The organism is Wenjunlia vitaminophila DSM 41686, assembly GCF_000380165.1.
Taxonomy (GTDB): domain Bacteria; phylum Actinomycetota; class Actinomycetes; order Streptomycetales; family Streptomycetaceae; genus Wenjunlia; species Wenjunlia vitaminophila.
This window is the reverse complement of sequence record NZ_KB904636.1, coordinates 57,672-173,014: the sequence shown is the minus strand read 5'-3', so window position 1 is coordinate 173,014 and position 115,343 is coordinate 57,672. Positions and strand designations below refer to the sequence as shown.

Below are 115,343 nucleotides of genomic sequence, written 5' to 3'. Positions count from 1 at the left end.
ATCGCCGGCTGGCGCGAGTGGGTCTGGCACCTGTACTGGCACTTCGAACGCGACTACCGGCACAGCAACGAACTCGGCCACCACGCACCGCTGCCGTCGTGGTTCGCCACCCTGGACGCCGACGCGGTGACCGCCCGCTGCCTGGCCACGGTCCTGGCGCAGGTGCGCGACACGGGCTGGACCCACCACATCCCGCGGCTGATGGTCCTGGGGAGCCACGCCCTGCAACGCGGCTGGGACCCGGCAGCCGTCACCGACTGGTTCCACCGCTGCTTCGTGGACGGCTACGACTGGGTCATGCTGCCGAACGTCATCGGGATGTCCCAGTACGCCGACGGCGGTCGCATGACCACCAAGCCGTACACCACCGGAGGCGCCTACATCAACACGATGAGTGACCTGTGCGGGGCGTGCGCCTACCGCCCCACCCAGCGCACCGGTGACCGGGCCTGCCCCTACACCGCCGGCTACTGGCGTTTCCTGCACCGCCACCGCGAGCGGCTCGCGGGCAACTACCGCACCGCGCCGTCAACCCACCAACTCGGTCGCCTGGCGGACCTGGAGGAACTGCTGGAGAACCCCCCGCCCCCCGACGCGCCCCCCTGAGCGGCCGGCCCACATCAGGAGGCCCGGGGCACCCCCACGTCGTCCAGGAACGACGTGTAGGCGCACATCCGGGCGGTGTAGCGGCGGATCATCGCGACGCACTCACCGAGGTCCGTCATCCGCACCTCGGGCAGCTCCAACAGGTACCGCTGGGTGACCCCGGCGAAGTCGTCCGGCTGGGGGTCGTCGAACGACGCGTCCCCCGCCACCACGAACGCGTCGTCACACAGCCGCAGAGTCAGGTACATCTCGGCCTCCCGCGGCTGCACCCCGGGCGGGTCGTAGCGCAGTTCGTAGGCGACGCCCACCGCGACCGTCGGGCTGGTCGCCGCGGGTATCAGTCCCTCGAAACGCGGTCGGACGAAATCCCGGTGGGCCAGGTACTGCTCGTACCCGTACGCGCGGAAGTCGCGCACCGCGTCGTTCAGTACGGCCATGAGTGCAGCCGCCCCCGCGGCACCGGCATCCATGGGGTCAGCGTAGGCCATCGGTCCTGGACGGGCGGGCCGCCCACTGACCGCCGCCGACGCCGTGCGGACCCGTCCGCACGGGCGCTGTCCGGGGCGGTGGTCAGGTGCCGAGCTGCCGGTCGAGGAAGCCCTGCAGGTGGTGGAGCGCGGTGGCGGCCACGGCGAAGGTGATGAGGTCGCCGGGTTGGATGGCCATGTCCACGGAGGGAATGTGGGACCTGCCGGTGCGGGTGACCTCGACGACGCGGATCTCGCCGTCCACCTCGAAGGCGGTGATCCTGCGCCCGGCCAGGTACCTGGGGGGCTGGGAGCGGATGAGCAGCGTCTCGCCGTTGCCGAAGGTGAGTTCGGGGGTGAGGTGGCGGTGCAGGAGCATCTGGTGCATCTGGAAGACGGTCCAGTGCGCGCCGGCGACGGTGTGGATGCCCAGCCCGACGTAGGTGTCCGTCTGTGACGGGTCGTTGAGGCGGGCAACGACGATGGGGACCCGGTGGACCTGTTTGGCGCTGCGGGTCATGGCCAGGTTCGCGGTGTCGTCCGAGGTGGCGGCGACGAACCCGTCGGCGTGCTCGATCCCGGCGGAGCGCAGCACCTGGTCGTTGGTGCCGTCGCCCTGGTGGAAGTGGCCGGGGAAGGCGGGGGGCAGTGCCTGCCGTGCTCCGGTGCGCTCGTCGATGACCTGGACGTCGTGTCGTTCGGCGGCGAGTTGGGTGGCGAGTGTCGATCCCACCCGCCCGCATCCGGCGATGAGTACTCTCACCGTGATCATCCTTTGTTCGCGGGTCGGCGGTGGCGCATCCATGCTTTGCGTGCCTCTTCGGCCGCCAGGAGCACAACTCCGAGGGCCACCAGGACGGCCCAGTGGGTGACCTGGAGCGGGGCGGTGTTGAACAGTGACTGGAGGGGCGGGAGGTAGCTGATCGCAGCCATCAGGCCGATGCCGAAGCACCCGCCGGCGAGGAGCCACGGATTGGACCACACCCCGATGGTGAACACGCTCTGCCGCTCGGAACGCACCGCGAGGGCGTTGAAGAACTGACTGACGACGATGCCCGCCTGCACCATCGTGATGGCCTCGCGGTAGGCGGGGGTGTTCTGGGTGAACTGCGAGTAGGGGATGCCGGAGCTGTGGATGTGCCAGAAGAAGACCAGGCACACCCCCACGGCCTGGATGCCCCCGAGGAACAGGATCCGTCGGATCACCGCGCCGGAGAAGAGTCGTTCCCGGCGTGGACGGGGGGGCCGGTCCATCACGTCGGGCTCGGGTGGTTCCGCGCCCAGCGCGAGGGCGGGCAGCACGTCGGACCCGAGGTCGATCGCGAGGATCTGCACGGCGTTGATGGGCACCAGGGGGAACCCGGCGAACGTCGCGGCCAGGATGGGCATCAGCTCGGCGATGTTGTGGCTGAACAGGTAGATCAGGAACTTGCGGATGTTCTGGTAGACGGATCGGCCCAGGCGGACCGCGGCGGCGATGGAGGAGAACGAGTCGTCCAACAGGACCATCACCGACGCCTCGCGGGCCACGTCCGTCCCACCGGCCCCCATGGCCACTCCGATGTCCGCGTGTTTCAACGCGGGGGCGTCGTTGGCCCCGTCCCCGGTGACGGCGACCACGTCCCCGCGTCGCTGCACGGCGGTCACGATCCGCATCTTGTGCTCGGGACTCACCCGGCACAGCAGGAGCTCCGCGGGCTTGTCCAACAGGGCGTCCAGACCACGGTCATCCAGTTCGTCCAGTTCGGCGCCGGTCACCACCACCGGGTCGGTCCGGCGCACGATGCCGACCCTGCGGGCGATGGCCTCGGCCGTCAGGGGATGGTCCCCGGTGACCATGACGATCCGGATACCGGCGCGACGGCAGGCGTCGACGGCGTCGCGCACATCGGGCCGGGGCGGGTCCTGCATGCCCACGAGACCGAGGAAGGTCAGGTCCGACTCGGCCCCCTCTCGGTCGGGCTGCGCCGCGTCCAGCGCCCGCCGTGCCACTCCCAGCACGCGCAGGCCCTGTGCCGCCAGGTCGTCGCTCGCCGTGCCCACCGCTGCGCGGAGCCGGTCGTCCAGTGGCTGGCTCCGCCCCTCCCACCAGATGCTGGTGCAGCAGGCGAGCAGCTCGTGCGGGGCTCCCTTGGCGTTGAGGCGGTGCTGACCACCGGCGGTGTCCCGGTGCACCGTGCTCATCAGCTTCCGGACCGAGTCGAACGGGTACTCCGCCTCACGCGGCGCGGCCCGGGCCTCGGCGTCCAGGTCGATCCCCGCCTTGGCCGCGGCGACCAGCAGGGCGCCCTCCGTGGTGTCGCCCAGGACCCGCCAGCCCTGCCGTTCGTCGGGGGCGACCAACCGCGCGTTGGAACACAGCCCGGCGGTGCGCAACAGCTCCCGCACCTCATCGCCGTCGGTGACCTCGCCCTGCGGCGCGTACCCGACCCCGGAGACCGGGTGCGGCACCCCGCTGACCCACACCTGCACCACGGTCATCTCCGCCTGGGTCAGGGTGCCGGTCTTGTCCGTGCACACCACGGTGGTGGAGCCGAGTGCCTCCACCGCGAGCAGCCGTTTGACCAGTGCGTTCCGCCGTGCCATACGTCGGACGCCGACGGCCAGTGACACCGACAACGTGGCCGGGAGCCCCTCGGGGACCAACGCCACCATCACCCCGAGCGCGAACACGAACGTCTCCACGATGGGCTGCCCGGTCGGCATCCGCACCGCGAAGATCGCCGCGCCGGCGGCCAACGCCGCCCCCGCAACCCGCCGTGCCATCGACGCCACCTGGCGCTGCAACGGCGTCTTCTGCCGTGGCGCCGCCGCCGTCAACCGGAAGATCCGACCGAACTCAGTGGCCTCGCCGGTGGCGAACACCACCCCCCGGGCTGAGCCCGCCACCATGTCCGTGCCCATGAACACGCAGTTGCGGGCCTGGAGCGCCGGTCCCTGCGACACCGGGTCGCTGCTCCTCCCGACCGCACCGCTCTCCCCGGTCAGCGCCGCGTTGTTCACCGACACGCCCTGCGCCTGCACCACCCGGCAGTCGGCGGGCACCGCGTCCCCCGCCCCCAGGACCACCACGTCACCGGGCACCAGGTCACTCGCCGGCAGCTCGGTCAGCTCACCGTCCCGCAGCACCCGGCACATCCTCGGCACCATCTCCTGGAGCGACTGGGCCGTACGTTCGGCGGAGTACTGCTGGGCGAAGCCGATCGCGGCGTTCAGCGCCACCACACCCGCGATCGCCACCGCCAACTGCAGGGTCCTGGCGTCCCGCGGGCTCTCCAGCCCCCAGGACAGGAAGGTGATCGCCGAGGCCACCAGCAGGATCACCGCGAACAGGTCCTTGAACTGCTGGGCGAGATCCCGCCACCACGGCCGCCGCGCCGGCTTCGGCAGCGCGTTGTCCCCCACACGGGCTCGCCGGGCCGCCGCCTCCGCGCCGGACAGCCCCTCTGGTGACGTCCTCAGTGCCGCGAAGACCTCCTGCGGCGGCAACGACAACACCGCTGTCCCGTCCCCACCGGCCGGGGGAGGAACAGGATCGGCTGCCATCAACGACACCTCACCGGTCACGGACGGGCAGCGGTCAGCGACTGTCAGTGACCGCGTCGGGTGCGTTGAGTGTCCCCCGACGCCCGGGCCGGCTCAACGTCCCACGCCCAGTCCCACCCCGAACGACGCCGTGACGAGCCATTCCGTCGGTGGGGGCGGCTGCTCAGCGCAGGGTCTTGACCAGCAACTCGAAGGCCAGGTCGGACCGCCGGGGCAGGCCGAAGCGCTCGTCACCGTAGGGGAACGGGCTGGTCCGGCCGCTGCGCAGGTAGCCGCGGCGCTCGTACCAGGCGATGATGTCCCGGCGTACGGAGATGACCTGCATCCGCATCTCCTCCACGTCCCACTCGAGCACTGCCCGGCGTTCGGCTTCGGCCAGGACCGCTTTGCCCAGGCCCTCGCCCTGCAACCGGGGCGACACGGCGAACAACCCGAAGGAGGCGGAGCCGCCGGTCTCCGCGGCCGCCTGGTGCGTGATGTGACAGCAGGCCACCAGGGCCCGGTCGCGCTCGACGGTCAGCAGCACGCTCCCCGGGGTCCGCAGGGTCTCACGCATCGTCTCGGGGTCGGTGCGCTGCCCGTCGAGCAGGTCGGCTTCCGTGGTCCAGCCGGCCCGACTGGCCTCTCCCCGGTAGGCGGACTGCACCAGTGCCACCAGCGCCGGCACGTCCGCCTCGGTGGCGTCACGGAAGGTCACCACGTCACTCATGCCTCCGGATGATAGTCCCCCGCTCACCCGACCGGGGGCGCCGGAAGCCACGCCCGTTTCCGGCCGCCCCCCGGACGGTTCGTCCGCTCCGTGCGGTGCGGGGATAGCATCGTCGGCGCCCGTCCAGGAGCTTCCCCAACGGCGTGGGGCCCGGGCGGTCCGTGGAACCCCCGAGACCTGGTTCTGGAAGGCGGTCCTCGATGACCCCCCTGCTGGACGCCGCGCACCTGCCCTACCCGCACACCAACGGGTTCCACCACGGTGGTGAACGGCTGGTCCTGGCCCGCTACTCACCCGCCGTCGGGGGGACCGGCCTGAGCAGTGTGCGGTGGCGTGGACCGACCACCGACGAGCGGCCGCTGTGTGAGCTTCCCCCCTCGACGCCGGGCCCCGGCGGTCCCGTGTGGCCGGACGTGGCGCTGGCCGCCGAACGCGCGGCCTTCACCTGGAACGGGACCCTGTACGTCCTGGACCTGGAGTCGGGCACCCTCGAACGGCTCTACGCCGCCGCCGACGGTCACACCCTGCAGGACCTGTGTTCGATCACCGCCGAGGGAGACCGGGTGGTGGTGATGGAACACCCGCTCCACCAGCGGGTTCCCGTCCGCTGCCTGGAGGTTTCGCTGACGGGGCAGGTCCGTCAGTTGTTCGCCACCGGTTGGTTCGCGAACCATCCCTGCCACAGTCCCCATGACCAGTCGTGGCTCGCCTACTCCCACGAGGGGCCGGCGTGCGACGTCCGGGACCGCGTCTGGGCCTGGCACCCCGACCACGCCCCTGACGGCGCCTGCGTCTACGACCAGGGCCCGCTGGCCGTGGGCCACGAGCGGTGGATGTTCCACGACCTCGGCGCCGTGGTGTGTGCCTACGGCGTCAGCGAGGCCGGCCCCCGCGGTCTCTACATGGTCCACCCCGATGGCCGGGGGGCCCGCCTGGTCAGCGGTGGCGAGCGTGACTGGCACTGCGACATCAGCCGCGACGGGCGCTGGGCCGTGGTGGACACCACCGGCCCGCACGACGCCCCCGGGCGGGGGTGGGACAACGCCGGGCACACCTCCGACGTGCTCCTGGTCGAGGTCGCCACCGGTACGCGGACCGTGCTTGCCCGTACCGGGGCCGACAGCCACCCCCGTCATCCCCACCCGGTCTTCACCCCCGACGGCACGTCGGTGCTGTACAACGCGGGCGACCCGGCCACCGGGGCGGTCGCCGTCGCCGTGGTGCCGCTGCCTTCCACGGGGCGTGTTCCGACAGCGCGTACGACCGGGTCGGGCGTCCTGTAGCGTCCCCTGGATGGTGGACGTGGTTGGCGTGGTCGAACGGATCTGGCGTTACCCGATCAAGTCGACCGGTGGTGAGCGGCTACAGCGGGTGGACGTTGACGCCAGGGGCCTGCTCGGCGACCGTCTCTTCGCGGTGCGTGACGCCGGGGGGAAGTTCGGCTCCGGCAAGAACACCCGCCGCTTCCGCAGGATGCCGGGTCTGCTGCAGCTACGCTCCCGGTACGTGGACGGCGTCGGCGAGCCCGAACTGCTGGATCCACAGGGCGTGGCCGTTGCGGATCCGACTGCCTACATCCGCCGCTACCTCGGCCGGGAGGACGTCGAAGTGGCCCGTGAGGACGCCATCTCCCACTTCGACCAGCTTCCGCTGAGCGTCCTGACCACGGCCACCCTCGACTGGGTGCGCTCGGCCGTGCCGGGCGTCCCGGTCGATGAGCGGAGGTTCCGGCCGAACCTCCTGGTCCGGACACCGCCGGGCACCCCTCCTTTCGTGGAGGACGAGTGGTTCGGGAACGAGGCGCGGATCGGCGACGTCATGCGCGTGGAGTTCGTGCGGTCCAGCGAGCGGTGTGTGATGACCAACGAGGCCCAGCAGGACCTGCCTCACTCGTCGTTGGTGCTGCGAGCCGTCGCCGACGCGCACGGAGCCCGGCTGGACGCGCTGGCCACCGTCGCGGCCCCGGGGGCGGTGCGGGTGGGAGACGCCGTCGCGCTCGTCTAGCGGCGGTTTGCCGTCGAAGCCGTCCGTATACGGGGCCCGGCCCCTGTCGGGGGGACCCGAAGGTGATCTCGGGGCATGGTGGCCTGCGGGTTCGGCTGGGTGGACGGCGGGCGCGACCGTCCCCGTGGCCCGCGCTCACCGACCAAGGATCAACGACAAGTCGGTCCCATAGGGTCATGGGTATGACGTCACCCGTTGCCAGCAGTGCATTCGACTCGCTTCGCCTCGACGCCGTGCGCGACCAGGAGGCCCTGCGCCGAGCCTACGGACTCCCCAGCGACGCGGCCGTGCGCAAGCAGATGACCGAGCTCACCGAGCAGACCCAGCGGTTGATCGGATGCTCGTCGCTGGTCCTGGTCGCCAGTGCGGACGCCGACGGCAACTGTGACGTTTCCCCGCGCGGCGGCCCCGCGGGGTTCGTCGCCGTCCTGGACGCACGGACGGTGGCGATACCGGACGCGACGGGCAACAAGCGTCTCGACACCCTGCAGAACGTCGTCGCCACCGGACGGGCCGGGCTGCTGTTCGTCATACCGGGGCGCACCACGACGCTCAGGGTGAACGGCCGGGCCTGCGTCTCCACCCGCCCGGAGCTGCTGTCGCGGCTGACCGCCGTGGGCAAGCCGCCGGCCAGTGCGCTGGTGGTGGGGATCGAGGAGGTCTACCCGCACTGCCCCAAGTCGCTCCTGCGCAGCGCGGCCTGGAAGCCGGAGCAGTGGCTGTCGGCGGACGCCCAGCCGACCTCGGCCGAGGTGACGCTGGCCCAGTTGCGGCTGCCGGAGCTGACGATCGCTGACGTCGAGCAGACGGAGGCGGACTCGCTGAAGTACCGGTACGAGTAACGGGCCGACCTGCCCTCGCTGAACGACCAGCCCGTCGCCCCCCAGGCCGGCACGCCCCAGGATCAGTCGCGGGGGCCCGTCACGGGGACGGCCGCGCCCGGCTGCTGGTAATGGGGCTGGGATGCCAAACGCTCCACCCGCACGGATGAACCTCGCCCCGGCAGCGGTCCTGGGGAACGTCGTTCACCGGACGCCCGTCGGCCCTGCCACGGGCACGGGTTCCGGCACGAGGACGGGGATCACACGGTCAAGTCGCCTCCTGCTGCTCGGTCGCTCCGCCGTTGGTGTGGCCCGTCCGTTGCCGGCCACCACCGCCGACCAGGTGTGAGGAAGCCCGGCCAGCCAGACTTTGTCTGTTCATGGAGAAAGTTCGTTGAAGTGCTGCGCAACTTCTTCTCGTTCGGACAAAGTGCTGCTACGTTTCCTTCCACTTGGCCCGGACGGTCCGTGGGATACCCACGCGACCGGGGAGGAAGGGGAGGGCGCGTGCGACGGATGACGGCGCGGCCCGGCACCGCACAACAGGCGCGGCTGCTGCGGCTGCTGCGGGACGGCGGCCCCACCACCCGGGCGCGGCTCGGGGAGCAGACAGACCTGTCCCGCTCCAGGCTCGCCGTGGAGGTCGAGCGGCTCCTCGGCTCCGGCCTGGTCGTCGCGGACAGGCAGGCCAACGGCCCCGGCGGTCGTCGCCCATGGACCCTCCGGCTCGCCCCGGAGCTGCGTTTCCTCGCCGTGGACATCGGCGCCACCTCGATCGACGTGGCCGTCACCAACGCCGAACTGGAGGTGCTCGGCCACCTGACCCGTCCCATGGACGTGCGGCAGGGGCCCGTCGTCGTCTTCGAACAGGTGCTGGCGATGGCGGCCGAGCTGAGACAGGGCGACGGCTTCGCCGGGGCCGGCGTCGGTGTCCCCGGCCCGGTCCGCTTCCCCGAGGGCGTGCCGGTGCTGCCGCCGATCATGCCGGGGTGGGACGGCTTTCCCGTACGCGAGGCGCTCAGTCAGGAACTCGGCTGCCCCGTCATGGTCGACAACGACGTGAACCTGATGGCCATGGGGGAGCAGCACGCGGGCGTCGCACGTTTCGTCGCGGACTTCCTGTGCATCAAGATCGGTACGGGTATCGGCTGCGGCATCGTCGTCGGCGGCCAGGTCCACCGCGGTACCACCGGCAGCGCGGGGGACATCGGACACATCCAGGTCCAACCCGACGGGCGGCCCTGTGCCTGCGGCAACAGCGGCTGCCTGGAGGCGCACGTCGGCGGCGGCGCCCTGGCCAGGGACGCGCAGGACGCGGCCCGCTCCGGCAGGTCACCCGAGCTCGCCGCCCGGTGGGAGACCGCGGGGCACCTGACCGCGGCCGACCTCACGGCCGCCGCCGCGGTCGGCGACGTCGCGTCACTCGAACTGGTCCGCGCCGGAGGCCACCGCGTGGGTCAGATCGTCGCCGTCCTGATCAGCTACTTCAACCCGGGCATGGTGGTCATCGCCGGTGGTGTCGCCGGGCTCGGGCACGACCTGCTCGCCGGCGTCCGCACCCAGGTCTACCGGCAGTCCCCCTCGCTGGCCACCGGCAACCTCCCCATCGTCCTCGGCGAACTCGGGGCCGCCGCCGGAGTGATCGGTGCCGCCCGCCTCATCAGCGACCACCTCTTCTCACCGGCCTGACCCCACCACCGGCCGGTCGGCCCGGCCCTCACGACTCCCCGGTCCCCGTTCCCGGCACCACCACGTCGTTCCCCGGTGAGCCCGCTCCCGGGCCGGCACCGACCCCGGGCCGTGCCGGCCCGGCGGTCAGCCGCCCACGGTGGGGCTGCCGCTGCCCCAACCGCCCAGCGTCGAGGAGAACCGCATGCACCACACCGACGGCCACGCGCCCGAACTAGGCGTCGGCATGGTCGGGTACGCGTTCATGGGCCAGGCCCACTCCCAGGGCTGGCGCACCGTCAGTCACGTTTTCGACCTCCCCCTGAGGCCCGTCCTCGCGGCGATCTGCGGACGCGAACCGTCGGCGGTGCGCGCCGCGGCGGACCGCCACGGTTGGGCCGCGGCCGAGACCGACTGGCGGGACCTGGTGGCCCGGGACGACGTGCACCTGGTGGACATCTGCACCCCGGGGGACAGCCACGCCCAGATCGCGATCGCCGCGCTGGAGGCAGGCAAGCACGTGCTGTGCGAGAAGCCGCTGGCCAACTCGGTGGCCGAGGCCGAGGCCATGGCCGCCGCCGCCCGGGCGGCCCGGTCCCGGGGACAGGTGGCCATGGTCGGCTTCAACTACCGCCGGGTCCCCGCGGTCACCCGTGCCCGCCACCTGATCGCCGAGGGCCGGCTCGGCACCCTGCGGCACGTGCGGGTGGCGTACCTGCAGGACTGGCTGGTGGACCCGGACGTTCCGCTGACCTGGCGACTGCGCCGCGAACGGGCGGGGTCCGGGGCGCTCGGCGACCTCGGCGCGCACGCGGTGGACCTGGCCCAGTACCTGGCGGGAGAACCGCTGCTCGGCGTCTCCGCCCTCACCGAGACCTTCGTCCGGCAACGCCCCCTCCCCGGCCACCCCGCCCCCTCCTCGCCACCCGCGCAGGTCGCCCGCGGCCCGGTCACCGTGGACGACGCCGCGGTGTTCGCCGGGCGGCTCGCCTCGGGCGCACTCGTCTCCGTCGAGGCCAGCCGCATGGCCGCGGGCCGCAAGAACGCCCTGCGGTTCGAGGTCAGCGGCGAACTCGGTTCGCTCGCCTTCGACCTGGAGCGCCTCAACGAGCTGCTCGTCCACGACCACCGCGCACCCGGGGCCGACTCCGGCTTCACCCGCGTGGTGGTCACCGAACCAGAACATCCCTACCTGCAGGCATGGTGGCCACCGGGCCATGCCCTGGGCTACGAACACACCTTCACCCACCAGGCCCGCGACCTGGTGACGGCGATCGCCCGGGGCACCGAGCCATCGCCGTCGTTCGCCGACGGACTACAGGTGCAGCGCGTCCTCGCCGCCGTGCAGGACAGCGCCGCACGCAACGCCGTCTACACGCCCGTCCCGTCCGGGAGCACCGACCCCGACCGCCCCTGAAGGACCGCACCCCGAGGACCGCCCCACACCACCCATCTCACCCCACAGGGAGCAGCATTGACCCCCACCGATGCCCGAACCGGAGTCTGGCTGATCGGAGCGCGCGGTTCCGTCGCGACGACAACGGTCGCCGGGTGCGCGGCGATCGCCGCGGGCCTGCACCCTCCGACCGGCATAGTCACCGCCGCCCCGGCGTTCGCCGACGTCGCCTGGCCGCCGTTGTCATCCCTGGTGTTCGGGGGGCACGACCCCACCGACCGCACGCTGCCCGGCAAGGCGGCCGAGCTCGCCGCCGCCGGGGTCCTGCCCCACGACCTGCCCGCGGCCGTCGCCCGGGAACTGGCCGAGGCCGACCGTGAGGTGCGCCCGGGAGGCCCGTCCACGGGGGACACCCGCACCGATGACGAGTTGATCGCGTCCTTCGCCGCCGACATCGCGTCCTTCGCCACCCGCCACGACCTGCCCCGGGTGGTCGTGGTCAACGTCGCCACCACCGAGCCGGCGGCCCACCCCGACGACCCCCGTCTGCCACCCAGCTCGCTGTACGCGGCGGCGGCCCTGCGTGCCGGCTGCCCGTACGTCAACTTCACCCCTTCCACGGGGTTGCGCTCCCCGGCACTGGCCTCCCTCGCGGCGGACAGCGGACTGCCGCACGCGGGCCGTGACGGCAAGACCGGACAGACGCTGCTGCGCGCCGTCCTCGCGCCGATGTTCAGTCAGCGGGCCCTGACGGTGCGGGCGTGGTCCGGAACCAACCTGTTGGGCGGCGGTGACGGCGCCGCCCTGTCCGACCCGGCGGCGGCCGCCGCCAAGAACGCGGGGAAGGCGCGCGTGCTGACCGACACCCTGGGCCATGCGCCGCAGGGCGAGGTGCACATCGACGACGTGCCCGCGCTGGGCGACTGGAAGACCGCCTGGGACCACGTCGCCTTCGAGGGGTTCCTCGGCACCCGGATGGTCCTGCAGACCATCTGGCAGGGCTGCGACTCCGCGCTGGCCGCGCCCCTGGTCCTGGACCTGGTCCGCCTGGTGGCCCGGGCCCACCAGGCGGGTCTGTCGGGCCCGCTGCCCGACCTCGGCTTCTACTTCAAGGACCCCGACGGGGGGCCGGGCGGTCTGGCCGAGCAGTTCGCCGCCCTGTCGGCCTTCGTCGCCCGGCTGCGCACGTCCGGCTGAACCCCGTGGCCACCCCCGTCGCCCGTCGCGCCCCCGTCAGCGCGCCGCCCCTGTCGCCGTCCGCACCGGCCGGCCGGGCGCGGTGGGCACAGCGGGGGAGCGGGGGCACCTGTCTGGCATGTCAGGCAGTCATTCTGCTCCTGTGTGACAGAAGTTCGATAGCTGTGTGCACGAGTTTCGTTTTGACTGGGACTAAGTATGGACGGGTTGGGGAGAAGCGCCCTACTGTGTCGGTCGTCTGGATGTGGCCGGTGTGGCCGGCGGGCGGGGCCCGGAGTGTGGGTCGGTGTCCGAGGCGGTGGCGGGGGTCTGGTGCGGCGGAGGCGGACCCCGGTGTTGGTTGGCTTTCCCGCTGTTCTGTTTCCTCACGGATTTCCCCTTCGGCGGGTGCGCTTCGGCGTGCCCATGTGGATGAGTTCGTCCGATGACGGTTGGAGGAGTTGTGAATCGAAGAAGATCCCGCGGACTGCGGGTGGGTTCGGCGGGGTTGTTGGTGTGTGCGTGTGTGGTGGGCGGGGTGGGAACCCCCGCGGTCGCCCAGCCCTCCGCGGAGGCGCAGGAGCTGCCCCCGCAGGAACCCGGGGTGACGTTGCGGGTGTTCGACGTGCAGACGCCCATGGAGCGGATCTGCGAACTGAAGCCCAAGCAGACTCCCAACGTGGACAAGCTGCTCCCGACGGTGGACTGGTCCTCCACGGACGGGTTCGGCTTCTCGGACAACTTCGTGTCGCAGGTCATCGGCAACGTCAACATCCCGCAGGACGGGACGTACACCTTCCGTCTGATCAGCGACGACGGTTCGCGACTTCTGATCGATGACGCGCTGGTCATCGACCACGATGGTCTGCACGCGGCCGAACCGATGGACGGCTCTGTCTTCCTGACCGCGGGTTACCACTCGCTGCACATCGATCACTTCGATCGGGCGGGCGGGCAGCGGGTCACGTTGCAGTGGAAGAAGCCCGGCGACTCGGCGTACACACTGGTGCCGAACTCGGTCCTGAGCACGGACGCCGGCGTGGTGCGGGTGACGGCCCCCGGCCGCAAGGAGTGCGCGAGCGGTGCCGACGCGCCGGGCGACGGGCTGCCGTTGGAGGCGGTGCACCCGGACTACGACCTGACGGACCTGCGGCCCGAGGGGTTCACCCCGCAGGTCAGTGGGATGGACTGGCTCCCCGACGGGCGCCTGGCGATCTCGACCTGGGGCGGTTCGAACAACGTCCAGGGCGAGGTGTACCTGCTGGACAACGTCACGGGGGACACCAGCAAGGAGAAGGTCACGTACAAGAAGGTCGCCGAAGGGCTGAAGGAGCCCATGGGGATCAAGTACGTCGACGGCAAGTTGTACGTGTCGGAGAAGCACCAGTTGACGGAGCTCAACGACCTCGACGGCGATGACGTCACCGACGAGTACAAGAAGATCGCGACGTGGCCGTTCAGCAACAACTTCCACGAGTTCGCCTTCGGCATGCTCTACGACCAGGGGTACTTTTACCTGAACCTGTCGGTGGCGATCAATTACGGTGGCGCGAGCACCAACCCGCAGCCGTCGAAGAACCGCGGTACCACCATCAAGGTGAACAAGGAGACCGGCGAGGTGTCCTACATCGCCGGTGGGCTGCGGACCCCCAACGGCATTGGGTGGGGCCCGGACAAGAGCATCCTCGTGACCGACAACCAGGGTGGCTGGCTCCCGGCGAACAAGCTCGTCCAGATCAAGCAGGATCGTTTCTTCAACCACTACATGAACCCGGCCGGCCCCTTCGACGACCAGCCGGTGACCAAGCCGGTGCTGTGGCTGCCGCAGAACGAGATCGCGAACTCACCGAGTCAGCCGCTCCGCATCACCGAGGGGCCGTTCGCGGGACAGATCATGTTCGGTGACGTGACCTACGGCGGTCTGCAGCGGGCGAACCTGCAGAAGGTCAACGGCGAGTACCAGGGCGCGGTGTTCCGTCACTCCCAGGGCCTCGAGGTGGGCCCGACCCGGATCAGTGTGGGACCTGACGGGGCCCTGTACGCCGGTGGACTGGGCGCCGACGGGAACTGGGGTCAGGCCGGCAAGCTCAGGTACGGCCTGCAGAAGCTCACCCTGAACGGGAAGAACGCCTTCGACATCCACTCGATGCGGGCGACCAAGGACGGCTTCGTGCTGCGGTACACGCAGCCGCTGTCCCAGGAGACCGCGGACCAACTGGCGACGAGCTACCGGGTCAAGCAGTGGCGCTACTCCCCGACCCCCGCGTACGGGGGGCCGAAGATCGACGAGGAGACGCTGACGGTGCGGTCGGCGACGCTCTCCGATGACCGCACCAAGGTGTTCTTGAAGATCGACGGGCTCAGGCCCGACCGGGTGGTGCACCTGCGGTCCCCGCGGCCGTTCAGCTCGGCCTCCGGTGAGTCGCTCTGGAGCACCGAGGCGTGGTACACGCTGAACTCCATCCCCGGTCGGCCGCAGGTGACCTCGGCGTACGAGGCCGAGGAGGGCAAGCTGGCCGGCGGCGCGAAGATCAACACGGACCACGTCGGATACACCGGTGGCGGTTTCGTGGACGCGTTCGGCACCGAGGGCGCGGCGGCGTCGTTCCGGGTGGACGCGGCCAGGCAGGGAACCTATGACGTGGGGCTGCGCTACTCCAACGGCCCGCACCCGTTCCAGGGCACCAAGACGGTGAGCGTCTACGTCAACGGGGAGAAGGTCAGGCAGTCCAGCCTGCCGAGCACCGGCAACTGGGACACCTGGGCGACGAAGAGCGAGTCCCTGGCGCTGCGCAAGGGCGTCAACACCATCACCTACCGCGTGGACAGCGGTGACACCGGCCACGTGAACCTCGACATGGTCAACGTGTACCGCGTGGGTGAGCGGATCAACCTGTTCGACGGGGGAACCGTGTCGAACTGGCAGCACACCGATGGTCGCAGTGTGCGGTGGACGCGCACCGCCGACGGCGGCATCCAGGTGTCGGGCGGGGACATCCGCACCAAGCAGGGCTTCGGAGACTTCAAGCTGCATGTGGAGTTCAAGGTGCCGTTGCTCCCGCCGGACGTGACCGGGCAGGACCGCGGCAACAGCGGCGTCTACCTGCAGGACCGGTACGAGATCCAGGTGCTCGACTCCTTCGGCGTGGCCGAGCTGGCCGACAACGAGGCGGCGGCGATCTACAAGAAGAAGGCCGCGGACATCAACGCCGCCCTGCCGCCGGAGACGTGGCAGGCGTACGACATCACGTTCACCGCCGCGCGGTTCGACAGCGACGGGAACAAGACCGCCGACGCCCGGGTCACGGTCGTGTGGAACGGACAGACCGTCCACGACGACGTGGTCATCGACGGACCCACCGGGGGCGGCATCGCGGAACTCGCCTCCACGGGAGCGATCCGCCTGCAGGACCACGGGAACAAGGTCCAGTACCGCAACATGTGGATCGAGCCGCTCATCAGCGACCAGGGGTGATCCCCACCACCTCCGCGCCAGCGGCGGAACGTGCCGGGTCCGACGACACCGTTCGGGCCCGGCACGTGGTGTGCGCTCTCACCGGGCCCCGTGTCGTGGGCGCCCACGACGGCGCGGTGGAGGTCGTCCTGGACCACGGGGAGGAACGCGCCCACCCTGGCCACATCGGCGCCGGCCACCGAGGCGTGGCGGCGGTGCGCCCGGTGGTCACGCGTAGGAGTCGACGCTCACCCCGCCAGGACCCGGTGGGGGCGTCCGGCCCTGGAGGGTGGCCGGGAGGCCGGCGCGGGTGGGGGCCTTCAGGGTGATTCCGCCGGGGCCCGTGCACCCTTCCGGGGTGCACCGCCGTTCACGGGGACACCCGGGGGGTACCCCGGCGGGCGACGGGGTGCGGTGGCCCGCTGGGTGCCGTGCCGTGGACCCGGGGTGCCGCCGGGTGACCGTCTCCCCCCAGCGTCCCCGAGCCCTGGAGCCGTGCTGATGATCCCGTCGATGCGGTCGCCGGGAGCTGTGGTGGCCAGCGTGCTGGTGGCAGTCGTGTCGTTGACGTGGGCGGCGGGGGCCGCGTCGCCGTACGCCTCCGCGGCGGAGCACACCCGACACCGTTCGAACACCAGTAGGGACGTTCCCCGCGTCGGGCCCGCGCCGATCGCCATGGGCGATGCCGGGGGCGCCACGCCCCGCCCGTCCGTCTGGATACGCCCGGACGGCGCACCGTTGAGGGTGGTGGCCCATCGCGGTGCCTCCCTCGTGGCGCCGGAGAACACCCTGGTCGGCGACGAGGCGGCCCGTCGCGGCGGCGCGTGGTGGATCGAGAGCGACGTCCAGCCCAGCAGGGACGGCGTGCCGCACGTGCTGCACGACTCCACCGTGGACCGCACCACCGACGGAAGGGGCGCGATCCGTGACCTGACGGCCGCCGAGCTGCGCGGCCTGGACGCCGGCTCCTGGTTCGGGGCGCAGTACGCCGGGCAACACCTGCCGACCCTGGCCGCGCAACTGGAGGACCTGTCCACTCGGGGCGGCAACCTCCTGCTGGAGATCAAGGGCCCGCACACCCGGCGCCAGGTGGCCAGGATCATCACCGAGATCCGGTCCCACCGCATGACCGACCGGGTCCTCGTGCAGAGTTTCGACGTCAACGCGTTGCGCCACACCCGTGAGCTGGCCCCGGAACTGGCCCTCGGGCTGCTCCGCGGCACCCTGGACGCCGATCCGGTGGCCGTGTCCAAGGAGCTTTCGCTCACCTCCTACAACCCCTCCGACGCCGCCCTCGCCGACCGGCCCGCTGTGGTCGGGGACCTGCACGACGCCGGTGTGGCCGTCACGGTCTGGACGGTCGACACCGCCACCCGTTGGAGAGCCCTCCTGGCCGCCGGGGTGGACGCGGTCATCACCAACCGTCCCGCCGAACTGTCCGGGTGGAACGCCGCCCGGCTCGCCGCGCGCGCCTCGCCCTGGCGCACCGCGACGAGGACCGGGCCGCCCGTGCTGTAGCCCGACCGCCTCCGTCCTTCGGGCACCCACCCCGGGGGCGGCCCTGCCGCCCGCGCGCACGGTCACGCATCATGGGGGGGCCACCCCTTCCCCCGACGCGAGCGAGGCAACGGACGATGACCACACCGAGCCACCATGTCGCCGACCCCGTTGGCGACGCCGTGGACGTCGAACTCCTCGAGGCCGCGGCGCACGTCGCGGCCACTCGCTGCGGGGGCGGGACCCACTCCATGGCGGCGGCGGCCCGCGCCCGCGACGGACGGATCTTCACCGGGGTGAACGTCTACCACTTCACCGGGGGCCCCTGCGCGGAACTGGTGGTCATCGGCGCGGCAGCCGCCCAGGGCGCCTACGAACTCGAGGTGATCGTCGCTGTCGGCGACCGGGGCCGCGGCGTCGTCCCCCCGTGCGGCCGGTGCCGCCAGGTCCTGCTCGACCATGCCCCGACCCTGAAGGTCATCATCGGCGCCGGCGACGGGCCGCGCACCGTCGGGATCACCGACCTGCTCCCCGACGGGTACCTGTGGGCCGACCAGCAGATCGACCCGGACCAGCAGCCCACCCCCACCCCCACCAGCGCCTCCTGACCGTTCTGTCAGGACGCCCCCGCGCGGGTGAGCGCCGTGGTGCGCCGACCGGGCATCTCGGGGCCCGCCGGGTGGTCGCGACCCGTCCACCGCTGATCACGGCGTAGCGTCGGACGTGTGCGATGCGTGACCGATGGGTGGGTGGTCGCCGGCGTGTTCCCGGTGCTCCCCGTGTTCCCGGTGCTGCCGGGCCCGGGTGGGTACGGGGACCAGGACCGCCAGGGACGTGGACGATGAGGGCGCGGGGCCGCGCAGGCTCCTGGCGATGGCTGTGGTGGTTGGTGGCGGCGGCGCTGGCCACGGCTGCCCTGCTCGTCGCCACGTCCCGTCGCGGGGAGCTGAAGCACGCGGCCGACCTGCTGGTCCACGTCAACCCCGGCAAGGTGTCGGTGGCGGTGCTCGCCGAGGCCGCCGCGTTCGTGTGTCTGGCCGCCGTTCCCCGTTGGCTGCTGGCGGCTGGCGGGCTGGGCGTTCCGCTGGCGGACATGGTCCGGCTGATGATGGCGGCGAACGCCATGGCCGGGGTCTTCCCGGGCGGGGCGGCGTTCTCGGCCGCCTGGCTGTACCGGCAGCTACGCCGCCGGGGGGCCGGGCAGGCCCTGACCGCCGCGGCGCTGGCCTCCGCCGGCGGGCTCTCCGCGCTCGGGCTGCTGGTCGTGATCGTCCTCGGCGCGCTCACCGCTGGTTCGCGCGGACCTGGAGCGGCGATGCTGCGGGTGGCCGCCGGGCTGGTGCTGGCCGTCCTGGTGGCGCTGCTCGTGCTGCGTTCGGCGTCCGTGAGGGCGGCACTGGGGCGGGCCTGGGCGCGGGTCAGGGCCCGGTACGGGCGGGTGCAGGAGGCCGACGCGGAGCTGAGGAGCGTGCTGAAGCAGGCCAGGAGCGTTCAGCCCGGTGTCCGGCCGTGGCTGCGGCCGGGCGCGTTGGCCCTGCTCAACTGGGTTTTCGACGCCGGATGCCTGGTAGCGAGCGTGTGGGCGTTGGGCATCCCGGTGCCCTGGCAGGGAGTGCTGCTCGCCTACGGCCTGGTACAGATCCCCGGGAGCATCCGCCTGACCCCCGGGGGGATCGGCATCGTCGAGGCCGGACTGACGGGTCTGCTGGTGGTGTACGGGCTCACCCCGGGGCAGGCCTTCGCCGCCACCTTGCTCTACCGGATCTGGAACTACTGGTTGCCGCAGCCGATCGGCTGGGGCTGCTGGCTCGGAGTCATGCTGCGGGAGCGTCGGTGAGCCGGTGGCGTTCGGGGAAGGAGCAGCGGGCCACCGTTACCGGGTGGCCCGCGCCGTCTCCTTCCTGGCTTCCAGGGTCCGCCGCCCTCCCGCTCCCGTCAGGGAGCGGACACGCCCGCGGGGGACCGCGGGTCGGGGGTCTTCGGATCGGGGGTGCGGGGGGCCGGGGTGGTGCGCGTGTGGAGGGCGATGGCCAGGGGCGCCGCGGTGAACATCGAGGAGTAGGTGCCGACGACCAGACCGATCAACAGCGCCAGGGCGAAGTCGGTCAGCGAGTCGCCGCCGAGCACGACCAGCGCGGTCAGGATGAACGCCGCGCCCATGCCGGTGTTGAGGGTGCGGGGCACGGTCTGCAGGATCGCGGTGTTGGTCAGGCGGGCGAAGGGCGTTGTGGGGGTGGCCCGGTGCAGCTCCCTGACGCGGTCGAAGACGACCACCGAGTCGTTGACCGAGTAGCCGATGGTGGTGAGCACCGCGGCCAGGAACACGGCGTCGATGGGTTTGCCCAGCCAGGCGAAGACGCCGACGAGGATGAGCACGTCGTGGGCCATGGCGGCGACCGCGGCGGCACCCAGCGTCCAGCGGAACCGCACGGCGAGGTAGAGCAGTTGGGTCACGAGGGCCACGGACAGGGCGATGACGGCGCCTCGGCGGAGCTCCGTGCTGAGGCTGGGGCCGATCAGTTCGTCGCGGATCTTCTCGGCTGAGCCCGCGAGGTCGGTCACCGCCTCGGTGACCCGGGCCTCCTCCTCGTTGCTCAGACGGTCGGTGCGCACGGTCAGGTCACCGTCGCCCGAGGTGTGGACGACGGCACGGGGGAAACCGACGTCGGCCAGGGCGGCGCGGGCCCGGTCGGTGTCCACCGGGGTGGAGGTGGAGTACTCGATGAGGCGGCCCCCGGTGAACTCCACCCCCAGGTCGAGGCCGCGCACCGCGATCCCGCTGCCCGCCAGGACCATGGCGACGGCGGAGGCCGCGAGCCAGCGCCGCCGGCGGCGCATCAGGTCGGGGTTGCGGCGCAGCAGTCGGTCGCGGACGGCGCCGGTGGCGGCGACACCGGACAGGTTCGGGCGTCGCCGCACGGAGCGGCGGGACGCGGCGAAGTCGGTCAGGGCCCGGGTGATCACCAGGGCGCTGAGCATGGAGGCGAGCACGCCGATGCCCAGGGTGACACCGAAGCCGCGCACGGGTCCGGAGGCGAGGAAGAACAGCAGCGCGGCGGCGATCAGGGTGGTGATGTTGGAGTCGGTGATGGCGCTGAGGGCGTTGCGGAACCCGGCGGTCACGGCCGAGCGCAGGCTCTTGCGGCGCTGGGCGGCGTACTCCTCGCGGGCCCGTTCGAAGACCAGGACGTTGGCGTCCACGGCCATGCCGATGGCCAGGACGAAACCGGCGAGGCCCGGCAGCGTCAAGGTGGCCCCGAGGGCGACCAGGGCGGCGTAGGAGACCAGGCCGTAACAGACCAGGGCCACCGCGGCCAGCGCCCCCATCAGGCGGTACACGACGATGATGAACAGCGAGGTGACCGCGGTGCCGATGATGGCGGCCCACGCGCTGGCCTCGATGGCCTCGCTCCCCAGGGTCGGTCCGACGGTGCGCTGTTCGACGGTTTCGACCGGGACCGGCAGGGCCCCGCCGTTGACGAGCAGGGCCAGCTCCCTGGCCTCGGTCCGGTCGAACGAACCGGTGATCTCCGTGGATCCTCCGGCGATGCCGGTGTCACAGCCGACGGAGGGATCGACCTGGGGTGAGGAGATGACCTTGTCGTCCAGGACGATGGCCACCCGGCGGGTGGGGTCGCCGACCGGGCGGCAGGCCGCCTCGCCGGTCAACGTGGTCCACGCGCCGCGTCCCTTGCCCTTGAAGTCGACGGTGACGAACCAGCCGCCGCCGCCGCGCTGGTCGATCCGGGCCTCGGCGCCCTCCACGTCCGCGCCGGTCAGCGCGGCGGCACCCAGGCGCAACGACTCCCCGGACCCGTCGGGCAGGATCCGTTCGCCGTCGGCGGGGGAGGAGGTGGCGGGGGCGGTGCCCAGCACGGGGTGGAAGGTGAGCTGTGCGGTGCGGCCGAGGACGTCGGCGGCCGCGCGGGGGTCCTGGACGCCGGGGAGTTCGACGATGATCCGGTGGTCCCCGGACCGGGCGAGGGACGCCTCGCCGATGCCCAGGGCGTCGACACGGCGGCGCAGCACCTCCAGGGTGCGGTCGGTGGCGTCGGCGTCGGCCTTCGCCGTGGGGGAGTCACGGGTTTCCAGCACGATCTGGGTGCCGCCGCGCAGGTCGAGGCCGAGGCGGACGGGCACGGTCACGGTGATGAACAGCGACAGGGCGACGACGGTGAGGGCGAACAACGCCCGCACCCGCATGGCGCGCGTCAAGGGAGGTCTCCAACAGGCAGGTCGCGCCGCCGGTGGGGCGGCGCGTGAACGACGGGGGACGAAGCGTCAGGTGCCTGGGGGAGGTGGTGGTGCCCGTCCGCGGTGCGGTGCCGCCCACCGGCCGCACGGCGCCGTGCCCGGGGCCGGTCGGACCGTGTCGGTGCCCGGCGCGGGGAGGACGGCCGGCGCTGCGGCCGGCGTGCCGGCCGGGACCGGGAGCAGCCGGTGGCCGGTGTCGTCGCGGCAGACCCGGGAAGGACGGGTCCAGGGGGTGTCGTCGGCGTGGCTGTCCGGGCTGCCGGTGTGGTGGACGTCGGCCGGGGCCGTGGCCGGTACGGCGCCGTGCCCGGCGTTGGCCGCGGTGCCGTGCCCGGCGACGGCCGGTTGGGCGATGCCGACCAGGGCCAGCAGCGTGGCCAGCAACAGCCCGGCCGCCCGGCTCCGCGTCCGGGACGGTGGCGTGGCGCGTGGCCGCGGGGTCGTTGGACCGCCGCCGGTCCGGGGGCGGTGTCGGCTTCGGCGGGCGGCCGGCCGGGGCACGGGAACTGAGGGGTTCAGGGCTCGATCAGTCCAGCCCGGATGGCGTAGCGGGTGAGCTCCAGGCGGTCCCGCAGACCGAGCTTGTGCAGCAGGTTCGCCCGGTGCCGCTGGACGGTCTTCACGCTCAGCACCAGGGTCTGCGCGATCTCCTTGGAGGAGTGCCCCTCGGCGACGAGCTTGAGGACCTCCTCCTCACGGCTGGTCAGCACCTGGTCGGGGGGTTCCTCGCCGTTGCGGGCGCGGTCGAGGTAGTTGCGGATCAGCGCGGCGACCGCGCCCGGGTACAGGAACGGCTCGCCGCGCATCGCGGCCCGGCACGCGGCGACCAGGTCCCGGTCGGCGACGGACTTCAGCACGTACCCCGAGGCCCCGGCCTTCAGGGCCTGGAAGAAGTACTGCTCGTTGTCGTACATCGTCAGCATCAGGATGCGCAGCCCGGGCTTGACCGTGGCCAGTTCCCGCGCGGCCTGCAGGCCGGTCAGGCGGGGCATGGCCACGTCCAGGACGGCCAGGTCGACCTCGTGGCTGCGGGCCATGGCGATGGCCTCGGCGCCGTCGCCGGCCTCGGCGACGACTTCCAGGTCGGGTTCGTTGTCCAGGATCAGTCGCACGCCGCGGCGCACCAGCGCGTGGTCGTCGGCCAGCAGGACCCGGATGGGGCGGGGCTCTGGGGTGGTCACGCGTGCCTCCCGGTGGTGGGTACGGACAGGGAGACCTCGGTGCCCGAGGCCGGGTCGGACCTGATGTCCAGGGTGGCGCCGACGAACAGGGCGCGTTCGCGCATGCCGCGGATACCGGCGCCCTCGCACGCGATGCCGATGCCGCGTCCGTCGTCGGCCAGCCGCAGCACCACGGCGCCGTCGGTGTGCCGCAGGCTCAGCTCGACCCGTTCGGCCTCGGCGTGCCGGGCGACGTTGGTCAGTCCCTCCTGCGCGACCCGGTAGAGCACCAGCTCGGTCTGGGGGGCGAGGGGAGGCAGGTCCGGGTCGAAGTGGCGCCTGACCCGCAGCCCGGTGTGGGTGGCGAAGTCGGCGGTCAACGACGTCAACGCGCTCACCAGCCCCAGGTCCTCGAGGACGCCCGGGCGCAGGCGGCGCGCGAGCCGACGGACCTCGTCCAGGCTCAGCCGGGTGATCTCCTGCGCCTGTTGCAGCTCACCGCGCAGGGGGTCGTCGGCCTGGTCCGAGGCGCGTTTCAGCTCCAGCAGGACCGCTGTCATGCTCTGCCCGACCTCGTCGTGGAGTTCCCGGGCGATGCGTCGTCGCTCGGCCTCCTGAGCGGACAGGGCCCGGGCGCTGCTGGCGGCCCTCTCGGCCTCGAGCCGGTCCAGCATGGCGTTGAAGGTGCGGATCAGCTCGGCGACACCGCCCTGGCCGTGCACCGGCAGCCGCTGCCCGGGCCGCAGCAGGTCCACCGTGGTCATCAGCCGGGTCAGACGGTCCAGCGGGGCCAGACCGATCCGCAGCAGCGCCGCGTTGGCGACCAGCATGACCACCAGACCGCTCACCAGGATCACCGCCTCGGTGAGGACGACGGGCACGGAGACGGTCACCGGGGCCAACAGCAGGAGCGCCGTCGCCATGCCCAAGACCACCGCGTTGAGCCCGAAGATCCGCCAGAACAAGAACACCGGTTGTGGGCCTTCCTCGATACGCACACCTACGACCACTATCGCCCCCGCCACGGCCGGAGGGACAACCAGTGGCCCACAACCCCGGGAACAGCCCCACACGCCCGTATGGCCCGCTGACCAGCCTGCCCGCGTCCGGCCGCCCACGTCGATGGGACCCGACAGCCATCTGCGGACCGTGTCGGCGCCCCGCGCCCCCCGCCACCTACACCCCGGGACCCCCCACAAATGGGTGCTGTGACCGATGGCCCGGAGCGGGTGAACCGGGCCAGCATGGCCACGACAGCATCCCCCCGGGGCGAGGACGGTCACCCGCCGCGCAACCGGGGCCCACCCCTGGGCGGCCCCGCCCGGGGGTGGCTGCCATGCCCGCACCAGCCACCGACGGCGAAAGGACGCCCGATGTCGCTCGGAGCTGCCCGCCCCGAATCCCACCCCGAACGCCTCACCGCGCACGAGGCGCGCCAGCGCCTCGAACACGAGCGCAACTCGCGCCTCGCCCAGCTCAACGCCAGCGAACAGGCCGGTCACGAGGCCGACGACCACCTCATGGCCGCCCAGAGGGACGCCATCCAGCGCGTGCTGAAGGAGATCGACGCCGCGTTCGCCCGGGTGCAGGACGGCAGTTACGGCACCTGCCAGGAGTGCGCCAAGCCCATCCCCGTCGAACGCCTGGAGATCCTGCCCTACGCCCGGTGCTGCGTGCCGTGCCAGCGCCGTACCGTGTGACAGTCCCCCCCCGCCCGGTCCCATCCCGCCCCCCAGAAGGGGTGAAGCCGTGAACAAGCAGGTCATGGACGCCCACAACGCCGACCTGACCCACGAGGACCTCGCCGTGCTGCGCGAGGACCTGCACGAGCAGCGCCGCTTCCGTCAGGAGCAACTCCAGCAGCTCCAGGCGACCCCGCCCGGCGAGCCCGGGCACCACGCGGCCTCCCAGACCGAGGTCCACGCCAAGCTCGCCGCCTCCGCCCGCATGGTCCTCACCGACGTGGAACAGGCCCTGGAGCGGATGGACGAGGGCTGCTACGGCTCGTGCCAGCGGTGCGGGCGCCCCGTCTCCCTGGCCCGCCTGCTGATCGTGCCGCAGGCCCGCTACTGCGGTTGCTGCCAGCAGGCCGGCGGGGCGGGACGGTGACCACGCCCCGCCCCTCGCGGCGAACGTCCGTCCACCACACGGCCTGGCCGGCCCGCCCGGCCCGCGCCGGCATCGCCCTGGACCTCGGCAGCTCCCGGACCCGGGCCTGGGCCCTGGGCCGCGGGCTGATCCTGGACGCCCCCACCGAGCTCCCCGGCGAACGCGGCCCCCACCGCCTCGTCCAGCGCGGCGCCATCGTGGACCCCGCGGGGACCGCCCGGATGCTGCACCGTCTGCTGGGCCACCGCGTACCCGCCGCGGAGCGCCCCCTGATCATCATCACCACACCCGTCCACGACCGCGCCGCGTACCGCGGCGCGGCCCTCGCCGCCCTGCGGCTCCTGCGCCCGCGCACCGTACTGACCACCACCGTCCCCAGGGCGATCGCGGTCGGCGCCGGAGCCGACCTGTCCCGGCCCCTGCTCATCGTCGATCTCGGTGCCCACCTCACCGAGGTGTTCCTCCTGGCCGACGGTGACGTCGTCGACGCCCACCGCACGCCCCGCGGCACCAGTGACCTCGCCGACGGCACCACCCCCCGGCAGCTCACCGCGTCGGTCGTCACCGCGGTGACCGACATGCTCACCCGCGACCCCACGTCGCGGACCCTCGACGCCCTCCAGCACGGCGTCCTCCTCGCCGGCGGCGGCGCCCTGCGCCCGGAGATCACCTACCGCCTCGCCATCCAGCTACGCGTACCGGTCAGGTCCGCCCCCGCCCCGCACACCGCCGCCGTCCGCGGCGCCGCCCGGCTGTTGGAAACGGCCCGCACCCACCCCTCGGCCACGGGCTTCCTCCCGCCCCCACAGCGCCGCCGCTGACCCGCAGACGCCAAAAGGACCCCGGAGCGCCCCGCCCCGGGGTCCTTGGCGTCTGCGGGTCCTCCCTATCGTCATTCGGCCCACATCCCTACATGACCGAATTACCCTTCTTCAGGGGAGGTGTCGGGTGGTCGAGCGCCGCCCGCGGCTGGCACGCCTCGCTCCGCTCGTCGCACCCGCCCCGCCGAAGCCCGGCGCACGGTGACCGAAGGTGTCCATTGGTGAACGTCAAGCAACTTCTCGGTCATCTCTTGACGAAGACCGGGCAATAATCCACGCTTTCAGTCAGGAACAGTCAATCTCCCACGATTGCAGTCAGAGGTCCGATGCTTCCCGCCGAACGTCACCGCCGCATCTCCGCCGCTGTGGACCAGGCCGGCACCATCAGCACGGAAGCGCTGGTGGAGCAGCTCAACGTGTCAGCCGAGACCATCCGCCGCGACCTGGCCCTGATGGAGAGGCGCGGCCTGCTCAGCCGGGTCCGCGGCGGCGCGGCCTCACTGGCCGTGGTCCGCGGGATCAGCGGTGAGGAAGCGTCGTTCACCGAACGCTCCGCGTCCCAGGTGGAGGCCAAGGCCGCCATCGGCCGGGCCGCGGCGGCCCTCGTCCGCCCCGGAATGACCCTGGTCATCGACGTCGGCACCACCGCCGTCCAGGTCGCCAGGGCCCTCCCGCCGGACTTCCGCGGCACCGTGGCCACCCCCTCGCTGCTGGTGGCCGCCGAAGCGTCGGTCCTGCCCCAGGTCGAGGTCCTGGTCCCCGGCGGGCGCGTCCGCCAGGGCGACCTGGCCTGTCACGGCCCCGCAACCGTCGCCTTCTTCTCCGGCCTCCACGCCGACCTGGCGTTCCTGGGCTCCGGAGCCATCGACGCCGAGTCCGGCGTCACCGACTTCCACTTCGACGAGGTGGCCACCAAGCAACGCATCCTCGCGCACAGCGCACGCAGCTACGTCCTCGCCGACACCAGCAAGCAGGACCGGCTGGCCACCCACCGCGTCTGCGGCTTCCACGAATGCACCGGCGTCATCACCGACACCCCCCCGGAAACAGCCCTGGCCTCGGCGATCGAACGGGCCGGCTGCGCCGTCATCGTGGCCTGACCACCACACCAGCACCCACCGCACGCAACGCGGGAGCCCCCGACCCCCCCACACGTACAGCGCGACCCCCGGAAGGACAGCACCATCATGGCCACCACAGACGCAGGCGAGACACCACACAGCGACCCCACCCCCGCGTCGGGCTCCGGCTACCGGCAGGAGATGGGCCGGGAACTGGGCTGGTACGCGTCCTTCGCCATGGCCTTCGGATTCGTCTCCATCGCCACCGGGATCTTCACCACCTACGGATCGGTGCTCAACAGCTCCGGCCCCCGCGGCATCTTCGCCTGGCCCCTGGGCGTCCTCGGGCAGCTCTCCGTCGCCGCTGTCTTCGGCGCCCTCGCGGCCCGCATCCCCATCAGCGGCTACGCCTACCAGTGGGTCTCCCGGCTGGTGGGACCCGTGTGGGGCTGGATCATGGGCTGGATATCGTTCTCCTTCCTCGGTGTCGTGGTCGTCGCCGTCGACTACACCGTGGCCTCCACGATCCTGCCCGAGCTGTTCCAGTACCAGGGGACGACCCAGAACGCCTGGGCGATCACTGCCGTCGTCATCCTGCTCCAGGCCGTCCTGGTGGCCATGTCCACCCAGATCACCCACCGGGTCAACAAGGTGGCGGTGACCGTGCAGGTCATCGGCATGATCTCGCTGACGATCCTGCTCTTCGCCGTCGGCGGCCTGACCGGCAAGCTCGACTTCGGCACGCTGTTCGACACCGCCCCCGTCTCCGGCGACGGCTACTACAGCCTCGGCGGCACCACCCACGCCGGCCCGTTCGCCCTGGCGTTCCTGCTGGGCGCCTTCACCATCGTCGGCTTCGAGTCCGCCGCGAACCTCGCCGAGGAGACCAAGCACCCCGCCCGCGTCATCCCCAAGGCCATGATGCAGGCCGTGATCTCCCTGGGCATCCTCGGCTTCCTGTTCCTCGTCGCGGTCACCGCCCTCATCGGCGACCCGGCCAAGCTCGCCGCCTCGGACACCCCCGTGGCCACCGTCATCACCGACGTGCTCGGCTCCACCGTGGGCAAGGCCCTCCTCGTCCTCGTGGTGGTCTCGATCTTCTCCTGCGGCCTGGTCATCACCCTCAGCAGCACCCGGCTGGTGTGGGCGATGTCCCGCGACGAACGCTTCCCCGGCTGGCAGCTCCTGCGCCGCATCCACCCCACCCGTGGCACCCCGCTCAACGCCACCCTGTTCGTCTTCGTCGTCGCCGAACTGATCCTCGCTGCGTTCTCCTTCTCCACCGACGCTCTCTTCTCCCTGTTCTCCGCCGCCACCCTGCTTCCGGCCCTCATCTACGCCGGCACCGTGCTGATGTACATCGTCAAGCGCCGGTCGCTGCCACCCACCCAGGGCTTCTCGCTGGGCCGCTGGGAGAACCCCGTCATCGCGGTCGCGTCCGTGTGGCTGGTCTACGAACTCCTCATCTTCCGTGACTCCTCGTTCCGCGACCCCTGGCTGTACGCCCTGCTGCTGTTCGCCCTCGGCGCGGTGTACCTCGTCTACCTGCTGGTCCGCCGCGGCGTCGCCGGCATGACCATGCCTGACATGGTGGACATCGACAAGGCGCTGGACTCCGTCACCACCCCCGACACCGCCAGCCCCGACACCGCCACGAGTGGGAAGACGCTCCGATGACCACCGTCCTCGCCATCGACCAGGGAACCTCGGGCACCAAGGCCGTCGTGGTCGACGGCCAGGGGGCCACCCTCGCCATCGTCGAGGCGGCCCTCCACCCCCACTACGGGGACGGCGGCGCCGTCGAACAGGACCCGCGGGACCTGCTCGCGTCAGTGATGGACACCGGCCGGCGAGCGGTGGCCGCCGCCGGCCGGCCCATCGACGCCGTCGCCCTGGCCAACCAGGGCGAGACCGTCCTGGCCTGGGACCCGGCCACCGGCGCCCCGCTCACCCCGGCGATCGTCTGGCAGGACCGCAGGGCCGAGGGCATCTGCCGGGCCCTGAGCGACAACGCCCCCTGGGTCGCCCAGCGCACCGGCCTGGTCCTCGACCCCTACTTCTCCGCGCCGAAGATGGCCTGGTTGCGCGCCAACCTCACCCGCCAGGGCGTCGTCACCACCGTGGACACCTGGCTGGTGCACCACCTGACCGGCCAGTTCGTCACCGACGCCGCCACCGCGAGCCGGTCGCTGCTCACCGACGTCGACGCGGTCGCCTGGGACCCCGAGCTCCTGGACCTGTTCGGCCTCGGCGCGGAGGAACTCCCCCGGATCGTCCGCTGCGACGAGATCGTCGGCACGACCCGCGCCTTCGGCCCCGAGGTCCCCGTCGTCGGCCTGATCGTCGACCAGCAGGCGGCACTGCTCGCCGAGGCCTGCTGGGACCCCGGCGCGGCCAAGTGCACCTACGGAACTGGCGCCTTCCTGCTGGCCAACACCGGCGAGACAGCGCTGCGCTCCACCGCCGGGCTGACCTCCTCGGTTGCCTGGCACACCGCCACCCAGACCCCCTACTGCGTCGACGGCCAGGTCTACACCGCCGCCTCGGCGATCCGCTGGATCAAGAACCTGGGCTTCATCCAGTCCGCCAGCGACCTGGACTCCGTGGCCGCCACTGAGTCCGACGGCACCCTGTGCGTGCCCGCCCTGGCCGGGCTCGCCGCTCCCTGGTGGCGCCCCGACGCCACCGCGACGTTCACCGGGATGACCCTGTCCACCCGCACCGAACACCTGGTCCTGGCCGTCCTGCAGGGCATCGCCGCACAGGTCGCCACCCTGTGCACCCTGGTCACCTCCGACCTCGGCACGCCACTGACCCGGCTGCGGGTGGACGGAGGACTGACCCGCAGCCGGACTCTGATGCAGGCACAGGCCGACCTGGCCCAGATCCCGATCGACGTCTACCCGTCCCCCCACGCCACCCCGCTCGGCGCCGCCGCGCTGGCCCGCCTCGCCCTGAACCCGCGGCTGACCCTGGCGGAAGCCGTCGGCCGGTGGCAGCCCTCCGCCGTCTACGAACCCACCTGGTCGGCCGACCGGGCGGGGGAGTACCTCAGCTCCTGGACGGCGCTGGCCGAGGCCACCACCACCAAGGAAAGCCGGAAATGAACACCCCCACGCGCCGCGACCCGGCGCACGTGTACGACGTCGCGGTCATCGGCGGCGGCGTCGTCGGCGCCGCGATCGCCCGCGACCTGTCCGGACACGACCTGTCCGTCGCGCTGGTCGAAGCCCGCGACGACGTCGGCGACGGCACCAGCAAGGCGAACACCGCCATCCTCCACACCGGCTTCGACGCCACCCCGGGAACGCTGGAATCTCGCCTCGTCCAACGGGGCTACGCACTGTTGTCGGCCTACGCCCGGGACACCGGCATCCCGGTGGAACACACCGGTGCGGTCCTGGTCGCCTGGACCACGGAGGAACTCCAGGCCCTGCCCGGTCTGAAGGACAAGGCCGAACGCAACGGCTACCACCAGTGCCGGCTCATCGACGCCGACGAGGTCCACCGGCTGGTCCCCGCCCTCGCTGACGGCGCCCTGGGCGGCCTGACCGTCCCCGACGAGTCGATCATCTGCACCTGGACCACCACCCTGGCCCTGGCCACCGACGCCCACCAGCGCGGCACCCAGGTCCTGCTCGGCCACGCCGTCACCGGTGTGGCCGTCGGCCCCCACCACACCACCCTGACCACCACCCGGGGCACCGTCCACGCCCGCTGGGTGGTCAACGCCGCCGGCCTCGGCGCCGACACCGTCGACCGGCTCTTCGGCCACGACCGGTTCACCGTCACGCCGCGCCGCGGCGAACTCTTCGTCTTCGACAAACTCGCCCGCCCACTGGCCAACAAGATCGTCCTACCGGTCCCCACCTCACGCGGCAAGGGCGTGCTGATCTCGCCCACCGTCTACGGCAACGTCATGCTGGGCCCCACCTCGCAGGACCTCACCGACCGCGCCGCCACCGACACCTCACAGGACGGCTTCGACTTCCTGCTCGCCAAGGGCGAGCGCCTGATGCCCCGACTGCTCACCGAAGAGGTCACCGCGACCTACGCCGGGCTCCGGGCAGCGATCGACCACGGCGACTACCTCATCGAACCCACCCCGGACCAGCGCTACCTGCTCGTCGGCGGCATCCGCTCCACCGGACTGACCGCCGGCATGGCGATCGCCGAACACGTCACCCAACTCCTGCGCACCGCCGGCCTGACCCTGAACCCCCGCGCCGACCTGCCGCCCCCGCCCCGCATGCCCAACATCGGCGAGTCCACCCCCCGTCCCTACCAGGACCACCAGCGGATCACCGAGGACCCCGCCTACGGGCAGGTCGTCTGCTTCTGCGAGCGCGTCACCGCCGGGGAGATCCGCGACGCCTGCCACGCCCCCCTGCCCGCCCGCAACCTCGAGGGGCTCCGCCGCCGCACCCGTGCCATGAACGGCCGCTGCCAGGGCTTCTTCTGCGGCGCCGCCGTCACCCAACTCCTGCACGCCCACGGCAACCGCGGCGGAACTGCGGACCCCGAGGAGAACCGATGACCCGCCCACCGACCACCCTCACCCCGGACGTCCTGGTCATCGGCGCCGGCCCCGCCGGGCTGACCGCCGCGGCCGCCCTCGCCCCGGACCTCCAGGGCGAGGTCCTGGTCCTGGACCGCGAACAGCACGCCGGGGGCATCCCCCGCCACAGCGACCACACCGGATACGGCATCCGCGACCTGCACCGGGTCATGACCGGCCCCGCCTACGCCCGCCGTCTCGTCGACCGGGCCACCGCCGCAGGAGCCACCGTCCGCACCCAGGCCACCGTCACCGACTGGGCCGGCGACCACGCCGTGGACGTCACCACCCCCCAGGGCCGCCTCCGTGTCGAGGCCAGGGCCGTCGTCCTGGCCACCGGCGCCCGGGAACGTCCCCGCCCGGCCCGCCGCATCCCCGGCGACCGCCCCCACGGCATCTACACCACCGGCCAACTCCAGAACACCGTCCACCTCCACCACGCCCCCGTCGGCACCCGTGCCGTCATCGTCGGCGCCGAACTCGTCAGCTTCTCCGCCCACCTCACCCTGCGCGAAGCCGGCTGCAGCACCGCCCTGATGGTCAGCCAGCACGCCCACACCGAGTCCTACAAGGCCTTCTCCCTCGCCGGGCGGGCCCTGCTGCGCGTCCCGGTCGCCCACCGCACCCGCGTCACCCGCATCATCGGCAAACCCCGCGTCCGAGCCGTCGAGATCGAGGACCTCGACACCGGGGCCCGGCGCACCGTCGAGTGCGACACCGTGGTCCTCACCGGCGACTGGATCCCCGACCACGAACTCGCCCGCAGTGCCGGACTCGAACTCGACCCGGGAACGCTCGGCCCCCTGGTCGACACCGCGCTGCGCACCAGCCGCCCCGGGGTCTTCGCCGCCGGCAACCTCCTGCACCCCGTCGACACGGCCGACATCGCCGCCCTGGACGGCCTGCACGTCGCCGGCCAGGTCAGGAACTGGCTCCACGGAGACCAGGGCACACCCCACGCCGGGGTGCGCCTGCTGGCCGCCGAGCCCCTGCGCTGGGTGTCACCCGGCCTGATCCGCCCCGGGGACCCGGCGCCCCCCCGACGCCGTCTGCTGCTGTGGACGGACGACCTCGTCAGGGTGCCCCGGGTGACCGTCCGCCAGGCCGACCGCGTCGTGTCCCGACACACCCTGCCCTGGCCGGCGGCGCCCGGCCGCGTCTTCCGGGTGCCCTGGTCCGTACTGAGGGGCGTCGATCCCCACGGCGGCCCCGTCACGCTCGACGTTCGCTGACCACCCCGCCGGCCGCCGTCTCGCGGTACTCCCGGGGCGTGACGCCGTACGCCGCCCGGAACGCCCGGGTGAAGTGCGCCGGGTGGGAGAACCCCCAGTGGGCGGCGACCACGTGGATCGGCCGGGCGACGAACGCGGGGGCGACCAGGTCGCGCCGGGCGCCCTCCAGGCGTTGCCTGCGGATGTAGGCGGCAGGGGTGGTGCCCAGGTCCGCGAACAGCCGTTGCAGACTCCGCAGCGACATGTGGTGCGCCGCGGCGACCTGGCCCGGGGTGAGTCGCGGATCACCCAGGTGGTGCTGGATGAACGCCCGCACCCGAAGCGACGCGGCGTGCTGACGGTTCTCCCGGTTCAGGGTCCCGACCTGGTCCAGGCGGTGGGCCACGGTCGCGGCGAGCAGGTCCAACAGGACCGTCAGGACGTGGTCCACGTCATCGGTGCCGTAGTGCTCGGGTGACGTCGAGACCTGCCGCAGCAACCGGGCCAGCAGGTCGGCGAACCCGTGGTCGGCGGTGATCCGCGTGGCCACCAGCCGGTCCACGAGTCGCCTGGGCAGGGGCACCACGGCCTTGGGGAACTGCGCCACCACGTGGACCACGGCGCCGCCGTCGCAGCTCGCCCACCCCTCGAACGGCTGTGAGGAGTCATAGAGCATCAGGTCCCCGGCCCTGAACGCCGTGTGCCGCCTGGCCTGGGACAGCCCCATGTCCCCCCGCACGGTGAGGGATAACTGGTAGTAGTCCGGGTCGCTCTGTCGAATGAGCTTGGGGGTCCGCACGCACGTCACCGGAAGGTAGGTCATCGTCGTGACCTGCCCTCCGCCGAGGTCCAGCACCTCGGCGGTGGCGTGGAAGTCATCCGCGTGGTCACTCGCCAGGACCGTCGGGATCAACGTGGACACGGTGATGTCCCGCCACCAGGTGAAGCGGTCGCGGACCGGCAGATCACTGGTGCTGAAACGGTTCGTGAGCATGGGCGTCTACCTCCGACCGGGAGCACTGGACAACGGACATCAAGGTGGTGGGACGGCGTCACCCGCGCACCCCTGTGCGTGGACGGAGGCCAGCGGACACCACGACATCCCTCAACCTCCCGCGCCGGAACCCGGAAATCGAACACTAGCCTCCGTGTATCAGTCGGGCATTCCTGAGCGGAGTTGGTCGCATTACTGGAGTTTCCTCGGCTGGGTGTGGGTCCCGGGCATGCCGAGGGTCCGACGCCAGCGTGCTGGCCGGGCCGGCGATCGCGACGACCCGGGCCTGTAGCGCGGGAACCAGCGCGAACCCGGCTACGCCCCAGCAGCCCAGCAGAACGATCGTCAGCGCCCGGTCCGGGCCGGCCTGCGCCACCCCCACGAGGACGAGCGCGAGGAGCAGCAGGATCACCGGGAGCGCCCGGTCGGGGTGGCGGTCGCCCGCCTTGCCGCCGAGCAGGGTGCCGCCCGGTACGCCGAGCACGGTGGCGGTGCTGAGGCCGATGAACATCAGCGCGACCGCGCGGCTGCGCCGGCCCTGGGGCACCGCGGCGGCGGCCGCCACCGACCCCGCGCCGATGAAGTCGACCGTCTGGCCCTTGCCCCGGACGCCGTTGAAGGTGCCCGTGAAGTGGCGGCCCGCTGCGCCTGCCGGACCCGCTGACCACCACGTTCGCGGACCTGCTCGCCCATCAGGCCTGCGTCGTCCCCCCCACGGCCAGGCGCTCGCCACAGCGCGGAACTCCGCCCCGTGAAGCCGGCGCGGCGCCGGGGCGACCGAAGCGATCACCACAGCGGGAACCGGCAGGATCGGACCCGGCGCCATGGGGCCCGCGGGCCCCAGGTGGGAACAGGACAGGGCAACCAGACAGCTCGCCGGCTCCCCGCGCCCCGCCCGCTGGGAAAACCCGGTGTGCGGGCGGACCCCGCTCCCTACACTGAACCCGCGCCCGCGACGACCCGCGGGGCAACACCGACGACAAGGGGGGCTGGGCTGTGTGTCCGCGTGCCGCCGTCGTCGTTCCCCCGTCACGGTATGACGTGATCCTGGTGTCCCGGGCCGCCCGGTGTCGGCTGCGCGGCCCGCACCGGACGTCCACGACGAACGCCTGACGCCCGCCCCTCGGGACCTCCCGGGCGGGCGTGCCCCGACCCGGCCACGTGCCGCGCGGCCCTCGCCGCGCCCGTCCGGGGCCCGGTCCGACGTTCCTCATCTCCCCACCCATCGCGCTGCCCTGTTCTCGCACACCCGGAAGGGCCCCGCGCCATGCGCACCCACCCGCAACGCCACGCCACCAGCCCGTCGACCGCGCTGCGCAACCTGGGCATCCTCGCCCACGTGGACGCCGGCAAGACCACCCTGACCGAACGGTTCCTGTACCTCACCGGAGCCACCCACAAACGGGGCGAGGTCCACGACGGGACGACCGTCACCGACTTCGACTCCCAGGAACGCGACCGGGGAATCACGATCTTCGCTGCGGCGGTGAGCTGTGACTGGGACGGCCACCGGATCAACCTGATCGACACCCCCGGGCACGTCGACTTCTCCGACGAGGTGGAGCGTGCGCTGCGGGTGCTCGACGGCGCGATCGCCGTCTTCGACGCCGTCGCCGGAGTCGAACCGCAGAGCGAGTCCGTGTGGCGGAGGGCCGACCGGCACCACGTGCCACGCATCGCGTTCGTCAACAAGATGGACCGCGTCGGGGCCGACCTCGACGCGGCGGCCGCGTCGATCCGGACACGGCTGGGCACGGTGCCGCTGGTGGTCCAGCTCCCCGTCTTCCGCGACGGTGAGTTCACCGGCGTGGTGGACCTGCTGCGGATGCGCACACTGGTGTGGGGCGCCGACCGCGACACCTGCCAGCCCGGCCCGGTACCCGACGAGCTGAGGGAGGAGGCCGGACGCCGACGCCGAGCGCTGGACGAGGCCGTGGCCGAACTCCACCCGGCGGCGCTGGAGGAGTTCTGCGCGCACTCAGCGGTCCGCGAGCAGACCCTCACCGCGGCACTGCGCGAACTCACCCGCAGCGGTGAGGCCGTGGTCGTGCTGTGCGGCTCTGCGTACCGGACGAGAGGCATCGAACCGCTGCTGGAGGCGGCCGTGACCTACCTGCCCTCACCGCTGGACACCCCACCGGTGCGGGGCACCCTGGACGGGGCGGCACAGGACCGCGCCGCCGACCCCGCCGCACCGCTCACCGCCCTGGCCTTCAAGGTGACCACCACGCCCAGCGGACGGCTGACCTACCTGCGGGTTTACGCCGGAACGCTCACGAAGGGAGACACCGTGCTCGACGTCGCCGCGAACCGCACCGAACGCGTCGGCCGCATCCTGCGCGTGCACGCCGACCGGTACGCGGAGCTGGACCGGGCCGTGGCAGGGGACATCGTCGCCGTGATCGGGCCCAAGGCGGCCCGTGCCGGGGCCACCCTGACCACCCCCACGGCGCCCCTGCTGCTCGAACCGCCCCAGGCGGCCGAGCCGGTGGTCTCCGTGGCCGTCGAGGCACGCAGGAGCCTGGACAGCGACCGGTTGGCGACGGCTCTGGCACGACTGGTCGAGGAAGACCCCTCACTGACCGTCAGGCTCGATCCCGAGACCGGCCAGACGCTGCTGTCGGGAATGGGCGAGCTGCACCTGGAGGTCGCGGTGGAGAAGGTCCGCCGCGACCACGGACTGGAGGTGAACGTGGGACGACCCCAGGTCGCCTACCGCGAAACGGTCACCCGCGGGGTGTCCCAGCTCGTGTATCGGCACGTCAAACAGGACGGCGGGGCAGGCCAGTTCGCCCACGTCGTGCTGGACGTCGAGCCGCTCCACCCCGCGGTGGACACCCCGTCGGGCCCCCGCGACACCACGCAGGACCTGGTGTTCCAGTCCACCGTCACCGGAGGCCGGGTGCCACAGGAGTACGTGCGTGCGGTGGAGGCCGGATGCCGGGACGCCCTGGCCGAGGGCCCCCTCGGCGGCCACCCGGTGACCGGGCTGCGGGTCACCCTGACCGACGGGGCCACCCACCCCAAGGACTCCTCGCCCCTGGCGTTCCGGGCCGCGGGACGCTTCGCCCTGCGGCGGGCCCTGCGCGCCAGCGCGATGGAACTCCTGGAACCGGTGGTCGAGGTGACGGTCACCGTGCCCGGCGACGCCGTGGGCGCGGTCCTCGGTGACATCGCCGCGCGACGCGGCCGTGTCCTGGGCTCCGCCACCCGGGCCGGCACCGCCGTGGTCACCGCGACGGTGCCGCTGGCGGAGCTGTTCGGCTACGCCTCCCGGCTGCGTGGCCGGACCCAGGGCCGCGGGACGTTCACCGCCAGGGCCGTCGGATACGCCCCCGTACCGGCGGCGGTGGCGACCGAGGTGCTGCCCCGGTAGACGCCACGACGGCCCCGCTGACCGGCGGGGCCACCCACCGTCCCTCCTGTCCCGGCCGGGACAGGAGGGACGGTCACACGGTGGTGCCGTCGGACCCGGCGCCGCGCACCACGACGTACGGGCCGCGTGCCGTGGTGCCGTCCGGGAGCGCCCAACCCGCGGTGACGTGTCCCAGGGCCGGGGCGGGTGCGTCGCCGTGGGGTTCCAGGACGCGACTGATGTGAAGGGTCAGGTGCCCGGCCGCACGGTCCTGGTCGGTGCGGGACGCGGCCCGCACGAGCAGGTCGGTGCCGTGGGGCCCGTCGGAGACGTCCACCGGCACGATCGACGCCGTGGAGCCCGGCGCGGCGAAGGAAGCGGTGACCGAGGGGTCGGGGGTGTCGCTGGTGTTCTGGTCCTGCGGTTCGGCGGCGCCGAGGAGCAGGGCGAACAACTGCGCCACCAGCACCGGGTCGTGCGTGCCGTCGTAGATCCACCGCCGGCCCAGCACACCGTGCTCGGACGTGCCGATCAGCGCGTGCTCAGCCCCGTCCAGTGGCGCGCCGCGGTAACTCAGGGGCACCTGGTACGTCACCGCCCGGTCCCCGTGGGCGTCGGTGACCGCCATGAACTCGATGCCCACTGCACCGTCCGGGTCGTCGATCCGGAAGCCGCCGGCCTTGGCCAGCCGCGGCTCCTGGCCCGCGCCGCGGTACCAGGGTCGGGCGGGCAGCCATGAGGCGAGAAGTTCCAGCTTGGTGGGCCTCAGCGTGGTGTGTTGGATGACAGCCATCCCTCGACCGCTTCCCCTCGTGTGGTGTTCCTTGGGTGCCCATCCTGCCACCGGGGCCCTCGGGGCGGACCGGGGCGGGCTCGCCGTCGGACCGGCACCGGTGGTTGCCGCCCGCCGCCCCGCTCCCCCTCCTGACGTGGTCCGTCAGTGGGGGAGCGGGGTGCGAGATCACTTCAGGTAGACGATCCCGTCGGTGGTGACGGTGGGACGGCCGCTGGTGCCGACGACCACGATCTTCACGGTGTGGGTGGCGCTGGTCGTCCAGGCCTTGGCCCAGATCGCGTTCCGGTACATGGTGGTGGAGGACCTCAGGTCCACGGTGGCGACCCTGGTGCCGTCCACGTACACGTACGCCTGGCCGGAGGTGGACGCCCTGGAGACCACCCAGGCGACCGCGCGCCCGGTGAAGGTCCAGGTCAGGCTGGCGCCCCTCGAACCGCTTGAGTACGACTTGCCGCCCAGGTAGCTGCTCGAGGACCTGGTGGTCCAGGCGCCGTACCTGGTGGCGACGGACTCGTGGCGGATCAGCGCGGTGGAGCTGTGGCTGGCGGAGGCGGTGTTGCCCGCCTGGTCCTGTGCGGTCATCGCAAAGGTGGTGGCGGTGGTGCTGAGCGGGATGGTGCGGGCGGAGGCGGTGGTGGTCGGCCCGTAGGTGGACGTCGTCGGCTTGGTCAGCTTCACCGACTTCAGCGCCGCGTTGTCGGTGGCCTTCCAGCGCAGGGTGATCGGGACCGCGGAGACGTTGACCGTGCCCAGGCGCAGCGTCGTGTAGGGCTTGGTGGTGAACGTCGGCGGGGTCGTCTCGGCGACCACCGTGGCGGCGGAGGTGGTCGTGGTCTTCCCCGACTGGTGGACCGCGCGGACCTGCACCGCGTGCGAACCCAACGCCAGGGTGGCCCGGGCCGACGTGGCGCTGCCCGCGGTGGTCGCCACCACCTTGCCGTCCACCAGCAGTTCGTACCTGCTGATCAGGGCGGCCGGAGTGGAGGCCGTCCAGTTCACCGTGATCTGGGCCTTGGTGTAGTAGGTGCTGCCCGCCTTGCCGGCACCCGTGATCGAGGTGACGGCCAGTCCGGTGACCGGGCCGGCCGCGTAGCTGCGGATCGTGGCCAACTGACCGTACAACTGGTCACCCGGGCACTGGGTGTTGTAGCCGTCCCGGTGCCCGTGGATCTGCGGGAACGTGAGCTGCGCACCCTTGGCCCAGCTCTTCCCGAAGTAGTTGGTGCCGCTGTCACCCGCGGTGAGCGTGGTCGTGCCGGCCGGGTTGCCCCCGTACTGGCCCAGCTTCCACGCCGCGACCCGCGCCACCGCGGTCAGCGCGGACTTCGACGCGGCGATGTCGGTGTAGGTGCCAAGGACCGAGATTCCGGTGGTCTCGGTGTTGAACCCGTAGGCGTGCGCCCCCAACACCGGCCGGTCCACCCCGCCCTTGCGGCCCTCGTAGACGGTGCCGCACTTGTCGACCAGGAAGTTGTAGCCGATGTCCTTCCAGCCGAGGGTCTTCACGTGGTACGTGTAAATGCCGCGGATCACCGCGGGCGCCTCCGCGCAGGTGTAGCTGTTGGACTCGGCGGTGTGGTGCACCACCACCGCCTTGACCACACCGCCCGGGAGGTACTCCGGCGCCTCCGGGCTGATCGACTCGTCCGCCCCCCAGCCGGCCCGGTCGGTGATCGGCGGGCGCGGCGCGGTGGACTCCGGCGCCGTCGGCACCTCCTCCACCGACGCGTCGGCCCCGACCTCGGCGATGGCCGCGGCGGGCTGCACCGCCAGGCTGGAGCCGTCGTCCGCCGCAGCGCTGCTCGGGTCGATCATGTGCAGGCGCAGGCCCTTGGGGAGCGCCGCCGACGAGCGCGCCGAAGTGCTCATCCGCACCTCCACGCCGTCAGAAGGGCCCACCCACGCCGGCTCGGTGCCGCCGCGCACACCGTCGTCGTTCCTGCCCCCGTCGTCGTCGAGTCGCAGCCAGTCGGACCACTGCCCGGACTCGGCGTCACGGGTCCGCACCTCAACGGTGCCCGCGGCCCTGGCCGACGGGTCGGCCCAGGAGACCCCCAGCATGCTGAACCGCGCGGTGTCGAGCTGGCGCAACGTGGCGGACCTGCCGTCCTCGGCCACCCGCAACGCGGCCTCGCGGACCTGGGCCCGCACCGGTCCCTGGGGCTCCCGACTCTCCTGGGCGTTCCCGGACGCCGCGCCGGTCACCCCCTGGAGGACCAGCACCCCCGAAACGCCTGCCGCAACGGCGGCGCTCGTACCCCACACTCGACGCGATCTCATGCCGGACATACATTCCTCAACGCTAGGGACCGGAACTGGCGATTCGAACTCGGTAATCGAACTCGTAAGGTACCCCCTCCCCGTACCCCCGCCGAACCCCCTGCCCCGATGAAGGGACGAATGGCGTGGGCCGCACCATCAGCACGACCGTCCGTCGCGCCGACGCCCCCGTCCCGCTCCGCCTTCGCCCGGAGGTGTGGCCGGCAGGACGACCGCCGGACACGGGTCACTTCAGGCGTCCGGGAGTGAACCCCTCCGGCCCCTCGGGCCCGTAGAACCGGTGGCAGCGATTCCCCGAACCACCAGGAGGTGCTCCGTGCACGCTGGACGCCTGCCCACCCGGCTCGGTGTGCTGGCGGCCGTGGCCGTCCTCACCGCAGTCCCCGCCAGTCCCGCCCCGGCCAGTCCGGCCCCCGCCAGTCCGGCCCCCTTCGCCCGGACGCTGTTCGTGACCAACTCCGCCACCAACGACGTCTCCACATTCACCCTCGACGCCCACGGCACGCCCACCCTGACCGGCACCCTCCCCACGGGCAGCCCGAGCACCGCGGGCAACGGTGCCAGTGGCGTCGTGCCGTCCCCTGACGGCCGCTACGTGTACGTGGCCGACAGGAGCACCCACACCGTGGTGCCGTACGCCGTCGACCGCCGGGGCACCCTGACGCCCCTGGGGGCACCGGTCGGCACGGGCGGCACCGTCCCGTTCGCCATCGCCATCGCACCCGACGGGGAGACCCTCTACACGACGAACATCGACTCTGGAACCGTCTCGGTGTTCACCGTCCACGAGGACGGGACGCTGACCCGTCTCGGTGACCCCGTCAGGACCGGGTTCGCCAGCCCCCGCGGACTGGCCGTCACTCCCGACGGCGCCCACCTGTACGTCTCCCACGGGCGCCCGCTGTCCGATCCCACTGACGTCATCACCCACTTCGCCATCCGCGGCGACGGCAGCCTCGCCCCCCAGGGGCAGCCGACCACCGTGGGCGGAGCGTCCACCGCCATCGGGATCACCCCGGACGGGCGCACGCTGTTCACCGCCGCGACGACCACCGACGAGGTCTACGGGTTCCGCATCGGTGCCACCGGTGACCTCACGCCCGCCCCTGGCTCCCCGTACCCCGTCCCCGACCACCCCGAGGGCATCGCGATCAGCCCCAACGGCCGCCAGTTGTTCCTGACCAGTCCCGGTTCGGTGCGTCCCGACGACGCCCACGCGGTGTCGGCCTTCACCATCGCCGGTGATGGCGCGCTACGGCCCGTCCCCGGCTCACCGTTCGAAGCCGGGCGGGGCCCGGTGGGGGTCGCGGTCAGCCCCGACGGTCGCCACCTGTACGTGGCCAACTTCGACTCCAACGACATGAACGCCTTCTCCCTCACCGGCGACGGTGCCCTGAGGGAGATCCCCGGCTCCCCTGTCCGCACCGGAGGCACCGCTCCAGGTTTCGAATCCGTGGCGATCCGGCCCAACCAGGGCCCCACCGCGTCCTTCACGGCCACGACTGGACCAGGGGGGCGCCCCACCGCCTTCGACGCGAGCCCGTCCACGGACCCCGACGGCGAGGTCACCCGCTACGACTGGGACTTCGGCGACGGGACCGTCCTGCGCGACGGCGGCCCCGAGCCCCGGCACACCTACCCCACGGCGGGGACCTTCACCGTGACCGTGACCGTGACCGACGACGAGGGCTGCTCCGTGGCCCGGGTCTTCACCGGGCAGTCGGCGCTGTGCAACGGTTCCCCGGAAGCGACCGCTTCCCGCAGCGTGACGGTCGGCTCCTGACCCGTGGCCATCGCAGGCGTGGCGCCCTGACGCCCCACGCGGCTGGTGCCGTCACACCCGGCGGGGGACCGGCACGGTCCTCCGCCGGGTGAACCGCCACCGCGGCACCCCGGACGTCACTGCGGGTCACCTTCGTCAGCCGGACGGATCTCCTCTTTCCTGGCGTCCCACTCCCGGCCCCCGTGCACCGGCCGGAGCTGTACCCGTCCTCCCATGTGGTCCATGATCACCCCCACACGATTCGTGCCGATGTCCAGTGCGACCGCACCGATACTCGGGGGGAGGCGATCGCTCTTTCCCATGTCGGAGCTCCTTAGCGGCGTTGGCCCGCCCCGGAGTGAATGACCTGCCTGCCGGGGCACGCAATGAGACGGCTCCACCTTCGGGGCGGAATGTGAGAACGGTGGTGGCTGCCTGCACGGTGGGCATGAACAGTGACGTCGCGCAGACGGCCCGTGCGGCCCGGCGAGAACGGACTCGGACACCCGGGCCGATCTCACGGGCCATGAACCACAATCCCGAATATTTACCATGTGCACTTACCCCGAAACAGCCCCCTTCGGTGAAACTTGCCGAGATTCCTGATCGTGTGCTAAATGGCCGGCGCAGATCTCGCGTGGAACTCGCCGGGGCCGGCGAAGGCGTTCATTCCCGGACGGCGAAGGGGAAGCCGAGTGCGGAAAACGCCCGTCACGGTCGTCACGCTCTTATCCCAAAAGGAAAATGGCACATCCGGGGGTGTTGACTCCGAACGAAAAAGGGCCTGACAACGGGCCGTCGGGTCCTTCGTGCTCCCGTCACCGTGGTCCGACCGGGAACGAACGGTGGTGCACGTCCGGGAGCCCCCGGGCGGCCCAGGTCCGGGTACCGCAGCCGGGCGCCGTCGTGGCGGGTCCGCGCGGCCAGACCGGTGACCCGACCGATCAGGAATCGAGAAGCGACGGCCCTCGAGCTGCGGCTAACGTGACTGCCGTGGACAGCACCGTTCCCCCGGCCTCCTCCCGCCACCGCCCACGGGCGGGACGCCCCCGGGGCCGCGGGCCGGCGCGCCCGGGCCGGCGCCGAAGGCCACACCGCCCCCGGTGAAGGGCGCACCGGGGACACCGTTTGCATCTGAACAGATCCAGCCAGGCGACGCCTGCGGAGACCGCGAAGGCGACCCGTCGCGCAGAGGGAGAAACGATGAGCACGGCCACCAGGACGGACCCGCAGTCGCCTGCGCCGCACGTTGCGGACAGCCACGACGTGATTCGCGTCGTCGGCGCGCGTGAGAACAACCTCAAGGACGTCAGCATAGAGATCCCCAAGCGCCGGCTGACGGTGTTCACCGGGATCTCCGGCTCGGGCAAGAGCTCCCTGGTGTTCGGCACGGTCGCCGCGGAGTCGCAGCGGCTGATCAACGAGACCTACAGCGCCTTCGTACAGGGCTTCATGCCGACGCTGGCGCGGCCCGAGGTGGACGTCCTCGAGGGAGTGACGACCGCGATCATCGTCGACCAACAGCGGATGGGTGCCAACCCGCGCTCCACGGTCGGCACCGCGACCGACGCCAACGCGATGCTTCGGACCCTCTTCAGCCGCCTCGGGCAGCCGTACGTCGGCTCGCCCAACGCGTTCTCCTTCAACGTCCCCTCGGTCAAGGCCAGCGGCGTGATGACGGTCGAACGCGGCGCCAGCAAGAGCGTGCGAACGACGTTCACCCGCACCGGCGGCATGTGTCCGCGCTGCGAGGGCCGGGGCGCGGTCTCCGACATCGACCTCACCCAGCTCTTCGACGACTCCAAGTCGCTCGCCGAGGGCGCGCTCACCATCCCCGGCTACAAGGGAGACGGCTGGATGGTGCGGCTCTACACCGAGTCGGGCTTCCTCGACCCGAACAAACCGATCCGCGACTACACCGGGACCGAGCTGCACGACTTCCTCCACCGCGAGCCGACCAAGGTGAAGATCAACGGCGTCAACCTCACCTACGAGGGGCTGGTCCCGCGGGTCCAGAAGTCGTTCCTGTCCAAGGACCCCGAGGCCATGCAGCCGCACATCCGGGCGTTCGTGGACCGGGCGGTCACCTTCACCGCCTGCCCCGGGTGCGACGGCACCCGGCTCAGCGAGGCGGCCCGGTCGTCGCGGATCGGTGGGATCAACATCGCCGACGCGTGCGCGATGCAGATCAGCGACCTGGCCGAATGGATTCGCGGGCTCGACCAGCCGTCGGTGGCGCCGCTGCTCGCCACGCTGCTGCAGACCCTGGAGTCGTTCGTGGAGATCGGGCTTGGCTACCTATCGCTCGACCGCCCGTCGGGCACCCTGTCGGGCGGTGAGGCGCAGCGCGTCAAGATGATCCGCCACCTGGGTTCCTCGCTCACCGACGTCACGTACGTCTTCGACGAGCCCACCACGGGCCTGCACCCCCATGACATCCAGCGGATGAACGACCTGCTGCTGCGGCTGCGGGACAAGGGCAACACGGTGCTCGTCGTCGAGCACAAGCCGGAGACGATCGCGATCGCCGACCACGTCGTCGACCTCGGCCCAGGCGCCGGAACCGCGGGCGGCACCGTCTGCTTCGAGGGCACCGTCGAGGGGCTGCGGGCCAGCGGCACCCTCACCGGCCGCCACCTCGACGACCGGGCCTCCCTCAAGGAACCGGTGCGCACGCCCACCGGAACGTTGCAGATCCGCGGCGCGTCCACACACAACCTGCGCGACGTCGACGTCGACATCCCGCTCGGCGTGCTCGTCGTCGTCACCGGCGTCGCCGGCTCCGGAAAGAGCTCGCTCGTGCACGGGTCGATCCCCGCGGGCGCGGGCGTGGTGTCGATCGACCAGCGCCCGATCCGCGGCTCGCGGCGGAGCAACCCCGCGACGTACACCGGACTGCTCGACCCGATCCGCAAGGCGTTCGCGAAGGCCAACGGAGTGAAGCCGGCGCTGTTCAGCGCCAACTCGGAGGGCGCTTGCGCCAACTGCAACGGCGCCGGCGTCGTCTACACCGACCTGGCGATGATGGCCGGCGTCGCCACCACCTGCGAGGAGTGCGAGGGGAGGCGGTTCCAGGCGTCGGTGCTCGACCACCACCTCGGCGGTCGGGACATCAGCGAGGTGCTGGCCATGTCGGTGACCGAGGCCGAGGAGTTCTTCGGCGCCGGTGAGGGCCGGACGCCGGCCGCGCACACCATCCTCGGCAGGCTGGCCGACGTCGGTCTTGGCTACCTCACTCTCGGCCAGCCGCTGACCACGCTGTCCGGTGGCGAGCGGCAGCGGCTGAAGCTGGCCGCCCACATGGCGGAGAAGGGCGGCACCTACGTCCTCGACGAGCCGACCGCGGGTCTCCACCTCGCCGACGTCGAGCAACTGCTCGGCCTGCTCGACCGGCTCGTCGACTCCGGCAAGTCGGTCATCGTCATCGAGCACCACCAGGCCGTCATGGCGCACGCCGACTGGATCATCGACCTGGGGCCCGGCGCCGGCCACGACGGTGGTCGGATCGTCTTCGAGGGCACGCCCGCCGACCTCGTCGCCTCCCGCTGCGGCCACACCGGCGAGCACCTCGCGGCCTACGTCGGCCAGTGACCGGGGCGTGCCCCCGCGGGGCCGCGGCGGCGACCAGCGGCTCGCGCGGGGGCACGGCTCAGCGGCGCAGGGTGGTCTCCCGGTCCATGCGCGACAGCTTCTCGGGATTGCGCACGGCGTAGAGCCCGGTGATGAGGCCGTCGTCGATGCGCACCGCCACAACGGTGTCGATCACGTCGTCGAGCCGGAGAACCAGCGCCGGGTAACCGTTGACCTGCGCTGGCCGCAGCGACGCCGCGGCGGTGAGCCGGCCGAGCCCGGCGGCCAGCAGGCGTGCCACCTTGTCCGCCCCGGTGACGGGCCGCAGGATGGCCTGCTTGACTCCGCCGCCGTCACCCAGGAGGACGACATCCGGCGCCAGGATGTCGAGCAGGCCCTGCAGATCGCCGGTTTCGGCCGCCCGCTGGAACGCGTCGAGCGCGTCCCGGGTCTCGGTCGGGGAGACGACGCCCCGGGGCCGGCGAGCCGCGACGTGCGCCCGCGCCCGGTGCGCGACCTGGCGGACCGCGGCGGGACTCTTGTCCACGGCCTCGGCGATCTCGTCGTACCCGAGGTCGAACACCTCGCGCAGCACGAACACCGCCCGCTCGGTCGGCGTGAGCGTCTCCAGCACCAGCAGCATCGCCATCGAGACGCTGTCGGCCAGCTCGACGTCCTCGGCCACGTCGGGCGCGGTGAGCAGCGGCTCGGGCAGCCAGGAACCGACGTAGGACTCCCTGCGACGGCCGAGCGTGCGCAGCCGGCTCAGCGCCTGGCGCGTGGTGATCCGCACCAGGTAGGCACGCTGGTCCCGCACCGCGCCGAGATCGACACCCGCCCACCGCAGCCAGGTCTCCTGCAGGACGTCCTCCGCGTCGGCGGCCGAGCCGAGCAGCTCGTAGGCGACGGTGAACAGCAGGTTGCGGTGGGTGACGAACACCTCGGTGGCGGGGTCCGTGCGTCCGCTGCCACCGGCGGGCTGCCCGGCCGTGCCCCTGGTGCGCTCGCTGTGCTCGCTCTCCACCCGCTGCTCCTGACTGTTCGCTCTCGAGGGTGCCACGCGCACAGGACGCCGGGCCCCGCGGATCTGTGACACCCACGGGCGGTGGCGCACGTCACACGGCCGTTCCGTCACAGGGAGCGGGCCGCCGGCATCTCGTGTTCGTTCAGTGCCACACCACAGTGAGGACGAGGTCATGGACCCCCGGTTCAACATGTTCGACAACGAGATCGCCACCAAGTTCGCCAAGCGGTTCGCCAACGCGGGCCTGGTGATCCAGCAGTCGCCGCTGCCGAAGTCCACGCAGGAATTGGTGTCGCTGCGCGCCAGCCAGATCAACGGCTGCGGCTGGTGCATCGACATGCACACCAAGGAGGCAGCGGCCGCCGGTGAGAGCGCGGTCCGGCTCAACCTGGTCGCTGCCTGGCGGGAATCCACCGTGTTCACCGACGCCGAGCGGGCCGCGTTGGCGCTCGCCGAGGAGGGCACCCGGCTCGCCGACGCCCACCAGGGCGTGTCCGACGAGACCTGGGACCAGGTGCGCAAGCACTACGACGACGACCAGATCGGGGCGCTGGTCGCCTTGGTCGCCCTGATCAACGCCGCCAACCGGCTCGCCGTGATCGTGCACCAGCGGGGAGGTTCCTACGAGCCCGGCATGTTCGCCTCGTTCACCTGACCGGCGGACGAACCCGGCCCGGGGCGCGCCCCGGGCCGGGACGCGCCCCGGGCCGGGACGCGCCCCGGCGGCCGGGCGCCGTCAGCGGCCTTCCGGCAGCAGCACCGTCGGCGGCGCGTCCCGGTGACGGCCCGTGCGCAGCAGGTGGTGGATCGCTCCCGCCGTCCCGATGAGCAGTCCCGGGGAGGCGGGGCGGCGTTCCCCCGGTGACAGCGGCCCGGTGTCCTCCAGCGCCGTGAGCACGGTGGCGTCCAGGACCCCCCGGTCCACCGGGGTCCGCAGGGCGTCGGCGGGTACCTGCTCGAGTAACTCCCACGCGCCCAGGTCACCGTGGCACAGCGTGGAGTTCCACCCCAGTCCGTCGCGGCGGGTGGCCTCGGCGGCCCGGACCGCCACGTCCAGCCAGGTGTCCCGGCCCGTCACGCGGTACAGGTCCCAGGCGGCCAGGCCCGTGCCGGTGCTCCCGTGGCACCAGGAGGTGACGTACCGGTCGGGGTCCGACTCGCGCATGTCCCGCCAGTTCCCCGCCCGGGGCCGGTAGAGGGCCTCCTGGAACGCGAAGGCGGCGTCAGCCAGGTCGAGCCACCGTTGGTCACCGGCAGCCAGGCCGAGACGGGCCAGGGCCCAGCCGACCCCCGCCACCCCGTGGGCGAAGCCGCCCGTCCCACCCGGGTACAGCTCGGTGCCCCAGCGCGCGGTGGTCCCGTCGGTCACCGCCAGCGCGGCCAGGCGGCGCGCCGCGGCGCCGGCCAGGTCGAGCCAGCCGCGGTCGCCGGTGCGTTCCGCCAGGCCGACGAGCGGAACCAGCAGCCCGGCGACGCCGGAGAGCACGTCGATGTGGGTGTCCTGGGCGATCAGCTCGGGTGCGTGGGCGGCCAGGGCCGCCGCCCGGCGCAACGGGAGGTCCCCACCGTTGACCCGGTGCAGCGCCAGCCAGGTCAGGATGCCGCCGCCGACGCCCTCGTAGGCACCCAGCCGGGTGGGAGCCGCGGCGTCCTCCATGAGCACGAGGGTGCGTACGGCGCCGTCGACCACCGCGTCGAGACCGGCGACGGCCGGCACGTCGCCCCGCTCGCAGAGGTGCCGGTAGTCCGAAAGGGCGACGGCGACGCCGCCGATGCCGCTGTAGAGGTCGGTGGACAGCGAGCGCAGGCAGTACCCGTGTTCGCTGTAGACCGGGCCGATCCAGGTGGCGGTGGCGTCCTCACCGGTCACCGCCTGCCGGCACAGTTCACCGGCCAGCCGCGCGACCAGCGTGCGGCGCCGCCCGAGCAGGTCGTCCTCGCGTGGGGCCGTCGTGCGGCGCCGCAGCGGGGCCACCGACGCCGGGTCCCGGTACGCGCCCAGCAGTGAGGCCCTGATCACGGCCTCCTCCTCCGCCGGGTCACTGCCCCGCCACCGGTCCAGCGCGGCATCGATGAGGTTGCCCGCCCCGCCCGTCACCGTTCCCCCGGGACCGAGGACGCGTCCCTGCTCGGGGAGGAACGAGAAGAACGGGACGTCGCCGACGAGCATGTCGTCCACCTCCGCCGCGATCACCTCGGGTTCCCGCGGCGCCCCGGTGATGACCGACGCCTGCCGGGCCAGGACGTCCCTGGCGCGCTCCACGGCCGCGTCCTGGTCGTGCAGGGAGGAGGGGTGCCACAGCATGCGGCCCAGCTCGACGTAGACCTGCGTGGGTCGCAGCACCACGCGCAGCTCGCACCCGGTGAACCCGGCCACGACAGCGGGTCGCAGCGCACCGGCGCGGTCCAGGGCGTCGATGCGCGCGCGCATCTCCCCGAACCCGTCCACGACCTCCTCGCGGTGGGCCAGCGGGTCGGGGGAGGGGACCGGCAGGTGTGCGGTGCGGTGCCTGGGGGCGGCCCGCATGCCCAGCCGGGCCCGGTCGGTCCCCGCATCCACGATGACCGGTGAGAACACCTCGGGCTGCTGCCCGGGGAGGCACCCGGCGGCGGACAGGTCCACCCCGCGCAGGGCGAGCTCGGCCATGCGCATGGGCAGCAGGCCGGTGCGCACCACGGTGCGGCGCAGCAGGACGGTGGAGCGGTCGAAGGCGTCCCCCAGGCCGCTGCGCAGCGGGTCGGACTCCGGGCTGAACAGGGTCTCGCAGTCCACGACGACCGGCACGGGCCCGTCAGCGACGACGTTCTCGGCGTGCATGTCGGTGCCGCCAAGGAGGTGGACGACGGCCAGCCACCGGCCGAGGTTCCGGTAGAACTCCTCGACCTGGCCGGGGTCGGCGCACCACCGGTGCGCCACGAACGCCGCCCAGCCGTAGCCGTCGCGGGGCAACGCCGCGGGCACCCGGAGGCGTTCGACGTCCGGACGGTCCGCCTGGAGGGTGGCGAGCAGCCCGGCCAGCGCCGTGTCCACGCCCATGGGGCGGGGTTTGTAGACGGCCCTGCCGTGCGCGAAGTCCAGCAGCACCACGCTCTGGCCACCGCGGTGGGCGTCCCCGGCGTCCGAGGTGACGCCGACCAGCGGCCCGGGGTCGCGACCCAGGAGGGCGGGGAGGAGGTGCCGGTCCGCCACCAGCCGCCGCGCGAGGACCTCCATGGCCGTCACGCGGTGGTGCACCACGCGCTCCAGCCGGGGGCGCAGCGCCGGGTAGTCGGTGTCGAGGGCCCGGTGGAACGAGGGGCGGCGGGCCAGCTCGAGGAACTGCTCCCAGCGGGCCTCGGGCGTGGGGGCGTCCAGCCGCCCGGCGATGCGGGCGGCGTGGAGCTCCAGCAGGAGCACCCGGTTGAGCCTCAGCCGCACCGCGGTGAGCAGGGACGACCGGGCGCCGGCGAGCACGACGGCGCGCTCGGCGGGCTTCAGGAGGCCGGCGAGCCGTTCATCGAGATCCCGCAGCGCCGGACGTGTCAGCGCGGAGTGGACGGAGTCGAACCCGCCGGTGCTGTCCGTCGGGCTCTCCTCCCGGGCGGCACCGGCGGGCGACATGTCCGACGTCAGCAACAGTCGATGGGGCCGGAGCCGGTGCAGGGGCTCAGGCCGGTGACGGCAGCGACGTCGGGCCGGGTGAGCCCGGCCTCGGTGGCGGCGCCCCCGACGTACAGGGGGCCGGCCGGGTTGTCGAACGCGCCCACGCTCTCGGCACCGGCACGCCAGCCGGAGACGATGTCCTTCGTTTCTGCCAGGGGAATGGCCTGCATGACGAAACCCCTTCCGTTGGGATGCCCACGACCTGTGCGGCGCCTTTGCCTGCGCGGTGGGCACCTGAGGGTGGTGAGGCTCCTCACGGTAACCACTGGTACAGGGGAAGTCGATAGGGCGAATGCCTTTTCGTCAACCGTATGATCGCGTTCCGTGCTCCCTTTTCCCGGGTAACGTCGGGTTCCCTTCTCTTCGCACGCGCGGAAGGCGCTGACCTGCACGCACAAGGCCCAGGTGGGACGGGCGTCCTCCCTGGTGAACCATCGTTTCGCGGGTGCGGTGGAGGCATTGGTCGCAGGAGGGAACTCTCGACGGAAAGCGCTGTCAAAAGCTCGGTTCGCGGCCGTGCGGAGATGGCGGAATCAGCGACGTCTCAGCAGCTCGGGCAATTGGTCGACGGTGTTCGCCTGGAATGAGATATGCGATGTCCCGCACGGCGGGGGTGTGCCGGGTCGGGAAACCGGGCGTCGACCGCGGGGCGGTGTCGGTTCCGATGCCGGTTTACCGGCGTCCGTCGCGGGCACCGGGGAAGGACCCGAGATGAGGGAGTGAGCGCCGTGCCCGAGCCCGGAAGCAAGAAGTACGACAAGCGGCGGGCCAAGCTCCGCAAGAAGGCCGAGGACGAGGGGGTGCCCGACCAGCACGCCAACGAGCGGGCCAACGAGACCCTCCAGTCCGACCCCGGATGGCGCACCCACGGTCCCCGAACCGAACGCGGCCGGGGCCCCAAGGGCGAACGTCCCGGCAGCCACCGGTGAGCGTTCCGCGCCGAGCCCGCCGTGACAGGGCCGCGCGGTCAGCCGCGGCCCGCCCCAGCGGCGGGTCCCCCGGCACTGGTCTCACGGGCTGACGAAGAGCTGCCCCAGGCGTGGGCCGAGCCACGGTTTGCGACCACTGGACCGTAGCTGACCGCGCGCGATGTCGAAACCGTGCGGGAGGCTCTCACCGAGCAGCAGCCCGGTCGCGGTCGCCAACGTCAGTTCGCCCTGTTCCCCGTGCCAGGGCGTCGCCACGGTGGTGTCGGGCGCAAGACCTTCAGAGGCCCGCAGGAACGCTTCCCCTCGTTCGGTGACGAACTCGCCGAGCCGCAGGCGTTCGTCGTCGCCGAACAGTCCCAGCGCCCGCGTGTTGACGGCCGCGAGCCGCTCGGTGAAGGGACCGTCGCCCGGCGGCAGGACGCTGTCCCAGTCCTCGAACCCGCGGGTGAAGGCGGAGCAGTACGCCAGGTACACCGCCGACGTGCGCGCCGACGTCACCCACCGACCACACCGGGAGGCCCGAGGGCGCCCCCACGTCGGGCACCGCCCTCAACAGGTCGGCCAGACGGGGGACGACGGCACGCAACGCCGCGCGGGTGGCCTCGTGTTCGCCACGGGGTCGAAGCTGCCGGCAGTGGCCATGACACGCCCCCTCGCACGGTGGGGACCCAGCACGCTACCGCCGGGTAACCACATGGTGGAAGAGGGGCGCCCGACACCGAGTCAGGTGTTCCGCAGCCGCCCGGACCGGTGACGGGGCCCGGCCCGGGCGGTCGGTGCGACCGCGGACGCCCCGCCCGTCAGCGGTGGGAGGGTGTCACGCCCCCGCCCCTCGGGATTCGACGACGATCACATCGAGGGTGCGCGGCCCGTGCACGCCCTCGACCCGCTCCAGTTCGATGTCACTGGTCGCGGACGGGCCGGACACGAAGGTCAGCGGCCGGCGCGGGTCGAGCCCGCCCAGGGCGTCCGGCACGTCCGGAACGATCCGGTCGGCGTGCACCACGCACAGGTGGTAGTCGGGCACCAGGGTCAGGGCGCGGCGGCCCTGACCCGGCCCGGCGTCCAGCACCACCGTCCCGGTGACCGCGATGGCCACCGCCGCCGTGGTCAACGTCCCCTCCGCCGCGTCGAGTTCCGTGACGCCCAGCGGCGGGTCGTCCCTCACCCACCCCCAGTCGCCGTCCGGCAGCAGACCGGCCGGGAACCCCTCGGGGACGATCACGCGTCGTGCGCCGTGCCGCTCCAACGCGGCGGCGACGGCACCGGCCGCCTCGTCGGGGGCGCACCGCACCACTGTGGCACCGTAGTCGGCCACCCGCTCGACGAAGAGGCCGACCACGTCGTGGCCCGCGTGGCTGCGCAGGTAGTCGCGCACCACACCCACCTGGTCGGGGGTCTCGTCCCGCGGCACGTCGGCGAGGGCGGCCCTGATCCGGCCGAGTACGGTTCGGCGGCTGCTCATCCTCCACCCTCCCGGTTCTTCCGCCACCAGTCGCGGAACGACTCCCGCGGCGGCACCGCGGTGTCCCGCGCGTTCGACCAGCCGCGCAGCGGGCCGGGGAGCCGCCGGACGCGTCCCCCGCGACCGACCACCCCTCCCCCCACCGCGGCGGCCCGCTGTGCCATCCTCCACAGCCGCGGCGAGTTCAGCACCGCCGCCGCGGCCTTCATGGCCACCGCCTCCGCCGTTGGCGGTCTGAGGCCCTGCCGCCCGCCCTCGACCACCTCGGCCCGCAGGTGCGTCAGCACCTCCGGAATGTTGATCTTCACAGGACAGGCGTCGTAACAGGCACCGCACAGGGTGGAGGCGAACGGCAGGGACGCGGCCTGCCCCACCCCCACCAACTGGGGGGTCAGCACCGCACCGATCGGCCCCGGGTACACCGAGCCGTAGGAGTGGCCACCGGTCCGCTCGTACACCGGGCAGACGTTCAGGCAGGCCGAACAGCGGATGCACGCCAGGGCCTGGCGCCCCACGGTGTCCTTCAGCACGTCGGTGCGCCCGTTGTCGAGCAGGACGAGGTGGAAGGCCTGCGGGCCGTCCCCGGCCACCACGCCCGTCCACGTGGAGGTGTACGGGTTCATGCGTTCGCCCGTGGAGCTCCTGGGGAGGAGCTGGAGGAAGACCTCCAGGTCGGTGAACCGCGGCACGACCTTCTCGATGCCCATCACCGTGATCAGTGTTTCCGGCAGGGTCAGGCACATCCGCCCGTTGCCCTCCGACTCCACCACCACTACGGTGCCGGTGTCCGCCGCGGCGAAGTTGGCCCCGGACACCGCGACCCTCGCGGTCAGGAACTTCTCGCGCAGGTGCTGACGGGCCGCCTCGGTGAGCGACTCGAGGCCGTCGTCGAGGTCCCGCGGGGCGGCGCGTCCCCACGCGCCCATCTCGCGCTGGAAGATGTCCCGGATCTCCGCACGGTTCCGGTGGATGGCCGGGACAAGGATGTGGGAGGGACGGTCCTCGCCGAGTTGGACGATCAGCTCCGCCAGATCCGTCTCGTACGCGGTGATGCCCGCCTCGGCGAGCGCCTCGTTGAGACCGATCTCCTGCGTGGCCATGGACTTGACCTTGACCACCTCGCGCTCACCGGTGGCCCGCACCAGTCGGGTGACGATCTGGTTGGCCTCCGCGGCGTCGGCCGCCCAGTGGACGGTGCCTCCGGCGTCGGTGACGGACCGCTCGAGCTGCTCGAGGTACCGGTCCAGGTGGCGCGCGGTACGCCGCTTGAGTGCGGAGCCGGCCTCCCGCAGCGCCTCGAAGTCGGTCAGCTCCTCCACTGCCTGGAGGCGTTTGGCGCGGATGGTTGACGTGGCGTGCCGCAGGTTGCGGCGCAGTTGGGTGTCGGTCAGGGCGGTGCGTGCCGCCTTGGGGAAGGCGGGCGTGCCCAGCCAGACCCGCCCGTCGCTGCCGGTGCTCAAGGTCGCTGCCCTCCCGTGGCGGCCAGGATCTCCGCCAGGTGCATGGTGCGGACGCCGGCGCTGAGTCGGTCGAGTCCGCCACCGATGTGCATCAGACAGGAGTTGTCCGCGGCGCACACGACCTCCGCGCCGGTGTTCAGCACGTCACTCATCTTGTCCGCGAGCATGGCGGTGGAGGTGTCCGCGTTCTTGATCGCGAACGTGCCGCCGAAGCCGCAGCAGGCGTCGGCCCTGGGCAGCTCGACGAGGTCGATGCCCCTGACGGCGCGGAGCAGTCGCAGCGGCCGGTCACCCAGGCGCAGCCCCCGCAGGGAGTGGCAGGTGGGGTGGTAGGTGACCCGGTGCGGGAAGTGGGCGCCGACGTCGGTGACGCCCAGGACGTCGACCAGGAACTCGGTCAGTTCGTACACCCGGGGCGCGACCGCGGCCACGGCGTCCGGCAGCCCGGCGCCGCCGAGCCCGGCGAGGAGCGGGTGGCTCTCCCGGACCGTGCCGGCGCACGAGGCGGAGGGCGTCACCACCGCGTCGTAGCCGGCGAACGCCTCGGCGAACCTGGCGACCAGGGGCACGGCCGCACGCCGGTAACCGGTGTTGACGTGCATCTGGCCGCAGCAGGTCTGCTCCTGCGGGAACTCCACGGTGTGGCCGAGGCGTTCCAGCACGCGCAGCACGGCGCGGCCCGTGCCGGGGAACATGGTGTCGTTGAAGCACGTGATGAACAGCGCGATCCGCATGCGACGTCACCCCCTCCCCGGGACAGGAGCGTCGGAGGCGATGAGGTGTCGGGCCCGCAGCTCCTCCCACAGGGCGTCGGGGATCTCCCGCTCGGCGAGGGTGGCCGCGTCGGTGACCTCCCAGGCACTGCGCAGGCCCAGCAGGACCCCGGCGACGGCGGGGTGCCCCAGGGGGAACCGCGCGGCGGCGGCGCGCAGCGGCACCCCGTGGCGTTCGCAGAGGTCCCGCATGCGCAGGGCCCGCTGGAGCACCGGTGCGGGGGCCGCGGCGTAGTCGTACCTCGAGCCGGGGTGGGGGTCGGCGAGCAGGCCGGAGTTGAACACCCCGCCGGCGATCACCGAGGTGCCCCGCCGCGCCGCGGCGGGCAGCAGTTCGGCCAGTCCGCTCTGGTCGAGCAGCGTGTAGCGGCCGGCCAGCAGAACCGCGTCGATGTCGGTGTCGGTGACGAACCGCGTGGGCAGGGCGGTCTGGTTCATGCCGACGCCGATGGCCCGGACCACCCCCTCGGCGCGCAGCCGCTCCAGCGCGGGGTACGCCTCGCGCAGCGCCTGTTCGGCGTGGTCGTCGGGGTCGTGCAGGTAGACGATGTCCACCCGGTCGAGCCCGAGCCTCTCCAGGCTGGCGTCCAGGCTCCGCCGCACGCCGTCGGCGCTGAAGTCCCACACCCGGCGGGAGGTGGCGGGGACGGCGAAGCCGTTGGCCAGGTCGTCACCGGTGTTCCCGGGAGTGGGGACCAGGAGCCTGCCGACCTTGGTGGAGATCGTGTACTCGGCCCTGGGGCGCTCGCGCAGGAAAGCGCCGAGGCGCCGCTCGGCCAGGCCCAGGCCGTAGTGCGGGGCGGTGTCGAAGGAGCGGATGCCCACGTCCCACGCGGTGGAGAGGGTACGGGCCGCGTCGTCGTCGGTGACGGCGGTGTAGAGGTTCCCGATGCCCGCCGAGCCGAACGCGAGCCGCGTCGTCCAGGCGGTGCCGCGGCCGACCGCCGCGCGCTGGATGCCGGCGTTCACCGGCTGGCGGGCCTCAACCGCAGGCCCGCCATGCCGCCGTCGACGGCGAGCGCGGTGCCGGTGACGCTGGCGGCGGCCGGGGAGGCCAGGTAGACGATGGCCGCGGCCACCTCGTCCGCGGTGACCAGCCTGCCCGTGGGTTGCCGGGCACACAGCGCGGCGCGTTCCGTGGCCGGGTCCTCGGCGGCGTCCAGCAGCCGGCCCACCCAGGGCGTGTCCACCGTGCCCGGGTTGACGCAGTTGACGCGGATGTTCTCCCGGACGTGGTCGGCGGCCATCGCGAGGGTGAGGGACAGCACGGCGCCCTTGCTCGCGGAGTACAGGGCGCGCTGCGGCAGGCCAGCGGTGGCGGCGATCGAGCAGGTGTTGACGACCGCGGCGTTCGCGGACCGGCGCAGGTGGGGGAGGGCGGCGCGGGTGGTGCGGACCACGCCGAGGACGTTGACGTCCAGCACGGAACGCCACTGCTGGTCGGGGTTGTCCTCCACGGTGCCGGCGGCGCCGACCCCGGCGTTGTTGACGAGGATGTCGATGCCGCCCAGCTCCGTCGCCGCGGCCTCGACGGCGGTGCGGACGCTGGCGTCGTCGGCGACGTCCACCCGCAGGCCCACGAGCGGTGCGCTGACGGCCTCGGGGGTGAGGTCCAGGACCGCCACCCGGGCGCCGTGCGCCTGGAGCGCCAGCGCCGTGGCCCTCCCGATGCCCGAGGCGCCGCCGGTGACCACGGCGCGCAACCCGGCCAGACCGTTGGTCGTCATGCGCGCACCCCCAGGCTGTCGCGGGGGGTGTCGTCCGAACCCTCGGCGGCCGACGGACCCGGGACCGCCGCGCGGTCGGCCACCCAGAACGCCCCGTCGGGGTAGGTGTAGGCGGTGAGCGAGGCGCGTTCCATGTCGGCGGAGAAGCCGGGCACGGTCGGGGCGACGTAGTGGCCGTCGCGGATCACCACCGGTGCGGTGAAGTGCTCGTGCAGGTGGTCGACGTACTCGATGACCCGGTCCTGCGTGGTGCGGCTCAGCGCCACGTAGTCGAACATCGACAGGTGCTGGACCAGCTCGCACAGGCCCACCCCGCCGGCGTGGGGGCAGACCGGGACGCCGAACTTGGCGGCCAGCAGCAGGATTCCCAGGTTCTCGTTCACCCCGCCGACCCGTGCCGCGTCCAGTTGGAGCACGTCGATCGCCCCGGCCTGCAGGAGCTGCTTGAACACGATGCGGTTCTGGACGTGCTCGCCGGTGGCCACCTTGACGGGGGCCACGGCGTCGCGGATCGCCGCGTGCCCGAGGATGTCGTCGGGGCTGGTGGGCTCCTCGATCCAGTACGGGTCGAACTCGGCCAGGGCTCCCACCCACGCGACGGCGTCGTCGACGTTCCACCGCTGGTTGGCGTCGATGGCCATCCGGACGTGCGGTCCGACCACGGACCTGGCGACCCGGCAACGGCGGATGTCGTCGTCGAGGTCGGCGCCGACCTTCAGCTTGATCTGGGCGAAGCCGGCGGCCACCGCTTCCCGGGCGAGCCGGGCGAGTTTCTCGTCGGAGTAGCCCAGCCAGCCGGGCGAGGTGGTGTAGGCGGGGTAGCCCTTGCGCAGCAGGGCGTCCTCGCGTTCCTCGCGTCCCTCCTTGCCCCGGCGCAGCAGGTCGAGGGCCTCCGCCGGGGTGAGCGCGTCGGTGAGGTACCGGAAGTCGACCTGTGACACCAGCCACTCGGGGTCGGCGTCGGCGAGCAGCTTCCACAGGGGTTTGCGCTGCCGCTTGGCCGCCAGGTCCCACACGGCGTTGACCACGGCACCGATCGCCATATGCATGACGCCCTTCTCCGGGCCGAGCCACCGCAGTTGGCTGTCACCGACGAGGGAACGGCTGACCAGTCCTGGGTCCGCGCACAGCTCGTCCACGGAGCGGCCCACGACGTGGCTCCTGAGGGCCTCGATGGCCGCCACCTGGACGTCGTTGCCCCGGCCTATGGTGAAGGTGAAGCCGTGACCGGCGAGCTCGTCGGGGGAGTCGGTGCGCAGCACCAGGTACGCGGCCGAGTAGTCCGGGTCCGGGTTCATCGCGTCGGACCCGTCCAGCTCCCGTGAGGTGGGGAAGCGGACATCGAAGGTGTCCATCGCGATGATCCGCGCGAGGTCTGGGGACAACGGGATTCCTTTCACACCCTCCACTGTGGTGCTTCAGCCCCACGGCGAAGACGGAACAGCACCAACCGAGAGCATAGATCGGATGATTGGGTGGCGATGGGTGGGACACTACGCTGCGACACCGGAACAGGCAAGTATTCATCCGATGTTTTCAGGTCGGGTCTTCCTCGTGGTGACACGCTGTGCGAGAGGGTTGGGACTGCCTGTGTATCGCTCGGGTTGCGATGAGGCTACAGCAGCAAGTCATCCGATGAATATCTTGTCACCGTTGCTCCTGTTCCCGTAACCTCCCCGACATGCGCCCATCGGAGGGCCTATTCCTCGGATGGCACAGAGGGAGTCTCTTCCATGTCAGGCGCAGAACGCCACCAGCACAGCGCGAGCGAAGCAGCCGTCAGCACGGATCTCACCGCGCCGCAGGACACGCCCCGCGCGTGTCAGCCGGACGTGCCGACGGCAGCGGACCCGGCCTGGACCTCCGACCGGTAACACACCATGACAACCCGCCGACGCACGAGCGCCGGCCCCACAAAGAGAGTGTGCGCCATGAAGCTCACGAGCATTCGTACAGCCGCCGCGGCCTCCGCGGTACTGATGGTGGCCGGGCTCGTCACGGCCTGCAACCGTGAGAGCTCCACGGACGGGGGCAGCGAGAGCAAGCCGAAGATCGGGGTTGACCTCCCCCGCTCCGACTCCGACTTCTGGAACTCCTACGCCCAGTACATCACCAAGGAGAAGGACAAGGGCGACCTGAACCTGCTGCCCACCAGCAACTCGCAGAACGACGTGACCAAGCTCGTCGCCAACGTCCAGGTCTTCCAGAACAGCGGCGCCAAGGCCGTGGTCATGGCCCCCCAGGACACCGGCGCCATCGCCTCCACCCTGGACCAGCTCGCCGCCAAGGACATCCCCGTGGTCAGCGTCGACACCCGCCCCGACAAGGGCGACGTCTACATGGTCGTGCGCGCCGACAACCGGGCCTACGGCACCAAGGCGTGCGAGTTCCTCGGCGAGCAGCTCGGCGGCAAGGGCAAGGTCGCCGAGTTGCAGGGCGCGCTGGACTCCATCAACGGGCGGGACCGTTCCGAGGCCTTCGCCTCATGCATGAAGGAACGATTCCCCAACATCAAGGTCTTCGAGCTGCCCACCGACTGGAAGGGCGACGTGGCCTCCGCCAAGCTGCAGAGCCTGCTCGCCCAGCACCCCGACCTCAACGGCGTCTACATGCAGGCCGGCGGCGTCTTCCTCCAGCCCACCCTCGCCCTGCTCAAGCAGAAGGGCCTGCTGAAGCCGGCCGGGACCAAGGGCCACATCACGATCATCTCCAACGACGGCATCCCCCAGGAGTTCGACGCGATCCGCAAGGGCCACATCGACGCCACCGTCTCCCAGCCCGCCGACCTCTACGCCAAGTACGCGCTGTACTACGCCAAGGCCGCGGCCGAGGGCAAGACCTTCAAGCCCGGGCCCACCGACCACGACTCCACCATCGTCAAGATCCCCAACGGCCTGGAGGACCAGCTCCCCGCGCCTCTGGTGACCAAGGAGAACGTGGACGACGCCGCCCTGTGGGGCAACACCGTCAAGTGACCCTGCCGGCGCCCCCCAGGGCCCCCGCTCGGCCGGACCGGCGACGGCCGGTGCCCCGCAAGGAAAGGACGGCACACCCGCCATGGTGAACACGGCGACCCCCCCGGTCACCACCACCCCCGTGGCCCAGGCGACCGGTATCTCCAAACGCTTCGGCGCCACCGTCGCCCTGCGCGACGCGCACATCACCGTCATGCCCGGTGAGGCCCACGCCCTCGTCGGGCGCAACGGGGCCGGCAAGTCCACCCTCGTCTCCATCCTCACCGGCCTGCAGAAGCCCGACGCGGGCAGCCTCGCCTTCCAGGGCGAGCCCGCGCCGGCCCACGGCGACATCAACGCCTGGCGGTCCCGCGTGGCCTGTGTCTACCAGCACTCCACGATCCTGCCCGAGCTCACCGTCGCCGAGAACCTGTTCCTCCACCGGCAGAGCCCCTCGGCGCTGCGTCCCATCCGCTGGAAGGACCTGCGCCGACAGGCGAGGGACCTGCTGGCCGAGTACGGTGTCGAGCTGGACCCCGACGCGCGTGCCCGCGACCTCACGGTGGAGCAGCGGCAGTTCGTGGAGATCGCCCGCGCCCTGTCCTTCGGGGCCCAGTTCATCATCCTCGACGAACCCACCGCCAAACTCGACGCCCGGGGCATCGACCGCCTTTTCGGCAAGCTGCGCGACCTCCAGCAGCACCACGTCGCCTTCCTGTTCATCTCCCACCACCTGCAGGAGGTCTACGACCTGTGCAGCAGCGTCACCGTCTTCCGGGACGCCCGTCACATCGTGACCGCCCCGGTCGCGGAGCTTGACCGTGACGCACTGGTGGAGGCGATGACCGGGGAGGCCACGCAGACCTCCGACGTCTGGTCCGAGTTCAGCTCGGCGACGGCCGGCCGCCCCCTGCTGTCCCTGGACGGGCTGACCCTCCCCGGGGTGTACGACGACGTGTCCCTGACCGTCCGGTCCGGGGAGGTCGTGGGCGTGGCCGGTTCTGCCGGCAGCGGCAGCGTCCAGCTCGGCGAGACGCTCGCCGGACTGCACCGCGCCAGCGGAGGGGCCACCGTCGCGGGCCGACAGATCCGCACCGGCGACGTGCCGACCGCGCTCGCCGCCGGTGTGGCCCTGGTGCCCGAGGACCGCCACCTCCAGGGGCTGGTGCCCGGTCGCAGCGTGACGGAGAACGCCACCCTGAGCGTCGGCGACCAACTGGGACCGTTCGGGACCGTGCTTCCCTCCCGCTCCAGGAGGTTCGCCGAACGCATGATCAAGGACCTCGACATCAAGACGCCCGACGAGCGCACCCCGGTGTCGGCCCTGTCCGGCGGCAACCAGCAGAAGGTCGTGATCGCCCGGGCCCTCGCCACCGACCCGCACGTCCTGGTGGCCATCCGCCCCACCAACGGTGTGGACGTGAAGTCGAAGGAGTTCCTCCTCGGCAGGATCCGCAGGATCGCCGAGGAGGACAAGGCCGCACTGATCGTCTCTGACGAGTTGGACGACCTCCGGGCGTGCGATCGGGTCGTGGTCATGTTCCAGGGCCGGATCACCGCCGAGTTCGACCGCGGTTGGAGCGACGAACAACTGGTCGCCGCCATCGAGGGCATGGCCGGCACGCACGAAAGGAAGGGCAGCGATGCCGACCACGACTGACGCACCCACGATCAAGGAAACACCGCTGAAGAGGGCCGCGGGGCCCAGCAGGGCCCCCGACCTGGCGAGGTTCCGCGACCTGTCCCTGGTGCCGGTGCTGCTGGTGCTCGGCGTCATCGGGTTCATCGTCTCGCCGGCGTTCCTCACCAACGACAACCTGATCGGCGTCGCCCAGCAGTCCACCGAACTCAGCCTGTTGGTGCTGGCCCAGGCACTGATCCTGATCTCCGGACGGATGGACCTGTCACTGGAGTCCACCATCGGTGTCGCCCCCGTCATCGCGGTGTGGATGGTGCTGCCCGCGGACGCCGGGCGGTTCAGCGGCCTCGGACTCCTCCCCGGTTCCTTCTCCGTGCCGCTGTGCCTGCTCGTGGGCGCGTTGATCGGCGCGTTGAACGCCTTCCTCATCCTCAAGCTGCGACTCAACGGCTTCATCGTCACGCTGGGCATGCTGACCATGCTGCGCGGTCTGCAGATCGCGATCTCCGAGGGCCAGTCGATCGTTGACCTCCCGTCGTCGTTCACCTACCTCGGGCAGGCCTCCTGGCTCGACGTCCCCGCCTCCATCTGGATCTCCGTGCTGCTGTTCACCCTCGGTGGCGCCGCACTGGCCTGGCTGAAGCACGGCAGGGCCCTGTACGCGATCGGCGGCAACCCCGAGGCCGCCCGCACCGCGGGCATCCGCGTCGACCGCGTGGTCTGCGTCGTCCTGATCCTCGCCGGTGTGCTTGCGGCGCTGGCGGGCATCCTCTACACCGGCCACTACGGCTCGGTGTCGGCGAACCAGGGCAGCGGCTGGATCTTCCAGGTCTTCGCCGCCACCGTGATCGGAGGCGTCAGCCTCAACGGCGGGAAGGGCACCCTGTTCGGGGCGCTCACCGGTGTCCTGACCCTGCAGCTCGTGGTCAACATCATGACGCTCGGCGGCGTGCCCCCGCTGTGGAACCAGTTCCTCAACGGGGTGATCATCATCGTCGCCCTGATCATCTCCCGGTTCGCCTCCGGGCAGAAGCAGGAATGACCCGTCGTGACGTCGGTCTCCGGAGCGGTCAGGGCCCGGAGACCGACGGTCCTGCCCGGGAAGGCGTGCCCAAGGCACGACGGAGCCCTCATGGCGGCGGCCGGCCGGGGGAGACCCCCGGCCGGCCGAACCGCGCTGCCGGTGACGGGACCCTGGCGGGCCCCGTCACCGGCAGCGCGGTGTCACAGCGCGGTGTCCAGCCACCGCACGACGTTGGCGATGTGGATCGTCGCCCAGGCCTCCGCGGTCTTCGCGTCGTGCTCGGTCAGGGCGTCGAGGATGGCCCGGTGCTCGGCCAGCGTCCGGGCCACGGCCGCCTCCTCGGTGATGCCGCGCCACACCCGGGCGCGCACCGTCGCGGCGGACAGTGAGTCCAGCAGGGAGCACAGCAGGGGAATGTCGGAGGCCCTGGCGATCCGCCGGTGGAACTCCAGGTCGTTGGCGACGAGTTCCTCCAGGCTCGGCTTGTCGCCGAGGCTGTCGAGCAGCTCGCGCAGCTCCGCCAGCGCCCCGTCCTCGATCCGCTCGGCGGCCAGGCCCGTCGCCGCGGGCTCGAGAATCCCCCGGACCTTCAGTGCCTGGAGGGCCTGGTCGTCCCGGTGGAAGTCCAGGACGAAGGAGACGGCCTCCAACAGCAGGTGCGGCTCCAGGCTGGAGACGTACGTCCCGTCCCCCTGGCGCACGTCGAGGACGTTCAGCAGGGACAGGGCCTTCACCGCCTCGCGCAGGGAGTTGCGGGACAGCCCGAGTTCGGCGGCGAGGTCGGCCTCCTTGGGAAGCCGGTCCCCGGGGCGCAGCGCACCGGAAAGGATCATCTCTTTGATCTTTCCGATGGCCTCGTCGGTCACAGCCATCACAGACCTCCCCTGCAGTCTCAACCAGATACACAGACGCGGCGGCGGCCTGTTGACCAGCACGGTGACGTGCTTGCCACTATACATCCGATGTGTCACCCGGCTCCTGCCGCGAGCAGGGCCGTGCTCCCGCCGGACGGCCAGCGGGATCCCCACCGCGCCGTGAACCCGTCGAGTCGGGGCGATCACATCCTGCTACAGGGTGGAGGCTGCCGGCCGCCGGCACGCCATCCTTCACCTCACCTGCTCAAACGGAGGCCGATCGGCTCGCGGTCCGCCGTCCGGGTCACCGTCGGCACCCCAGCGCCGCCACCCGTCACGGTGGTTGCTCACGCGCCGCCCCCGTCGCGGCCGGTGCCCGCGCCGCGCCGTGCGGTGCGTCGGCTTCCGCACCCCGTCGCCCGGCACGCCGGGAGGCGCGGGTCCGGCTGCCCGGAGTGGGCGGGGCGGACGCGCCGCCCCGATGACGACAGGCACGGTCCGAGCCGCGGGGACATCGGACCAATCACGGATTCTTGCGCGGGCTATTGACAGGCTTTCGGCCTCCCTCAATCATCAGACCTCCGATGAATACTCGGCTCAACCCTCCTTGGAGTACCGACTCGTGAGCACCTATCCAAGACGCCAAGTCCTCGGAGCAGCAGCAGGAGTCGCCGCCGTGGCCGCCGTGCCGCTCGCCGCGGGCCACGCCTCCGCCGCGCCCTCCTCCGCGACCCGGTCCGCGGCGACGGACCCCGCGTGGGGAACCGTCCCCGACCCGGTGGTGGTCCCGCTGGAGGCGTACTTCGACAACGACGCCATCGACACCGCCGACGCGCGGGGAGGCAACTTCGACGGCTCGGGCTACACCTTCCCCGGTGAGGAACTCCCGGCGGGCCGCGTCGAGGTCAACGGCGTCCCGTTCGCGTTCCCCTCGTCGGCCGCGGGTGCCAACAACAACGTCGTCGCCATGGGCCAGCGCATCGACATCCCCAAGGCGCGGTACCTGTCGGCGCTGTTCCTCACCGCCGGCAGCTACGGCCACGCCTCGGGGCTGGCGACCGTGCACTACGCCGACGGCTCCACGTCCACCGGGGGCGTCAGCGGACCGGACTGGTACGGGGCCGGTGGTCGCCTCTCGGCCCCCTACCGGTACCGGCCGGACGGCACGAAGGACGAGCACCAGGTCGGCCTGGGCACCAGTGACCTGTACATCGACCCGCAGCGCGAGGCGGTGGCCATCACGCTGCCCGTCACCAACCCCGCGCAGGAGTACAAGACCTCCCTGCACGTCTTCGCGCTCACCCTCCAGCCGGCCGCCACCGGCCGCGCGGTCCTGCTCCGCGACGCGCACTCCACCGTGTCGCTGCTGGAGGACTCGGGTGCGCAGAGCGTCGAGGCGACCGTGATCAACGCCGGCTCGGTCGCCATCCTGGCCGGGGACGAGCTCACGGTGAGCGTCCAGGTGCCGGGTGCCCGCACCGTGCAGCCCGCGCCCATCACCCGTCTGGAGCCCGGGGAGGAGGTCCGCGTCCGCGTCGGCATCCGCAACCGCGTCGGGGTGCGTCCGGGAACGGTCCAGGACGGGCGTGTCGTCGCGGCGGGCACGGGCGGGACCGCCGCGTCGAGCGCCCGCCAGCTCACCCTCGGGGTCGGCGACTACCAGCCGACCGACGCGTCCCTGTCGCAGCACCAGGCGCCGTACTGGTTCCACGGCGCCAAGTTTGGCATCTTCATCCACTGGGGCGTCTACTCGGTGCCGGCCTGGGCGCCGGTGGGCAAGCAGTACGCCGAGTGGTACTGGGACCAGATGCAGAACCCGAACAACCCGGCGCACGCGTACCACGCGGAGAAGTACGGCACGGACTTCGCGTACGACGACTTCATCCCGATGTTCACGGCGCAGAGGTTCAACCCGCGCTCCTGGGTGGAGCTGTTCCGCGACGCGGGCGCCCAGTACCACGTCCTCACGTCCAAGCACCACGAGGGGTTCGCGCTCTGGGACACCAAGGTCTCGGACCGCAACTCCGTCAAGATGGGACCCAGGCGCGACCTGGTCAAGGAACTCTTCGACGCGTCCCGCGCGTACACCCCGGAACTCCACCGCGGGCTCTACTTCTCCATGCCCGAGTGGTTCAACCCGGACAACCCGTGGATGGGCCACGCCCCGCGCAACCCCTACACCCTCGAGCCGGTCCCGTACACCGGCTACACGGCGGGCAAGGACTACGTGAAGGACGTCCAGGCCGCGCAGATGCTGGAGCTGATCCACCGGTACGACACCCAGATCATGTGGTGCGACATCGGCGGCGTGAACGACAGCTACAACGTCTTCGCCGAGTACTTCAACCACGGCAAGAACCGCCCGAAGCCGTACGAGGTGACCGTCAACAACCGCGGCGGCATCCCCATCCACGACTTCACGACCCCCGAGTACACGACCTACGACAACACGGTCGTCGCCAAGTGGGAGTCGAGCCGTGGCCTGGACCCGTACAGCTACGGCTACAACCAGGCCACCCCCGACGACATGTATATGACCGCCGAGGCCATCGTGCACAGCCTCGTCGACATCGTCTCCAAGAACGGCAACTTCCTCCTCGACATCGGCCCGCGCGCCGACGGCACCATCCCCGAGGTCATGCAGACCCGGCTGCGCGAGACGGGGGAGTGGCTGGCGGTCAACGGCGAGGCCATCTACGACACCACCTACTGGGCGCGGATGGCGCAGCTCGGCGAGGACCTGCGGTTCACGGTCCGGCAGAACGAGGCCTTCTACATCCACTCGCTCGCCGCACCCGGCGCGAAGCTCACCGTCGAGGCGCCGGTGCCGATCCGCAGCGGGGACAAGGTCACCCTGCTCGGCTACAAGCGCCCCCTGACCTGGACCGTCCGCAACGGCGCCCTGGTCATCGACGTTCCGGAGGCGGCCCGCAAGGCCGGCAAGCACGTGTGGGTGTTCAAGGTGGAGTGGCAGAACTGACGAGAACCCCCACTCGTCCGCACCACCAGGCCGGCGTCGGCACCGCTGCCGACGCCGGCCCCCGCACAACCCTGATTCATCCGACCTTCTCGTCCCTGCTTCTCTGACCGCGCGCCGCCGCAACAGTCCGGACATCGGAACAATGCTCCAGGGCGGCGGCCTACTCGGTGGACCGAGCAACAGGCGGCGTCCGCCCACAGGCTCGTCACCGCGGCACAGGGCGGTCCCGTCGCACGTGCGCCTGACCCACCTCCAGGAGACCCAGTTGAACAGAACCACACAGCCAGGGCGGGCATCTCGCCGACTGTCAGTGGCGTTGACCACCGCTGCCCTGGCAGCAGGTCTCGTCCTGCTGCCCACGGCTCCCGCGGACGCGTCCGCCAGCGTCCGGCTGTACGTGTCCCCGGTCGGCAACGACCAGGCGCAGGGCACCGTGAACCACCCGTTCCGGACCATCGAGCGCGCCCAGAGGGCGGTCCGCGCCCTGACCCTGACCAAGCGTGTGGCCGTCCAGGTCGTCGTGCGCGGCGGTACCTACCACCTCCCCCGCACCCTGACCTTCGGACCGCAGGACTCCGGCACCGCCGCCGCTCCGGTCAGCTACACCGCCGCCCCGGGCGAGAAGGTCGTGCTCAGCGGCGGTCGGGTGCTGAAGCCCCGGTGGCGCACGCACTCCGGAGACGTCAAGGTCGCCGACATCGGCACCGGACTCGCCTTCGACGAACTCTTCCTCGACGGGGAGCGCCAGGTCCTGGCCCGCTACCCCAACTACGACCCCTCCCAGGCGATCCTCGGCGGCACGGCCGCGGACGCCATCTCCCCCGCCCGCGTGGCGACGTGGAAGAACCCCACGACGGCCCTGGTCCGAGCCCTGCACCAGCACATGTGGGGAGGCAACTCCTTCAGGGTCACCGGTGTCAACGAGGACGGCACCGCCAAGCTGGACTGGGTGGGCGACAACAACCGTGGCAGCGGTATGCACGGCAGCTACCTCATGGTGGAGAACGTCTTCGAGGAACTGGACGCGCCCGGTGAGTGGTTCTACGACAAGGACGCGGGCAAGCTGTACCTCTACGCCCCCGAGGGCGCGGACCTGTCCACCTCGCGCATCGAGACGGCCGAGCGGGAGGAACTGATCCGGGTCCAGGGCGAGAGCCCGGAGCGGCCGGTGCGGCACCTGACCTTCTCCGGCTTCACCTTCACCCAGACCCACCGCACGCTCTTCACCCGCCCGTACGAGAAGCTCCAACTCGGCGACTGGGCCATCGCGCGGACAGGAGCCGCGTACCTGAAGAACACCGAGCACGTGGACATCCGGAACTCGCGCTTCGACCAGGTCGGCGGCAACGCCGTCTTCCTGGACGGCTACAACAGGCACGACGTCGTCTCGGACAACGAGTTCAGCCACTCCGGCGCCTCGGACGTCGCGGTCATCGGCAACCCCGACGCCGTGCGCGACCCTTCCACCTGGGACGACTTCCGCAGGACCCTCACCGACACCACCCCGGGCCCGAAGTCCGAGAACTACCCCCGCGACATCCGCATCAGTGACAACTGGATGCACGACAACGGACAGTTCGAGAAGCAGACCTCGGGTGTCCAGATATCGATGAGCCGTCGGATCACCGTCTCCGGCAACACCATCCACGACGGCCCGCGGGCCTGCGTCGACGTCAACGACGGCACGTGGGGCGGGCACGTCATCGAGAACAACGACATCTTCAACTGCGTCAAGGAGACCTCGGACCACGGTCCCTTCAACGCCTGGGGCCGCGACCGCTTCTGGCCGCTGGACGCCGACGACGCCACCAAGAAGTCGTACGCCAAGCTCGACGCCATGGAGACCACGGTCATCCGGCACAACCGGATCTGGCACTCCTCGCAGTGGGACATCGACCTCGACGACGGCTCCTCGAACTACCTGATCGAGGACAACCTGCTGCTGAACGGCGGGGTGAAACTCCGTGAGGGCTTCTACCGGACGGTGCGGAACAACATCTTCGTCAACGGCGGCGGGCACTTCCACGTCTGGTACGCCGACAACGGCGACGTCGTCGAGAAGAACGTCTTCGTCACCGACGACCCGTACGACCTGATCTCGGTGGACCTCGCGAAGAGCAAGCCGCTCATTGACCGCAACCTGTTCTGGAACAACGGCAAGCCCGTCGCCGACATCAACGAGTCCTGGCGTGCCGCGGGCCTCGACGTCAACTCCTTGGTCGCCGACCCGCTGTTCACCGGGACGAGCCCGTTCTCCGATCTCGGCAAGCTCGACTACACCGTGCAGGACGACTCCCCCGCCCTGCAGCTCGGCTTCCAGAACATCTCCATGACCGGCTTCGGCAGGCAGGGCGCCCCCACGCCACCGCCGCTCCAGTGGCGAGTCGTTCCGCCCGACCCGTACAAGGCACTTCCGGAGCCCCTGCTCGGCGCGCGGGCGACCCAGATCTACTCAGACGAGATCAAGTCGGCGGTGGCGCTCGGTGACTACGACGGCCTGTACCTGAAGTCCGTTCCCGACACGTCGCACGCCTACGCCCAGGGCCTGCGGACCAACGACGTCATCCGCCAGATCAACGGCCAGGAGGTCACCGACCGCAACAGCTTCTGGACGGCGTACAACAGGCTCCCGGGCGGCAGCACGTTCACGCTGGGTGTCTGGCGCAACCAGGCGGCCGTCGAGGTCACCCTCGCCAAGCCGTCAGGCGTCGAGGTGATCAACAACACCTCGGGAGTCGCGTACTCGGAAGGCTGGGGCTTCTCCCCGAACCGCGGTGCCGGCGACCTGGTCGACGACGTCCAGTACACGACCACCGACGGTGCCTCCGCCTCACTCACCTTCCACGGGACCGGGATCACCGTCCTCGGCGAGAAGTACTCCGACCAGGGCGACGTCGAGGTCTTCCTCGACGGCGTCTCCCAGGGGCTGGTGGACACCACCTCGGCCGAGCGCCAGGTGCAACAGGCCATCTTCACCGTCGAGGGACTTCCCCGGGGGGAGCACACGGTGCAGATCGTCAAGCGCAGCGGCGTCTACGCCACCCTCGACGGCTTCACGCTGCACACCTGACCCGCTGACCCCACCGCGTCAGAGCCCGGCTCGGCGCGGTGGGACCCACGTCGCCCCGTCCCCGGCCCCGGGGGCGGGGCGACGCGCGCGTGCCCGGAGGGCCACGGGCGACCCCGACCCCCGGGCGACACCTTCCACGGCTGTTCCTCGACCATCCCCCCGTGGTTCACTCGGAGCTGCTGAGCTTCCTGTCGGCATCACTGCCCGATCAGTGGAGGCGCTTGAGCATGAATCTTGTTGTCAACGGCGACGCCGAGGCCGGGCCGGGAGGGACCGCGGAACCGGTCCACTCGGTCACGGGGTGGCGGATCGCGGAGGGGGCACCCGCCCTCATCGGATACGACGTCGGCCAGGGATACCCGTCCGTCTCCGATCCCGGACCGGCCCCGCGCGGGAAGCGGTTCTTCGCCGGCGGCAACGCGCCCCGCACCGCGCTCGTCCAGGACGTGGACCTCCCGGCCGTGGGCCCCACCGGTCGCGGGCCGGTGGACGCCGGGCGCGTCCGGTTCACCGTGAGCGCGTGGCTCGGAGGGTACGCGACGCAGGAGGACGGCGCCCGGTTGTCCGTCGAGTTCCGGGACGCCACCGGGACCCCGGTCGCCCTCGCCGTCCTCGGGCCCGTGACCGCGGGCGAACGTCTGGCGCGCACCGGACTGTTCGAGCGGAGCGCCACCGCGGCGCTGCCCCCCGGCGCCCGCACCGCCCGCGTCCTGCTGGTCCTCACCCGCGCCGGTTCCGGGCAGTCCAACGACGGATACGCCGACGCGATCTCCCTCACCCTCAGCGCCGACAAAGGAAAGCCGTGAAACTGAACCGTCGTGACCTGCTGAGGGCCGCAGCGACAGCGGGGGCGCTCGGCGTGGCCTGGCCGCTGGCCGGCGGCCTGTCCCCGGCGCAGGCCGTCGAGGCCGCCGAGGAACTGGGCGCCAGCTACGACCCCGCACCCTTCACCCTCGGCGTGGCCTCGGGCGACCCGACCCCGACCGGGGTCGTCCTGTGGACCCGCCTCGCCCCCGAGCCGCTGGCCGCCGAACAACAGCTCCCCGAGGTCGTCGAGGTCAGGTGGGTCGTCGCCGAGGACCGCGACCTCAGGCGCGTGGTGGCCCGCGGTACGGCACCCGCCTCCGCGACCCTCGGCCACAGCGTCCACGTGTCGGTCGACGGCCTGCAGGCCGGTCAGCGCTACTGGTACGCCTTCTCCGCTCTGGGACGGCGCAGCCGGCTCGGACGGACGCGAACCGCCCCGGTCGGCCCGGTGTCGAAGGTCCGCTTCGCCTCCGCCAACTGCCAGGCGTTCCACGGTGGTTACTACGCCGCCCACCGCGGCATCGCCCGCGAGGACCTCGACTTCGTCGTCCACCTCGGCGACTACATCTACGAGGGCGGGCCGGTCACCGGGCCCCGTGGCAACGGCACCGCGGAGGACTTCAGCCTCGGTGACTACCGGCGTCGCCACGCGCTGTACAAGGGCGATCCGTCGCTGCGGGAGGCCCACGCCGCCCACCCCTGGTTCCTGACCTGGGACGACCACGAGGTCGTCAACGACTACAGCAGCGCCGGTGGCGGCGCTCCCTTCCTGCAGCGCCGGGCCGCCGCCTACCAGGCGTGGTACGAGAACATGCCGCACCGGGACGGCAGTGACGCCACCCTGCCCGACCCGCAGATCCACCGGGTGCGCCGCTGGGGCGACCTGCTCGAACTGACCGTCCTCGACCTGCGCTCGTACCGCTCCGCGCAGAACCTCCCGGACGGGACGATCCTCGGCGCCCGCCAGAAGGAGTGGCTGAAACAGGGGATCGACCGCGCACCGGACGCCTGGCACTGCTGGGTCAACTCGATCATGCTCAGCCAGCTCCGCGGCAGGCCGGGCGGCGGCTTCATGTTCACCGACCAGTGGGACGGCTTCCTGTCCGAGCGCAAGGACGTGCTGACCCACGCGCACCGGTCCGGGCTGGAGGACCTGGTGGTCATCACCGGCGACTGGCACTCGGCCTTCATCGACGACATCCGGCCGGACTTCGACGACACCTCCTCACCGGTGATCGGCACGGAGTTCACGTCCCACTCCATCTCGTCGAACGCCTACTCACCGGCCTGGAACGCGGCCAACGGTCCCCGCATGGGAGCGGCCAACCCGCACCTGCAGTACTTCGAGGGGAACCGCTACGGCTACGACCTGTACGAGGTCACTCCCGAACGGTGGAGCACCCACCTGCGGGTGATCGGTGACCTGCGCGATCCCGTCTCACCCGTCAGCACCCTGACCACCTTCCACGTGGACCGGGGCACGGTGGGCGCCTACGAGGACCGGGCGACGAAGAACTCACCCGCCCAGTACCGCCGCGACTGACCCCGGCCGGGAGCGACGCGTGGCGCACGGTCCGGCTACGGCTTGAGCCCCAGGGCCCGGGCGACGTCGGGCACCGACGCGTACGGGTCGGCGTCGTCGTCGTTGGCGAGCACGACGATGCTGGCGTCCTGTTCGGGGAGCCGGACGAGCAGGGACCGGTAGCCGATGTTGTGGCCGTCGTGGAAGCGCGCCGGCCGCCCGGCGAGGTCGCCGAGGAAGACGCCGTAGCCGTAGCCGGTCACCGTGAGCGGGGGGCGCTGCTGGTGCTGCCGGAAGTGCGTGGTGAACATCGCGCGCAGCGAGTCCGGGGCCAACAGGGCGCCCCGCTCCAGGGCGCGGGCCCAGCGGGCCAGGTCGCGTGCGGTGGACCAGACGTCACCGGTTCCGGGCATCGTGGTCAGGTCCTGGAAGTCGTATGTCTGTCCGGCCCTGCGGCCCCGGGCGACGTCCGCCGGGGGCGCCGCCCCGACGCCGGTGCCCACCAGGCCCAACGGCCGGATGACGCGTTCCCGCAGGAAGTCCTGGTACCCGCTGCCGGACGCGCGCTCGACGACCAGCGCTGTCAGGACGTACCCGACGCTGCTGTAGTGCCACCGGTGGCCGGGCTCGGTCAACGGTGTGCACCGCGTGATCCGGGCGACGGTCTCCGCCAAGGGGGGAGGGGTGTCGAAGTCGAAGTCGGGTATGCCGTCCCAGTGCGGCAGCCCCGAGGTGTGCGTCAGCAGGTGGTGGAGCGTGATGTCCGCCCAGGCGACGGGGCAGTCGGTGAGTCGATCGCTGAGCCGGTCCGTCAGGGCCAGCACGCCGTCCTCGACGAGCAGGAGGACGGCCGCCGCCGCGAACTGCTTGCTCAGGGAGGCGATCTGGAAACGGGATCGCGGTCCACAGCGCGCCCCCGTGGTCGGATCGGCCACGCCCCCGTACGCCTCGAGTACGACGTCGTCGCCGCGCGTCGCCAGGACCGCTCCGGTGAGTTCCATGCCGCGTAGCCAACCACACGCATGCCACGCCGGGCCCGACGCCCCCGGGGGGCGCGAACCAACGGCGGCGGAACGACGAGCGTGCCCGCGGATCGGCCCGCGCCCCACGGGGTGTCCCGGGGGAGCGGGCCGGCGCGGGAGGGAACTGTCGACGGGTGTCAGTCCCCGGTGTTCGTCGCCCAGACGGGCCTGCCCTCGCGGGTGTAGACCACGACGTTGCCGTCGTCCTGAATCGCGAGGTAGGCGCCCTTGCGCCAGGTGCCGGAGGCCCAGAGCGGCCGGCCCTGGCGATCGTAGAGGACGAAGTTGCCGTCCTCCTGCATGACCGCGTGGTCGCCGTTGGGATAGGCACCCGGGGCCTGCCACACCGGCCGGCCCTCCTTGTACAGGACGAAGTTGCCGTCTGACTGGACCCGAAGGATCGCTCGGCCGTTGCCCGAGGTCCAGGCCTGGTTCCTGTGGAGGGTGGCCCGCGGGTAGACGTGGGTGTCGGCCGTGGTCCGCTCCACGGCGGCCGGTGCCTGGGAACCCGCGGCGGAGGCCTGTGCGGCGCCGGTCAGCACGCCACCAACCGCCAGCAGCGCGGTCGCCAGAGCCACGGTCGGAAACATTGTGGGCTTCATCATCATGGAACTTTCTGTGGGAGCCTCATGGCCGAATATCGGGCCGTTCAGAATAGTTCCCACATAGGCCGACCAGGAACCCGTTCTCAGAGAACGCAAACTCATGTGTTTTATGGCGCGTGCAATGATAGCAATTTAGTTTTTAAATCATCGTGGCCGCCGCTGACAGGCAATTCACCGCGCCTGATTTTCGCGGGAAGGCCGGCGGCGTTCTCCTACGGGTGGCGTCATTCCGCCGCCCGGTGGCGTCCCCGCCACGGCGTTCCACGGAACCCCTCACTGGTCACGAAGTAGAAGAGCGGCAGCGTCACGAAGACGGCCAGGGCCACGGCGGGGTGCACCGCCCAGCCCAGGACGCCGCCGAGCCCGTAGCCCACGACACCGGTGAGGGAGCGGAGCTGGCCGTGCCGGACGTAGTGCGGCTCAGCCCGATCAGTGAGCAGGTCGGGGTGGCGGGCGAGGTGGGCGTAGATCCACAACCAACTGCTGCACATGGCCGCGGCGACCAGGGCGTACAGGGCGACGGCGGCACGGACGTCGGCGCCGGAAAGGCCCTCCTGCAGCGCCTCGGAGACGACGGCGGTGGGGAACGCCAGGGCCGCGGTGGTCAGCAGCAGCGTCAGGTTCGCCACGTGCAGGCCCCGATCGACGGTGCGGATGCGGGTGAAGGCCTGATGGTGATTGAGCCAGATCACCGCGATGTAGGCGTACGAGGTCAGGTAGCCGCAGTAGACCGGCCACTGGTCCAACAGCGCTGGCAGCAACTGCCCCTCGTCGTGCTCCGGCGGACGCATCTCCAGCGCCAGGATGGTGACGGCGATCGCGATCACCGCGTCGCTGAACGCCTCCACCCGGCCCGTCTCGGTGCGAACGAACCCCTCGCCCCCGCGGGTTCCGCCCTCCGCGCCGGGCTCCTCGCCGGGGTGCCTTCGGGCCCCTTCGTCTGCCACGGCTGCGCTGCTTCCCTCTCCGCCCGTGTTCCTCCATCGACACGGACATCCATACACCACTATGGAGAGAAATATCCGTAAAATGCCTGGAGGTGCTGCGTGCGCCGTGACGAACTTCCCGCGCCGGAGACCGGACTGCTCCTCACCCACTTCCTGACCGTGGCCGACGTGGCGCGATCACGCGGGTTCTACACCGATGTCCTCGGCGGTGAGGTGGTGCTCGAGGAGAACCCGTGCATCGTCAGGCTCGCCAACGGATGGATCATCATGAACCCCGGAGGCGGCCCCACGCCGGACAAACCCGGAGTCACCCTTCGGCCGCCCACCGACCCGAGCACGGCCAGCAGCTTCCTCAACCTCCGCGTCGCCGACATCGAGGAGTGCCACCGGCAGTGGAGTGCCAGGGGAGCCGAGTTCCTCACGCCTCCCCTGGACCGCAGGGCCGAGCTGCGGTGCTACCTGCGGGACCCGGACGGCTACCTCATCGAGGTCGGGCAGGCCACCGGCATGGTGCGGGGCGTCTTCGCCGATCCACCTGCGGGAACGAGCTGACCCGGCCCCCGTGGGCGGGCCGGAACAGCACACGGGACAGCGGCCCCTCTGGGAAGATGAGCAGATGAGACGTCTGCGAAGAGCCCTGCCGCTGCTCCTGTTGCCGCTGGCCGTGGCCGCCTGCGGGGAGGGGACGAGCGCGACCGGGGCGGACCGCTCCGCGCTGGAGGCCAGGCTCCAGGCCATGGGTGTGGCATCGGACATGGTGTACCTGACCGAGATACCCGGCTACACCCTCGTGCCCCAGTCCGTCACCGTGACCGGCGACCACGGCTTCGGCAGCTCCTACGTCCGGTCCGCTGGCGGCGGAGTGATCCAACTCAGTGTCGACGAGCGCAGGAGTGACCCCGCGGACTGCACGCAACACGGCACCCCCCAAGCCGCGGGGCAGGAAATGACGTGCGAGCGGGACGGCGAGAGCTGGTACCGCACGACGAGCACCACCCACGAGTACGTGCGCGAGGACAGCGGACGCGTCATCCGCCTGTCCGCGGACCGCGACGGCGTCCCGCGCGACACCCTCCGCGAGGCCGCGGACAACACCCGCCACGCCGGCACCGACGAGCTGGCCGAGGCGATGCCGGAGGGTCCCGCAGACGAGCAGAGCGGCCCCGAGCAGAGCGGCCCCGAGCAGAGCGGCCCCGAGCAGAGCGGCCCCGAGCAGAGCGGCCCCGAGCGCGGCGACCTGCCGCCCGAGGGCGACGGAGCGCCGCGGGACCCGGTCGAGTTGACCGAGGGGACCAGCGGCTGAGTCCGACGGCCGGCAGGTCCTGGTACGCCCCGTTGACGCCGAGCGGCCCGGCCCGTCAGCCCGTGCCGCCAGGTCGCTCGTGCCGCCGCGAGCCGGCCCGCGCCGTCCGGACACCAGGCACGACCGCTGGTGGGGGCCGGTGAGAGGTCAGGAGGGACCCGTCGGGGGGAGCGGACGCCCCGAGAGGTGCGAGGACGGCGTCGAGTTCGGGTCCCGGAGGATTGCCGCAACTGAGCGAAACGGCGACGACCTGGGTGTGGTCGTCGATGGCGTGCTGCGCCCGGAGGCCGGCCACGGTCCCGGCGAAGGCGTCGAGGTTGTGGTGTTCGCTGAAGGCGCGGCGCAGACCGTCGTTGCAGTCCAGCAGGACGAAGTCGTAGGTGGGGTGGTCGGCGGGAGGAAGGGGCGCCCCGGTGTCCCAGGCGGCGAGGAGCTGGGCGTCGACGTCGTAGAGCAGGGCGGGGCCGACATGGGGGTCGTCGTTCCAGTGCTTGGCGGCGAGCGCACGCACCTGGTGACCGCTGGCGAGTTGACGCTCGTCTCCGGGCAGCAGCTCGACCCAGGTGACGGGGGCGCCGGGGGCGACCCAGGGACGACACAGGTCCAGGGCGGCCGGGGGCCCGGCGATCTCCAGCGGGTGCGCGGGGGAGCCGGTGTGAGTCTGGGCGGTCTGCCGCCACAGGAGGAGCTGTGGATCGGTGTGGTCGGGATGGGCGTGGGTGAACAGCACCGTGCGGACGGCATCCAGGGGGATGCCGGTGCTGCGGGCGCCTCCGGTGTCGATCAGAAGGGTGCCGTCGACCAGCACACTGGTCTGGCCGCGGGCGGCCCCCGGGGTGTCCCGCGCCCAGGCGCAGGAACGGCAGGAGCACCACGGGTTGGGCCATCCGTCACCAGAACCGGTCCCCAGGAGCCGTATCTCCACCGTGTGTCGCCCTCCCCGTGCCGTCGCCCGCGTCGTGGGCCATCATCGCCGCCGTGCACAGAGGGAGGTGCGGCGGGGGAGGGGGCACCGAGTTCCGCTCGTGCTCGCGACCCGTTGGACGGCGTGGACGTTCCTCGGGGGGGCGACGACCGCGGTGCCGACCGGGCCCGCGGTCAGCAAGCCGGGGCGTCGTGGTCACCCGTCAGCGTGCACGGCCCCCCGCGCGCTGGCCGGGGGACGTCGCCGCGCCAGGCGCACCGGAGAGCCGCTCCACCGTCCGGGCCGCCTCCTCCGCCTGGCTCCTCGCCCTGTCCACCTCCCGGTCGGCACGCCGCACTCGCTCACGCGCCTCCCGCTCCCGCCGGCGGGCCTGCCGCAGCTCGTCCCTGGCCCGCGCCAGCCGTGTGGTGAGGTCCGCGATCTGCTGCCGCAGGTCCTCGTGTTGCTGTGACGCGCCGCTCAGCTCGCGTCGTGCGGCGCGCTCCTCCTGCTCGCGGGCGTGCAGGTCCCGCTCGGCATCCCGCGCCTGCCGCCGGGCCCGCGCGAGTCCCTCGCGCCGCTCACGGCCACGGACGTCGGCGTCCGACCCGGCCGGCTCGGCCACGCCGCGGTGCGCCCCACCGGTGCGGGCGCGTCCCGTGGGTTCCGCGGTCGGCGGCAGGCCAGCGGGGGCGGCCAGCGGTGCGGACAGGCGGCCGGTGGCCCACTGGCGGGCGGCGTCGGAGTCGGCGAGCACCGCGTGCAGGGTCCCTTCCACCTCGCGCAGGGTGCCCTCGCTGATCCGCCGCCCCGCCCGGGCGGTCAGTTCCCCGGCCTGACGGGCGAGCGCGGCGACCACCTGGTGTTGCCGCGTGGACAGGGCACGCAACCGCTCCCCGTCCAGCTCGCGGTGTGCCCGCCGCAGCGCCTCGCCGAGCTGCAGGAGCGACGCCACCTCCCGGGGGCGCTCGCGGACCAGGAGATTGCTGGCCCAGGCCGCCAACGTCGGGCGTCGGAGGCGGCCGATCCGCCGCGCCAGCGCGCGGTCGCCACGCCGACGGGCGGCCGTCGCGCACTCGTCCCGGGCAGCGGTGAAGTCGCCCGGGGCGAGCCCGTACAGCTCGTCAACGGCAGCGTCCGCATCGACGTCCACCTCCTTGCCCTACCCGAGTCTTATGCTCCTTATGCCCTCCTATGTGACGTATGTTTGGACTCTCGACGCCGGTGGTCCAGAAACGTTCGGCCCGGGGCGACCGCCGGCACGCCCCGGCCTACGGCGCGGGCTGGGACAGGTGCACCTTGGCGTCGTCGTAGGTCCCCTCGGCAGGTGCCCCCGCGGGGGCGTAGACGAGGTTCAGCACCCCGGTCCGGAAGGTCTCGCAGGAGATGAGCGCCAGCGGGACGGGAGTTTCGTCCTCCTCGAACAGCCGCATCCCCTTCCGGACGGCGATCGGGTGCACCATCAGGTGCAACTCGTCCAGCAACCCCGCGGCCAGCAGTTGGCGGACCACGGACACCGAGCCGCTCACCGCGATGGGACCGGTGCCCGACTCGTTCTTCACCGCCGTGACCGCCTCGGCGAAATCGCCCCTGAGCTGCTCGCAGTTCCGCCAGGTGAACGCGAGCTGCCGGTTCGACACGACGATCTTCCGGGCGTCGCCGAGGGCCTTGGCGAAGGGGGCGTCCTCCCCACCGGCTGCCTCCCGCTCGGGCCAGGCCCCGGCGAAGGTGTCATAGGTCCTGCGGCCGAGGAGCAACGTGTCGGTCGCACCGAGGACCGCGTCCACGGCCGCCCCCATCTCCTCGTTGTAGTAGGAGAAGTGCCACTGGTCAGGCGCCTCCACCACTCCGTCGAGTGAGATGAACAGTTGTGCGATGACCTTCCTCATGCGGGCTCCCCGAGACGTCGTTGGTGGTTCTCTCACCTGTGAGACTCTCCCGGCCAGCCGAACTCATCGGTGCGGCAGCCCCCAGATCGTGTTTCCTCCCCTGGGCTCGCTCCCGCCACCCCTGGACCACCTCGCGCCCGCTCTCACCGCTCGCGCAGGTACGCCGCGGCGCTCTCGCGGAGGCGATCGTGCACCCCGTCGTAGGCGCGGACGCGGCCCAGCAGGCCCTTCGGCAGCTTGGCGGCCATCGTGTAGTTGGTGTCGCAGACGTTGGCCGCCGGTGCCAGCCCGGCCTGGCTGACGAGCTGGTAGGCGTCGAGCTCCTCCAGGCCGAGCAGGTCGCGGGTCCAGCCGACCAGGTCGTGCTGGCTGATCCGGAACGCGTCCTCCAGGGGCCGTGCGGAACCGGTGCTGATCAGGAAGCGGTCGTTCTCCAGCCGGGGCCAGGCCGGGGCGCCGCCCTTGACCACGTCGACGATGACGGTGGTGCGCATGGCCGTCTCCACCGCCGTCCCGCACACCTCCCCCTCGCCCTGCCGGGCATGGCCGTCGCCGATGGCCAGCAGGGCGCCGGGGACGTTGACCCCGAAGTAGGCCGTGGTCCCGGCACGCATCTCGGGGGTGTCGAGGTTGCCGCCGTGGGCGCCCGGAGTGATCGACATCAGGGTTTCCCCGCCGGCTGGTGCGACGCCGACCGTGCCGTGCATCGGGTCCAGGGGGAGCTCCACCGTGAAGTCACCGCGACGTGCCCGGAACCGGCAGACGCCGGCCGGTACGTCGACGTCGTACACCCACACCCGCTCCTCCAGCGGGGGATGCAGCATGGCGGTGCTGTGGGTGGTGGTGAGTGCCCCGAAGTGGGGGAAGGTGCTGGAGACGCCCCAGTCGCGGGCCGGGGTGATCTCCACGAAGTGCACCACGAGGGTGTCGCCGGGTTCGGCGCCGGCCACCATGACGGGACCGGTGACCGGGTTGAGGTACGGGAAGGTGCACACCTGGCTGGGCAGGTCGCCGACGCCTCGTACGTTGCCGCCGAAGCAGTCCTCGGTGCTCAGCTCGACCACGGTTCCGGGCTGGACGGTGACCAGGGGCTGACGGCCGCCGAAGGTGTAGGCGTAGTCGTCCGCAGCGGGCCTCAGGGAGACGGGGTCGGGCAGGCTCACGGGGTGTCCCTTCGCAGGATGTTTCCGCGCCGGCCACGCGGGACGGTGCCGGCGCCAGTGGTGTCGTCGGTGTCGGTGTCGCTAGGGCCAGGACCGACGCCTGAACAGACGCGTCGGTCGGTCCGTGCGTTCCCGCCATCGTGCCCCAACGCATCGTTTCCCAGGGTCCGTTCCACCCGGGGTCGCCGCGGACGGCTCGTCCCGGACCTCGACGGCGTCGCCCGAACGGTACGAGATCAAAAAAAGCCTGACATGAGCGCGCCAGATTGATGGATCTCCGCCTACCATCGCTGTCGTTGCGTACGAACAGACCCTTGTCCCAGGAGGTTTGATGCGACGACTGCGTACCGTCCTGGTGGGCCTGGCCGCGATCCTGGCGGGCCTGCTGTTCGCACCACCACCCGCACACGCGGCGCCCAACTTCAAGGCGCCCTACCCCTGCGGGCAGACCTGGACCTACAGCCACCACTCGGCCGAGGTCCGGCTGGCGCTGGACTTCGTCCGCTCCGACGGCGGCTCGACCGCGGGCACCCCGGTCCTCGCCTCCGCCTCGGGCACGGCGTACCGCTACTACGAGGCGGGCGGCGCCGGGAACTACGTCGTCATCGACCACGGCGGCGGATGGAAGACCTACTACCTCCACCTCTCGTCGTTCGCGATCAGCCACGGGCAGGGCGTGTCCCAGGGACAGCAGATCGGCAGCACCGGATCGACGGGCAACAGCTCCGGCGCGCACATCCACTACGAGCAGCTCTACAACGGCGTGGGCCAGACCATCCACATCAACGGCCAGTCCCTGGCCCCCTACCCGGGCTCCTACTACCAGAAGTACCTGACCAGCGACAACGGCTGTTCGGGGACGGGCAAGTACTGGGTGGACACCTTCGCCAACGCCCCCGGCTACGCCTCGCCGACCAGCACCACCCAGACGGGCACGCTGTACGCGGGCACGAACTACGTGTTCTGCAAGGCGTGGGGCCGCGAGATCAGGGACGGCAGCGGCAACTACAACCACTGGTGGTTGAAGACCGATCTCGACGTCGGCCCGGCCAACCAGTGGGTATCGGCCTACTACCTCTCCCGCTGGGGCAACGACGAGGCCAGGGACAACAACGGAACGGTGATCCCCAACTGCTGATGGGGCCCGGCTCCACGAGCGGGTGCCCCGCTCCCCGTCACGCGCCCGGCCCCGGGCAGGGCGCATGACGGGGAGCAGCCGGAGCGGAACCCCCCACGGCTGTCCGATCAGTCGAACTCGACGCGGTCGACCAACCCCGCGGCGGTGAAGGCGTCCACGAGTGCGCTGCGGCCCTCGGTGAAGTGCGCCCAACTGTCGAAGTGGACGGGGACGATCCGGCGAGCACCGAGGATCCGTGCGGCCTCGGCGGCCTGGACGCTGTCGAGCGTGAGCAGCGCGCCGTCGAGAAGGGCCGTGCGGACGGCACCGGCGAAGAGCACGGCGGTGTCGACCGGTGCGAAACGGTCGGCGATCTCCCTGACCAGGTCCAGCGAGGCGTTGTCCCCGCTGACGTAGACCGTCGGCAGGTCGACTCCGGTCAGCACGAAGCCGACCACCTCACCGACGACCTCCTCGGCTCCCTCGGGTCCGTGCAGGGCGGGCACGCCCGTGACGGTCACGGTGCCCCCGCCCGGACGGTCCAGTTCGACCGTGTCCCAGGGACTCAGGGCTCGGGCGGTGCCGCCCAGGCGGCCGGCGCCGCTGGGGGTGGTCAGCACCAGGGGGACATCGGCGAGCAGGGTCCGGCCGGAGCGGTCGAGGTTGTCGGGGTGCTGGTCGTGCGACAGCAGGACCGCGTCGATGCGGCCCAGGTCGCCGGGGGCCACGGAGGGAGCGGCCGTCTTGGTGAGGGCTCGCCCGTCACCCAGGGGGTAGTCGCCCGGGGCGTCGAAGGTCGGATCGGTGAGGAACCTCACCCCGCCGTACTCGATGAGGGCGGTCGGGCCGCCGACAACGCGTACGGGGACCGGCTCGCGGGAAGTGCCTGCGGTAGCCACAAGTAAACCTCACGGATAGAAAGATGATTATCCGTGAGCATAGCTCCTTGTCACGGATAACGGCAAGCCGTACCGTGATAACCATGGAGGAGACCGCGAACGCCCAACCGGCGCCGCCGCCCGCGCCCGGCGCAGAGCAGTACCCCGCACTCGACTTCGCGGACAGCGTCATCGCCCTCCCCGGAGGCCGCCTCCTCGACCTCCTCGGCACACCGAGGTCCGCGGGGCGGTGGCTGGCCGAACGCGGCCTCGCCCCGGCGGACGCCGGACTCCACGAGGTGTGCGCGGCACGGATGCGGGCACTGCGCCAGCAGGTCAGGGCGCTGCTCGCCTCCCGGATCGACCGGACCCCCGCCCCACGGGAAGCCCTCGCCGCGGTCAACGAGGCGCTGACCCGCGTCCCCACCGCCGCCCCGCTGCACTGGGACGAGGTCCGCGGCCTGCACCGTGCTGCTCCGCACCCCACCGACCAGATCGTCGATCACGCCCTCGGCGCCCTGGCCGCCGACACCGCGGACCTGCTCACGGGTCCGGATGCCGCACGCCTCACGGCCTGCGGCTCCCCACCGTGCAACCGCTACCTGCTCCGCGCCGGGCGCCGCCACTGGTGCTCGACACGCTGCGGCGACCGCGCCCGCGCGGCCCGGGCGTACGCCCGGCGCATCGAGGCCAGGGCCGACTGACCGGGGTTGTCGCCGCCCGTACCGTCATGACCGCTCCACGACCTGTTCCCCCGACGGCGGAGGGACGGCACCTGGCGCCGGGTCCTCACCCGTGCCCCGCGCCTCCGGGACCGAGCACCCGTCACGCCCAACAGCTCACCGGCGGCGTCGACCAGCGGCAGCCGGAGACGCCGGATGCCACCCCCATCAGCGCCCTCCATCGGGGCGGGGTTCTGCGGGAGGTCGGGGGTCGGTGGCCTGGCGCGGCGCGACGGGTGACTGCGGAGGGTCACGCCCAGGAATAGTGCCTGGCACACGAGGCGGCAAGGCGTCAAGAAGGCCCTTGAATGGCTCTCTGCCGCATTTTCGGGGCACTGAGGCAGGGGGGATCGTCATGGGAGCCATGAGGGCGGCTCGGCGACGTCTGGAGGTGTTCTCGCCCCTCTGGCGAGGGGCGACTCCGGTACTCTGGAGGGCGTCCCGGCAGTCAAGGGTCCCGAGGCTGACGAGCCTCCGGGCCCTGTTTGGGCTGCCTGCCCTGTCTCCGCCAGCCGTCCGGCCGCTCCCGCACCGCGGTGTGGGAGCGCGGTCCGCCATGCCCGAAAGAGAGCGTCTCCGTGACCACGTGCGACACACGCACCGCCAGCGGTGTTCCCCACTCCCAGCAGCCCGGCCACGCCGGGACGGCGTCGTACGACGCCAACGCGATCACTGTTCTCGACGGCCTGGACGCGGTGCGCAAGCGGCCGGGGATGTACATCGGTTCCACGGGCGAGCGGGGGCTGCACCACCTGGTGCAGGAGCTCGTGGACAACTCCGTGGACGAGGCACTCGCGGGGGTGGCCGACCGGATCGACGTGACGATCCTGGCCGACGGCGGGGTGCGGGTGGTCGACAACGGCCGTGGCATCCCGGTGGGGACCCACCCGGTGGAGGGGCGGCCGGCCGTCGAGGTGGTGCTGACCGTGCTGCACGCGGGCGGGAAGTTCGGGGGCGGCGGGTACGCGGTCTCCGGCGGTCTGCACGGAGTGGGCCTGTCGGTGGTCAACGCGCTCTCGACCCGGCTGTCGGTGGAGATCTGGACCGACGGCCACCGGTGGACGCAGGACTACAAGGACGGTGCTCCCGCCTCCCCGCTGGCCCGTCACGAGGCCACCTCCCGGACGGGCACCTCCCTGACGTTCTGGGCAGACGGCGGCGTCTTCGAGACCACGGAGTACTCCTTCGCGACGCTGGCCAGGCGTTTCCAGGAGATGGCCTTCCTCAACCGAGGGCTCACCCTGACCCTCACCGACGAACGGCCCTCCGCGCGTGCGACGGCCGCGGCCAACGCTGCCGACTCGGACCCGGCGGCGAAGACGGTCTCCTACCGCTACGACGGCGGCATCACCGACTTCGTCGCCCACCTCAACGCCCGCAAGGGTGAACCGGTCCATCCGTCGGTCATCACCATTGCCGCCGAGGACACCGAACGGCTCCTGTCGGCCGAGGTCGCGCTGCAGTGGAGCGGCCAGTACACCGACAGCGTGTACTCCTACGCCAACGCCATCCACACCCATGAGGGCGGCACCCACGAGGAGGGCTTCCGCGCGGCCCTGACCACCGTGGTCAACCGCTACGCGCGGGAGAAGAAGCTGCTGCGGGAGAAGGACGCCAACCTCTCCGGCGAGGACGTCCGTGAGGGCCTGACCGCGATCATCTCGGTGAAGCTCGGCGAGCCGCAGTTCGAGGGCCAGACCAAGACCAAACTCGGCAACACCGAGGCGCGCACCTTCCTGCAGAAGATCGTCCACGAGCACCTGACCGACTGGTTCGACCGCAACCCGAACGAGGCCGCGGACATCGTGCGCAAGGCCATCCAGGCGGCCACGGCCCGCGTCGCGGCCCGCAGGGCGCGTGACCTGACCCGCCGCAAGGGCCTGCTGGAAACGGCGGCGCTACCGGGCAAGCTGTCCGACTGCCAGTCGAACGACCCGGCGATGTCGGAGATCTTCGTCGTGGAGGGGGACTCCGCCGGCGGTTCGGCCAGATCCGGCCGCAACCCGCAGTACCAGGCGATCCTCCCGATCCGCGGCAAGATCCTCAACGTGGAGAAGGCCCGTCTCGACAGGATCCTGCACAACCAGGAGGTCCAGGCGATCATCTCCGCGTTCGGCACGGGCGTGCACGAGGACTTCGACATCGCCAAACTCCGCTACCACAAGATCATCCTGATGGCGGACGCCGACGTCGACGGGCAGCACATCAACACCCTGCTGCTGACCTTCCTGTTCCGCTTCATGCGCCCACTGATCGAGGGGGGCCACGTCTACCTCTCCCGCCCCCCGCTCTACAAGATCAAGTGGAGTCGGGACCGCGTCGAGTACGCCTACTCCGACCGCGAACGCACCATGCTCCTGGAACGGGGTCGGCAGGACGGCCACCGGGTCAGGGACGACTCCATCCAGCGCTTCAAGGGCCTGGGCGAGATGAACGCCGAGGAACTGCGCGTCACCACCATGGACCCCGACCACCGGGTCCTGGGCCGGGTCACCCTCGATGACGCGGCCGTCGCCGACGACCTCTTCTCCGTCCTGATGGGCGAGGACGTCGAAGCCCGCCGCCACTTCATCCAGCGCAACGCCAGGGACGTCCGCTTCCTCGACATCTGACCCGAGCCCTGCTCCCGCCCCTCGGACGCCCGACCCGACGCCGGTCCGGGTTCCGGGGCGGCGTGGGCGGCAACGCGACCGTACAGGCCGTGCCGCTGTTCCTGTCGCAGCCCGAAGCAGCAGTCTTTCGTGTCGAGTTGTGGGACAATCAGCCAGGAATCCCTGCACCGCAACGCGGGGCCGTCCATCTGAACCGGGGGCCGGGAATGCTGCTCAGGATCAGCGTGCTCGATGCCGATGACACGGACGCCCTGCGGGACTTCTTCCGCTGGCTACGCCAGGACGACGACGCACCCACTGACGTGCGGCTCGTGACTGAGTCCTCGCCGGGCGCCATGGGCGCGCTGGACGTCATCAACGTCACGCTGACCCACGGCGTGGGCCTGGCCAACTTCGCCCTGGTGTACGCGGGCTGGCGGAGGGCGCGCAGGAGCCGGGCGGTGCTCACGTTCACCAGGGCGTCCGACGGGCTCTCAGTGACCGTGGAGGACGGCTCGGAGCAAGCGGTCCGGCTGCTGGTCGACGCCCTCTCCGCCGCGGACGCGCAGAGGACGGCCCCGGGAGGCAGTTGACCGTGGGCCTGGCCGAACCGCGCGCGTCGTACGCCGTGCTCATCGGCTGCTCCACCTACGACAGCGCCGCGCTCGACGACCTCCCGGCCGTCGCCAACAACGTGGCCCGGCTGGCGGAGCTGCTCGAGGACCCGACGGTCTGGGGGCTGCCACCCGGCCACTGCCTGCGTCTGTCGCAGCCGTCGTCCGCCGAGCAGGTCCTCGACACGATCCGCACCGCAGCGCGTCGTGCCACGGACACCCTGCTCGTGTACTACTCGGGCCACGGCCTCATAGACCCCGACTTCGACAGCCTGTTGCTCACCCTCCCCTCCTCCGACGTCGACCGCCCCTATTCGTCCATCGCCTACGACGGCGTCCGCCGCGAAATCCTCAACGCGGGCCGCAGGGTGAACAAGATGGCGATCCTGGACTGCTGCTACAGCGGACAAGCCATGACCGGGGGTATGAGCGGCGCTGTCACCATGGCCGAGCAGGCGCGCATCGCGGGGACGTACCTGCTGACGGCCTCGGACGCCAACCGCCAGGCTCTGTCCCCGCCAGGAGAAGAGCACACCGCCTTCACCGGCGAGCTCATCCGCCTCCTGGACGAGGGGCTGCCGGGCGGAGGCCAGCTGATCGAGGCCGACAGGATCTACGAGCATCTCGTCGAGGAACTGCGCGCCAAGGGACGGCCCTTGCCGCAGCAGCGGTCGAGCAACACCGGCCGCACGCTGGCCTTTGTGCGCAACCGCTACGGAATCGCCCGTACACGGCCCGCCGCCCAGGCTGTGGCTCCTGTGCGGCGTTCCGTGCCCCAGCACCTCGCCCACACGCTCCGTGCCCGCCCACAGCTCATCGCGGAGCACTCGGCGCGACTGCGGGACGAGGACGCCGCCGCGGCCCAGGAGCTGCTGACCCTGGCCGCCGCGCTGCGTCCCGCCCAGGAGGTGGCGGCACTGGTGTGGCTGCTGCGTGGGGAGGACCGGGGCACGGACGCCGCTACCGTCCTTCAGGCCGCGGGCGCGGAACGGGAGCCGAAGGATCTCGCCGTGTGCATCCGGGCGCTGCGCGCGATGGACGATGGTGACGACGCGGAGCAGCTGACGTTGCTGGCGGCACGCCGCGATCCCGAGGACGTCGCGGCGACGATCAGGTCCCTTGACACCGCGGGCGACACCGCCGAAGCCCACCGGCTGATGACGGCCGCGATGCGCCGTGCGCGGACCACGGAGACGATCCTCGGACTGGCGGGGGCCTTCTGGTCGTCCGAGATGGACCGCCACGCCGAGCGGGTTCTGCGGGCGGCAGTGATCGACTCACCGGAGGAGACAGTGCGGCTGGCGGACGCGCTGCTGACCATCGGTCGTAAGGAGAACGCCCTCGACCTCTATCTGCTGGGCAGGGCGGCCGTCGTGTCCCGGCCCACCCAACTGGTGCATGTGTTGCAGATGATGGACGAGGCCGGTCGCACGACCGACGCCGAGGAGTTGCTGCGGTCCGCGTCCGCGACGCCCATGACGGTCCCTGCCCTGACGGCGCTGTGCGAGACGCTGTGGGCCGCGGGCATGGGCGACCGGGTGCTCGACGTACTGTCGCAGGCGGCCTCGGTCATGCCGAAGGAGCAGGTCATCGATCTCGCCGATGTGCTGCACGCCGAGGGGCGGGACGAGGCGATGCTGGATCTGCTGCGGCGCTCGGCCCTGAGCCGGCCGGCGGCTGAGACCGTCGCCCTGGTCGCGGCCCTGCGCGGGATGGGCCGGCCGCTGGATGCCCATCAGCTGCTGACCGACGCGGCGGGACGCCCGGCGGAGGAGGTCGCCGCGCTGGTGACGCTCCTGGAGGGCCGGGACAGGGACCGGGTGCTTGCCGCGCGGCGCGGGACGGCCGACTCCCTACTGATCGGACTGGTCTCCGCGCTGCGGGCCGCGGGCGCCGAGCACCTCGACATCGTGGATTCGTGGGCCGCCCTGCCGGTAACCGAGTTCCTCGACATGCTCCGGCTGCTGCACCAGGGAGGCGACCACGATCTGGTGCCGCTGGCCCTGGCACGGCTGGTGCACCGGGACCCGGCCCTGGCGCTCACCAGGCTGGAACTCCTCACCAGAGCGGGCGCCCAGGTCGACGCGGCCGCGCTGAGGGGGCTGCTGAGGTCGGCAGGCAGCTCGGTCAAGGACTCGGTCGATGAACTGTCGGCCGAGGCCCTCCGGGCGATGGTGGGGCGGGCGGGCATGCCCGCAGAGGAACGCAGCGCAGTGATCTCCACGCTGTCCGGGGCGGGACTCGACGGCCCACTCGGAACAGCGCTGGCGGACTTCGTCCGAGGCACGTCAACGACCGAGGTCGTCCAACTCCTGGTCCACCAGCACCGGAACGGTCACACAGCGGCCGCACACGCCGTCGTCCGCGGCGCGGGCTGGATGTTCCCCGAGATGTACCGCGACTTCGTATATGCGCTGGTACGAGCGGGGCTGCGGGAATACGCGACGTATGCCCTCGAGTGCAACGCGGCGCGGCTGGGTCCCGAGCTAGCCCGGGAGCTGGCGTCGTCCTTGGGCGTCCCCGCCCCCGTTCCGCCACCCCCGGAACCCGACGCGTCACGCCCCCGTTCGAGGCGCCGCCGGCGCGGATGAGGCAGCCGTGTTCCCGCACCGGATCGGTGCGGAAGCGAACGGTGGTCCGGTCGGGTCCGTGGCCGTCGCGGCCCGCGCGCCACCCGGGACCACCCACAGGAGAGCACGTACGTTCCACGTGCGTTCCATGAGCGTTCTGCTAGCGTGCGTCGGTGAGGAGGTGACCCGTGCCCAGGACCGAGCAGGAGGGTCTGTTCGCAGCGGTGGACGCGCTGTTGGAACAGGCCGCGGGCGTGTTGCCCCCGCCCGCGGAACGCGTGCGGTTGCGGCAGGCCGGGAGCCTGACACAGACGGAGGTCGCCAGGGCCCTGAAGGTCCGACGGGAGACGGTGGCCGATTGGGAGGCCGGCCGGAAGGAGCCGCGTCCGCCGAAGCGCGCCGCGTACGTCCGGCTCCTGGAGGGCCTCGCTGCCCGGTTCCCCGCCGCACAGCCAGCCGACCCGCCGGAGGCGCCCACCGGGTCCGCGGCCGTCCCGCCTCCGGCCACCACCCCTGACCCGGCGGAGTCCACGGCCACGGACGAGGCGTCACACCCGGAGTCCTCGGACACGGCCAGGCGCTCGCCGGCGCCGCGCCGCCCGGCGAACCAGGCCGCCCCCGCCTCCACCGCGGCGCCGGCCCCGACGGACCAGCGGTTCCGTCACGGACCGCTCGGGGTCCTGGACGGCGACGGCACCCTGTACTGCGCCGGCGGCACCGTCCTGACGTGTCCGGCGACCACGCTCCCGGCTCTGGTGGAGTGGACGCTGGCCGAGTCGGGTCTTGGCGCCCCCCGGCTGCACCGGCACGGCAGGGACTCCGACCCGCTGATCGTCATCACCGCCTCCGCCGCGCAACGGCTGGGCCTCCCACCGCACCTGGAGGACCGTCGGGGGCTGCGGCTGCCGGACGACCACCCGGTGGTCAGACAGCTCGCCCGCCGGCAGTGGAAGCTCACCCGGCGTGGCTTCGGGCCGTGGGCACGGGTGTACCGTCCCGTGCCCGCCGGCGGGCAGCGCCAGTGCGTGCAGCTCGCCGTCCTGCCCTGGGACGCCCTGGACGCCCGTGCCTGGAGCAACGCCACCGAACTGCACCCGGCTGACCTCGCCCGGGCCCTCGCCGTCTACGCCACCCGTGTCCTGACCCCCCGCGGCTCCACCGCCGTCACCGGCCTGGAGCTGATGACCGCGCTGCGCCCGCCGACCAGGGCGGTGCGGGACGAGGCCAGCGGCGGCTGGGGCTCCGGGCCGAACCCCGGCGCGCTCACCTGCCCGGTCGATCCCGCGCCGCCGGAGGCGACGCCGGAGCACCCGGTCGCCCAGGGGTGGCCGAAGGACCAGTTCCTGGATGAGGAGGCGTACCAGTGGGTCCGCGACCCGGCCCTGTTGGACGACGCCGAATGTCTGCTGCCCCACGCGGTCGGCATCGACATCAACACCGCGTTCCTCGCCGCCGCCTCCCGACTGGCGGTCGGTATCGGCGGGCCAGCCCACGTCACCCGACCCGCCTTCGACAAGAAGCTCCCCGGCTGCTGGCTGGTGGACCTGTCCGGGATCGACCTGGACCCGCGGCTGCCGTCCCCGTTCACCTCTTCCGGGCAGCGACCGACCGGTCCGGCGTGGTACGCCACGCCGACCGTCGCCTACGCGGCCGAGCTCGGGCACGCGGTCGATCCGGTCGAGGCGTACCTGCGGCACGAGACGGGGGCGTACCTGGATCCGTGGCACGACCGGCTCAGGACCGCGTACCTGGCGACGATGGCCGACCTCGGAGTGCCCACCGACAGGGACGTCGACGAGCGGGCCTTCCTGGCCGCGATGGAACAGCACAGGGAGACGGACCCGGCGACGGCCTGTGTGCTCTCGGCCGTCAAGTCCACCGTCAAGGGCGGCATCGGCAAACTGCGTGAGCGTCCCCAGGGGCGTGGCTACCGGGACGGCCAACGGTGGCCGGCCCTGGAACGCCCCACCTGGCGCCCCGACATCCGTGCGGCGGTGATCTCCAAGGCGCGGGTGAACATGCACCGCAAGATGGCCAACGTGGCCAAGGCGACGGGCCGGTACCCCCTGGCTGTGCTGTCCGACTGCGTGGTCTACCCCTCGCCCGGCCGGTCCCCGCTGGACTTCCTCCCCCTCACGCCGGAAGGCCGCGTCCTGCCCGGTACGTTCCGCCTCGGCGCGAACCCGGGCGCGGCGAAGCTGGAGGGAGTGCAGGACATGGCGTGGGCGGTGGACCTGATGGAGCAGGGCCACAACCCGGCCCGGCACATCAAGGGCGGCGACGCCGTCCTCGACGAAGGGGAGTAGACGGTGGGGGACATCGACGACGCTCTGGAACGCGCCGACACCGAGCTGTTCACCCGGCAGCCGCCCAAGACCCCGCTCGCCCAGTTCCGGCTGCTGATGCGTGCCGAGAAGGGCTCCACCAAGGCCGTCGCCCAGCGCCTGGGGGTGTCCCGACGTACGGTGGAGCGGTACCTCGCCGGCCAGCGCAAACGCCCGAGGCGCGCACTGCGGGAAGCGTTGGATCGTGAGGTGCGCAAGGCGTGGCAGCCCCGGGTGCGGGCGCGGCGTCGCCGGCAGGCCGCCACCACCACCGGCCTCACCATCGAGACCAGGGCCCGGTTCGGCTACACCGCCCCCATCGGCACCACCGACGACCCGCGCCTGCGCCGCCTGACGGTCCATCTGCCCCCCGAGCACGCCCGCCCCCTGCTCCAGGCCCACGACCAGGGGGCCAGTGACCACCGTCTGCGCGGCATCGTCGCCCGGGGACTCCAGGAGGTGTACTTCCAGGACCACGGCACCCGTGCCCAGGACCTCCAGGTGGACATCACCGACATCGACTACTTCGACGTCTCCTTCTGACGCCCCTACCCGACCCACCCGGGCGCCGCCAGGCTGATGAGCAGAAGCTCCGCCGGATCCCCGACCCGATGGGTCAGCGTCCCTGATCGATGACGTCGTGGAGGTACTGCAGGGCGAGCCTCTCGGCCTGGTGGCGGCGTTCAACGACTGCCCCACCGACATCGGACCACCTGCGGTAGAGATCGACGGCGGCGAGCAGGGCCTGTCCGGCCTCGTGGCGGTCGTAGCCGCACAGGGTCGCCCGAAGGTCGCGGGCCTCTTCGGGCGCGATGGTTTCGAGGTGGCGCACACCACGGGGGAGTGCGCCCGCCCGGCGGGCGGCCAGGGGGCCGAGCACGGTCTCGCGCAGGTAGTTGAGGAAACCCATGGTCTCGAACAGTTCACCGCGGCCGAGCTTCGTCGCGCCGTAGTGCACCCAGATCCAGAACCGGTCCTCGACCCACTGGAGGTCGAGCGACGGAGTGGTCGGCGGCTGCTGGGCGAGGGCACCGGTCAGGACTCCGTCCCGGTCCCACAGGACCTCCGGACTGTCGGTGCGCGCGGCGATGTCGGAAGCGCGCACGAACGTGAAGTCGACGTGCAGGAGGGGTGGCCCGACGAGCGTGACGATCAGACGCGGTTCACCGACGTGCTCCCCGGTGAATCCGGCCACCAGGGAGGACCAGGAGCCGATCAGCGCGAGCCGTTCCCCCATGACCGCTTCGTACGCGTCGTCGTCGATGACCAGGATCAGGTCCACGTCCGAGTAGGCATCGGAGCGGCCCTCCGCGATGGACCCGGTGATCGCCACGCCGGCCACGCGCGCGTCCTGCCGAATCCGGGGAAGCGCCTCGCTGAGGAACTCGCTGTGCAAGGAGGGGACGTCCACGGCTTTCCTTCCGATCGGAGCAAAGCAGGCCAACGTAACAGGTAGCGCGGTGGGAATCGACACCTCACCCGGGGTGTCCTTTGCCGGAGCAACCCCTTGCCGGGCGACCTGGACGACGTCGACCGTCACCCGTGCCCGCGCTGTTCCCGGACCGGCGAGCCCCTTCGCCAGGGCACGGCGACGGTGGAGCAGCTCGGCGACGCGCCACTGGTCCAGCAGCTACCGCTCGTTCTCGTTCCCAGGTACGTCGCGGGGCGCGACGTGGTGTTGGGGCACGGTCAGGACCGCTGGAGTCCCACAGGACTTCGAGGCGTGTCCCTTCGCGAAGGTTGACTTACTCACCGGGGACGTTGGATCCTGCGGGCGCTGCTGAGCGCGTTCATGCCGGTGACTCCGGTGAGGGCCGCGACGTTCCGGCGCGGATCCGCCATCCCACACTCGACGATCGGGAGAGCATTCGTGTCCACGGTGACAGATCCCACGGCCACAGTGACGTCCCAGGAACTCTCGGTCCTGCGCCTGCTCGCTGACGGGTTGTCGGTGGACGCGGTGGGCCGCCGGCTCAACCTGTCCGAACGCACCGTGCGGCGCCGCACCAAGGCGGTCTGCGACCGGTTGGGCATGCGGACCGCGGTCCAGGCCATCGTGTGGGCCGCCCACCGGGGACTGCTGTGAGCGGGGACGGCACGATGGGCGCGCTCCGGTAGGCGTAGCCGGCGCCGGGCCGAGTGCAACGGCGGGCCGGACCACCCCTGAAGTCACGGGGCCGTGCGGGCGCACACCGAAGGTCCAGACCAATGCTTCGGTGGGCTGGCAGGCCGTCAACCCAGGGTCAGCAAGGCCGACTTCCAGCCCGGGTGGCTGCGGTACGGAACCAGCGCGACAACGATGACGGCCCCGCCGACGACCTCACTGCTCGGCCCGCGCCGCGCCCGCCCCGGGAGCCGTCGAGTGCGGCCCCGGGGTGCTGGACAGCCCTGCGGCGGATCGTGGCCCCGTTCGCGTATGCGCAGGTCACTGCGGTTCGGCGAGGTGAGGTTGCCGCGCCGGGCGCCAGCTTGGTGGAGCGCGCGGTGCGACCGGGGCCGCGAGTCGGTCGCCCTCGTTCCGGACGGCACCCCGTGCGTCGCCGGCGGCACGAAGCGTGTGGGTGAGTGGCCGGATCCGGCCAGATCGACGACCGCGCGTTCCGGTGAGCGACCGCGTTGCGGTCAACTGGTGTAGACCACTTGACTGAACGTGAGGAGTCGCTCATGGGCTTCGCCGCACGGCGCACCAGACGCCGGCCGACCCTGGTGGCAGCCGTGCTCTCGCTGCTCACCGGCACGCTGGTGGCCACCGCCACCCCGGCGCGTGCCGTGGCCGGCTACGACAGGCAGCCGATCGCCACGAACGCCCTGTTCCTGATCAACGCCTCCGACCACGCGGGAGCCCAGGAGTTCGTGACCTCCGAAGGACGCGTGGAGACGGTCAGCGCCTACCTGACGAGCAACGCGTCCACCGGCACCTTCCACGCCCAGATCCGCACCGAGGTGGCCGACGAGTCCACCACCGTCGCCGACAGCCGGCTGGACATCGCCGAACTCGGCGGCTCCGGCACCGGCTGGGTCGAGTTCCCCGTCGACGCGGAGCTGACCGCGGACACGAAGTACTACCTCGTGGTCGAGGCCGAGGACGCCGCCGGCAAGGTGGTGTGGAACGGCTGGAAGGGCGCCCTCGCCGGGGCGCTGCCGTCGTGGAACTACGACGTGCCCTACTGGGGCGGCTGGAAGGCCTACGACACCGACCCCTGGGCCACCACCCACCTCGCCTTCGCGATCGACCCCTCCGGCGCCCAGGCCTGCGCGGCGACCAACACCTGCTACAAGTCCGTACCCCCCGGCGAGCTCGTGGCGTACACCGCCGGCCTGCTCGGCAACGGGCGGACCACGGCCGCCATCACCCCGCTCGAGGCGCACGGCGCCACCTACGTACCGGACAGCAACGTGCTGCGGCTGCCCAACGGCGACTGGCGCTACCTGCCCGCCGGGGCGACCGAGCCCAGGACCGTGCCCGCCGGGGACCCCGGGGCGGCCGCCCAGATCGCGGAGTCGCAGGACTGGCTGGCGTCCGGCTCGGTGCCCGGAGAGACCCTCGAGGAGCGGGCCGCGGCCAAGCGGGCGCTGCTCTCGCTGCGGCTGCTCACCCAGCCCAACGGAGCCATGGCAGCCGCCTGGCACGGGGCCTGGAGCTACTCGTGGCCGCGGGACTCCAGCGTCGCCGCGGTGGCGTTCGCCCGCACCGGCCACGACGAGGAGGCCTACCGGATCCTCGACTACAACCGCCGCACCCAGCGCCCCGACGGCACCTGGGAGGCACGCACCAAGCTCGACGGCTCGGGCCCGCCCGACGGCCGGCACTGGCAGCTCGACGCCAACGGCTGGGTGCCCTGGTCTATCTGGGAGTGGTACCAGGCGGCGCCCGGCGCCCACCGCGCCGAGCTGACCCGCGACCTGTACCCGACGGTGCGGAAGGCCGCCGACTACGCCGCCGCCTCCCTGGACGAACGCGGTCTGCCGCCGGCCGCCCCCGACTACTGGGAGATCCCCACCAGCACCCCCAACATCAGTACTTCCGCCATCCTGCTCTCCGGCCTGAACGCCTCCGCCGACCTCGCCCGGGTCACCGGGCACCCCCAGGACGCCGAGAGGTGGCGCGCCGCCGCCGCCAGGCTCGCCGACGGCATCGAGGAACACTTCGCGCCGCTCGGCTACCAGCGCACGGTCGACGGCAAGCACGGCCGCGACTCCGCCGTCACCTTCCTGGCGCCCCCCTACAACACCGCCCCCGACGACCTCGCCGTGGCCATGGACGACACCTACGCGGCCCTGCTGCGACCGAACGGCGGGGTCGTCCCGGGCGACGACCCGGGCCAGAAGTGGCGGAACACCTGGACCCCCGAGACGGCCTTCTTCGCCCTGGCCTGGGCCGGAACGGGCGAAGACGACAAGGCCGACCGGGTCGTGGACTGGCTGCTCGCCCACCGCAACGTGCTCGGGGAGCTTCCGGAACAGATCGACGCCGCGGGCAACCCGGCGTCCGTGGTCCCGCTCGGCTGGACCGACTCGCTGCTCGTGCTCACCCTCGACCAGCTCGACGGCGGACCCATCCCCGTGCCTCCCGCCCCGTGCGACCCGCCCGGCAGGCCCGAGGGAGCGTGCCACGACTGACGCGGCACCCACCACACCTTTCCGCTCTCACCAGGAGGATCGATGCCCCGTCTCCGCACCGTCGCCGCCGCCGTCGCGCTCGGCGTCGGTCTGGCCAGCGGGCCGGTAGCGCCCGCGTCATCCGCTGAGGCACCCCCACCCCCAGGAACCGAGACTCCCGCGTCGCTGCCCTCCGTCTACCCGGTGCCCAGGTCCATGGAGGCCCAGGGGCCGCCGGTGGTGCTGGGCTCCACGGTCGCCGTCCTCGCCGACCAGGACGCCGACCCGGCGGCCGTGCGCGTGGCCCAGCAGGCCCTGGAAGGCGCAGGGATAGCCAACGTCGAACGGGTGAGCACCCTCGACCAGGCGGGCGACGGCGACAGCGTGATCGCCATCGGCCGCGACGCGGCCAGGGCGGTCGGGACGCGGGACGCCAGCGAGCTCCCCGCAGAGGGCTACGTGCTCACCACCGGCCGCACCGGCAGCCACGGCGTGGTCGCGCTCGACGGACGCGACGCCACCGGTACCTTCTACGCGGCACAGACCCTGCGCCAGCTCGTCGGCGGGCCGGGCCAGCAGGCCAGCGTGCCCGGAGTGGACATCCGGGACTGGCCGGCGTTCCCGCTGCGCGGCACGATCGAGGGCTTCTACGGCACGCCGTGGTCACATCAGGCACGCCTGTCCCAACTGGACTTCTACGGCGCGCACAAGATGAACACCTACGTGTACTCGCCCAAGGACGACCCGTACCTGCGCGAGAAGTGGCGCGATCCCTACCCGGCTGCCGAACTCGGACGGATCGAGGAACTGGTCGAACGGTCGCAGGCCAACCACGTCAGGTTCACCTACGCCATCTCGCCCGGCCTCTCGGTCTGCTACAGCTCGGAGGAGGACAAGGACGCCCTGATCGAGAAGTTCCAGACCCTGTGGGACGTCGGGGTGCGCGACTTCGCCGTGCCGCTGGACGACATCAGTTACCAGAAGTGGAATTGCGCGGCGGACGGGGAGAAGTTCGGCACCGGCGGAGCCGCCGCGGGCACGGCGCAGGCACACCTGGTCAACGCGGTACAACGGGACTTCATCGAGACCCACCCCGGCGCGGCCCGGCTGCAAACGGTGCCGACCGAGTACTACGACACCTCGCCGAGCCCGTACAAGGAGGCCCTGAAGACCAAGCTCGACCCGGACGTCATCGTCGAGTGGACCGGTGTCGGCGTGGTCGCCTCGCAGATCACCGGGGAACAGGCGGCCGCCGCCAAGGACGTGTTCGGGCACTCGATCCTCGTCTGGGACAACTACCCGGTCAACGACTACGCGACCGACCGCCTCTTCCTCGGCCCCTACGTGGGGCGGGACCCGGGGTTGTCCGAGGTGCTGCACGGCATCACCGCGAACCCGATGAACCAGGCCGAGGCGTCCAAGCTCCCGCTCTTCAACGTCGCCGACTACACCTGGAACGACACCGCGTACGACGCGGAACGGTCCTGGCAGGCCAGCATCACGGAGCTGGCAGGTGGCGACCCGCAGGCCCGAGCCGCCCTCGCCGCGCTGGCCGACCTGGGGTACTCCTCGACGCTCGACCCGAAGCAGGCACCGGTGCTCGAGGAGAAGGTTTCCGCGTTCTGGCGGGCCGGGGCGCGCGGTGACCGCAGCGCGTCCGCCGAACTGGTGGCCTACCTGAAGGTCATCGAGGGGGCACGGGCCACCCTTGGCGAGCGCATGCACAACCCGGCCTTCGTCGAGGAGACCGGGCCCTGGCTGGAATCCGCCCAGTACTGGGCCCAGTCGGCCCAGGCGGCACTGCGCATGCTGGCTGCCGAGCGCGACGGTGACGGCGTCGGCGCCCTCGCCCACCGCAAGCAGGTCCGGGAGCTGATGGACAAGGCGAGGTCGGTCGAACACACCGGCATGTGGGGCAAGGTCAAGGTCAGTATCGGCTCCGGTGTGCTCGACCAGTTCGTCAGCGACGCGCTCGCCGAGAACGACCGCTGGCTGACCCCCTCCACCCGCGGCTCCGCGATGACCTCCCTCCCCACGTACCAGGGCTACGGGCCGGCCGCCATGCTCGACGGCCAGGACTCGACCTTCTTCTGGTCCGCGGCGTCGGTGGGCCGCGGCGACTACGTGGGCGTGGACCTCGGTGCGGTCCAGCCGGTCAACGCCGTCTCGATCCACATGGGCAAGCCCACCAGCACCAACGACTACGTCCACTCCGGTGTGCTCGAGTACTCGCAGGACGGCACGAACTGGACGACCGCCGGCACGTACACCGGGCAACCCGAGATCCAGGCGACCCTGCCGCCCGGCACCACTGCCAGGTACGTGCGGCTGCGCGCCACACAGGGGCAGGAGTACTGGCTGGTGGTGCGCGAGTTCCGGGTGACCGGATCGCAGCCGGTGGCCAGCGGCACGCCCGCCCCGGCCGCGGGCTCCTCGCTGGCGTCCGTGGTGGACGGCACCGTGGACACCACGTACCGGGCGGCCTCCACGCCGGGGGCCGGTGACGCGCTCGTCGTTGACCTTCCCGAGCAGCGCCCGCTGGACCGGGTGACCGTGGTGGGCACGGGCGCCGCCGCCGTACAGGTCCGGGCCGGGGAAGGGGAGTGGCGCACCATCGGTTCGCTGGACAGTGGCGGCCTCACCGAACTCCCGGCGGACGGCGTCCGCGTCGACGCGATCCGTCTGCAGTGGACGCCGGGTTCCCCGGCGCCGGTCATCGCCGAGGTCGCGCCCTGGTACACGGACGCCCCGGCCGCCCAACTGCGGCTCTCGCCGGCCACCGCCGACGCGCAGGTCGGTGCGCCGACCACGGTGACGGCGACCCTGTCCGCGGTGCGGCCGACCGACGTGCGGGGGCTGCTGGCGGTGACCCCGCCGTCCGGCGTCACCGCCTCGCCGGCGTCCTCACCGGTCCTGCTGAGGCGCGGTGGACGCCTGGAGATCGAGCTCACGCTCACCGCGACGGCGCCCGGCACCCACACCGTCCCGGTGACCTTCACCCCGCACGACGGCCCCGCCGTCACCGAGCAGGTGACGCTGCGGGTGCGCTGACCCGGCGTGGCGCCACCGCCACCCGCCACCTCGCCTGTTCGGCCCGGCCACGGTGCCGACCAGGCGAGGTGGTCCGCGGGTGCGGCGCTTTCCCCACGGTCAGGACCGGAGCCGGGCGACGTGGTGTCGCGCCCGTTCGGCTGCCGGCCCACCCCACGAGGACCCGGGAAACGTCTCAGTCCTCAGGGATGAGACGTGCCCACGCGGCACGTAGCCTCTCCAGCAGGGCACGCTGTTCGTCGATCCAGCCGCGGTCCACGTGCAGCGAGACGGACAGCCTCGTCGTCTGCTGGTCGTCGATGGTCACCGTGATGCGATCGTGGTCGTCCTCCCGCCAGTCCAGGCGGATGCCGACCTCGGACACCCGCGCCGCCTCGCGCCAGACGGCGTCACGCCCCGCGGCGACCTCGTCCAACACGTGCGCCCAGCCAGCCAGGTCTTCGGGAGCGACATAGGTGTCGTGAATGCCGGTCACGAAGTCGTTGTGGACGAAGAGCTGTCCGCTGACGTCGGGGATGCCCGGGGCGTACGAGTCATTCATCTGGACCACCACACTGCCGCCGTGCGTGCCCACGATGCGCAGCAACGCGAACGGCTCGTGCTCCTCCACGCCCACCCCCGCGCTGATCGATCCTCGCCGACGCGCGGACCCTCACGAACGCGTGCCACGGTAGGCGACGGAGCCGTGGTCGTCGAGTGCGGTCGTGCCGTGCGGAACGGTACCCGTACACGGTGACATGCAAGGACCCCGGGTGTGGGCAACGGCATCCCAATGAGCCCCACCACACGGGTCGGCCGGGGCGGGAAGGGACCCGCCCGTCGCGCACCGGGAACGAGGGAGAGCTCCCCACCACGCCCGCCCCGCCGTGGGAGCCCGCCCCCGGCGTCGGTCACTTCGGTGGGACGGTGATCAGGACGTGGTAGGTGGCGACGTCCTCCGGCTCACCCACCGGCCGTCCGTCCACCTCGACCCAGGCGTGGGCGGCGAACGGCGGCATCCGCACCCCGGTGCACCAGGCGGGCCAGGTGCCACGCAGCCGACACAGCAGCACCACGGCGAGGGAACGTTGGAGGCAGTACCGGCCGGCGCAGAGGGTGGACGTGGCCGTGACGTCCCGGCGAGCGGCGAGCGCCTGGTCATGGGTGGCCGGGCGGGCCCCGCGGCGCAGCAGGGACAGCACGGCTCTGAGGTGGCGCGGGGAGAGCCGGGCCAGGAGGCAGGCGGCGGCGACGGCGGTCCGGGCGGGCAGGCGGCGGCGCGGGGACAGCCGGGGCCGGGCGGCGTCCAGGGGCCGGTTCACCGTGCCGGAGCCGGTTCCGTGAGGCGGGCCGCCGCGAGCCGGGTCAGCAGGCCGTGGACGTCGGCGGCGACCCGGGCACGAGGAACTCCACCGGCGGTCGCCGTGAGCGCGTCGGTGACCTGGTCGGGGGTGTCGCCGTCGAGGAGGGCACGGAGGACTCGGGCGCCGGTGCTGTTCAGTTGCCAGTAACGGCCGGCCCGTTCGTCGAGCAGGACCATGCCCGTGCCGGTGTCGCAGGCGGTGACGTCACGGCGGAGTCGCAGGCCCGCCCGGTGTGCTGGAGAGATCACAGCGATGCTCCTTCAGGTGAGGTGGGAAAGGGCGGGCTTCGAGGTCCCGCAGCCACTCCTCGGTGGCCAGGGTGGGTTCCAGTTCGCTGACACCGCCGGTCAGCAAGGCCGGGGCGAGCAGCGTTCGACGCAGGACGACAGGGTCGGCCAACCCCAGGTTCGCGAGGCGCGAGTCCTCCGCCCAGGACGCGAGGACGCGGCGCTGTGCCGTCAGCCCCGCGTACCACTCGTGCCCGGCGTGGTCCTTGGTGGTGCGCCGCAGGACCGCCTCCGGGACGACCCCACGCATCGCCGTCGTCAACAGGGGTTTGAACCTGGCGGGATCCCCGGCCTCCTGGGGACGGACGCGGAGGCAGGCATCGAACACCGCGTCGTCGCAGAACGGCATGTCGGTGGGCAGCCCGACGTGGTGCGACCAGTCCGCGATCTGACCGGCCAGGCTTCCGGCGGCACGAAAGGACTGGGCCCAGGCGTGGGAGCCACGGTCCGCGGCGAGGGCCTCGCACCCTTCGGCCACCGCGCGCAGGCGTGCCGCCACCAGGTCACGCGCCTCCCGGGTGGCCCAGCGGGGAAGCGCCAGACGGGGACCCCAGTCGCACCCGGGGGCGGCACCACGGTGGACGCCACCCAGGGTGGCGGCCTGCTCGGCGAGCCAGCCGGCCAGTCCGCGCCGGGAGAGCAACTGACCGACCGTCGCTGTCAGCGGCCACCGCCCGGCGGCGCGGTGTTCGGCGGCGCTTCGCCACGCTGCCGCGGGACGGTCCCGCAGCAGCCGGTGCAGATAGGCGGGCGGCGGGATCACGGCGTCATCTCCGCCGTGGCCGCACAGCCGTCGCGGTGCGCCGTGCCGCACCAGCATGCGCGCCGTCTCGTTCTGCTGGGCACGGTTGCGGACCAGTGCGGTGGGCGCGTCCCCCGGAGGGTTGCGCTGCTCGAGCTCGGCGAACAAGTCCGGAAGCTCGCTGGTGGGAACCGTCAGATGGGTGACACCCGGTAGGTGGCGCGCGGCTTCGCGGGCGTAGTGGGCGTCCTGGCTGCCGACAGCGGCCAGCTCCATCGTCACGGCCACCAGACGGGCGCCGGCCTCGTGGGCGAGGAAGCACAGGGACGTGGAGTCCATTCCGCCGGAGAGGTCCGCTCCCCACACCTCGCCGGGACGAACCCGCACCGCGACCGCCGCACGCAGCGCCTCCCGCAACCCTCGCCCGGCCTCGGCGATCGGGAGGTCCGCCGACGGGGGGTGCCACCACCGCTCGGTACGCGCTGTGCCGTCGGTTCCCAGGAGGAGGGCATCCCCGGGCTGCACCGCAGCGACGCCCGACCACACGGCCGCGGCGTCCAGCGGGTGGGGGACGCACGGGACCAGCAGGCCGACGGCGAGCTGGGTCGGGTCGGGTTCGGCCCCGACCAGCCACGCCAGGGTCAGCGCCCGGTCGGCGGCCACCGTGATCCCGTGGACCCGTGCGGTGTACAACCGTCGGTCCCCGGCGTTGGTTCCCCGTGCCAGAACCCTGCCGTCGCGGGAGGCCAGCAGGTGGAAGCTCCCCGCCGTCCCCGCGGCGAGGTCGGGTGTCGCGAGCTCCCCGTGGCTGAGCGGGGAGGAGCCGATCAGAACGGTGCGGTCCCTCCCGGCTGTCGACGCCACCGACTCCTGCTCCGACCAGCAACCAACGAGCCACGGCCGGCCTGAGGCGTGTGACACGACCCTGCACGCGAAGCGCCGCACACGATCGAGAACGGCGGGCGCCGCCTCGTGATCCGGGAGAACCACGAACCACCGCCCGCCACACCGCGATGTCACGGAGCCGGGTCAGCTCGGGGGAGTGAAGTGGTGCCCCCAACTTCCGTCGGGCTCGGCACCGATCCACTGCCCCTGTGTCTCATCAGCGAAGTCCCCGATCCCCACCAGCACCGGAGGCTCGTACACCTCGGCCGTCTCCCCGCGCGTCTCCCGTTCCATCACCGACCACCCTTCCAGTTGGCTACTGCTTGCAAGTGAGCCATTCCCCTGAGTGCGTGACGAGATGTGCGTTGGACCCCTTCGAGTGGCCGGTGGACTGCTGTTTGCACCGGGGTGTTCGGTGCCCGCGCCAGCGTCAGACACTGACCCACCCGGTGTCTGGCGCTGGCACGTCACGACGTGAACACCAGTGAACGGGGGGGGCGGGGGACGCCGCTGGCCCCGCCGACCCCAGCGACTCAGCTCGTGGTCCCCGGACCGCTGTCGAGCGACAGGAACCATGTGACGATCTGTCTGGTGGCTGCCACGTTGGAACCGAAATGGCGCGAGCCGTGCCACTCTTCGAGCCCGACGTCGACGGTCGGGAACCGTACGCCCTGCGACGCGAAGTCGGCCAGGCACTGCCTCGTGTTCGCGTTGACGACCTGCTCGTCACCAGCGGAGAAGTACATGCGGCGCGGGACCTGCGGTGACCACTCCTCGCAGGAGTTGTCCGCCGCCCACAGCGCCTTCGCCATGTTTCCCCGCGGGTGTTCCAGCAGGTCCCGACCCCTGGCGGTGAGCAGTTCGGCAAGCGTGCCCGGAGTCGCCTCGGCCAGGTCCTGCCAGTTGTGCCGCCCCTCGGTCAGGGCCTCCACCGAGTCCGCGTACGGCTGCTGGAAGACATCCGCGGGCTCGTCGTAGACATCGTAGGTCCGGTCGAACGCGGCATAGGCGTAGGCCGCGTTGACCACGCTCGCCTTGGCGGAGACCTCGCCCGAGAACATCGCCGGTATCTGGGCGTCGCGGAGGGCGTACGCGCCGCTCACCGGAGCGAGCGCCGCCAGCCGGAACCGCGGGTCCTCGCCCTTCCGCAGGGCACGGCCGAGCCCCAGAGCCGTCTCCGCTCCCTGCGAGAAGCCCGTCGCCAGCACGTCCCGCCCCATGGTGCTGCCCGTGCGGGGCATGAACTCACGTGCTGCGCGCAGCATGTCGAGCGAGGCGGTGGTCCCCGAGGGGACGTCCAGCCACGGATGGGTGCCGGGCCCCGTGCCCATGCCCAGGTAGTCGGGGGCGACGCTGGCGAAACCGGCGGACGCGTAGGTGATGGGGGCGCCGGCGTTGAACCCCAACGGATCGGTGGAAGGAGCGTCCTTGTCGAAGAGCTCACTGCCATGCGTGTACGACACGGGCACCAGCGTGCCCTTGACGTCGTGGGGGAGGACGAGCAGTCCACTGGCGGTGGTGGGGCTGCCGTGCGCGTCGACGGTGTTGTAGACCAGCCGGTACGCATCGACTCCGTACCGCGTGGAATCGCTGGGGAAACCGAGGCCCCTCAGTTGCGAGGTGACGTCCTTCGGTGTCTCCAACGTGTAGAGGGCCTCGGCGGAGACCAGCGACCCGCGGGTCTCCGCGTGACTGGGACCGGCGGCACCCTCAGCGGTGTGGGCGGTGGCGAAGCACAGAGCCAGCGCCGTGCAGACGGCGCCGGCGGCCTTCTTGCGTGCGGCGGTTCTCACCGATGTTCCTCCCCGTGGGTTCGAGACCGGCCAGGGCGACCGCGGCCGGACGGTGGTGCGCCGTGCGGTGGTGCCTGCCGGATCGGTGCCGTGGCTCCGGACAGGAACACACCCCCCGGTAGGGACAGGCCTGCCACACCATGTCGGGGACCGGGGGGCTCACGTGTCCACCAGTATCGCCCGGCCCCCGCAGCGCCCAACTCGCCGCGGACTAGAGCACGGGATTGGGCGGGGTGCGTGAGCGGGAAGGCTGCCGCTGATCGTTGTCCGTCGGGCTGGGGGAGCGTTGTGGTGCGCAGGGGTTCACGTACGACTGCCCAGAGGGGTCTTCCGTTCGGTCGTCGGCCCACCGGTGGGATGGCTGAGGTGCTGTGGGACTGGTCGAAGTCCGGCACCCGGAACGCCGTGCGCAACCGACTGCTGAGGCGGCTGCCCGGGGTCAGTGTCGCCTCGGCGTATCGGTTCGGTCTGGTCGAGCGGCCCCACTACGCCTATGGCGTTCGCCGGGCCACCGAGTTGGCCGCGCGGCTGGGGCACCGGGGTGTGACGGTGGTGGAGTTCGGGGTGGCCGGGGGGAACGGGTTGCTGGCCCTGGCCGAGCACGCCCAGTACTACGCCACCGCTACCGGTGTGGCCGTGCGGGTCGTCGGGTTCGACAGCGGCGTGGGCATGCCCCCCGCCGGGGACCTCCGAGACGTGCCCTACCTGTACGGCCCCGGCTTCTACACCATGGACCACGAGCGGCTGCGGGCCCGTCTGGGCGCGGCCGAACTGGTGATCGGCGACATCGCCGAGACGTTGCCGCACTACCTGGACGCCCGATCGGACCTGCTGCGTGATCACCCGGTCGGGTTCGTCTGCCTCGACCTGGACTACTACTCCTCGACGACGACCGCCCTGGACCTGTTCCGCGGCCCCGAGCACGAACACCTGCTGCCGAGGGTCACCTGTTACCTCGACGACCTGCCGGGCACCATCGAGCAGATCGGCGAAGCGGCGGCGGTCACCGACTTCAACGCCGCCCATCCCGATCGGCCGATCGGCCGGGTCCTCGGCTTACGCGCGTTCACACCCTTTGATCCGCCGTGGGCCGACCAGATCTATGCCCACCACCGCCTGGACCACCCTGACTACGCGCGTCTGGAGACCGGTGCCACCGGAGACCAACTGCCCTTGGACGACTGACAGCCCCGCGGGGCCGCGGCGTCGCACCAGTCCGCGCGGTCAACGGGAGGAAGCGCGACGTACGGGCGGAGGTCCGGAGCACCGGAATCTGATTGGTCCGTCGGAGTGCTGGCCCCGGCTCACCGGGTGTGGTGTGACCGGCGTGGAAACCCGACGCCGCCGTCCTCGGCGCCGCCGGTGGCCGGCCGTGGGAGCTGTCAGCCGGGGTACTCCGGCCCTCGACGACCAGCCATCTCCACCCGCTGGCTGCGTGCTCCTTCGCCGGGGGGAACGGCCCGGGTGTGGGGAGCATCGCCGCATACGCCGGCCGCGCGGAGAACCGCCGGGGCGCTGAGTGCGTGTCCCCCTGCAGACAGATGTGATTTCTCCGGAGGGACTCGGGTGCGGACCAGAGTGGGTGTAGTGCTCCTTGCTGTCGCGGTGCTGACGGCGTGTGGGCCGAAGGATACGGACGAGAAGGCCACCGGCGAGTCGGCGCCTGCGTCTGCTCCGTCAGCGCCGAAGGCTCCCGACTCGGCGCCGACAGCTTCGGCCTCGGCGCCCTCCCAGCGGGAGTCGAAGCCTTCCGAGTCGACATCGAAGCCTTCCGAGTCGGCGTCGGTACCCGCCGGGTCCGTGCCGGCGCCGAAGACGAAGGAGGCGGCGATCGAGAGGTACGAGGAGTACCTGCACGCGCTGGGCCGCCAGGACATCGACACGGTGTGCGAGATCGCAGGCCCCGGCGCCAAGCAGGCAGAGGCGGAGGGCTTCGGTCCGTGTGAGGTCACCTTCCGGATGGTCTTCCAAATGATCTCGCCTGTGCAGAAGGCGGCGCTGGTCACCGCAACGGTCGACCCGGCGCGGGTGATCGTGGGGTCGCCGGTGAAGGTCGACATTCCGGTGGGGGCCATCCGGGCGGACGTCACCTTCGGGGAGGACGAACTCGGGGACTCCACCCTGGAGTACCTCGACGACGACTGGTTCATCACGGGCTGAACCCACCCCGGTCCCGGTCCGGGCGGCTCTTCGCTGCTCGGCCCGGGGCCGGTTGGGGCGGCCCGGGGCCGGGCGTGGGCCCCGGCTCGCGCGGACGCGACGGACACACCGTCTGCGGCCGGACGACCCGTGACCGTGCGGTGGGCGCGCCGCATCCTGGCCCGGACGGTTGTTGGCTGACCGCTCTCGGGCATTCCTCGGTGATCAATCGAAGGGCGAGCTAACCTGATACCGCCTCACCTCTGAAAGGGGGGCGCCCCGTCGCGCATGGTGACGGGACGCAGCCCCAGAGATGAGGTGGAGTGATGGATGAATCGCGCCCTTCCCCGGAAGCCAAGGGGAAGATCCGCGACGTTGCTGGTCGGCTTGCGATCGCCTTGGGGGCGCGTGCCCTCTGGGCACTGATCGAAAGGTTCCTCGGTCAGCACATCTAGGGGTGGCGCGGGTATCCCTCGAGCACGCGTCGTCCACGGAGTCCACACTCCAACTCCTTCCGGGGCAGTCCCCCTTTCTGCCTCGGCACCTGCCCGCACGCTCTTCGGCGTGCGGCGCGCAGTCGGCTTCGAGGCCGTGCGAGGTGCCCGCGTCAGGGACGGAGCGGCGTTCCCAGCAGTGAACGCGGTGTCGTGCGAACGTGACGTCGGCATGGAGGCGGCGTGCTACAGCAGCCCTGACAGCGGCAGGACGCGCTCGGTGAGCTGTCCGCTGAGTCTTCCTCCGGTGGTGTCGGCCTCGACCAGCCAGTCGGCAGCGACCAGCAGTTCGGCGTGCTCGGCGACGAGTTCGGGAGGCAGGGCGCAGAACGCCGCGACGTGGTCCAGGTGCAGCCCGCCGTCCTCGGGACTGCTGAGCCGTCCGTCGGGGCGGGTGTGGGCCGCGGTGTACAGGGCCAGCAGGCGCGTGGCGGCCCCGCCCTTCTTCTTGCGGATCTTCCGGTCACCCACGGCCTTCTGCGCCCAGCCGGAGATCCTGGAACGGGTGGTCTTGCCGAAGTCGAACGGGCGGGGCTGCTCGGGCAGCAGCGTGGGGACGGTGATGGCGGTGGGGGCTTCGGGCCGCGAGGCCATGACCTCGGCAACGGTGCCGGGCAGACGCAGCCAGTCGGCCGCGACCAGCAACTCCAGCACCCGCTCGGCATGGTTCTGGAGCCAGCCGATCAGGTCCTGGCCGGTGATGTTCCCGGTGCCGGCGCGCGCGGCGCGCAGGGTCAGCATGAGTACCGCGAGGCGCACCTCGGGCTCGGGGTGCGGGGCCCTGGCCACGTAGTCCAGCACGGCACGGGCATGCGTGGCCTGTTTGCGTGTCAACAGCCGCACCACCACGGGTCCGTTCCGGCCCGCCGTGTCGCCGAAGGGCAGGCCGACACGGTTCTCGTGCATCTCGCGGGTGGTCTGCGCGGCCTTCTCGGCACGCTCCGCCTCGTGACGCAGGGAGACGTCGCCACTCACGTCCGCCCACAGGGCGAACGCGCGGGCCTTGCGCTCGTGAAGCTCGGCCAGCAGGACGAGGTCGGGCTCGGTGCGCTGCTGGTAGGTGCGGAACGCGTCCCCCAGTTCGATCAGCTCAAGGCGCAGGGCGTCGGGTTGGAGATCGCTCGGCACGATCCGCTGCGCGATCTTCCCCCACCGGTTCGCCCGCCGGGACGCCTGGGCCGGCGATGGGGCGGTGCGGGCGCGAGGGAACGAAGCCGCCCCGGCGGCCGGTGAACGAGATGCGTCGGCTGCGGGGGAGGGGCCGTGGTCGGAGAACACCGCTTCCACACCAGCCCTGACCGCGCCGCCGGTGGGCCCCCGCTCCGCGGTGTGCGCCTTCGTCGCCTGGTCCACCCCGGGCGGGGCGGTGCGGGACGGGGGGCGGGCGGTGTCCAGGACGCGGCAGTTCGGAGTGGCGGCCGCGCAGCGCGCGCACGTTTCCGCGATCCGCCATAACCGTCCGGCACGGTCCGCGTACACCGTCAACACCACCGGGCCCTCGCACCGCACCGCCCCTGCCGCCGGCCGGCCGGGCCGCCCGGCGACGGGCTCGGGAGTGTGCCACGCGCAGTCGGCGGCGCGGCAGGCGCACCATGCCTCGCCGCGCGGCCCCCCGCCCGCGCGGATGCGGGCCAGGTGCGTGTTGACGTGACTGACCGCAGCCTTGCGCCCCACGGCGGTGCCGCCGGGGAACCGCTGATCGGCACAGGCCGGGCGGGAGCACGAAAGCCTCACCGTGCCGGCGGACGGGCGGCCGTAGGGATCCAAGCGCACCGTCCACACCCGCCCCGCTACACGCTCCTCGTGCCGTGTGCCGGCCTCCACCATGTGCGTACCTCCCTCTTTGCTGCACCTTGGTTGCCTCATTGCCCCGGGCGGTCCCCATCATCGGGCATTCAGCTCCATTCGGCTGGCATTCGGCGTGATGGTTGCGTGGGCGAGAGCGGCTTCGAGCACCTGTGTGAGTGGCGAAACGTTCCGGGTTGGCGCCGGTCCGTGCCCGCCGGCCGCCGCCGGCTCCGGTCACGGCACGTGTTCGTCACGGGGGTGCCAGGGGGCGTCGGCTCTGGTGGGCAGTGCGTCGGCGGCCAGTACGAGCGCGTGCACCGACTGCTGGGCACCGGGGACGGGGCCGCGGTAGTGGTGGCCGGTCATGTGACACCAGGCGGGCAGGTCGAGCGGGGCGGCGGGGTCGGTGGTGACGACGTGGACGACTGTGCCGGGCCCGGCACAGTCGATCTCGCTGCGGAGGCGGAGGAGGAGCGCGACGCAGTGCAGGCCGGTTCCGTCGACGACGAGGTCGGGGGCGGGGACACCGGAGTCCGCCGGGTTCATCGGCGGTACGCCGTCGCGGCGACGGCGGGCAGCAGGGCGAGGGAGAGGATGCCGCCGGTGAGGGCGAGGGCGGGGTAGCTGGTGGCGGCGACCATGATGCCGGATGCCATGCCGCCGGTGGCGCCCGAGACGGCGATGGAGACGTCGACCAGGCCCTGGGTCTTGGCGCGGGTGGCGAGTGGCACGGTGTCGGTGATGATCGCGGTGCCGGAGACGATGCCGAAGTTCCAGCCGAGGCCGAGCAGGGCGAGTGCGAGCGCGAGCAGGGCGACGGAGTCGGCGGGCGCGAGCCCGGCGAGGGCACCGGAGGCCAGGAGGACGGTCCCGGAGGCAGCAGCGATCTTCGTGCGGCCGTAGTGGTCGACGAGCCATCCCGTGAGGGGCGACGGCAGGTACATGGCGCCGATGTGGATGGCGATGACGAGGCCGGAGGCGGCCGTGCCATGGCCGTGGTCGTGCATGTGGACCGGCGTCATGGTCATGATCGCGACCATGACGAGCTGGGTGAGGATCATGGCGAGCGCGCCGAGGACGAGCCCGCCGCGGGCCTCGTTCGTGTCGGGACCGTCGGCGGTCGCCGGACCGGTCGCGGAGCCCGGTTCAGTGGCCGCGGCTTCAGTGGCCGCGGCCCTCGTGCGGGCGAGGACGAGGGGGTCGGGCTGCAACCACAGGGCGAGGACGAGGGCGGCGAGTGCGTAGGCGAGGCCGGAGAGGATGAAGGGGCCGGCGAGGTTGGGGATGCCCAGGTGTTCGGCGAGGGCGCCGGTTGGTGCGGCGAGGTTGGGGCCGGCGACGCCGCCGAGGGTCGTGGCGACCAGGACGGTGGAGACGGCGCGGGCCCGGTGGTTGGGAGCGGCGAGGTCGGCTCCGGCGTAGCGGGCCTGGAGGTTGGTGGCGGACCCGGCCCCGTAGACGAACAGGGCGGTGAACAGCAGCAGGGGGCTGTCGAGGACGGCGGCGAGGATGACGCCGGCCGAACCGACGGAGCCGGCGAAGTAGCCGGCGGCGAGGCCGGGGCGGCGGCCGTGGGCCTGGGAGACGCGGCCGACGGCGATGGCGGTGAGTGCTGATCCGGCGGTGACCAGGGCGCTGGGCAGCCCGGCGAGGCTGGTGGTGCCGAGCATGTCCTTGGCGAGGAGCGCGCCGACGGTGACGCCGGCGGCGAGCCCGGCCCCGCTGAGGATCTGGGAGGCGACGAGGACGCGCAGGACACGGCGCTGGGCGACAACCGTGGGTATGTCGCTTCGGACGGGTGAGGTGTTGGTCATCGGTTCCTTCAGTAACGCTGCGTGCGTGCCGGGCGGGTCCGTGGTGGGGCGGAGTGGGGGCGGGCCGTCTCGTCGGCCGTGGTCTGAGGAGTGCGGGGCGGAACGCGGACCGGCGGAACTGGGTCAGCGGCGCGTGGTTGTGACGCCGTTCAGCAGCCCGGCGCTCGCCAGGACGGATCGTGCGGCCCGTTCTCCGGCGGCGAGGGCACCTTCGATGTGTCCGGCGTTCTCGGTGGCCGTCTCGGTCGAGGCCCAGTGCAGGCGGCCGTCGAGTGCCGGCCGCTGATAGAGGGCGTGGCCGAGGAGGGAGTAGTCGGTGAGGCGGTGGACGGTGGGAGGGGCGGTCCAGCGTTCGGTGCTCCAGTCCTGCACGTGCAGGACGTCTGGGGCTGGTGCGGCAGGACCGAAGAGCCGCGCGAGCTGCCCGGTGACGGCCTTGTCGAATCCTGGGCGGACAGCGCGGGCGTGGGCGAATCCGAGGAGTGCGGCGGGCCGCCCGTCGGGCCCTGACATGTCGTGGATCTCCTGGAGCGGACCCGTCCTGCTGAATACCGCGCCGGCCAGTCCCCGCTCGCGCCAGAAGACGGCCGGGTAGTGGGCGACCACCTTGGTGACGGTGCCCATCCAGACCGGCGTGGACCGGGCGAGGCGCACGAGGTCAGCGGGGAGGGCGTCGTGGAAGTCGATGCGTTCCAGCGCCAGGGCCGGCGGAATGGCCAGGATGACGTGCCTGGCGTGTGAGGGGCCGGCTGGCGTGAGCACGGTGAGCCTGTGCTGGCTGACCTGGCGGATGGCGGTGACCGGCGTGTTGAGCAGCAGGGACTCGGCGGGCAGCGTGCCGGCGAGGGCGGTGGCCACGCTCTGGGACCCGGAGGTGAAGCGGTGGGAGGGGGCGTCGAGCAGGTTGCCGGTGAGCCGGCGGGTGCCGGTGGTCTCCTGGAGGAGGGTGTCGCCGGCGAGGTGCTGGTCGAAGGTCGCGATTCCGCTGCGCGCGGCGAGGGTGCGTATGCGCTCCTCGCCGTCCCAGAACCAGGTGGCTCCCAGGTCGAGAGCCCGCCCTGGGTACGAGGTGGCCACGGAGAGCATGCGGCCGCCGACGCGGGCACGTGCCTCCAGGCAGACCGTGTCGAGACCGGCGGCGTGGAGCGAACTGGCTGCGGCCAGTCCGGAGGCGCCGGCGCCGACGACGATCACGTCGTGACTGTGCCGGTGGGACATGAGGAATCCTTTCTGCAGGCCGGCACTCGCCCTTCGAGGGCGCGCGGGTGCCGTCGGAGCCGGGGCGGGCGGCTGCGCGTCGGGACGCAGACGTGGAAACGGGGGTTGGTCAGCCGTCGGCGGCGGTGTCCAGGACGACGCGGAACCGGGGAGCTCCGGAGCGCAGCCGGGCGACCGCTTCACCGGCCTGCTCCAGTCGCATGCGCTCGATGAGGGGGCGGACGCCGTTGGTGATGGCGAACCGCATCGCCTCCTCGGTTTCCCGTGGGCTGCCGGTCAGGTGTCCGGTGAGGGTGTGGCCGTTCATGACCAGCCGGGCCACCGACAGGCTCACCGACCCCGCGTCGACGCCGACGAGGGTGAGCCGCCCGTGCACGTCGAGCCCGGAGAGGAGTTCGTCCACGGGGGCGGTGGAGGAGGCGGTGTGGACGATGAGGTCGGCGCCGCCGAGTGCCTTCAGGGCGGCGCCCGGCGCCTGGGCGGTGCTGTCGATGTAGTGGTGGGCGCCGAGGCCGCGGGCGAGCCGGTCGCGGTCGTTCCCCCGGGCGACGGCGACGGTCTCGTACCCGAGCTTCGCCGCGAACTGGACGGCGAAGTGCCCCAGGCCGCCGAGACCGAACACGGCGACCCGTCGGCCCGCGGGGACGCCGGCGTTGCGGACCGCGTTGAAGGCGGTCACGCCCGCGCAGCCGAACGGGGCCGCGTCGAACAGGTCGAGCTCGTCGGGGACGCGCGCGAGCGCGTCCGCGGGCACGGTGATGCTCTGCGCCCAGCCACCCGGGTAGGACAGGCCGGGGATCTTGCGGTCCGGGCAGTGGACGACATCGCCCGCCCGGCAGGAGGCGCAGCGCCCGCAGCTCCCGCCGAACCAGCCGACGGCCACCCGATCCCCGACCGACCAGCCCTCCACCTGATCGCCCATCTCGGCGATCACACCCGCGACCTCGTGGCCCGGGGTGACCGGGAAGGAGACGCCGGCGCCGGCGGCTGCAGCCGTTGAGATGTCGGCGTGGCACACACCGCTCGCCGTGACCGATACGCGGACCCACCGTCCCGCAGGCGCCGTCGTCCTGGCCACGGACGGACGCAGGGGGCCCCGCGGTTCGGTCACGACCACGGCCACAGCGCTGTCTGACATGGCGCCCTTCCCTGGACAGAAACGACTCTCATAGGTGCTGGTTATGCTGGACCAGCAGGCACCCCACCGTAGGCGCAGCAAGAGCGGCCCGGTAGAGGATCTTCGTGAATGCAGCGATAAGGCATGATTATGGTTGAGCGCCTGAACCTCGAAGGACTCCGGTACACGCAGGCCGTCGCCGAGACCAAGTCGTTCAGTGCCGCCGCACGCGCCTACGGGGTGACGCAGCCCGCCCTGTCCAACGGCATCGCCAAGCTGGAGGAGCGCCTCGGCGACAAGCTGTTCGACCGCTCCCCGCGCGGCGTGACCCAGACCGCCTTCGGCACCCGGATCCTGCCGCTGATCGAACGCGCCTTGGTCGCGCTCGATGCCGTCGCAGCGGAGGCCCGGCGGCTGAACGAACCCGGCGAGCACAAGATCCGCATGGGCGTCTCGCCGCTGATCAGCTCGCACCTGGTCGCCCGGGCGTTCAGCATGGTCTGCGACCTCCCCGTGCCCCGCGACCTCGTGCTGCGCGAGGCGAACATGCAGGACCTGCGCGAGGGCCTGCTGGCCGGGGAACTCGACATCATCCTCATCCCGGCGGTGGCAGCGGTGCCACGCTTCGAGCACCGGGTCATCGACGTCGAGCCGATCGTCGTGGTCAGCCCCGACACCGCGGACCCGGCTCCGCTCGAACTCGAGGAAGCCGGCAAGGAATGCTTCATCCTCGTGCCGGACACCTGTGGCCTGACCACGTTCACCACACGGCTCTTCCAGGCGCACCAGGTGCCCCTGCGTACCTATCCGGGCGAAGCCGCCAGCTACCGCGTCCTGGAGGACTGGACGAAGCTGGGCCTGGGCTCGGCCATGGTCCCCCGCTCCAAGCTCACCTCGCCCGACGTGCCACACCGGCCGCTGCTGAACGACGGCCGCGAGGTGCAGATCGCCTTCGAAGCGATCTGGAACGGCGACTCCCCGCTCGGCGCAGACCTGCTCCACCTCGCCGACAGCCTCGCGCCCGCCCGCCACTAGCCATACGCATCACTTATCTCTGGATTCAGCGAGATCCCCTACCGGAGACCCAGGGCGGGCGCCTAACTTGGCAGACGGTTCGCGGCCCTGCCGCACCAGCCCATTCCCTGCCCAACGAGCGAGGCGCCACCGACCGGATCACTCAGGTCTTCCCGCAACCGCTGCTCTGGGCCACCCCCGCGCCATCCCTCGGATGCCCGGACCACCCGCCGCCCCCGGCCGACCGCCTCGCCCCGCCCCCTCTCCGACAGGTGGAGTCATGCACGAACTACGCGCCCTGCTGCATGAGTACGACCGCGCCCGCGCCTACACCGACGACCTGTGGCGAGACCTCACGCCGGACGAGGTGACCTGGCGCCCACACGAGAACTCCAGCGCCATCGGCTGGCACCTCGGCCACCAAGCCCACGTCGCCCACTTCATGATCCGCAACCTGACCGCGGCCGAGCCCAGCCCCGACCCGGAACTGGACGGGCTCATGGACTCAGCGAACCCGGAGAAGTTCCGCGGCGCACTCCCCACGGTCCAACGGCTCGCCGCGTTCCGCGACACCGTCGCCGAACGCGTCCACGCCCGCATCGGCGACATCGCTGCCGGCGCCGTCGGCGCCCCCACCCAGATGACCATCGTCGCCACGCACCTGCTGACCGCGCTGATTAACCACGAGTACCAGCACGACCAGTGGATCAGCGAGGTCCGCGCCGACAACCTCGGCCACGCCCTCCCGCCCGACCCCGCGTCGGACCGACTCAGCCGCGTCGACGGCTACCTCGTCCTCAACCTCCACGCCTGACCGCCACACGAGACCACTCTCCGTCCCCCTCCAGCCCCCCAGATGACGTGTACGACCGCTGACCAGCCCGGGGTGTTGCCGTGGGTGGTTGCCCGGACGGGATATGCGCTGGTCGCCGCTCATCGCGGGTGGTCATACTGCCGCGATGGATCCAGTGACTCTTGAGACCGACCGTCTGGTGCTGCGGGCCTTCACACCTGCCGACGTGGACGCGGTGTACGAAGCCTGCCAGGACGAGGACATCCAGTTCTACACCCCGGTGTCGGTGCCGTACCGGCGTGCGGACGCGGAGGTGTTCGTCGGCGAGAAGCTTCCCGCTCAGTGGGCCGAGGACAGGGACTACACCCTCGGCGCGTTCCGCAAGGACACCGGCGCCCTGGTCGGCTCGTACTGCCTGACCCTCATCAGCCGCGGCGTCTGGGAGCTCGGTTACTGGGCGGTCAAGGAGCAGCGCGGACGCGGGTACTCGGTGGAGGCCGCTCGGGCCCTGTGCGACTGGGGTTGGGCCACGCTCGACGTGCACCGCATCGAGTGGTGGGCCATGACCGGGAACACCGGCTCGCGTGCCGTCGCCGAGAAACTCGGCTTCACCGTCGAAGGGACACTGCGCAGCAGAGGCATCGCCAACGACGGCACACCGCACGACTGGTGGGTGGGCGGCCTGCTGAGGCCCTGAGCTCGGGCCGGTGCTTCGCCGGCCGTGTTCGCTCTGCCGCGCGGAGGTTCCCAGCTCGGACGGTTCCCGCAGGAGAGCCACACCGATTGGTCATCGGCGGCCAGCCGTGACGTGGCAGTGGCCGCAAGGGTTCCTCGGGTCTGACCAGGACGTGGGCCCGTGCGACCCTGCCCCCTTCTGCCTTCTGCCTTCTGCCGCGGCACTCGCGCGGGATCATCCCGGCGTGGTTTCGTAACCGGCTCCGAACCGTGGAACGTCGCCGGGGGCGAGGTCGGGACGGAGCCGGCGGACGCGCACGGGGTGCCGCCACCGACCGTGGTCGACGGCGGTGTCGCCTTCGAACTCGACCACCAGCCCCGGCTCCACGGTGGTGAACCGCAGCAGGTCGCGTGACCCCCAGTGGGCCGTGACCCTCATCCCTTCCCATGGGTGTGCGGCAGTGCCCGGGGTGAGGAGCCGACCCAGGTCGGCCTGTTGGGCCGCCGCCAGTGGCGTTGTACGGGCGACCAGGCACAGTCGGCCCTCGGGGGTGTGCCGTCCGAGCAGCAGGGTGTGCGGGAGGCGCACGGGCCCGGTGACGGCGCCGGCCAAAGCCTCTGTCGACCGCCGCGACCGCACCTTCAGCCACCCCCTGCGGCCGGGCTCGTACTGCTGGTCGGCGCCCTTGACGACGACGCCTTCCACACCGACGGCCGACCAGTGGCTCATCCACTCCTCGGCCTGTCGACGGTCGGTGCTGGCTGGGCAGAGCGACCACGGCGCGACCAGGTGGTGGTCGGCGAAGAACTCCTCGAGGGCCCTCCGGCGTTCGCGGTACGGGCGGCGGACCAGGCAGGTGCCGGCGCGGTGCAGGAGGTCGAAGGCGATCAAGTGCGCGGGCTCTGTCCGGGCCAGGCGGCTGACGGTCGCGGAGGAGCGGCCCAGGCGGTGCTGGAGCGCGGTGAACTCCAGGCGCCCGCCGGTGTAGACCACCACCTCACCGTCGACCACGACGTCCTCGTTGAGGTCTGTGGCCGCTCGGGCCACCTCCGGGAAGCAGCCGGTCAGGTCGGTGCCGGTCCGGGAGCACAGGCGCACCCGTTCGTCGAGGACGGACAGCAGGGTCCGGTAGCCGTCCCACTTCGGTTCGAAAACCAACTGGCCTGGAAGGGCGCCGGCTACCGGCAGGTGATCGACGGCGCGAGCGAGCATCGGCTCGCGCACCGAACAACAGGACGAGGCCACACCGTCCCCATACCCGCGCACGGCCTCCGAGGTACCAACGGATGGGCCGGTGGAGTGAACGGCCAGCCAGCCGCCTCCGGGAGAACGCACCAACCGCCGGGCTCACCGAACGCGAAGGGCCGCTGCGGGCGAGCCCCTCACGTTCCCGAGACCAAGAACAGGCGTTCACCCCTCCGGGGTCGTGGTCCAGCCGCGGATGGTGGCCAGGACATCGCTCACGCTCGCGCGTCCCTCAGCCACCTCGACGGCGAGGTTGGCCCAGGCCAGGGCGTCGTACTTTCCGTCGATGCCGTGATACTGCAGGAGGTCGATGGCCGCGGCGATGGCGAACGGCCCGTTGGAGTGCTCCAGCATCGGCAGCCGCAGCAAGGTGTGGAACAGAGCCGCCGCCTGGGCGCGGGGTCCCTGGTAGACGGGCGTCTCCGCGACGACGGCCTCGCACCTGGCGATGGCCGCCGCCGGCACGCCCCAGTCATCCACCGCGGGGTCGCCGGGCATCTGCTGGGCGACCGCGGACAGGTGGGCGACGGTCAGCCGGTCGCTCACGCCG

At 71.9% G+C, this 115,343-nt stretch carries 95 protein-coding genes (2 of these 95 cut by a window edge); 48 read left to right on the top strand and 47 right to left on the bottom strand.

The genetic code is table 11. The features are described 5' to 3' along the window. A protein-coding gene (locus A3IG_RS0103320; RefSeq protein ID WP_018382129.1) for a cryptochrome/photolyase family protein crosses the window boundary here: on the top strand, nucleotides 1-606 show its 3' end. The gene continues 897 nt to the left of window position 1, outside the view; only the last 606 of its 1,503 coding nucleotides appear in the window; its start codon lies off the left edge, out of view; its stop codon occupies nucleotides 604-606. A gap of 14 nt (nucleotides 607-620) precedes the next feature. Here the strand turns inward: A3IG_RS0103320 and A3IG_RS0103315 are convergent, their stop codons facing one another. From A3IG_RS0103315 to A3IG_RS0103300, 4 genes are all read right to left on the bottom strand, one after another. Then, nucleotides 621-1,076, bottom strand: coding sequence for a hypothetical protein (locus A3IG_RS0103315; RefSeq protein ID WP_157862250.1), 456 nt, complete (start codon nucleotides 1,074-1,076; stop codon nucleotides 621-623). Nucleotides 1,077-1,176: 100 nt separating this feature from the next. Then, nucleotides 1,177-1,845 (bottom strand): potassium channel family protein, encoded by a 669-nt coding sequence (locus tag A3IG_RS0103310; protein ID WP_236719077.1) that lies wholly within the window; start codon nucleotides 1,843-1,845, stop codon nucleotides 1,177-1,179. Continuing rightward, nucleotides 1,842-4,619 (bottom strand): cation-translocating P-type ATPase, encoded by a 2,778-nt coding sequence (locus A3IG_RS0103305; RefSeq protein WP_078499990.1) that lies wholly within the window; start codon nucleotides 4,617-4,619, stop codon nucleotides 1,842-1,844. The genes A3IG_RS0103310 and A3IG_RS0103305 overlap by 4 nt, the downstream gene beginning before the upstream one ends. A gap of 163 nt (nucleotides 4,620-4,782) precedes the next feature. After that, nucleotides 4,783-5,328: a GNAT family N-acetyltransferase gene (locus tag A3IG_RS0103300; protein WP_018382125.1), complete on the bottom strand. Its 546-nt coding sequence runs from the start codon at nucleotides 5,326-5,328 to the stop codon at nucleotides 4,783-4,785. Nucleotides 5,329-5,528: 200 nt separating this feature from the next. On the opposite strand from A3IG_RS0103300, the gene A3IG_RS28465 reads away from it, so the two are divergent. The 10 genes from A3IG_RS28465 (at nucleotide 5,529) to A3IG_RS0103245 (ending at nucleotide 19,181) form a co-directional block, all read left to right on the top strand. Further along, on the top strand, nucleotides 5,529-6,611 hold the full coding sequence (locus tag A3IG_RS28465; RefSeq protein ID WP_018382124.1) for a hypothetical protein: 1,083 nt from the start codon (nucleotides 5,529-5,531) through the stop codon (nucleotides 6,609-6,611). Nucleotides 6,612-6,621: 10 nt separating this feature from the next. After that, nucleotides 6,622-7,332: an MOSC domain-containing protein gene (locus A3IG_RS0103290; protein WP_018382123.1), complete on the top strand. Its 711-nt coding sequence runs from the start codon at nucleotides 6,622-6,624 to the stop codon at nucleotides 7,330-7,332. Nucleotides 7,333-7,514: 182 nt separating this feature from the next. Further along, a complete protein-coding gene (locus tag A3IG_RS0103285) occupies nucleotides 7,515-8,174 on the top strand; it encodes an MSMEG_1061 family FMN-dependent PPOX-type flavoprotein (RefSeq protein WP_018382122.1) in 660 nt (219 codons plus the stop codon). A 495-nt stretch (nucleotides 8,175-8,669) separates the two neighbouring features. Continuing rightward, a complete protein-coding gene (locus A3IG_RS0103280; protein ID WP_018382121.1) occupies nucleotides 8,670-9,842 on the top strand; it encodes an ROK family transcriptional regulator in 1,173 nt (390 codons plus the stop codon). Nucleotides 9,843-10,026: 184 nt separating this feature from the next. Beyond that, the gene (locus A3IG_RS0103275; RefSeq protein WP_018382120.1) at nucleotides 10,027-11,238 is read left to right on the top strand and encodes a Gfo/Idh/MocA family protein; all 1,212 of its coding nucleotides are present in this window, start codon (nucleotides 10,027-10,029) and stop codon (nucleotides 11,236-11,238) included. Nucleotides 11,239-11,295: 57 nt separating this feature from the next. Then, complete coding sequence (locus A3IG_RS0103270) at nucleotides 11,296-12,414, top strand: inositol-3-phosphate synthase (protein WP_018382119.1); 1,119 nt, start codon at nucleotides 11,296-11,298, stop codon at nucleotides 12,412-12,414. 424 nt (nucleotides 12,415-12,838) lie between these two features. Next, a complete protein-coding gene (locus A3IG_RS0103265) occupies nucleotides 12,839-15,868 on the top strand; it encodes a family 16 glycoside hydrolase (protein WP_051087369.1) in 3,030 nt (1,009 codons plus the stop codon). Between the two features lie 480 nt (nucleotides 15,869-16,348). Next, a complete protein-coding gene (locus A3IG_RS28460; RefSeq protein WP_086019900.1) occupies nucleotides 16,349-17,365 on the top strand; it encodes a glycerophosphodiester phosphodiesterase in 1,017 nt (338 codons plus the stop codon). Between the two features lie 116 nt (nucleotides 17,366-17,481). After that, nucleotides 17,482-17,952 carry a cytidine deaminase family protein gene (locus A3IG_RS0103255; RefSeq protein ID WP_018382116.1) on the top strand — a complete coding sequence of 157 codons (471 nt, stop codon included), beginning with the start codon at nucleotides 17,482-17,484 and terminating at the stop codon, nucleotides 17,950-17,952. Between the two features lie 233 nt (nucleotides 17,953-18,185). Then, on the top strand, nucleotides 18,186-19,181 hold the full coding sequence (locus A3IG_RS0103245; protein ID WP_040910739.1) for a lysylphosphatidylglycerol synthase transmembrane domain-containing protein: 996 nt from the start codon (nucleotides 18,186-18,188) through the stop codon (nucleotides 19,179-19,181). 98 nt (nucleotides 19,182-19,279) lie between these two features. On the opposite strand, the gene secD is transcribed toward A3IG_RS0103245, so the two are convergent. From secD to A3IG_RS0103225, 4 genes are all read right to left on the bottom strand, one after another. Continuing rightward, entirely contained in the window at nucleotides 19,280-21,547 is a 2,268-nt protein-coding gene (secD, locus tag A3IG_RS28455; RefSeq protein WP_018382113.1) for a protein translocase subunit SecD, read from the bottom strand. A 78-nt stretch (nucleotides 21,548-21,625) separates the two neighbouring features. Continuing rightward, nucleotides 21,626-21,982 carry a hypothetical protein gene (locus A3IG_RS31735; protein WP_051087368.1) on the bottom strand — a complete coding sequence of 119 codons (357 nt, stop codon included), beginning with the start codon at nucleotides 21,980-21,982 and terminating at the stop codon, nucleotides 21,626-21,628. 131 nt (nucleotides 21,983-22,113) lie between these two features. Then, nucleotides 22,114-22,779 (bottom strand): response regulator, encoded by a 666-nt coding sequence (locus A3IG_RS0103230; RefSeq protein ID WP_018382112.1) that lies wholly within the window; start codon nucleotides 22,777-22,779, stop codon nucleotides 22,114-22,116. Then, nucleotides 22,776-23,729, bottom strand: a complete 954-nt coding sequence (locus A3IG_RS0103225; protein WP_018382111.1) for a HAMP domain-containing sensor histidine kinase — start codon at nucleotides 23,727-23,729, stop codon at nucleotides 22,776-22,778. Before A3IG_RS0103225 ends, A3IG_RS0103230 begins: the two co-directional genes overlap by 4 nt. 402 nt (nucleotides 23,730-24,131) lie before the next feature. Here A3IG_RS0103225 and A3IG_RS0103220 point away from each other — a divergent pair, with 402 nt between their 5' ends. The 8 genes from A3IG_RS0103220 (at nucleotide 24,132) to A3IG_RS0103185 (ending at nucleotide 32,539) form a co-directional block, all read left to right on the top strand. Beyond that, a complete protein-coding gene (locus A3IG_RS0103220; RefSeq protein WP_018382110.1) occupies nucleotides 24,132-24,458 on the top strand; it encodes a TraR/DksA family transcriptional regulator in 327 nt (108 codons plus the stop codon). 49 nt (nucleotides 24,459-24,507) lie between these two features. Beyond that, complete coding sequence (locus A3IG_RS0103215) at nucleotides 24,508-24,867, top strand: TraR/DksA family transcriptional regulator (RefSeq protein WP_018382109.1); 360 nt, start codon at nucleotides 24,508-24,510, stop codon at nucleotides 24,865-24,867. Next, on the top strand, nucleotides 24,864-25,688 hold the full coding sequence (locus A3IG_RS0103210; RefSeq protein WP_018382108.1) for a rod shape-determining protein: 825 nt from the start codon (nucleotides 24,864-24,866) through the stop codon (nucleotides 25,686-25,688). The genes A3IG_RS0103215 and A3IG_RS0103210 overlap by 4 nt, the downstream gene beginning before the upstream one ends. A gap of 326 nt (nucleotides 25,689-26,014) precedes the next feature. Beyond that, nucleotides 26,015-26,788: a DeoR/GlpR family DNA-binding transcription regulator gene (locus A3IG_RS0103205; RefSeq protein WP_018382107.1), complete on the top strand. Its 774-nt coding sequence runs from the start codon at nucleotides 26,015-26,017 to the stop codon at nucleotides 26,786-26,788. 87 nt (nucleotides 26,789-26,875) lie between these two features. Next, on the top strand, nucleotides 26,876-28,426 hold the full coding sequence (locus tag A3IG_RS0103200; RefSeq protein ID WP_018382106.1) for an APC family permease: 1,551 nt from the start codon (nucleotides 26,876-26,878) through the stop codon (nucleotides 28,424-28,426). Beyond that, entirely contained in the window at nucleotides 28,423-29,856 is a 1,434-nt protein-coding gene (locus tag A3IG_RS0103195; RefSeq protein ID WP_018382105.1) for an FGGY family carbohydrate kinase, read from the top strand. The genes A3IG_RS0103200 and A3IG_RS0103195 overlap by 4 nt, the downstream gene beginning before the upstream one ends. Continuing rightward, on the top strand, nucleotides 29,853-31,286 hold the full coding sequence (locus A3IG_RS0103190; protein ID WP_018382104.1) for an NAD(P)/FAD-dependent oxidoreductase: 1,434 nt from the start codon (nucleotides 29,853-29,855) through the stop codon (nucleotides 31,284-31,286). Before A3IG_RS0103195 ends, A3IG_RS0103190 begins: the two co-directional genes overlap by 4 nt. Further along, complete coding sequence (locus A3IG_RS0103185) at nucleotides 31,283-32,539, top strand: NAD(P)/FAD-dependent oxidoreductase (protein WP_018382103.1); 1,257 nt, start codon at nucleotides 31,283-31,285, stop codon at nucleotides 32,537-32,539. The genes A3IG_RS0103190 and A3IG_RS0103185 overlap by 4 nt, the downstream gene beginning before the upstream one ends. Here the strand turns inward: A3IG_RS0103185 and A3IG_RS0103180 are convergent. Both A3IG_RS0103180 and A3IG_RS0103175 read right to left on the bottom strand, forming a co-directional pair. After that, the gene (locus A3IG_RS0103180) at nucleotides 32,520-33,512 is read right to left on the bottom strand and encodes a helix-turn-helix domain-containing protein (RefSeq protein WP_018382102.1); all 993 of its coding nucleotides are present in this window, start codon (nucleotides 33,510-33,512) and stop codon (nucleotides 32,520-32,522) included. The genes A3IG_RS0103185 and A3IG_RS0103180 overlap by 20 nt on opposite strands. A 145-nt stretch (nucleotides 33,513-33,657) precedes the next feature. Continuing rightward, nucleotides 33,658-34,077, bottom strand: a complete 420-nt coding sequence (locus tag A3IG_RS0103175; RefSeq protein WP_018382101.1) for an MFS transporter — start codon at nucleotides 34,075-34,077, stop codon at nucleotides 33,658-33,660. Nucleotides 34,078-34,779: 702 nt separating this feature from the next. Here A3IG_RS0103175 and fusA point away from each other — a divergent pair. Continuing rightward, nucleotides 34,780-36,888 (top strand): elongation factor G, encoded by a 2,109-nt coding sequence (gene fusA / locus A3IG_RS0103170; protein WP_018382100.1) that lies wholly within the window; start codon nucleotides 34,780-34,782, stop codon nucleotides 36,886-36,888. A gap of 73 nt (nucleotides 36,889-36,961) precedes the next feature. Here the strand turns inward: fusA and A3IG_RS0103165 are convergent, their stop codons facing one another. Next, nucleotides 36,962-37,660 carry a maltokinase N-terminal cap-like domain-containing protein gene (locus tag A3IG_RS0103165; RefSeq protein ID WP_018382099.1) on the bottom strand — a complete coding sequence of 233 codons (699 nt, stop codon included), beginning with the start codon at nucleotides 37,658-37,660 and terminating at the stop codon, nucleotides 36,962-36,964. A 168-nt stretch (nucleotides 37,661-37,828) separates the two neighbouring features. After that, nucleotides 37,829-39,943: a peptidoglycan recognition protein family protein gene (locus A3IG_RS0103160; protein ID WP_040910737.1), complete on the bottom strand. Its 2,115-nt coding sequence runs from the start codon at nucleotides 39,941-39,943 to the stop codon at nucleotides 37,829-37,831. Between the two features lie 316 nt (nucleotides 39,944-40,259). Between A3IG_RS0103160 and A3IG_RS0103155 the strand changes: the two genes are divergently transcribed. Next, the gene (locus A3IG_RS0103155; RefSeq protein ID WP_018382097.1) at nucleotides 40,260-41,726 is read left to right on the top strand and encodes a beta-propeller fold lactonase family protein; all 1,467 of its coding nucleotides are present in this window, start codon (nucleotides 40,260-40,262) and stop codon (nucleotides 41,724-41,726) included. A gap of 116 nt (nucleotides 41,727-41,842) precedes the next feature. Here the strand turns inward: A3IG_RS0103155 and A3IG_RS0103150 are convergent, their stop codons facing one another. After that, nucleotides 41,843-42,028 (bottom strand): hypothetical protein, encoded by a 186-nt coding sequence (locus tag A3IG_RS0103150; RefSeq protein ID WP_018382096.1) that lies wholly within the window; start codon nucleotides 42,026-42,028, stop codon nucleotides 41,843-41,845. An 880-nt stretch (nucleotides 42,029-42,908) separates the two neighbouring features. Between A3IG_RS0103150 and A3IG_RS0103145 the strand changes: the two genes are divergently transcribed. Next, complete coding sequence (locus A3IG_RS0103145) at nucleotides 42,909-45,296, top strand: ATP-binding cassette domain-containing protein (RefSeq protein ID WP_018382095.1); 2,388 nt, start codon at nucleotides 42,909-42,911, stop codon at nucleotides 45,294-45,296. 58 nt (nucleotides 45,297-45,354) lie between these two features. On the opposite strand, the gene A3IG_RS0103140 is transcribed toward A3IG_RS0103145, so the two are convergent. Beyond that, nucleotides 45,355-46,299, bottom strand: a complete 945-nt coding sequence (locus tag A3IG_RS0103140; protein ID WP_018382094.1) for an RNA polymerase sigma-70 factor — start codon at nucleotides 46,297-46,299, stop codon at nucleotides 45,355-45,357. A 172-nt stretch (nucleotides 46,300-46,471) separates the two neighbouring features. On the opposite strand from A3IG_RS0103140, the gene A3IG_RS0103135 reads away from it, so the two are divergent. After that, nucleotides 46,472-46,954, top strand: coding sequence for a carboxymuconolactone decarboxylase family protein (locus tag A3IG_RS0103135; protein ID WP_026219846.1), 483 nt, complete (start codon nucleotides 46,472-46,474; stop codon nucleotides 46,952-46,954). 81 nt (nucleotides 46,955-47,035) lie between these two features. On the opposite strand, the gene A3IG_RS0103130 is transcribed toward A3IG_RS0103135, so the two are convergent. Together A3IG_RS0103130 and A3IG_RS28445 are read right to left on the bottom strand one after the other, a co-directional pair. After that, nucleotides 47,036-49,915 (bottom strand): type 2 lanthipeptide synthetase LanM family protein, encoded by a 2,880-nt coding sequence (locus A3IG_RS0103130; protein ID WP_157862301.1) that lies wholly within the window; start codon nucleotides 49,913-49,915, stop codon nucleotides 47,036-47,038. Further along, nucleotides 49,909-50,112 (bottom strand): DUF6229 family protein, encoded by a 204-nt coding sequence (locus tag A3IG_RS28445; RefSeq protein ID WP_018382091.1) that lies wholly within the window; start codon nucleotides 50,110-50,112, stop codon nucleotides 49,909-49,911. Before A3IG_RS28445 ends, A3IG_RS0103130 begins: the two co-directional genes overlap by 7 nt. Before the next feature lie 558 nt (nucleotides 50,113-50,670). Between A3IG_RS28445 and A3IG_RS0103120 the strand changes: the two genes are divergently transcribed. After that, nucleotides 50,671-50,871 (top strand): hypothetical protein, encoded by a 201-nt coding sequence (locus A3IG_RS0103120; protein WP_026219845.1) that lies wholly within the window; start codon nucleotides 50,671-50,673, stop codon nucleotides 50,869-50,871. An 81-nt stretch (nucleotides 50,872-50,952) separates the two neighbouring features. On the opposite strand, the gene A3IG_RS28440 is transcribed toward A3IG_RS0103120, so the two are convergent. The 7 genes from A3IG_RS28440 to A3IG_RS28435 all read right to left on the bottom strand — a co-directional run bounded on the left by A3IG_RS28440 (nucleotide 50,953) and on the right by A3IG_RS28435 (nucleotide 57,681). Continuing rightward, entirely contained in the window at nucleotides 50,953-51,369 is a 417-nt protein-coding gene (locus A3IG_RS28440) for a hypothetical protein (RefSeq protein WP_018382089.1), read from the bottom strand. Nucleotides 51,370-51,688: 319 nt separating this feature from the next. Further along, the gene (locus A3IG_RS0103110; RefSeq protein ID WP_018382088.1) at nucleotides 51,689-52,336 is read right to left on the bottom strand and encodes a LutC/YkgG family protein; all 648 of its coding nucleotides are present in this window, start codon (nucleotides 52,334-52,336) and stop codon (nucleotides 51,689-51,691) included. After that, nucleotides 52,333-53,796, bottom strand: coding sequence for a LutB/LldF family L-lactate oxidation iron-sulfur protein (locus A3IG_RS0103105; RefSeq protein WP_018382087.1), 1,464 nt, complete (start codon nucleotides 53,794-53,796; stop codon nucleotides 52,333-52,335). The genes A3IG_RS0103110 and A3IG_RS0103105 overlap by 4 nt, the downstream gene beginning before the upstream one ends. After that, nucleotides 53,793-54,530 carry a (Fe-S)-binding protein gene (locus A3IG_RS0103100; protein WP_018382086.1) on the bottom strand — a complete coding sequence of 246 codons (738 nt, stop codon included), beginning with the start codon at nucleotides 54,528-54,530 and terminating at the stop codon, nucleotides 53,793-53,795. The genes A3IG_RS0103105 and A3IG_RS0103100 overlap by 4 nt, the downstream gene beginning before the upstream one ends. Before the next feature lie 6 nt (nucleotides 54,531-54,536). Further along, complete coding sequence (locus tag A3IG_RS0103095; RefSeq protein ID WP_018382085.1) at nucleotides 54,537-55,538, bottom strand: aldo/keto reductase; 1,002 nt, start codon at nucleotides 55,536-55,538, stop codon at nucleotides 54,537-54,539. After that, a complete protein-coding gene (locus tag A3IG_RS0103090; RefSeq protein ID WP_018382084.1) occupies nucleotides 55,535-56,296 on the bottom strand; it encodes an SDR family NAD(P)-dependent oxidoreductase in 762 nt (253 codons plus the stop codon). Before A3IG_RS0103090 ends, A3IG_RS0103095 begins: the two co-directional genes overlap by 4 nt. Continuing rightward, nucleotides 56,293-57,681, bottom strand: a complete 1,389-nt coding sequence (locus A3IG_RS28435; protein ID WP_018382083.1) for an L-fuconate dehydratase — start codon at nucleotides 57,679-57,681, stop codon at nucleotides 56,293-56,295. Before A3IG_RS28435 ends, A3IG_RS0103090 begins: the two co-directional genes overlap by 4 nt. A 546-nt stretch (nucleotides 57,682-58,227) precedes the next feature. Between A3IG_RS28435 and A3IG_RS0103075 the strand changes: the two genes are divergently transcribed. The 3 genes from A3IG_RS0103075 to A3IG_RS0103065 all read left to right on the top strand — a co-directional run bounded on the left by A3IG_RS0103075 (nucleotide 58,228) and on the right by A3IG_RS0103065 (nucleotide 61,931). Further along, nucleotides 58,228-59,271, top strand: coding sequence for a sugar ABC transporter substrate-binding protein (locus tag A3IG_RS0103075; protein WP_026219843.1), 1,044 nt, complete (start codon nucleotides 58,228-58,230; stop codon nucleotides 59,269-59,271). Between the two features lie 82 nt (nucleotides 59,272-59,353). Next, entirely contained in the window at nucleotides 59,354-60,910 is a 1,557-nt protein-coding gene (locus tag A3IG_RS0103070) for a sugar ABC transporter ATP-binding protein (RefSeq protein ID WP_018382080.1), read from the top strand. Next, the gene (locus A3IG_RS0103065) at nucleotides 60,894-61,931 is read left to right on the top strand and encodes an ABC transporter permease (RefSeq protein ID WP_018382079.1); all 1,038 of its coding nucleotides are present in this window, start codon (nucleotides 60,894-60,896) and stop codon (nucleotides 61,929-61,931) included. Before A3IG_RS0103070 ends, A3IG_RS0103065 begins: the two co-directional genes overlap by 17 nt. 182 nt (nucleotides 61,932-62,113) lie before the next feature. On the opposite strand, the gene A3IG_RS0103060 is transcribed toward A3IG_RS0103065, so the two are convergent. After that, entirely contained in the window at nucleotides 62,114-62,785 is a 672-nt protein-coding gene (locus A3IG_RS0103060) for a FadR/GntR family transcriptional regulator (protein ID WP_018382078.1), read from the bottom strand. 658 nt (nucleotides 62,786-63,443) lie between these two features. Between A3IG_RS0103060 and A3IG_RS0103055 the strand changes: the two genes are divergently transcribed. The 4 genes from A3IG_RS0103055 to A3IG_RS0103040 all read left to right on the top strand — a co-directional run bounded on the left by A3IG_RS0103055 (nucleotide 63,444) and on the right by A3IG_RS0103040 (nucleotide 71,167). Then, nucleotides 63,444-65,747, top strand: a complete 2,304-nt coding sequence (locus tag A3IG_RS0103055) for an alpha-L-fucosidase (RefSeq protein WP_018382077.1) — start codon at nucleotides 63,444-63,446, stop codon at nucleotides 65,745-65,747. 310 nt (nucleotides 65,748-66,057) lie between these two features. Next, a complete protein-coding gene (locus A3IG_RS0103050) occupies nucleotides 66,058-68,817 on the top strand; it encodes a right-handed parallel beta-helix repeat-containing protein (protein ID WP_018382076.1) in 2,760 nt (919 codons plus the stop codon). Between the two features lie 227 nt (nucleotides 68,818-69,044). Further along, nucleotides 69,045-69,623, top strand: a complete 579-nt coding sequence (locus A3IG_RS0103045; protein WP_018382075.1) for a hypothetical protein — start codon at nucleotides 69,045-69,047, stop codon at nucleotides 69,621-69,623. Continuing rightward, complete coding sequence (locus tag A3IG_RS0103040; protein WP_018382074.1) at nucleotides 69,620-71,167, top strand: alkaline phosphatase D family protein; 1,548 nt, start codon at nucleotides 69,620-69,622, stop codon at nucleotides 71,165-71,167. The genes A3IG_RS0103045 and A3IG_RS0103040 overlap by 4 nt, the downstream gene beginning before the upstream one ends. Nucleotides 71,168-71,202: 35 nt before the next feature. Here the strand turns inward: A3IG_RS0103040 and A3IG_RS28430 are convergent, their stop codons facing one another. The 3 genes from A3IG_RS28430 to A3IG_RS28425 form a co-directional block, all read right to left on the bottom strand. Next, entirely contained in the window at nucleotides 71,203-72,147 is a 945-nt protein-coding gene (locus A3IG_RS28430) for a serine hydrolase domain-containing protein (RefSeq protein WP_018382073.1), read from the bottom strand. Nucleotides 72,148-72,305: 158 nt separating this feature from the next. Further along, nucleotides 72,306-72,746, bottom strand: coding sequence for a hypothetical protein (locus A3IG_RS0103030; RefSeq protein ID WP_201787510.1), 441 nt, complete (start codon nucleotides 72,744-72,746; stop codon nucleotides 72,306-72,308). Between the two features lie 251 nt (nucleotides 72,747-72,997). Next, nucleotides 72,998-73,720: a TMEM175 family protein gene (locus A3IG_RS28425; protein WP_018382071.1), complete on the bottom strand. Its 723-nt coding sequence runs from the start codon at nucleotides 73,718-73,720 to the stop codon at nucleotides 72,998-73,000. Between the two features lie 99 nt (nucleotides 73,721-73,819). Here A3IG_RS28425 and A3IG_RS0103020 point away from each other — a divergent pair, with 99 nt between their 5' ends. Next, on the top strand, nucleotides 73,820-74,272 hold the full coding sequence (locus tag A3IG_RS0103020) for a VOC family protein (RefSeq protein WP_018382070.1): 453 nt from the start codon (nucleotides 73,820-73,822) through the stop codon (nucleotides 74,270-74,272). A gap of 64 nt (nucleotides 74,273-74,336) precedes the next feature. Then, a complete protein-coding gene (locus A3IG_RS0103015) occupies nucleotides 74,337-75,023 on the top strand; it encodes a hypothetical protein (protein WP_040910755.1) in 687 nt (228 codons plus the stop codon). Nucleotides 75,024-75,078: 55 nt separating this feature from the next. On the opposite strand, the gene A3IG_RS28420 is transcribed toward A3IG_RS0103015, so the two are convergent. From A3IG_RS28420 to A3IG_RS0102995, 4 genes are all read right to left on the bottom strand, one after another. Next, nucleotides 75,079-75,948: an MBL fold metallo-hydrolase gene (locus tag A3IG_RS28420; RefSeq protein ID WP_018382068.1), complete on the bottom strand. Its 870-nt coding sequence runs from the start codon at nucleotides 75,946-75,948 to the stop codon at nucleotides 75,079-75,081. Nucleotides 75,949-76,150: 202 nt separating this feature from the next. After that, nucleotides 76,151-77,080 carry a hypothetical protein gene (locus A3IG_RS28415; protein WP_018382067.1) on the bottom strand — a complete coding sequence of 310 codons (930 nt, stop codon included), beginning with the start codon at nucleotides 77,078-77,080 and terminating at the stop codon, nucleotides 76,151-76,153. A gap of 118 nt (nucleotides 77,081-77,198) precedes the next feature. Further along, nucleotides 77,199-77,816 carry a dihydrofolate reductase family protein gene (locus tag A3IG_RS0103000; RefSeq protein WP_018382066.1) on the bottom strand — a complete coding sequence of 206 codons (618 nt, stop codon included), beginning with the start codon at nucleotides 77,814-77,816 and terminating at the stop codon, nucleotides 77,199-77,201. A 143-nt stretch (nucleotides 77,817-77,959) separates the two neighbouring features. Further along, nucleotides 77,960-78,979, bottom strand: a complete 1,020-nt coding sequence (locus A3IG_RS0102995; protein WP_018382065.1) for an acetamidase/formamidase family protein — start codon at nucleotides 78,977-78,979, stop codon at nucleotides 77,960-77,962. A gap of 331 nt (nucleotides 78,980-79,310) precedes the next feature. On the opposite strand from A3IG_RS0102995, the gene A3IG_RS0102990 reads away from it, so the two are divergent. Further along, nucleotides 79,311-80,117, top strand: coding sequence for a M23 family metallopeptidase (locus A3IG_RS0102990; RefSeq protein WP_018382064.1), 807 nt, complete (start codon nucleotides 79,311-79,313; stop codon nucleotides 80,115-80,117). A gap of 107 nt (nucleotides 80,118-80,224) precedes the next feature. Here A3IG_RS0102990 and A3IG_RS0102985 read toward each other — a convergent pair whose 3' ends face one another. Beyond that, the gene (locus A3IG_RS0102985) at nucleotides 80,225-80,995 is read right to left on the bottom strand and encodes an MBL fold metallo-hydrolase (RefSeq protein WP_026219840.1); all 771 of its coding nucleotides are present in this window, start codon (nucleotides 80,993-80,995) and stop codon (nucleotides 80,225-80,227) included. 83 nt (nucleotides 80,996-81,078) lie between these two features. Here A3IG_RS0102985 and A3IG_RS0102980 point away from each other — a divergent pair, with 83 nt between their 5' ends. The 6 genes from A3IG_RS0102980 to tpg all read left to right on the top strand — a co-directional run bounded on the left by A3IG_RS0102980 (nucleotide 81,079) and on the right by tpg (nucleotide 90,338). Then, on the top strand, nucleotides 81,079-81,678 hold the full coding sequence (locus A3IG_RS0102980; protein ID WP_018382062.1) for a CGNR zinc finger domain-containing protein: 600 nt from the start codon (nucleotides 81,079-81,081) through the stop codon (nucleotides 81,676-81,678). Between the two features lie 596 nt (nucleotides 81,679-82,274). Further along, a complete protein-coding gene (gene gyrB, locus A3IG_RS0102975; protein WP_018382061.1) occupies nucleotides 82,275-84,308 on the top strand; it encodes a DNA topoisomerase (ATP-hydrolyzing) subunit B in 2,034 nt (677 codons plus the stop codon). Nucleotides 84,309-84,514: 206 nt separating this feature from the next. Further along, complete coding sequence (locus tag A3IG_RS33540) at nucleotides 84,515-84,880, top strand: effector-associated constant component EACC1 (protein ID WP_018382060.1); 366 nt, start codon at nucleotides 84,515-84,517, stop codon at nucleotides 84,878-84,880. 2 nt (nucleotides 84,881-84,882) lie between these two features. Beyond that, nucleotides 84,883-87,492 carry a caspase, EACC1-associated type gene (locus tag A3IG_RS31730; RefSeq protein WP_051087367.1) on the top strand — a complete coding sequence of 870 codons (2,610 nt, stop codon included), beginning with the start codon at nucleotides 84,883-84,885 and terminating at the stop codon, nucleotides 87,490-87,492. A 167-nt stretch (nucleotides 87,493-87,659) separates the two neighbouring features. Then, the gene (gene tap, locus A3IG_RS0102960) at nucleotides 87,660-89,777 is read left to right on the top strand and encodes a telomere-associated protein Tap (protein ID WP_018382059.1); all 2,118 of its coding nucleotides are present in this window, start codon (nucleotides 87,660-87,662) and stop codon (nucleotides 89,775-89,777) included. Between the two features lie 3 nt (nucleotides 89,778-89,780). Next, nucleotides 89,781-90,338 carry a telomere-protecting terminal protein Tpg gene (tpg, locus tag A3IG_RS0102955; RefSeq protein ID WP_018382058.1) on the top strand — a complete coding sequence of 186 codons (558 nt, stop codon included), beginning with the start codon at nucleotides 89,781-89,783 and terminating at the stop codon, nucleotides 90,336-90,338. Between the two features lie 73 nt (nucleotides 90,339-90,411). Here tpg and A3IG_RS0102950 read toward each other — a convergent pair whose 3' ends face one another. After that, the gene (locus tag A3IG_RS0102950; RefSeq protein ID WP_018382057.1) at nucleotides 90,412-91,206 is read right to left on the bottom strand and encodes a nucleotidyltransferase domain-containing protein; all 795 of its coding nucleotides are present in this window, start codon (nucleotides 91,204-91,206) and stop codon (nucleotides 90,412-90,414) included. A 459-nt stretch (nucleotides 91,207-91,665) separates the two neighbouring features. Between A3IG_RS0102950 and A3IG_RS0102940 the strand changes: the two genes are divergently transcribed. The 3 genes from A3IG_RS0102940 (at nucleotide 91,666) to A3IG_RS28395 (ending at nucleotide 97,445) form a co-directional block, all read left to right on the top strand. Further along, nucleotides 91,666-91,881: a response regulator transcription factor gene (locus tag A3IG_RS0102940; RefSeq protein WP_051087366.1), complete on the top strand. Its 216-nt coding sequence runs from the start codon at nucleotides 91,666-91,668 to the stop codon at nucleotides 91,879-91,881. A 554-nt stretch (nucleotides 91,882-92,435) separates the two neighbouring features. Continuing rightward, on the top strand, nucleotides 92,436-94,415 hold the full coding sequence (locus A3IG_RS31725; RefSeq protein ID WP_157862302.1) for a glycoside hydrolase family 15 protein: 1,980 nt from the start codon (nucleotides 92,436-92,438) through the stop codon (nucleotides 94,413-94,415). A 42-nt stretch (nucleotides 94,416-94,457) separates the two neighbouring features. Further along, nucleotides 94,458-97,445 (top strand): beta-N-acetylglucosaminidase domain-containing protein, encoded by a 2,988-nt coding sequence (locus A3IG_RS28395; RefSeq protein WP_018382054.1) that lies wholly within the window; start codon nucleotides 94,458-94,460, stop codon nucleotides 97,443-97,445. Nucleotides 97,446-97,620: 175 nt separating this feature from the next. On the opposite strand, the gene A3IG_RS31720 is transcribed toward A3IG_RS28395, so the two are convergent. The 6 genes from A3IG_RS31720 to A3IG_RS0102900 all read right to left on the bottom strand — a co-directional run bounded on the left by A3IG_RS31720 (nucleotide 97,621) and on the right by A3IG_RS0102900 (nucleotide 102,495). Next, nucleotides 97,621-98,055 carry a DUF5959 family protein gene (locus tag A3IG_RS31720; protein WP_157862303.1) on the bottom strand — a complete coding sequence of 145 codons (435 nt, stop codon included), beginning with the start codon at nucleotides 98,053-98,055 and terminating at the stop codon, nucleotides 97,621-97,623. Nucleotides 98,056-98,335: 280 nt separating this feature from the next. Beyond that, a complete protein-coding gene (locus A3IG_RS0102920) occupies nucleotides 98,336-98,746 on the bottom strand; it encodes a lasso peptide biosynthesis B2 protein (protein WP_018382052.1) in 411 nt (136 codons plus the stop codon). Continuing rightward, nucleotides 98,743-99,036 carry a lasso peptide biosynthesis PqqD family chaperone gene (locus tag A3IG_RS0102915; protein ID WP_018382051.1) on the bottom strand — a complete coding sequence of 98 codons (294 nt, stop codon included), beginning with the start codon at nucleotides 99,034-99,036 and terminating at the stop codon, nucleotides 98,743-98,745. The genes A3IG_RS0102920 and A3IG_RS0102915 overlap by 4 nt, the downstream gene beginning before the upstream one ends. Next, complete coding sequence (locus A3IG_RS28385; protein WP_018382050.1) at nucleotides 98,993-100,681, bottom strand: asparagine synthase-related protein; 1,689 nt, start codon at nucleotides 100,679-100,681, stop codon at nucleotides 98,993-98,995. Before A3IG_RS28385 ends, A3IG_RS0102915 begins: the two co-directional genes overlap by 44 nt. 165 nt (nucleotides 100,682-100,846) lie before the next feature. Then, a complete protein-coding gene (locus A3IG_RS34070; RefSeq protein WP_018382049.1) occupies nucleotides 100,847-100,996 on the bottom strand; it encodes a lasso RiPP family leader peptide-containing protein in 150 nt (49 codons plus the stop codon). Nucleotides 100,997-101,235: 239 nt separating this feature from the next. After that, complete coding sequence (locus tag A3IG_RS0102900; protein WP_018382048.1) at nucleotides 101,236-102,495, bottom strand: alpha/beta hydrolase; 1,260 nt, start codon at nucleotides 102,493-102,495, stop codon at nucleotides 101,236-101,238. A 357-nt stretch (nucleotides 102,496-102,852) separates the two neighbouring features. Between A3IG_RS0102900 and A3IG_RS0102895 the strand changes: the two genes are divergently transcribed. Next, the gene (locus A3IG_RS0102895; RefSeq protein WP_018382047.1) at nucleotides 102,853-103,680 is read left to right on the top strand and encodes a hypothetical protein; all 828 of its coding nucleotides are present in this window, start codon (nucleotides 102,853-102,855) and stop codon (nucleotides 103,678-103,680) included. A gap of 615 nt (nucleotides 103,681-104,295) precedes the next feature. Further along, a complete protein-coding gene (locus A3IG_RS34940) occupies nucleotides 104,296-104,655 on the top strand; it encodes a hypothetical protein (RefSeq protein WP_018382046.1) in 360 nt (119 codons plus the stop codon). Between the two features lie 659 nt (nucleotides 104,656-105,314). Here A3IG_RS34940 and A3IG_RS35815 read toward each other — a convergent pair. The 5 genes from A3IG_RS35815 to A3IG_RS0102865 all read right to left on the bottom strand — a co-directional run bounded on the left by A3IG_RS35815 (nucleotide 105,315) and on the right by A3IG_RS0102865 (nucleotide 111,086). Next, nucleotides 105,315-106,256 carry a hypothetical protein gene (locus tag A3IG_RS35815; RefSeq protein WP_322887981.1) on the bottom strand — a complete coding sequence of 314 codons (942 nt, stop codon included), beginning with the start codon at nucleotides 106,254-106,256 and terminating at the stop codon, nucleotides 105,315-105,317. Nucleotides 106,257-107,150: 894 nt separating this feature from the next. Further along, nucleotides 107,151-107,462 (bottom strand): sulfurtransferase TusA family protein, encoded by a 312-nt coding sequence (locus A3IG_RS0102880; RefSeq protein ID WP_018382043.1) that lies wholly within the window; start codon nucleotides 107,460-107,462, stop codon nucleotides 107,151-107,153. Then, nucleotides 107,459-108,730 carry an MFS transporter gene (locus A3IG_RS0102875; RefSeq protein ID WP_018382042.1) on the bottom strand — a complete coding sequence of 424 codons (1,272 nt, stop codon included), beginning with the start codon at nucleotides 108,728-108,730 and terminating at the stop codon, nucleotides 107,459-107,461. The genes A3IG_RS0102880 and A3IG_RS0102875 overlap by 4 nt, the downstream gene beginning before the upstream one ends. A gap of 123 nt (nucleotides 108,731-108,853) precedes the next feature. After that, nucleotides 108,854-109,948: a flavin monoamine oxidase family protein gene (locus A3IG_RS0102870; protein WP_018382041.1), complete on the bottom strand. Its 1,095-nt coding sequence runs from the start codon at nucleotides 109,946-109,948 to the stop codon at nucleotides 108,854-108,856. A gap of 109 nt (nucleotides 109,949-110,057) precedes the next feature. Further along, entirely contained in the window at nucleotides 110,058-111,086 is a 1,029-nt protein-coding gene (locus A3IG_RS0102865; RefSeq protein WP_040910736.1) for an alcohol dehydrogenase catalytic domain-containing protein, read from the bottom strand. Between the two features lie 129 nt (nucleotides 111,087-111,215). On the opposite strand from A3IG_RS0102865, the gene A3IG_RS0102860 reads away from it, so the two are divergent. The 3 genes from A3IG_RS0102860 to A3IG_RS0102850 all read left to right on the top strand — a co-directional run bounded on the left by A3IG_RS0102860 (nucleotide 111,216) and on the right by A3IG_RS0102850 (nucleotide 113,569). After that, a complete protein-coding gene (locus A3IG_RS0102860) occupies nucleotides 111,216-112,100 on the top strand; it encodes a LysR family transcriptional regulator (RefSeq protein ID WP_018382039.1) in 885 nt (294 codons plus the stop codon). Nucleotides 112,101-112,359: 259 nt separating this feature from the next. Beyond that, nucleotides 112,360-112,893, top strand: coding sequence for a DinB family protein (locus A3IG_RS0102855; protein WP_018382038.1), 534 nt, complete (start codon nucleotides 112,360-112,362; stop codon nucleotides 112,891-112,893). 145 nt (nucleotides 112,894-113,038) lie between these two features. Continuing rightward, complete coding sequence (locus A3IG_RS0102850; RefSeq protein ID WP_026219838.1) at nucleotides 113,039-113,569, top strand: GNAT family N-acetyltransferase; 531 nt, start codon at nucleotides 113,039-113,041, stop codon at nucleotides 113,567-113,569. A gap of 213 nt (nucleotides 113,570-113,782) precedes the next feature. On the opposite strand, the gene A3IG_RS28380 is transcribed toward A3IG_RS0102850, so the two are convergent. From A3IG_RS28380 to A3IG_RS0102835, 3 genes are all read right to left on the bottom strand, one after another. Next, nucleotides 113,783-114,772, bottom strand: a complete 990-nt coding sequence (locus A3IG_RS28380; protein WP_236719197.1) for an ATP-dependent DNA ligase — start codon at nucleotides 114,770-114,772, stop codon at nucleotides 113,783-113,785. A 186-nt stretch (nucleotides 114,773-114,958) separates the two neighbouring features. After that, the gene (locus tag A3IG_RS0102840) at nucleotides 114,959-115,339 is read right to left on the bottom strand and encodes a hypothetical protein (protein ID WP_018382035.1); all 381 of its coding nucleotides are present in this window, start codon (nucleotides 115,337-115,339) and stop codon (nucleotides 114,959-114,961) included. Next, a protein-coding gene (locus A3IG_RS0102835) for a toxin-antitoxin system HicB family antitoxin (RefSeq protein WP_018382034.1) crosses the window boundary here: on the bottom strand, nucleotides 115,336-115,343 show its 3' end. It continues 262 nt past the right edge of the window; 8 of the gene's 270 nt are visible here — the last part of the coding sequence; the start codon falls outside the window, past its right edge; it ends in the stop codon at nucleotides 115,336-115,338. Before A3IG_RS0102835 ends, A3IG_RS0102840 begins: the two co-directional genes overlap by 4 nt.

Bases quoted from the DNA above. Each gene is read 5' to 3' on its own strand.
- A3IG_RS0103315 (WP_157862250.1), bottom strand. From the start codon at position 1,076: ATGGATGCCGGTGCCGCGGGGGCGGCTGCACTCATGGCCGTACTGAAC.
- A3IG_RS0103195 (WP_018382105.1), top strand. From the start codon at position 28,423: ATGACCACCGTCCTCGCCATCGACCAGGGAACCTCGGGCACCAAGGCC.
- A3IG_RS0103135 (WP_026219846.1), top strand. From the start codon at position 46,472: ATGGACCCCCGGTTCAACATGTTCGACAACGAGATCGCCACCAAGTTC.
- A3IG_RS0102895 (WP_018382047.1), top strand. From the start codon at position 102,853: ATGGCTGAGGTGCTGTGGGACTGGTCGAAGTCCGGCACCCGGAACGCC.
- A3IG_RS34070 (WP_018382049.1), bottom strand. From the start codon at position 100,996: ATGGAACGGGAGACGCGCGGGGAGACGGCCGAGGTGTACGAGCCTCCG.
- A3IG_RS0103310 (WP_236719077.1), bottom strand. From the start codon at position 1,845: ATGATCACGGTGAGAGTACTCATCGCCGGATGCGGGCGGGTGGGATCG.
- fusA (WP_018382100.1), top strand. From the start codon at position 34,780: ATGCGCACCCACCCGCAACGCCACGCCACCAGCCCGTCGACCGCGCTG.
- A3IG_RS0103180 (WP_018382102.1), bottom strand. From the start codon at position 33,512: ATGCTCACGAACCGTTTCAGCACCAGTGATCTGCCGGTCCGCGACCGC.
- A3IG_RS0103045 (WP_018382075.1), top strand. From the start codon at position 69,045: ATGAATCTTGTTGTCAACGGCGACGCCGAGGCCGGGCCGGGAGGGACC.
- A3IG_RS0102980 (WP_018382062.1), top strand. From the start codon at position 81,079: ATGGAGGAGACCGCGAACGCCCAACCGGCGCCGCCGCCCGCGCCCGGC.
- A3IG_RS0103255 (WP_018382116.1), top strand. From the start codon at position 17,482: ATGACCACACCGAGCCACCATGTCGCCGACCCCGTTGGCGACGCCGTG.
- A3IG_RS0103000 (WP_018382066.1), bottom strand. From the start codon at position 77,816: ATGAGGAAGGTCATCGCACAACTGTTCATCTCACTCGACGGAGTGGTG.
- A3IG_RS28430 (WP_018382073.1), bottom strand. From the start codon at position 72,147: ATGGAACTCACCGGAGCGGTCCTGGCGACGCGCGGCGACGACGTCGTA.
- A3IG_RS0103220 (WP_018382110.1), top strand. From the start codon at position 24,132: ATGTCGCTCGGAGCTGCCCGCCCCGAATCCCACCCCGAACGCCTCACC.
- A3IG_RS0102990 (WP_018382064.1), top strand. From the start codon at position 79,311: ATGCGACGACTGCGTACCGTCCTGGTGGGCCTGGCCGCGATCCTGGCG.
- A3IG_RS0103305 (WP_078499990.1), bottom strand. From the start codon at position 4,619: ATGGCAGCCGATCCTGTTCCTCCCCCGGCCGGTGGGGACGGGACAGCG.
- A3IG_RS0102865 (WP_040910736.1), bottom strand. From the start codon at position 111,086: ATGTCAGACAGCGCTGTGGCCGTGGTCGTGACCGAACCGCGGGGCCCC.
- A3IG_RS0103185 (WP_018382103.1), top strand. From the start codon at position 31,283: ATGACCCGCCCACCGACCACCCTCACCCCGGACGTCCTGGTCATCGGC.
- A3IG_RS0102870 (WP_018382041.1), bottom strand. From the start codon at position 109,948: ATGTCCCACCGGCACAGTCACGACGTGATCGTCGTCGGCGCCGGCGCC.
- A3IG_RS28445 (WP_018382091.1), bottom strand. From the start codon at position 50,112: ATGCAGGCCATTCCCCTGGCAGAAACGAAGGACATCGTCTCCGGCTGG.
- A3IG_RS28465 (WP_018382124.1), top strand. From the start codon at position 5,529: ATGACCCCCCTGCTGGACGCCGCGCACCTGCCCTACCCGCACACCAAC.
- A3IG_RS0103090 (WP_018382084.1), bottom strand. From the start codon at position 56,296: ATGACGACCAACGGTCTGGCCGGGTTGCGCGCCGTGGTCACCGGCGGC.
- A3IG_RS0103110 (WP_018382088.1), bottom strand. From the start codon at position 52,336: ATGAGCAGCCGCCGAACCGTACTCGGCCGGATCAGGGCCGCCCTCGCC.
- A3IG_RS0103290 (WP_018382123.1), top strand. From the start codon at position 6,622: ATGGTGGACGTGGTTGGCGTGGTCGAACGGATCTGGCGTTACCCGATC.
- A3IG_RS0102850 (WP_026219838.1), top strand. From the start codon at position 113,039: ATGGATCCAGTGACTCTTGAGACCGACCGTCTGGTGCTGCGGGCCTTC.
- A3IG_RS0103150 (WP_018382096.1), bottom strand. From the start codon at position 42,028: ATGGGAAAGAGCGATCGCCTCCCCCCGAGTATCGGTGCGGTCGCACTG.
- A3IG_RS0103300 (WP_018382125.1), bottom strand. From the start codon at position 5,328: ATGAGTGACGTGGTGACCTTCCGTGACGCCACCGAGGCGGACGTGCCG.
- A3IG_RS0103145 (WP_018382095.1), top strand. From the start codon at position 42,909: ATGAGCACGGCCACCAGGACGGACCCGCAGTCGCCTGCGCCGCACGTT.
- A3IG_RS0103200 (WP_018382106.1), top strand. From the start codon at position 26,876: ATGGCCACCACAGACGCAGGCGAGACACCACACAGCGACCCCACCCCC.
- A3IG_RS0103070 (WP_018382080.1), top strand. From the start codon at position 59,354: ATGGTGAACACGGCGACCCCCCCGGTCACCACCACCCCCGTGGCCCAG.
- A3IG_RS0103160 (WP_040910737.1), bottom strand. From the start codon at position 39,943: ATGAGATCGCGTCGAGTGTGGGGTACGAGCGCCGCCGTTGCGGCAGGC.
- A3IG_RS0103165 (WP_018382099.1), bottom strand. From the start codon at position 37,660: ATGGCTGTCATCCAACACACCACGCTGAGGCCCACCAAGCTGGAACTT.
- A3IG_RS0103265 (WP_051087369.1), top strand. From the start codon at position 12,839: ATGACGGTTGGAGGAGTTGTGAATCGAAGAAGATCCCGCGGACTGCGG.
- A3IG_RS0102855 (WP_018382038.1), top strand. From the start codon at position 112,360: ATGCACGAACTACGCGCCCTGCTGCATGAGTACGACCGCGCCCGCGCC.
- A3IG_RS0102880 (WP_018382043.1), bottom strand. From the start codon at position 107,462: ATGAACCCGGCGGACTCCGGTGTCCCCGCCCCCGACCTCGTCGTCGAC.
- A3IG_RS0102875 (WP_018382042.1), bottom strand. From the start codon at position 108,730: ATGACCAACACCTCACCCGTCCGAAGCGACATACCCACGGTTGTCGCC.
- A3IG_RS0103015 (WP_040910755.1), top strand. From the start codon at position 74,337: ATGAGACGTCTGCGAAGAGCCCTGCCGCTGCTCCTGTTGCCGCTGGCC.
- A3IG_RS0103190 (WP_018382104.1), top strand. From the start codon at position 29,853: ATGAACACCCCCACGCGCCGCGACCCGGCGCACGTGTACGACGTCGCG.
- A3IG_RS0103065 (WP_018382079.1), top strand. From the start codon at position 60,894: ATGCCGACCACGACTGACGCACCCACGATCAAGGAAACACCGCTGAAG.
- A3IG_RS0103280 (WP_018382121.1), top strand. From the start codon at position 8,670: ATGACGGCGCGGCCCGGCACCGCACAACAGGCGCGGCTGCTGCGGCTG.
- A3IG_RS0103285 (WP_018382122.1), top strand. From the start codon at position 7,515: ATGACGTCACCCGTTGCCAGCAGTGCATTCGACTCGCTTCGCCTCGAC.
- A3IG_RS28395 (WP_018382054.1), top strand. From the start codon at position 94,458: ATGCCCCGTCTCCGCACCGTCGCCGCCGCCGTCGCGCTCGGCGTCGGT.
- A3IG_RS33540 (WP_018382060.1), top strand. From the start codon at position 84,515: ATGCTGCTCAGGATCAGCGTGCTCGATGCCGATGACACGGACGCCCTG.
- A3IG_RS0103100 (WP_018382086.1), bottom strand. From the start codon at position 54,530: ATGCGGATCGCGCTGTTCATCACGTGCTTCAACGACACCATGTTCCCC.
- A3IG_RS0102860 (WP_018382039.1), top strand. From the start codon at position 111,216: ATGGTTGAGCGCCTGAACCTCGAAGGACTCCGGTACACGCAGGCCGTC.
- A3IG_RS0103245 (WP_040910739.1), top strand. From the start codon at position 18,186: ATGAGGGCGCGGGGCCGCGCAGGCTCCTGGCGATGGCTGTGGTGGTTG.
- A3IG_RS0103075 (WP_026219843.1), top strand. From the start codon at position 58,228: ATGAAGCTCACGAGCATTCGTACAGCCGCCGCGGCCTCCGCGGTACTG.
- secD (WP_018382113.1), bottom strand. From the start codon at position 21,547: ATGCGGGTGCGGGCGTTGTTCGCCCTCACCGTCGTCGCCCTGTCGCTG.
- A3IG_RS0103205 (WP_018382107.1), top strand. From the start codon at position 26,015: ATGCTTCCCGCCGAACGTCACCGCCGCATCTCCGCCGCTGTGGACCAG.
- A3IG_RS0103275 (WP_018382120.1), top strand. From the start codon at position 10,027: ATGCACCACACCGACGGCCACGCGCCCGAACTAGGCGTCGGCATGGTC.
- A3IG_RS0103060 (WP_018382078.1), bottom strand. From the start codon at position 62,785: ATGGCTGTGACCGACGAGGCCATCGGAAAGATCAAAGAGATGATCCTT.
- A3IG_RS28460 (WP_086019900.1), top strand. From the start codon at position 16,349: ATGATCCCGTCGATGCGGTCGCCGGGAGCTGTGGTGGCCAGCGTGCTG.